This window comes from Verrucomicrobium spinosum DSM 4136 = JCM 18804 (genome assembly GCF_000172155.1).
Lineage (GTDB): Bacteria > Verrucomicrobiota > Verrucomicrobiia > Verrucomicrobiales > Verrucomicrobiaceae > Verrucomicrobium > Verrucomicrobium spinosum.
On the sequence record NZ_ABIZ01000001.1, the window covers coordinates 7,027,066 to 7,142,408 of the forward strand.

Sequence of the window (115,343 nt, forward strand, 5' to 3'; positions counted from 1 at the left end):
TTCAGGATCACGCAGCGGTCACACATGAGCTCCACCTCCGCCAGCAGGTGGGAGTTCAGCAGGATGGTCAGGCCGTGTTCTTTCCTCAATGCCAGCACGGTGGAGCGGAACTCGTGAATCCCCTCCGGGTCCAGCCCGTCAGTCGGTTCATCCAGCAGCAGGATCTTCGGCATGGGCAGCAGCGCCTGGGCCAGGGCCAGCCGCTGGCGCATGCCGTGACTGTAGGTGCGCACCTTGTGATGCACCCGCTCGTGCAGGTTCACCAGTTGCAACACCCGCACCACCTCCTTCTCCTCCCACCAGCCGCTCAGGGCACACAGGGAGCGGAGATTCTGCCAGCCGCTCATGTATTCGTAAAACGAGGGTGCCTCAAAGATGGCCCCCACATGGCGCAGTGCCCGGGAGCGCTCCTTCTGCACACTGTGCCCCGCCAGCGTCACCTCCCCGGCATCTGGCCGCACCATGCCCAGCATGATGCCCAGCACCGTGCTTTTGCCCGCCCCGTTGTGGCCCAGCAGTCCGGTTATTTCCCCATCCTTGACGGAGAAGCTGACGTCGTCCAGCGCCAGCCGGCCCGCGGTGAATCGTTTGGTGAGTCCGTTTGCCTCAATCATCTGCCTTTGCCCCCGGGTTCACTCCTGGCCGTCATTCACCACGAACTGGATCTCCTTCGCCACATGCCCGTCCGCGTACAGGATGTTCACCTGCACGTCGCGGTACTTGTGGAAGTTCTCCTTGTCACTCATCACCGGGATGCGGCTGCCGTCCCGGATGAAGCCCATGAAGTTCATGTCTCCGGCCGTCTGGTTGTTCAGCAGGTTGTTCCACAGGTAGCTCGTGCCCGTCTTCTGGAAGAGGCCCTTGTTGTCCGCCTTGCAGCAGAAGACGTCCGTGCCGTCCACGTAGTCACTCAGGGTGTTGTCCATCACCGCCTCGTCAGAGTCCTTGCTCTCCCGCGCCACCAGCATGGTGGGCATGAGGTTGTTGTGATCCGCCAGGTAGAGCTGGAGCGCGCCACCCAGCCCCTTCAGATTGCCCATGCAGTGCACCGCCCGGGAGCCCGCCACCACCCGCTGCGTGGCGGGCACGGCAAGGGTGGCCAGGATGCCGATGATCACCACCGTGACCAGCATCTCCAGCAGGGTGAAGCCGCAGGTCCCACCGGGGCGGCGCAGGGTTCGCAGAAAGGTTCTCATGGGAGGTAGCTGGCTAGCGTGCAAGTCGTCGCTTCGTATCGGTCAACCAAACCCCAGATCGCTCACCGCCCGGGCATCGAGCGCAGGCGCTGCTGCATTTCCTCCAGCAGCGGGGCCAGATCCATCTTCGTCTCGGCACTCGCCTCCTCGTAGTAGGCGCCCATGCCCTTCTCCACCATCTTCTCAAAGGCCTGCGCATCCTCCTTCTGCATGCGCTCCATGCCGCGCTGGTCGCCCTGGTTGCGCTTCATGTCCGCCCGGGCCCGCTCCACCGCCTTGCGCCGGTCCTCGGGTGACATGGCGTTGAAGGCCTTCATCACGGACTTGAAGTGCTGCTCCACCGTCTGCTGCAGGAAGTAGGATTTCTCCTCCTTGTTCAGCGACTGGAAGTAGCGGTCACTCACGTCCTGCCCGTCCTCCCGCATCTGCCGCCGCTGGTCAAAGTCCAGCAGGTTCATCTGGGCAATCGTCGCATCCATCTGCTTCCGGCGCTCCGCCTCGCTCAGGTCAGACGCCCCTTCCTGCAGCCAGGGGGCCCCGGCCATGAGGTTCAGCACCTTCTCCGGCGTGGAGGTGTGCTTGTCCGTGGCATTCATCACCGCCGCCACGGCACCCCAGATGGCGACCAGGGCTAGCAGCGTGACCAGAAGGGCTCGGGAAGACATGACTCAAGAAGGGGGAGATTATTTCCGCCCCAGCTTGCGCATGACGATGGCCTTGAAGCCATCCAATTCTTCATTCCGCAGCAGGGCATTGACCCCGAAATAGACGGCTGCAGCCCCCCCGATGGTTACAAACAAACTCACCAATCGCATGGCCGTGTGCTGATGCCGCCAGTCTGAGAGGATCGTGGCCTGCCCCAGCCAGCAGACGCCCGCCATGCAGACGACCGCGATGAGGAGCTTGCCCACATTGATCGCCAGGCTCCGCCCCTGCATGCGACCCGCCACCTTCCGCATGGCCAGAAAAAGCAGGCTGAAGTTCACCAGCGCAGACACGCTCGTGCTCAGCGCCAGCCACTCATGCCCCAGCTTGAAGACAAAGACCGTCAGCGTGTTCATCAGGGCACTCACCCCCACCGCCACAAAGCTGACCTTCAGCGGGACAAAACGCTTGTCGATCGCGTAGAACGCGGGCTGGATCACCTTGATCGCTGAGTAGAACACGAGACCCCAGGCATAGCTCTGCAGGGCGATCGCGGACATCTGGGTGTCGTAGTAGGTGGACCGGCCGCGCTGGAAAATCAGGCCCACAATCGGCTCCGCCAGGATCGCCAGCCCCACCGCCGCAGGCAGCGTCATCAGGAAGACCAGCTTGATCCCCTTCACCAGCGTGTGCTTGAACTCCGGCGTGATCCCCTCCGTCGCCAGGCGGGACATCGCGGGCACCGTCACCGTCGCCACCGCCACGCCAAAGAGGCCCAGCGGGAGCTGCACCAGCCGGAACGCCTGCCCCAGCCAGGTCACCGGGCCGTCTTTCACCAGCAGGCAGGAGGCGAAGATGCTGCTGAGGAACACGTTGAACTGCACCACGCTGCCAGAAATCACCGCTGGCCACATGAGCTGGAGCACCTTGCCCACCCCCGTATCCCCGCGCCACCGGAAGTCTGGCTTGAACTTGAACCCGATTTTCCTCAGCGAGGGCACCTGAATGAGGAGCTGCGCCAGACCGCCTGCCAGCGTGCCAATCGCGAAGCCGATCAGCGCCTTGGGGCCAAAGCTGGGATCCAAGTACCAGCCCACCGCCCCGCCCACGATCATGGAACCGAGGTTGAAGAACGTGGAAGACACCGCCGGGATGCCGAAGACCTTTTTCGCATTCAGCATCCCCATCACCAGCGCCGCCAGGGACACCAGCAGGATGAAGGGGTACATGATCTGCGCCAGCAGGACCGTGAAGTGGATCTTGCTCTCGTCATCCATCCACCCCGGTGCCATCAGCCGGATGATAACGGGAGCCAGGAGCACCCCCAAAATGGAGACAATGCTCATGAAGATCGCCGCCAAGGTCAGCATCTTCCGCGCAAGGTCCCAGGCAGACGCATCGCCCTCTGTCTGCATCTTCTTGGAGAAGGTGGTGACAAAGGCCGTGGACAGCGCCCCCTCCGCGAACAGGTCCCGCAGCATGTTCGGCGTGCGGAACGCCTGGTTGAAGCAGTCCAGCCACTTGCGGTTTTCCCCGGCGAACAGCGCCGCCAGCACCATCTCGCGCACCAGCCCCAGCAGGCGGCTGCTAAAGATCGCCAGGGTGACAATCCCGAAGGCCTTGGTGCTCACCGCCGCACTCTGCTTCGCGCTGGGTGACGGGGCGGGTTTTTCTGGTTTCTGTTCAGAAAGGGGACTGGCGTCGCTCATGTCGCAGCAGCAGAGTTGGGGACGTTGGCGCTGTCAGATTAAGATCGTTTCACCGACGCACGGCGCAGCCGATCCATCATGGCCAGGCCGAGCTCCCTCTCTGGCAGAGGTTCGGCGATGATTTCATCCACCCCCAGCTTGTCGAGCTCCCGCAGGGCAAAGAAGAACCGCACCGCCGCCTCCGGCAGCTTCCCTTTCCCGGGGCTGAGCACCATCACGTGGTCCCACTCCGCCAGGTCCGAGTAGCCATCGTCCGGGTCGCCCCGGTAGCTCAGCAGCGCGTACTTCTTGCCCGGCTCGGGGGTGAATTCCTCCGGGGACTCCAGCAGGCGCAGCGGCGTCCGCGGGGCGTAGTGGGAGGGCAGTTGGCCCGGGGCCTCCAGCTTCTCCTGCTCTTCCGGCTTCAGATTCCTGGCCAGGATCGGTTTGCCAAAGGGCTTCAGGTCATCCGGCGTGATCGGGCCAGGACGCAGGATGATGATGCGCGCCTTGGGCTTCGCCGCCTCGATCCGGATGATCGTGCTCTCCAGACCGTGCATGGTCGCACCCGCGTCCAAAATAAGAGGGATGCGGCCGTCCAGCTCCGCCTGCACGGCCGAGGCCGAGGTCGGGCTGATCGAGCCAAAACGGTTCGCGCTCGGAGCCGCCAGCGGCTTGTCCAGCGACCGGGCCACGCGATTGAAAACCAGGTGATTGCTCGCCCGCACCGCCACCGTGGGCATGCCAGCGGTCACCAGATCCGGCACCACCGCCTTCTTCGGCAGCACGATCGTGAGCGGACCGGGCCAGAATTTCTCGGTGATCTTCTTCACCACTTCCGCAATGTCCTCTGGAACCTCTGCCACCAGGTCGAGATCCTTCTTGTGCGGCAGGTGCACGATGAGAGGGTCAAACGCCGGGCGCTCCTTTGCCGCAAACACCTTCGCCACCGCATCTGCATTCAGCGCATCCGCCGCCAGACCATAAACCGTCTCCGTCGGCAGCGCCACCACCTCCCCGGCGGACAGCGCACGCACCGCCTCATCCACGGCTAAACGAAAGGCTTCGGGATGGTCGGTAGGGAGAGTGCGTGTTTCCATGAAATTGGCCGACGACAGTCCGTCAGTTCTCTGCAAAAGCAAGCGGGGGGAGGGGGTCAGGGGTGGTTGGACGGTGGGGATTAACCACAGAGGCACAGGGAACACAGAGGGATGAGACTGAGGTTTGGACAGAATTAACAGAATTCACGGAATTGGGGTTGGCTTCCTTGGGAGAGTGTTTTTGCGCGGATCCGCAGCTCAAGGCCCTCCCACCCTCAGCGCCTCCCACATCTCCCCACCACGTCCGCAAACAGGGTTGGAGTACCGCGTTTACGCGGCTCACGCCCCAAACCACCGGGGAAGTCCGCTATCCCGCCCCGCCCACTGACGTCCCTGGCAAGATGCCGGGAACAGCACGCAAGATGCGTGCGCTCCCCACTGACCTCGGCCCCTCGCTTCAGGGAAACCCGACCAGGCACTTGCGCCGTCTCAACCAGCGCACCGTCTCAACCAGCGCACCGTCTCAACCAGCGCAGCGCCTCAACCAGCGCAGCACCTCAACCAGCGCCTCCCCCGCAAAACAGAAACTGAGGGCCAACGGCCCGGCCTCATACCAGCCCTGGGCAACGCCCAGGGAATAGGGCACAAAAGAATGCTGAGGGCTGTAGGCCCGACGTCATTCAGGGAAACTCATTCCCCCCCCATCCGCCCACAACATCCCAACTGCCCCGTCCACGCAGAGCGGGACGGCTCAGGAAACAATCCTCCCACCACCCCTAAACCAGCGGAGCGTCTCAACCAGGTGCCGCCCCGGCGGCACCGTCTCAACCAGCGAAGCGTCTCCCCTTTCCCCCTCACAATGCCTGCGCCCGCCGGAGCTCGTCATGCTCAAATGCGCTGGCCATGCGATGAATCTCCGCCGATCGAGCGCCAGCCTCTTTCGCGGTTTCACGCCAGGTCGCCGTCACCGCTGCCACCTCCTTGATGATGGTCCGCGCCTGACCAAGCGAAAGGGCGAAGTAATCTGCCGCAGACTCCAGCAGATCCAGCGAACAAGAGCCTTCATCCAGGTCGATGTTAGTGGTTAGAACCCGAGCCTTCAGATCTACCGGCACTGGATTGAGATCGTACGCAGGCGAGAGCACCCACCCGGCACGTCCCTCCCAGAGAAAGCCGTGATTGCGCAAATGATCATCCACATTGGAAATCAGCACATTAAACGCCACCCTTCGATACAGAGCGTGGGCGTCAGCAGTCGCTCTCGCGCCATGACGCGTGAGCGCATCCACCATTTCCGGGTAGCTCCCACGCTCACCGTCCCGAGCCCCTAGCATGGCCATGGCAGACAGAAAGGGGATGCGCGAGGTCTTCACCCGATCAAATCGCCGGGAAAGCAACACCGCCCGTCCTGCCACCTGCACCAGCGAGTGCTGCGGTGTGACGATGCCAGCCCGATCAGCCAGCCGCAGTGCAATCTCCTCCCATGTCTCGATGCTGTATTCGTCCGTTTCTTTCGGGAACTTGGCAATCGAGAGATGCCCATGTTGATCCATCAGTGATGCCTTCGGCCTTGCCCCACCCAACGACGATCCGGGTGCAAAAACGAGCTGCAAATCATCTTCCGTCTCCTCATCACGCAGGATCCGTTCGGTGCTTTGAAGTAGTCGCCCCAAGTCAATGAGCGCGGGCACCCCTGATTTGGTGGGAGCGAGAAATAACTCTTCCTTGCCCCCGACCCGACGGAATCTCAGCGCCCCAAGCCGTGTCTCGTCCGCCACACCGAGCAAATAATCACTCTCCATCAGCGTCCGTACCGCCCGCCCCTCACGTTCAGCCAGACGGCGTTCGGCGCGCTGCATCAGCCGTCGCCCCCAAGTGTCTGGCGCAGAATCCCCCAATGCACCGTGCACGGAGAGCCCCTCCAAGGGGGCAAAGGTGCCACGAGTCAGTCCAAGCGCCGGTTCCAGGGCAAATCGATCCCCATCTTGCAGCCACGTATCCGCGTACTCAAAGAGGATCGTTTCTCGACCACGCGCTACGTTGCACCGTGCCAGGCCCACTCGCCTGGTCTCGCCTCCCAGAGACACGTGGACCTCGAAATCAGACATCGCTGCTTTTTGGATGAGGCATTTTCTTCAAGCGCACACGCTTCGGCAAGGCAACGCTGGCGAGTTCCCGTCCCACTCGATCCCGGCTCAAATCTGCCAACTGCCCCAGCCCATCGAGCAGCCCCAGAGCCTGTAGCACGGCCGCATAGATTCCTATGCTGACCGCAGTGTCCCCTTCCTCCACTCTCTGCAAAGTCGAGCGGGAGGTAAAGGCACGGTCAGCCACCACCGACATCGGCAACTGTCGCCGACGGCGAGCATCACGAAGGTCCTCTCCAAGCTTGCTCATGGCCCGTCGTACCGCCGCAGAAGGGTGATGGGGAGTAGGCATACAATGTCATCTTCGCACTACTTTAACGGATGTAAAGCCTCAGGAAGACGACACAAAACCCCCGCAGCCGTCTCCCCCTCCCCTCATCCAGGCGCTTGCGCCGTCTCAACCATCCCGCTTGCGGGAGTCTCAACCAGGTGCCGCCCCGGCGGCACCGTCTCAACCAGCGCAGCGTCTCAACGTGCCGCTTGCGGCACATCTCAACTCCCCAACCCCTCCACCGCAGGCAGCAACACCTTCGCCATCGCCTCGTTCCCCGCGCCATCGGGATGCACGCCATCCTTGGCCAGGCTCGCATCCGACACCACGCCGTAGAGATTCACAAACGCGCAGCCCTGTTCCTTGGCCAGCTTCTCAAACCCCTCGCCCAGTTCCTTCACCTTCGCCTCCCGCTCCTTCGCGATCGGCTTGGACGGCCCCAGCGCATCCTTCCGGATGTTCGTCGGCCCCACCAGCAGGATGGGCAGCTTCGCGCCGTAGGCCTTGCGGGCCAGCTCGATCATCTTCGTCACATTCGCCACCGCGTTGGGCACACACGTCTCCTTGATGTCCAGCCGCGCATCATTCGCCCCCAGCGCAATGATCAGTGCATCCGCCTTGGTCTGACGCGTCAGCATGGCTTCAAACTCCGGCAGCGACTTCGTGGGCCGGCCGCCCTTGCCTTCATTGATGAGCTTGAGCTTCCCGCCGGACTGCGCCTCCACCAGCGTCACCCAGAGCCTGTTCTTCTCCTCAGCACTCAATGCCCCGCCTTGCGTGATGGAGTCACCATACGCGATCACCGTCCTGGGTTCCGCACCCTCTGCCAAACCGGCACCGAACAACAAACCCACCGCCAGAGACAACGGAGCGAGGAAACGAGAAAAAGGAAGCTTCATACGGTGACCATACACCTCCAGCCCCGCCCGCCTCTCGCCAAAAAATCGCGTCTCCTCGCATCTTTCCCGCCAGCCACCCGGCCTCCTGCCTCCTCCTGTCTGGCCTATTTCTTCTCCTCCCCCGCATCGTGCGAGATCTGCATCTTTAAAAACCCCGACTCCTCAAACACCCCGCATCTCGGGCAATAGAGCCACATGGCCTTCTTCTGCGACATGCCAAAGTCCGTCTCCCGCCCCTTGCACTGCGGGCAGGCAAACTTGAACCCGCGGATCAAAAGACGCACCGCCAGGATGGCCCCCGTCGCCCCCAGGATGAACACGCCCAGCCCGCCCAAGGCACCCACCACGTTCCCCACCCCGTTTTTCGGCAGCAATATGCCCAGCCCCCCCAGCAGCATGAACACCGGGAACCCCATGCGAATAAGACAATGCCAGGCAATAAAACCCATGGCCACAGACAAGGCAGCGAACCCACGCCGTCAAGCGAATCACACCCGCCACCCGCCCCGACTCTGCCCCCGTCAATCCGCCGCCCGCCCAGGCACCTTGATCACCGCATCCATCAAGATCTTCAGCGCGCTCTCCGTCTCCTCCGCTGATGCCGCCACCGCCCCGCTCGCTTCCGGACGGGACACACGGATCTTGAAAATGTGATTCCGCAGACCAGTGACAAAAAGCTGGGAGAACACCTTCACCGGCTCCTCCCCCTCCTTCCGCACCAGCGAGAGCGAATACGTCACCGAGAGCCATGACAGCTTCTTCCCCGAGGGCAAATCCAGCGTCACCTCGCTCTCTTCCGCCATCTTCACATCCGCATAGTGGCCCCGGCGCTCCATCTCCTTGATGTCGCCCATCGACTGCTGGCACGCGTCCTTGATGGTTTTGTCATCGATCCCAGTGCGGATCAGCGGCGTGTCCAGGTCATAGAGATACACCGTGATCCACGTGCCACCCGGCACCCGATACACCCGCGAGGCCCCCAGCCCCGGATCATCGTACGTCTGCACCCCGCCATCCACCTCAAACACCCCTGCCTTCTCCGGCAGCCCCGCCAGCATCACCTCTGGCACATCCTTCGCCAAGGCAGGCACCGTTGCGATCAGGCAGATGAGCAGCACGCAACATCTGGAAAACCACGTCATGCGCACAAAGCCTGTCTTCATGGTGATCAAGGAAATGACAAGAACTCAACAGGGCCTCAACCCCGCTCAACGGTTGCCAACGTAACAGAAAGCCGCCCCCAGCAGCAAGAGGAATCCCGCCGTCTCTGCGATGGCCCGCACGTGGTGATACCAGAGCCAGCGATCCCGCACCTCCTCCCAGTCCGCAAGGGGGGAAGCGCAGGCCGCTGGCCTGCCCCCCAAGCTTCCCTTCCACAACGCTCCCAAGCCATAAGGGACCGCATGCTTCCAGCGGGCTGGCTTCTGCATCTTGCTGAAGCCCTCAGTCAAACGTCCCTCCGACATCACCAGCCACCCGGCCACCCCAAAACCCACCACCCCCAACACCTGGCGACGAAGTCGCTGTGGAGTGCGTGCGTGAAGCGCCGCTTTCGCCTGCCGACAACACCCCTCCCCCTGCGACACACCATCCGCCAGCCCGCATCATCTCCACCGCCCCTCCCCTGCTACCTTCTCAAGGTTCAAGGCAACAATCGCGATCCACCAAAGCGGCGCTTCACGCACGCACTCCATAGCCCCGCAAGCGGGGCCAGGTGCTGACCGCCTCCAGCAATCAGACTTTTCCCACAGCTTTCTGCATCCCTTGCACACTCGCCTCGATCATCAAACCTTCGTGCCTTCGTGTGAGAAAAAATCCCCGCACACCCATCCCCCCCAGACCTCAAGTCTTGTGTCTTGTGTCTTGAGTCTTCCAGTCTTGTGTCTCCTGCGCAGCAGGCCAGTCTTCTGTCTCCGCCGCAGGCGGCGCTACTGCGTTGCAAACTTCGTCAGCAACCCGCGCTTCCGCGTCGTGTTCAACGTGGACGAGAAGATCCACCCCGCCACCCCAAGGAACACGACGTTCAATCCGCAGGCCCAGAAGAAGTGCGGCCAGTTGAAGGTGTGATGACTCAGCATCTCCCGCATGCCTTCAAACACATGCGTGGAAGGCAGGGCCTGGGCCACATACTGCACCCACTCCGGCTTGATCATCGCCACTGGGTACACCACCGCAGTGAACGGCTGGATGAAGAACGGCACCGCCCAGGCCAGGGACTCCGCGGCCTGGCCCCAGCGCAGGATCAGCGCGGTGGAGATCATGCCCAGCGCCCAGCCTGTCACCAGCAGGTTCCCAAAGAAGGGCAGAATGGCCCAGTGCATCTCAAACACGCTGAACTGGTAAAGTGAAAAGGAAATAACCGACAGCATCGTCACCGTCACCAGGATGCGGAAGAACCCGATGATGAACGTGGCCGCCAGGTACTCCATGTTGCGCACCGGAGCCACAAACACGTTCAGGAGGTTCCGCGTCCACACGTCCTCCAGGAACGAGATGGCCACGCCCTGCTGCGCACGGAAGATCACATCCCACAGAATGATGCCGCCCAGCAGGTGCCCCACGATCGTCGGGATCGCCGCCCCCGCATGCTCCTTCAGATACATGCTCAGATAGCCCCAGATGAGCAGCTCCACGATGGGCCAGAAGATCAGCTCAATGAGCCGCATGGGCGTGCGACCATAGAGATACAGGTAGCGGAGAACAAGAGCGCTGACGATGCGTGGATTCATGCCTTGGAAATGAGTCGGGAAAGTCGGGAGTGAGAGAGAGGGGAGAGGGAAGCCGGGTCCTAGGGGGAGGCAGAAGCACCTTCCGCAGCCGTCACCGCCAGGTCGCCGCTGCGGGCGATCTTGATGAACACCTCCTCCAGCGAGGCCGCATCAGCCTTCTTCACAATCTCCTCCGGGGAACCCTCGGCCACGATCCGGCCCTTGTGCAGGAAGATCACCCGGTCGCACACCTCCTCGATGTCCTTCATGAGGTGGGAGGTGTACAGGATGCTGATGCCACGCTCCTTCTGCACCTTGCGGATGGTCTTGCGCACCTTGTCCGCAATGTCCGGGTCCAGGCTCGCGGTCGGCTCATCCAGCAGGAGGAGTTCAGGATCATTAAGCAGCGCCTTGCACAGATTCAGCCGCGTGCTTTCCCCGGCGGAGAGTTGCCCCGTCACCCGCTTGCGCAGGTCTGCGATCTCAAAGAGCTCCAGCAGCTCCGTGATCTTCTGCTTCACATTCGACACGCCGTAGATCTTGGCGAAGACCGTCAGATTCTGCCAGACCAGGAGATTGTTCGGCAGGCTGGTGTAAGCAGAGGAGAAGTTCGCCCGCTTCAGCACCTCCAGGCGATGCTTCACAAAATCCATGCCAAACGCCCGGATCGTGCCCGAGGTCGGCGTGGTCAGCCCCAGCAACATGTTCATCGCCGTGGTCTTGCCCGCGCCATTCGCCCCCAGCAGCCCCAGCACCTCGCCCTTGTGGAGTTTGAAGTTGAACCGGTCCAGGACGGTCACACCGTCGAACTCCCGGGTCAGGTCAGTGGCTTCGAGGATGACTTCACGATCAGCGGCGCTCATGGGTAGGGCGGTGAGCATAGCTTACGCGGCGGGGATGCAAGCCGGATTCCGCAACAATCCCTCCGCCAAACCACCCAAGTTCGTATCCTCATATCATCATGCGTTCATGCGAGCTTGAAACCTCGCGCCCAACCCGCTAACATGTCCCATGCCTGCCCAACCCAATGCCCGCCCTGAACTGGAAGCGCTTCTCCGCAAGCGGATCCTGGTCATTGACGGTGCCATGGGCACCACCATCCGCGGCTACGGTCTCAGTGAGGAAGACACCCGGGGCAAACGCTTTGCCGATGCGCCAAAGGACCTCAAGAACAACGGCGACATCCTCTCCCTGACCCGCCCGGACGTCATCGGCGACATCCACCGCCGCTTCCTCGTGGCCGGCGCGGACATCATCGAGACCAACACCTTCTCCGGCTCTTCCATCGCCCAGAGCGAGTTCTTCAAAGAAGACCCGCGCGAATCCGGCAAGGGCCGCAAGGACCCCGCCTTCTACCAGGAGGTCATGGACGACAAGTTCCTGCGCGACCTCGCCTGGGACATCAACTACGAATCCGCCCAGCTCTGCCGCAAGTGGGCAGACAACATCGGCAGCGACACGGGCCGCAAGCGCTACGTGGCCGGGGCTATCGGGCCGCTCACCGTCTCTCTCTCCGTCTCGCCAGACGCGGACGACGCCGGATTCCGCGTCGTCACTTTTGACCAGGTGGTGGAGGACTACCGCCGCCAGGCCCGCGCCCTCATCGCCGGCGGGTGCGACATCCTCCTCGTCGAGACCATCTTCGACTCCCTGAACGCCAAGGCGGCCATCGTGGCCCTCCAGGAGGTCTTCAAGGAGGACGGCCTGGAACTGCCCCTCATGGTTTCCGCCGCCGTCGGTCTGGGTGGGGAAACCATGATCTCCGCCCAGAAGGCCGAGGCCCTCTGGAATGCCGTGCGCAGCGCCAATCCGCTCGCCATCGGCCTGAACTGCTCCCTGGGCCCGGACAAGATGCGCCCGTTCCTCTCGGAACTCTCCGCCAAGGCGGACGCCTTTGTCTCCGCCTACCCGAACGCCGGGATGCCCAACCCCCTCACCCCCACGGGCTTCGATCTCGAACCGAAGCACATGGGCGAGTACATCACGGACTTCGCCGGTGCTGGGCTGGTGAACTTCGTCGGCGGCTGCTGCGGGAACACACCCGACCACATCGCCGCCATTGCCAAGGCCGCGGAGCAGTTCGCCCCTCGCGAGATCCCCGTGATCGAGCCCCTGCTGCGCCTCAGCGGCACCGAGCCCTTCACCCGGGAGAGGGACTCCAACTACCTCATGATCGGCGAGCGCACAAACGTCGCCGGATCGCCCAAGTTCGCCAAGCTCATCAAGGAGAACAAGCTGGAGGAGGCCGTCGGCATCGCCCGCCAGCAGGTGGAGAACGGCGCGAACGTCATCGACATCTGCATGGACGAAGGCCTCATCGACGGCGTCGTCATGATGGACAAGTTCCTGCGCCTCGTCACCGCCGAGCCGGAGATCGCCAAGGTACCCTTCATGGTGGACTCCTCCAAGTGGGAGGTCATCGAGGCCGGCCTGAAGTGTCTCCAGGGCAAGGGCATCGTGAACTCCATCTCACTCAAGGAGGGCGAGGAACTTTTCAAAGAACGCGCCCGCACCATCAAGCGCTACGGCGCTGCCACGGTGGTCATGGCCTTCGATGAGAACGGCCAGGCCGCCACCTATGAGGAGAAGATCCGCATCTGCGAGCGCGCCTACCGCATCCTCGTGGACGAGGTGGACTTCAATCCCGAGGACATCATCTTCGATCCCAACATCCTCACCGTCGCCACGGGGATGGAGGAGCACAACAACTACGCGGTGGACTTCATCGAAGCCACCCGCTGGATCAAGCAGAACCTCCCCGGGGCCAAGGTCAGCGGCGGCGTCAGCAACATCAGCTTCAGCTTCCGCGGCAACAACAAGGTGCGCGAGGCCATGCACAGCGCCTTCCTCTACCACGCCATCAAGGCGGGGATGGACATGGGCATTGTGAACGCCGGGATGCTGGAGGTGTACGAGGACATCCCGCAGGAAATGCTCGTGAAGGTGGAGGACGTGCTCCTCAACCGCCGCCCGGACGCCACCGAGATCCTGGTGGACTATGCCGAGCAGTTCAAAGGCCAGACCGGCGCGAAGAAGCAGGAGGTGGATCTCGCCTGGCGAGAGCAGTCCGTGGGCAAGCGGCTGGAGCACGCCCTGCTGCGCGGCATCACCGACTTCATCGACCAGGACACGCAGGAGGCGCTGGATGAACTGAAGGTGCCCCTCAAGGTCATCGAAGGCCCCCTCATGGACGGCATGAGCGTGGTGGGCGACCTCTTCGGCGCGGGCAAGATGTTCCTCCCCCAGGTGGTGAAGAGCGCCCGCGTCATGAAGAAGTCCGTGGCTTACCTCGAACCCTTCATGGAGGCGGAGAAAGAGGCGCGGGCGCGCCTGGTTGTGGTCGGCCAGGAAGTCGCCACGCAGACTGCCGCCATCCTGGCACCTGATTCCCAGGTCAGAGAAGTCACCCTGTCCGAAGGTTTCACTTACACCCCCTATCCCGGTCTCACGTTGGAAGAGCGCCGTCTGGAAGTGAAGTTTGCAGCCGAACTGGCAAGCAATCTTGAAGCGACCGCCGACCGCTATGAGGCCCAGTTCGGCCACGTGCTGGATCGCAACGATGCCCAGGAGCTGTGCAACGAGTACGCCGCCAGCCGGGAGTCCCGGCAACGCTGGAGCGTGGCCACGCTGAATCCCGCGGGGGCGTTCATTGACTGGCTGTTTGCAAAGAAACTACGGGAATTGCCACCCGAGAGCCTCGTTGTTTTCAATGCCGGCGGACAGGGCAGCGGCAAGACGACAGCCACGGGCAGACTGTCCATGGCCGAGGCCGAACTGATCATGGACGGCACGCTGCAAAACCCTGTGCGCAGCCGGGCCCACATCATGGCCGCCCTCCAGGCTGACATGTTTGTTGAAGTGCGCTTTGTCCACTGCCCTTGGGAGCAGGCGGTCAGAAACATGGCCCAGCGTGCCGCACAAGAAGGCGGACGTGTGGTGCCGCTCCATCGAGCTGCTGGCGGACATTTCCAAGCCGCCCGAACCTCGCTTGCGCTCTGGGCTGACCTCAAGGACACGGAAACCTTCCGATTGTTCGTGGTGGAAAACACCCACAATGACTCTCCCGTGGTTCGCAGTCCCGACTGGCTGATGGACCGTTTTCACAAATCGATTGATGATCTTCTCAAGTCCGGCGAAACTACCCTCCATGAGCACTTTACTGAAAACCGCTCAGACTCCCTCTACTCCGACAGTCTCCTCAACCTCTTCCTCCAAGGCAGAGCGGGCAGCGGAACGATTCCGCAAGATCGAGCAGGCGACATTGAAGGACCTGGAGGAGGCCCAGGCGGAGCGCCAACGGAAAAAGGCCACGAAAGCCTGACCTTTACCGATCTCCTGCCGGCAGAACTAGCCCAATCGGGGGCGGGCGTGATCGTGCTCGCCACAGTCAAAGGGGACGTGCACGACATCGGCAAGAACATCGTCGGCGTGGTCATGGCCTGCAACGGCTTCCGCGTCATCGACCTGGGCGTGATGGTCTCCTGCGACAAGATCCTGGAGGTGGCCAAGGCGGAAAAGGCCAACGTCATCGGCCTCAGCGGCCTCATCACCCCCTCACTGGATGAGATGGTGCATGTGGCCAAGGAGATGGAGCGCAACGGCTTTACCGTGCCCCTGCTCATCGGCGGGGCCACCACCAGCGCCGCCCACACCGCCATCAAGATCGCCCCGCACTACAAGGAGCCCATCGTCCACGTGCTGGACGCCTCCCGCTCCGTGCCCGTCATGACCTCCCTGCTCAGCGAGGAGCAGAAAGCCGGGTTCAAGGTGCAAAACGAAGAGCGTCACGCGAAGCTGCGCGAGCAGTACGCGCAGCGCGATGATGCCAGCAAGCTCCTGCCCCTGGCCGAGGCCCAGGCCAAGGGGTCCCAGTTCGACTGGAGCACTCAGGAGATTGCCGTGCCCGAGTTCACCGGCGTGCGCGTGTTTGATCCGCTGCCCATCAGCGAGGTCGTGCCGTTCATCGACTGGTCCCCCTTTTTCCACACCTGGGAACTCCGCGGCCGCTGGAACGAGGAAGAACAACGCTTCAAGAGCGCCCTGCCCGAGTTCCAGGACCAGGTCGAGCCCGAGGCCGCCAAACTCTACAAAGACGCCCGCGCCATCCTCGATCAGGTCATCGCGGAGAACCTCTACACCATCCGCGCCTGCTTCGGCTTCTTCCCCGCCAACCGCATTGGCGATGACATCGAGGTGTACACAGACGAAACCCGCACGGAGGTGCGCTGCGTCTTCCACACCCTGCGCCAGCAGATGCCCAAGAAGGACAAACCCAACTACGCCCTGGCCGACTTCGTCGCGCCCAAGGACAGCGGTCGCGCCGACTACATCGGCGGCTTCTGCGTGGGCATCCACGGAGCCGACGAATGGGCGGAGAAGTTCAAGATCGCCCTGGACGACTACAACGGCATCATGGCCAAGGCCATCGCCGACCGGCTCGCCGAGGCCACGGCCGAGTACATGCACAAGCAGGCCCGTCTCGCCTGGGGCTATGAGAAGCCCGAGGAACTCAGCAACGACGACCTCATCCGCGAGCGCTACCGCGGCATCCGCCCCGCCCCCGGCTACCCCGCCCAGCCGGACCATACGGAGAAGCCCATCCTCTTCGACCTGCTCAACGCCACCGAGCGCACCGGCGTCTTCCTCACGGAAAGCAACGCCATGCACCCCGGCGCCGCCGTGAGTGGTCTCTACTTCGGTCACCCAGATGCCCGGTACTTCGCCGTCGGCAAGATCAACAAAGACCAGATCGAAGACTACGCCGCCCGCAAAGGCGAGACCGTGGAGCACATGGAGAAATGGCTCGGCCCTTGGCTGGCGTATTGAGGGGGGGGAGGTTCGGGGGAGTGTTGGAGCGGGGGAGTAATGGAGTGATGTGAAACCGCATAAAGGAGGCGGGGGTTCCCAGCCCCGCACCTTGCGTGCGCGCATCGATCACCGACGCTCAAACCACAAAATAACACCCGTCGGCAGCGTTGGAGTTCCGCGTTTACGCGGTCAGTAGGCACTACCCCTGACTCCTCGAACCCGCCTCCCCCACCCCCAACCCTCCCGGGCTGTAGGGCGACCGCTCCGGTTGCCACCTCAGGAGCAACTCGCTCCCCTTCCCGCTCCGCCCACCCCACAGACCGCGGGGCCGGAGACCCCGCCTCCTTTACTCTGCAGCCACCTCACCTCGACGCTTGTTCGCCGGCACAGGAGGCGGGGGTTCCCAGCCCCGCACCTTGCGTGCGCGCATCGATCACCGACGCTCAAACCACAAAATAACACCCGTCGGCAGCGTTGGAGTTCCGCGTTTACGCGGTCAGTAGGCACTACCCCTGACTCCTCGAACCCGCCTCCCCCACCCCCAGCCCTCCCGGGCTGTAGGGCGACCGCTCCGGTTGCCACCTCAGGAGCAACTCGCTCCCCTCACCGCTCCGCCCATCCCACAGACCGCGGGGCCGGAGACCCCGCCTCCTTTACTCTGCGGCCACCTCACCTCGACACTTGCTCCAGCTTAATTTGCCAAAGGGAGATCAATGACCTCGCCAGCTTTCCCTGATGGCATTGGCATCTATGCGGTCAGGACACAACCGCCCAGCGCTCCCTGTATCACAAGCGACCTTAGTGTTGGAGCACCGACCTCAGTCAGCAGAAGTCCCGCTGTCCTCAGTCGGCCTGGAAGCGGGGAGGACAGGGAGCGATCATCGTGCCGTCCTCGTTATCGGCAATTACCTCCAACTCAGAACGCAAACCCAGCTTCACCGCTTAAGAGCGGTCAGGACACAACCACCCAGCGCGTCCGCACGTTCCCCACCAGGTTCATGAACCCACATCCGCCAGACGCATCCATCCCATCCAGCGCCAATTTCATTCTCCATTCCTCTCCTGAGTAAATGGTGGGCAGGGATGGGTTCGAACCATCGTAGGCGTAAGCCAGTGGATTTACAGTCCACCCCGTTTGACCGCTCCGGCACCTACCCGTCGTTCTGCGTGAGACACGCTAGAAGCGAGCCCTTAAATTGCTCGTGACGGCAAAACATGCAAGCGGATTTTGAATGGTTTCCGCAAGTTTTTTGAAGCCACGCCATTTGTCGCACGCGCTTTAAAGGGCTGGCGCTCATCCAGATGCCGAAATCGTCAGAACTCACTGGATGACCGGGCCAAACACCGGCGCATCTTGCCCCTGCCCAGGCGCGTTTCTTTGGGCAAACAGGGCGTGGGTTTTATGCAGTGAGCCGCCCTCGGCACACTCCCTGCTTGCTAACTTGCCTGTTCTTGACTAGTTTGGCTCCCCCCTTTTCCCGAGCGGGCAAAGGGGCGAACCTCGCATCCCCTTGTGGCCACATGACCAAGCATCCCTATTACGACGAACCAATTCCGAATGAAGGCACGCTCCATAACATGGATATGGAACGCGACGCCTGCGGTGTGGGCTTTGTAGCGCAGGTGGATGGTAAACGTAGTCGCAAAATTCTTGATTACGCCTTGGGCGGTTGTTGCGCCGTCGTGCACCGCGGGGCCATGGAGGCTGACATGAAGACTGGTGATGGCGCTGGTGTCCTCACCCAGATCCCCCACAAGCTCCTCCTCCCTGAGGTCGAAAAATTCGGTGTGAAGCTGGAGCATGAGCTCGACCTCGGCGTCGGCATGTTCTTCCTTCCCCAGGATGAGACCGCCCGCCTCCGCATTCAGCTCGTGGCTGAGAGCGTGGTGGACAAGCGCGACGTCACCGTCATCGGCTGGCGCAAGGTGCCCGTCAATGAGCGCGAGCTGGGCGAAAAAGCCCGCCGCACCATGCCCTTCATCACGCAGCTGCTGGTCCGGCGGCCGGAAGACATGGACGACGCCGCTTTCGAGCGCGTCCTCTTCCTGGCCCGGCGCGAGATCGAGCTGAAAGGCAAGCAGCAAGGCTTGGCGGACTTCTATATCCCGTCCATGTCCCACCGCACGGTCATCTACAAGGCTCTGGTCGTCGCGACCGCCCTGGAGAAGTTCTACTACGACCTGCAGGACGAGAACTACGAGACAGCCCTGGCGGTGTTCCACCAGCGCTTCTCCACCAACACGTTCCCGACTTGGGCACTGTCCCACCCCTTCCGCATGCTGGCCCACAACGGTGAGATCAACACCGTACGGGGCAACCGCAACTGGATGGCCTCCCGCGCCAGCGACTTTGAGCACCCCTGGTGGGAGGGCGATGAGCACCTCCTCAAAGGGTTGTGCGATCCCAAGCAGAGTGACTCAGCGTCCCTCGACGCCGCTCTGGAACTGCTCGTGCTCTCCGGCCGCAGCGTGACGGAGTCCATGTCCATGCTGGTGCCCCCGGCGTACGGCATCGATCCCACCACCACAGAGGAAGAGAAGTCCTACTACGAGTACCACTCCTGCTTCAGCGAGCCTTGGGACGGCCCCGCCGGCCTCATCTACACGGATGGCCGCGTCATCGCCGCCACCCTGGACCGCAACGGTCTGCGCCCCTCCCGTTACAAGCTGACGGAAGACGGCGTCTTCGCCCTTGGCTCGGAAGTCGGCATCGTGCCGCTGGATGACGCCAAGGTCATCAAGAAAGGCCGCCTCTCCCCCGGTGAGATGATCAGCGTGGACATCTCCAAAGGCGTGGTGACCTACAACGAGGAGATCAAGCAGCAGCTCGTCTCCCGCCAGCCCTATGGCGAGTGGCTCACGGAGCAGCGCGTAGAACTCACCGCGCAAGCCCCGCACGCCCCCAAGGAAGACCTCGACATCCTCGGCCTGTCTCAAAAGCAGGTCACCTTCGGCTGGAACAAGGAAGAGGTCGAAATGGCCTTCGCCCCCATGCTCGCACGTGGTGAAGAAGCCGTGTACTCCATGGGTGACGACGCGGCCCTGTCGATCCTTTCCAAGCAGCCCAAGCTGCTCTTCACCTACTTCAAGCAACTCTTCGCCCAGGTCACCAACCCGCCGATCGACCCCATCCGCGAACGCGGTGTGATGTCGCTCGACGTTGTGCTTGGCTGGCAGCGCAACTGGCTCGCCGAGACACCGGAGCACGCCCACGTGGTGCACCTGACCTCGCCGTTCCTCTTTGAGAACGAGCTTGAGACCCTGAAAGGCCTCAAGGACTTCCCCTGCCGCGTGCTCGACATCACCTTCCCGGTAAGCGAAGGCCCCGAAGGGCTGAAGAAGGCCGTGGACCGTCTCTGCAGCGAGGCCGAACAGGCCGTCAATGACGACATCCGCATCCTCATCCTGAGCGACCGCGCCGTGGACCACACCCGCGTGCCCGTGCCCTCCCTCATGGCCACCGGTGCCGTGCACCACCACCTGAACCGCAAGCAGGTGCGCATGCGCCTCAGCCTCGTGGTGGATTCCGGCGAAGCCCGCGACACCCACCAGATGGCCCTGCTGTTTGGCTTCGGTGCCTCCGCCGTCTGCCCCTACCTTGCCTTTGAGACCGTCCAGGAAGTGCTGGAGAAGGACAAGACCGCCCGCAAGCCCATCCTTGAAGGCTTCGACTTCGCCAAGGCTCTCACCTACTACCGCAAGGGGTTGGAGAAGGGCGTGTTGAAGATCATGTCCAAGATGGGCATCAGCGTGCTCAGCAGCTACACGGGAGCCCAGATCTTCGAGGCCGTCGGCCTTGGCAAGGAGCTCATGGACAAGTGCTTCACCGGCTCCCCATCCCAGATCGCCGGCATCGGCTTCAATGAGGTGGCTGAAGAAAGCCTCGCCCGGCACGCAGCTGGCTACGGCACCGCCGTGCCGGAAGCAGGCGCGATCGAACTCGCTGACCCAGGCTTCTACCGCCCGCGTCGTGAAGGGGAGATGCATGCTGTCACCGGTCCGGTGATCAGGAACTTCCACACCTTTGTGAAGTCCGGCAAGCCGGAGGACTATGAGTCCTACGTGAAGGCCCAGCTTGAGAACACCCCGGTGGCGCTCAAAGACCTGATGGAATTCGTGCCGTCCTCCGATGGCCCGATCCCGCTGGATGAAGTGGAGCCCATCGAAGACATCCGCGTCCGGTTCACCACCGCCGCCATGTCCCTGGGTGCGATTTCGCCTGAGGCTCACGAAGCCCTCGCCATTGCCATGAACAGCATCGGCGGCAAGTCAGACTCCGGTGAAGGCGGCGAAGACCCGCGCCGGTTCAAGCCGTTTGAAAACGGCGACTGGGCCATGAGCAAGATCAAGCAGGTGGCTTCCGGCCGCTTCGGCGTGACCGCAGAGTACCTGGCCAACGCCTGGGAACTGGAAATCAAGATGGCGCAGGGTGCCAAGCCTGGTGAAGGCGGCCAGCTCCCGGCCATGAAGGTGAACCGGCTCATCGCCCGCCTGCGGAACACACAGCCCGGCGTGACCCTCATCAGCCCGCCCCCGCACCACGACATCTACTCCATTGAAGACCTTGCCCAGCTCATTCACGACCTCAAGGAAGTGAACCCACGCGCCCGTGTGTGCGTGAAGCTGGTGGCAGAGTCTGGCGTGGGCACTGTGGCCGCCGGTGTGGCCAAGGCCAACGCGGACATCATTCTCATCTCCGGCCACGACGGTGGAACGGGTGCCTCCCCGCTGAGCAGCATCAAGCACGCTGGTCTCCCCTGGGAGCTGGGTCTGGCTGAAGCTCAGCAGGTGCTCATGCTCAACGGTCTGCGTGACCGTGTGACGTTGCGTACCGACGGCGGCCTCCGCAACGGTCGTGACATCGCCATGGCGGCCATCCTCGGTGCGGAAGAGTTCAACTTCGGCACCATCGCCCTCATCGCCCTCGGCTGTGTGTACGTGCGCCAGTGCCACCTGAACAACTGCCCGGTCGGCGTCGCCACCACGGATCCCAAGTTCCGCAGCCGTTTCAAAGGCAAGCCGGAGCACGTGGTGAACTTCTTCAACTCCGTGGCTCACGAAGTGCGCCAGATCATGGCCCAGCTCGGCATCGCGAAGATGAACGACCTCATCGGTCGTCCGGAATTCCTGCGCCAGCGCCATGTGCCGGATCACAAGAAGGCCAACCTGCTGGATCTTTCCCGCATCCTCCGCGACGTGGGCAAGGAGGCAGATGAAGATCTGCCGCGCATCTGCCGCGTGAACAGCAACGAGCGCATCAACAACCACCCGCTGGACGACAAAATCCTCCAGGCGGCGCAGGTGGCGATCAGCGACAAGCGCAAGATCAAGCCGCTCTCCTACAAGGTCGTTAACACGAACCGCAACATCGGCACCGGTCTCTCCGGCGAGATCGCCTTCCACCATGGCAACCACGGTCTGCCTGACGGCACGATCCAGGTGAACCTGGAAGGCAGCGCTGGCCAGAGCTTCGGCACCTTCCTGTGCGGCGGCGTGAAGCTGAACCTCACCGGGGAAGCGAACGACTACGTCGGCAAGGGCCTCTGCGGTGGCGAGATCGTCATCCGCACCCCGAACAAGACTCACCCAAGCTTCAAGTCCTGGGAAAACTCCATCCTCGGCAACACCGTCATGTACGGAGCCACCAGCGGCAGCCTCTATGCCGCCGGCCGCGCCGGGGAACGCTTCTGTGTCCGTAACTCCGGCGGTACCGCCGTGGTGGAAGGCATCGGCGACCACGGTTGCGAATACATGACCAACGGCCTCGTGGCGGTGCTGGGAAGCTTCGGCAAGAACTTCGGCGCAGGCATGAGCGGTGGCGTGGCCTACCTGCTCGATGAAGCCGGCATGTTCGACAAGCTGCACAACCCGGAGATGATCCGCGGTGTGCAGGTGTCCGAGCCCGAAGACATCAAGCAGCTTCAGCAGCTCATCTACAACCACCTGGAGAAGACGGACAGCGCCCGCGCCAAGGACATCCTTGACCGCTGGGATCACTTCCGCCCGCTCTTCGTCAAGGTGACGCCGAAAGTCGAGCCTGTGGCCCTGCCCCCGGAAGAAGAAGCTCCCGCGACGCTGGTCACTGCCTAAGCAGACGGTTCTCCTCCATCAATCGCTGAAAGGCGGGCTCCCAAAGGAGTTCGCCTTTTTTGTGTTTCCCATCAAAGGATTGACACTGCCGCAAAAAGCTGTGCGTTGTAACAACCCAACTCCGACCCCCCGGCGTGGAAAAAAACTACAAACTCAAGGATGGCTTCACCTCGGACCGACGCGTATCGGTGCCCGGTGAAGTGGTGCAGCAGGTTCGAGCCGCTTATGACAGCGGCCGCTACATGGATGCCTATGCGCTCGCCGTGGCCGGGGCAGGCCCGATGCAAGCCTGGCAGGGCCACGAGGCGCAGGTCATTGCCGCCCGGCTCAGCAACAATCTGGGGGCCGACCGCCTCAGCAGCCTTCTACTGACCCGTGCCCACCGGGAGCGCCCTCAAGATGCCGAGACGCGGCTTCACTACGGCTACCACGTATTGCACCGGCGCGGTCCCATGTCAGCATGGTCCCTTGCCGCGAAACCGGAATCTTGTGAGAATCTCACCCCGGAGCTTCATGCTGACCTGATCGCCCTGCGGGCCGCTGTGGCCGCGCTGTACCGGGACTTCAACGTCGCCGAATCCCTGCTCACCTCCGCGCTGAAGCTGGATCCGGAATCTGCCTGGCTGGCCACCGAGCAGGCCCGCTTCCTGCAGGCGCAGGAGAAGCGTGAAGAAGCACTTAGCCGGCTCGACGAAGCGCTCCAGCTCCGGCCGTGGTTCAGGCCCGCTGTTCAACATCGCGCCCGCCTGCTCCACCTGCTGAACCGGCATGGCGAGGCCGTTGCCTACCTGACGGAGGCCCTGAATCATCTGCAAAGCGGCGCGGTGGCGATGCAACTGGCCGTGCTCAAGCGCGAGATCGATGACGACGCAGGCATGCTGGACCTGCTGGATTTGTGCGAGCAATGGACCCCCATACCGTCCCTGCAGCATCAGGAGTGGCTGGCCGCCTGCCGCAGTGACGCCTACTACATGCGCGGCGATCTGGCCTCCGCCGCAGAGCAGGCGGAGAAACTGGGAGGCGAATACTACGAGGCCCTGGCAAGCCGCTACCGTGCCGCCACCGCCTCCGGCCCCCGCGTGCGCCTGCCGGTCAGCTTCGTGCTTCAGGGCCACCGCACCTGCGGCCCTGCCACCCTGGCGCTCATCGCTCAATTCTGGCACCACCCCGCGACTCAGGAACAGATTGCACAGGCCATCTGCTATGACGGCACCTACGACTACTCCGAACGCCAGTGGTGCGAGGAAAATGGGTTTGCCGCCCGCGAGTTTCACGTCACCTGGGACAGCCTGCGGCTCCTTCTGAATGCCGGGGTGCCCTTTGCGCTCGCCACGGTGGAGGTTGGCTCCGCGCACCTCCAGACGGTCATCGGGTACGATGAAATAAGAAAGACGCTGCTCATCCAGGATCCCGGTGAGCCCCACTACCGGGAGGTCGTGGCGGAGGAGTTCCTGGGCCGCTACAAGCTCACCGGGCCGCGGGGCATGGCCGTCGTTCCGGCAGACCGCAGGGCCTGGGTCAACTCCCTGCCCCTGCCGGACGCGGATTTCTACGATCTGAACTTCGCCTTCAACCGCGCCCTGGCCCGCCACTCGCGCGATGAAGCATGCAGCATCCTTGACCAGATGACAGCCCTGGGCCCGCTCCATCGGCTCACCCTGTTCGCGAGGCTCAGCCTCGCCGGGTTTGATCGCAACACCCAGGAGCACCACCAGGTGCTGCTGGACATGCTCACCCAGTATCCGGACGACATGCGCCTCTTGCAATGGCATGTGCAGTCCCTGCGGGAGCTCGGCCGCCCTGAGGAGCGGCTGCTCCTGCTGCGCCGGATCATCACCATGGAGCAAGCCCATCCCAGTTTCCTGCGGGAGCTGGCAGTGGAGCTGTCTGAAGACTACCGGCACCGCCACGAAACCCGGCGGCTCCTCTGGTGGGCGCATCGTTGCAGCCCGGTGGACTCGGCCGTGCTCTCTGCCCTGGCAGTGTGGCACTGGCGGGAACCCCGGCGCCAGGAGGCCCTCGACTTCTTCCGCTTTGCAGCCGCGCTTTCTGACAAGGTGGAAGCCTGGTCCGTCCAGTGGTTCAACGCCTGTGTGGCCCTCAACCGTTCAGAGGAGGCGCTGGCGTGGCTTCGCCAGCGTTATCAAGCCTACGGCGATCAATCTTCCGGCCCAGCCCTGACGCTGGCCGTGTGTCTGGAGCGCCTCTGCCTTACTGAGGAGAGCCTGGCGGTGGTGGAGGAGGCGGTGCGCCGCCGTCCGGATGACGGGGAACTCCTGGTGCACGCCTCACGTCTGGCCGCGCGGTTTGGCAAGATGTACGAGGCCCAGCTCCGGCTCCAGCGCGCCCGGCAGAAATGCTCACACGGCCAATGGCTGCGTGCGGATGCCGCCCTGGCCAGCCGGGAGGGCGACCATGCGCGCCAGCTTGCGATCTGGCGGGAGATCCTGCAGACCGAGCCGCTGGCCATGGATGCCCACCAGTCCATGGTGGCCCTCCTGGAGTTGGTCCAAGGAACCGCAGCCGCAGGCGCACATCTGCAGGAGGCGTGCACCCGCTTCCCGCAGCACTATGAGCTCAACCAGACTTACATCACCTGGCTCAGGGAGCACGCCCCGGAGGACGCCCGTTCCCCGGCCCTCGCCATGCTGGCCCACTTCCCGGACGATGCCTGGCTGCACCGTGAGATCGCCCACATCTGCCAGGCCACCGGCGGGTTCGAGGAAGCCATGACCCATGCGACGGCGGCAATCAACCTCGCCCCCCGTGCCCCCCAGAGCCTGGCAACCATGGCCATGGTCCTCCAGGCCATGAGCCGCACGGCCGAGGCAGAGGAACACTGCCGCAGGGCCTTGCAGGAGGACATCAATTTCGGCACCGCGCTCATCCAGCTGCTGGAGTGCACCAACGGCTCGACCCAGCGGGACGGCGCGCTCGATTTCATCCGGCATGAAATGATCGTCCAGGTGCTCAACGGTGAGACCCTTCACGTTTACCGGGTCCTTGCCTATGGCCTGATCGAGCCCCGCGAACTCATGGCCCACCTGCGGGAGGTGTGGCAGGCCCGCCCCGACCTTTGGGAGGCGTGGTCCGTGCTGATCTCCCAAACGCAGGACGCAGGCGAGCTGGAAGAAGCCGCCCGGCTCGCGGAGGAGGCCAGCCGCCGCTTCCCCCTGCTGCCCGGTGCCTGGCGTGATCTGGGGCAGATCATGCGGTTGCAGGGGCGCAATGAGGAGTCCCTGCGGGCCTTCCGCCGCACCACCGAGCTCAATCCAGACTGGGACCAGGCCTGGCAGGATCTCGCCCAGCTCCAGGAAGATCTGGGCCAGGCAGAGGACGCCCTCCACACCCTGCGCACCGCGCTGAAACGCATGCCGCGGGAGAACAACCTGCGCATGCTGCTGGCGATCTTTCTCTGGCGTGCAGGCGAGCGGCAGGAGCCCTGGGAACTCGTGGAATCCTGCCTGCGGGATGATCCCGGCCTGCAGAGAGCCTGGGGGATCCTCTCCGCCTGGGCCCCCCTCTTGCACCGCCAGCAGTCTCTGGAGGATCTGGCGCGCTCCGTCACCCGCGAGCACCCCGCCCAGGCCCGCCTCTGGATGATGCTGGCCCGCGTCCTCAGACCTGAGGCCGTGGAAGAACGGCTTCAGGCGGTGGACCATGCCCTCGCCATCCGGCCGCGCCTCGCCGAGGCCTACGACTTCAAGGCCATCCTCCTTTCGGAGCAGGGAAAGTTCGAGGAAGCACGCAAGGCTCTCTGGTCCGGCCCCTGGGGCACCGACCGCCCCGCCCAGCTGGCGGGCCGTGAAGCCTGGCTGCTCGTCCTCGAGGGCAAGCCCCAGGAGGGCATGATCGTCCTGCGCAAGGTGCTGAAAAAGCACCGCGACTTCCACTGGGGCTGGGAGCGGCTCTACGAGCTGGCCGAACACGTGGAGCAGCCCCTGGCAATGCGCGAGGCCGCACGTGAGCTGCTGCGCCTGAGCCCGCGCGATCCTGATGCGTGCAGCCGGGCCGCCCTCGTGGAGCTGGGCGCCGGCGGCAATGAGGCCCGCGCCGTCCAGCACCTGGAGCGCGCATTGCACCTCGAACCCGCCCACGACTTCTCCGCCCGGCAGCTGCTCGATCTCTACTGGCGGCGCAAAGATCTGGCCGGGCTGGAAAAAGCCTCCATGCTGATGCTGGCCACCGGTCCCACGGGCTGGGTCAGGAAGGCCTACTCGGTACTGGCCCATTGCCATCGCCGGAACTTGGAAGGCGCACGGGCGGGACTGAAGGAACTCGTGGAGTGTCAGGACGACATCTTCGATCTGCTGGGCCTTTTTGACACCACCGTGCTCAACGATACCCGGTACAAGAAGGTCCTCGTGGAGGTGATGGATGCCGCTGTCGCCGCAGACACCATTGGGCCCGCCTTCGCCCTGCTCTGGATCCGCGAGCAGGCCCGGCAGGGCAAGTGGCAGTGCTGGCGGCATTTCGACAAGTGGATCCCACGCATGCAGCAGCGCGCCGTGCCCGCCATTCATCAGCTCATTGATCTGGCGGCAGATACGTCAAAGGCGGGCGCCTTCCTGCCCGAGCTCCTACGAGAGCATCGTGATTTCATCCATCCCAATACTGAGCTGTGGGCCGCGGCCGGCCGTGCCCTGGCCACCTCCAACCTCGAGCTGGAAGCCGTGAACTGGATGAAGGGGGCCGAGACCCGCCCCGACATCCGTGGCTGGATGCTGGCCATCTACGAGATCGCCCTGAACCAGTTGAACCGCGGCCCGGAGGCCACGGAAGTCAGCCTCGCCGCCGTGAGGCTGGGAGTGCGGGACGACACCTGGCCCCTCCACGTGAGTCAGGCAGGCTTTGGCACCGCTCTGGCTGGCGATCATGAACAGGCCCAGTCCCTGCTCAAACTGGTCCCCCCCGGGGACGTGCCGCCCCAGTGGCGTCTGCTGCACACCCTGGGGGATGCCCTGACCAAGGTGCTGCCACTGCCCCGCCCCGAAGCCAAGGCGGCCTACAAGGTGCAGATCAACCGGCTCCGCGGCCTGGCCAAGTCCCTCCCTGCACCTACTCCCATCCTGTCAGGACAGTACACCCAGGCCGTTGAAGCCATGGCCGGCCACGCTGGGGTCGGGCTCTGGTCGTGGCAGAGGAAATCACCCAAGCCCAAGCGACAGACGGAAAACACGGGCAGCTCCTTGGCCAGCATCGGCCCCTTTCCCATTATCGCGATTGTGGTGCTGCTGTTCCAGGTGCTGCGGCACTGTGAACCGGTCCGCACCGGGTCAAGCTACGCCCCGATGCCCTCCCCGGAAGAACAAGATCGCAGCGCACGGAGGCTCCGTGAACTCCGTCAGGCGGTGGAGCACCAGAAACTCCAGGACAGGCTTCTCACGCCTTCGCCTCTTCCTCAGGTCCTGCCGGTGATTCCGCCAGGGCTGAATGGCAGGGACACCACCCCACCCGCCCCTCTACCGGGGAAACCGGTGCAGGTCTCTCCATCCCAGGCGGACTTCGAACGCTGGCTGGATCAAAAACCCAGTGGTCAAAGCGGAGCCCTCCCGCCTCCCCCCACCGTGACTCCGCCATCCCTGCTGGAGAATTGAAATCCAACCTTTTTGTCAGTGGCCAGTTTCCTGCTAGCAGGCAAAGTGGTGCCATTCACAGAGGATGAACTGGGTATGAGAGGACTGTTTTCCAAGCTATCAACACTGTGTCTGGGGGATGACGCTCTGGTCGCGGCGCGTCAGATGGCCGTCTCCCGCCAAACACCGGACCACCTGGGTGCCACGATCGTCGAGGGCGGTGTCCATTTCAGCATCTACTCCCGGGCGGCAGATGGGGTGGACCTCTGCTTGTTCGACCCGGCGGAGCCCTCAGAGGAGACGGGCCGGGTGCGCATGACGCGAGACGATGATGATGTCTGGCACGCCTTCGTGCCCGGGCTCACCGCTGGAGCCATCTACGGCTACCGCGCCCGCGGCCCCTGGTCGCCAACCCAGGGCAAGTGGTTCAACCCCCACAAGCTCCTGCTGGACCCCTACGCCAAGGCGCTCCTGGGAGAGCCCATCTGGCAGGAGACCTACCACAATGTCACCGAGAAATCCGTCCGCGATTTTCATGACAGCGGGCCGGGCGCGCTGAAATCCGTCGTGATCTCAGATGAATTCGACTGGGAGGGAGATGCCCTGCCCGCCGTCCCCTGGCAGGACACCGTGATCTATGAGCTGCACGTCAAAGGGATGACCATGCAGCACCCGGACGTGCCACCAGACAAGCGGGGCACCTACGCCGGGCTGGCAGATCCAGCCATCATCACCTACCTCAAGTCCATCGGCGTCACCTCCGTCCAGCTGCTGCCCGTGCACCAGCACCTTGACGATGGCTTTCTCCTTGCCAAAGACCTGACGAACTACTGGGGCTACAACACCATCGGCTTCTTTGCCCCGCACAGTGAATACGCCGCCACCCGCGATCCACAGGCCCAGGTGGCGGAGTTCAAGACGATGGTTCGGGATCTGCACAAGGCAGGGATCGAGGTCATCCTGGACGTGGTGTACAACCACACGGCTGAGGGGGACGAGAACGGACCCATGCTTTTCCTTCGCGGACTGGACAATGCCAGCTACTACCTGCTCAACAACGAAAACAAGGTGGTCAACTACACCGGCTGCGGGAACACGCTGAACGTCGCCAGCCCGGCCGCCCTGCGCCTCGTCATGGACAGCCTCCGCTACTGGGTGCAGGAAATGCACGTGGACGGCTTCCGCTTCGACCTGGGGGCCACCATGGGACGCCGTGGCGAGATCTTTGATATCGGTTGCTCCTTCTTCCAGGGCCTGGCCCAGGATCCCGTGCTGCGCCGCGTGAAGATGATCGCGGAACCCTGGGACCTCGGCCCCAACGGCTATCAGGTGGGTGGTTTCCCGAAACCCTGGCATGAGCTCAACGGCCGCTTCCGCGACAACGTCCGCTGCTTCTGGAAAGGGGACGAGGGACGCATGGCAGACTTTGCCAAACGCCTCTGCGGCAGCCAGGACATCTACGGCCCCGGTGGTCGCCCGCCCTCGGCCAGCGTGAACTTTCTCACCTCGCACGATGGCTTCACACTGCGGGACCTCTGGAGCTACAACAACAAGCACAACGAGGCCAACGGCGAGGAGAACCGGGACGGCGACAGCCACAACAATGGCTGGAACTGCGGCATCGAGGGCGACACCCGCGATGCGATCACCCTGAGTCTGCGGCGGCGGCTTGCCCGCTCCTGCCTGGCCACGCTCTTTCTCTCCCAGGGCGTTCCCTTCCTCACCATGGGGGACGAGCGCTGGCGCACCCAGCGGGGCAACAACAACGGCTACTGCCAGGACAACCCCATCAGCTGGATGGACTGGGCGACCAACCGGGAGTCCACCCGCATGCTGGAGTTTGTGAAACAGCTCGCCCGCTTCCGCCAGCTGCACCCCGTGCTTCGCCGCGCCAAATTCTTTGACGGCCGCGTCAATCCCTACACCGGCCGGCCAGACATCGCCTGGCTCTGCCGAGAGGGCCTGACCATGAGCCGCGAGGTATGGCACGCGGCAGAGACCCGCTTCATCGCCGCCGTGCTGGACAGTTCGCAAGGTACCAAGCGTGACAAAGCCGCCCCCATCTTGCTGTTGTTCAACAGCTCGCCAGAGGACATTGACTTCCCCATGCCGGAAGGTGCTTGGACCCTGGTCTTCGACACCTCCCGGGAGCCCTGTTTTCCCCGGGAATCTGACACGTCCAAGACATATGAAGAATCCTTTGCCTCAGCCAGTCGGTCCGTGGCATGTCTTGTGCTGAAATTGACCTAATGGCACCGCCCGCCCGCCGGAGTGCCAGCACCAGAAAGATTTGCAATGCGAAAAACGAAGATCCTCGTCACCCTAGGTCCGGCCACGGAAAGCGTTGAAAAGATCGAGGCCCTGATCCGCACGGGGGCCAACATTTTCCGGCTCAACATGAGCCATGCCTCCCACGAGTGGACGCGCAACGTGTACAACAGCATCCGGGACGCTGCCAAACAGCTCAACTCGGACGTGGCCGTGCTCATGGACCTCACCGGACCCTCCATCCGCACCGGCGATGTGGAGGCCCCGTGGCAGCTAAAAAAGGGCGACACGGTGGAATTCCGCACGGACGAAACCCTCGCCCCCATCGGCACCTACTCCACCACGGTCAACTACCCCGGCCTCACCCGTGACCTCAAGCCGGGAGACGCCATTGCCATTGATGGCGGCATGATCCAGATGCGCACCGTCTCCGCCATCGGCAAGCGGATCCAGGCCGAGGTCCTCACCGGCGGGGAGATGAAGTCCCGCCGCCACATTAACCTGCCTGGGGTGGATGTGAACCTCCCGCCCCTGACCAAGAAGGACTACCTGGACCTGGATCTGGGCGTCGAACTGGGTGTGGACTACTTCGCCCTCAGCTTTGCCCGTGAACCCGCGCACATCCAGCACCTGGAACTGCTGCTGGAGCAGAAGAACTCCCACGCCCGGGTCATCGCAAAAATCGAAAACCAGCAGGCCCTCAACAATCTCGACGCCCTCGTGCTCGCCTCCAAGGGCATCATGGTGGCCCGCGGCGACCTCGGCAGCGAGTGCCCCGTGGAGGACCTTCCCATCATCCAGCGTGACATCATCGAGCGCTGCTCCTACCATGGTCGCAAGGTCATCGTAGCCACCCAGATGCTGGAGAGCATGATCGAAAACCCTGTGCCTACACGCGCAGAGGTGACCGACATCTTCAACGCCGTGACCGAGCAGGTGGACTGCGTGATGCTCAGCGGTGAAACCAGCGTGGGCAAGTACCCTGATCGCTGCGTGGACGTGCTTCATCGCGTCATCAGCCGCACAGAGAAGCGCTACCCCTCCGGCCGCTTCGCCTCCGACGCCCCCATCAAGACCAACAAACATCGCGCGGTGAAATCCGCCATCGGCCTGGCCAACAGCATCCCCAACTCCAAGTTGCTGGTCTTCACCAAAGGCGGCACCACCGCCCACCTCTGCGCCCACCAGCGCCCCGAATTCGCGCCCATCTTCGCCTTCACCCCGAACCTCTGGATCAGCCGCACGCTCATGTCCGCCCGCGGCGTGTTCCCGTTCGTGATGGAGTTCAACAGCAAGAACCCCAGCACCACCATCGAGTCAGCCATCAAGATCCTCCGTGAACGCAGCCTTGTCCTCGCTGGCGATCCCATCGTCATCCTCAGCGACGTGCTGCATGATGAACTCATTGTGGATTCGATTCTGCTGAGGCAGGCGTAAGATACGTGAGCGGGATGGAAGTGCGGTTTAACCACAGAGGCACAGGCAACACAGAGGGATGAGGGGACTGAGCTGGAGGAAATCCCTCCAGTGCTCAGCACCTCCTCTTATTCTTTGTATGCCCGCAAACAGGGTTGGAGTTCCGCGTTTACGCGGCTCACGCCACAAGCCTTCGAGGGCATGCTCCTCAACTGATTCCAACAGCGGAGCGGTAGGCCCATAGCGACCATCGTCCACGCATCCTGCGCCCTTGCTCTGCACCCTCTCACCGCAGAAGAACCTTCCCGGTTCTTGTCCCCCACCACCCAGCGCCCCAAGAGCCGGGACGGCTCTTCCGCACTCTGCCGGTGCCTTGAGGACCAACGGTCCGGCTTCATACCAGCCTGGGGCAACGCCCCAGGTTGCATGCAATAACAAAATCATTGAGGGCTGAAAGCCCGGCATCATTCAGGAGCGCCACCCGCTGACAACCCGAACCCCTTGCCCCCCCAACTACAGAAGAACCTTCCCGGTTCTTGCCCCCCCCCAGCGCCCCAAGAGCCGGGACGGCTCTTCCACCTTGCCGGCACCCCACCCGGCCTCCATAGCGCCCGCCCCATTTCCGACCAACATCACTCCTCGAACCCGGAGGGTTCACCATGCGTAGCCATGGGTCGGCCGAGCGTAGCGAGGACTACCCATGGATATCCGCAACAACGCATTCTACCGCGGAGCGGTAGGCCCATGGCGGCCATCGTCCACGCATCCTGCGCCCTTGCTCTGCACCCTCTCACCGCAGAAGAACCTTCCCGGTTCTTGTCCCCCACCACCCAGCGCCCCAAGAGCCGGGACGGCTCTTCCGCACTCTGCCGGTGCCTTGAGGACCAACGGTCCGGCTTCATACCAGCCTGGGGCAACGCCCCAGGTTGCATGCAATAACAAAATCATTGAGGGCTGAAAGCCCGGCATCATTCAGGAGCGCCACCCGCTGACAACCCGAACCCCTTGCCCCCCCAACTACAGAAGAACCGTCTCGGTTCTTGTCCCCCACCACCCAGCGCCCCAAGAGCCGGGACGGCTCTTCCACCTTGCCGGCGCACTCCCCGCTCTCCCCCTCAGGTCTTCTGTCTTTCGTCTTCCAGTCTTCCATCTCCCCCCTCCTTCCCCCTTGCACACCACCCCGTTCTGGTTTGGGTTACACCCATGCGCACCCGGCTCCTCCTACCTCTGCTGCTCGGCATCGTCACCCTCGCCACCACTCCCCCGCGAGCCAACGCCGCCGAATCCCCCTGGGACCTCTCCCAACTCTCCAAGGCCCCCGCTCACGAGTGGCTCGTCAAAGACGGCCCCATGCGCGCCCTCACCTACACGGGGCTCCCCTTCCAGGGCAAACCGTCCCAGGTCTTCGCCTACTACGCCTCTCCCGCCACCCTTTCCCCCGCCACTGACGCCACCAAAAAATATCCCGGCGTCGTCCTCATCCACGGCGGCGGCGGCACCGCCTTCAAGGTCTGGGCGGAACTCTGGGCCAAGCGTGGCTACGCGGCCATCGCCATGGACCTCAGCGGCATGCGCCCGGAGGAGGCCGATCCCAATAAACGCACCCGCATTCCCGATGGCGGACCCGACCAGGGCCATCCCGCCAAGTTCGACACCATCCGCACCGAGGACATCACCGATGACTGGCCACTCCATGCCGTGGCCAACGGCATCCTGGCCCACTCCCTCCTCCTGAGCTTCCCGGAGGTGGACAAGGACCGCACCGCCGTCACCGGCATCAGCTGGGGCGGTTACACCACCTGCATCGTCGCCTCCGTGGACTCCCGTTTCAAAGCGGCCGTCCCGGTCTATGGATGTGGTTTCCTAGAACAAAACAGCTGCTGGCTCGGTGAGTTCACCAAACTCGGTCCGGACCTCACCAAGAAATGGGTGGAGCGCTATGACCCCTCCAGCCACCTCCCCCGCTGCACCGTGCCCATCTTCTTCATGAACGGTACCAACGACTTCGCCTACCCGCTCGACAGCTACATGAAGAGCTACGATGCCGTGTCCAAGACCGCCAAGAACATCCGCATCCAGATCAAGATGCCGCACGGCCACGGCGTGGGCTGGGAACCCAAGGAGATCGGCCTCTGGGTGGACCAGCAGCTCGGTCTGGGGGACGGCAAGGCACTCGCCACCTGCACCGCGCCCGTCCTCGCCGATGGCAAGGTGACGGCAAAAATCACCCACTCGCTCCCGGTGAAATCCGCGGCCTTCAACTACGCCCTGCCTGGCGAAGCCGTGAACAAACGCGAATGGAAATCCATCCCCGCCACCGTCGAAAACAACGTCGTGACCGCCCCTGCCGCTGAGCCCGGATCAGACATGTGGTTCTTCACCGTCACCGATGAACGCGACGCCATGGTGTCTTCTCCGGTGGCGTTTAAGTAGCCCCCAACAGCCAAACCTGCGCGCGGCAGGCAATTTTGGCTCGCCCCGCGCCTGGCTGAGCCTTACTATTTGCGCCGACACCCCTTCGCGGTGCGGCTTGGTCTGTGTCTGCGGCGCTGAAGTTGGCTTCGAACTCTCAGATTGCGCAGCCCCTCGAATGGCTCATTTCGCGACCACTGACGTGATGCTAAGTCGCAGCGACCTGCGAGATGCGAGCTGAATCATCCCGTCGCGCGAGCCATGCTCCGCTTTTCATCATGGTCTGATTTGCCCTGAACTGTCTGTTCTGCCCCCCCAAAAAAAAACCAAAATGCCCCTCCCAGAAGACTCAAACACCCCGACGTACTACCACGGCACTCGCGCCGACTTGCGACCTGGCGACCTCATCGCGCCCGGCTTCAACTCCAACTACGGCAGCAGGAGAAAGGCGAGCTTCGTCTATTTCACCGCCACCCTGGACGCCGCCACCTGGGGAGCTGAACTGGCCGTGGGCGAAGGACCCGGCAGGATCTACATCGTGGAACCCACCGGCCCTTTTGAAGATGACCCAAACCTGACCGACAAAAAATTTCCCGGCAATCCCACCAAGTCCTATCGCACTCGTGAACCTCTACGCGTCACCGGCGAAATCACAGACTGGCAGGGCCATCCTCCCGAAGTCTTGCAGAAGATGAAGGACCATCTTGAGAAGCTCAAGCTGGCCGGGATTGAAGCGATTGAGGAGTAACTGGCAATCCAAGTCACCCCATGGCCAGATGATTCATGTTAGCACCTGAACCCATCGCCAGCCTCAGTCCGAAGTTGATCCCTCATCGGGAAGCAGATGTCTCGAGTGCTTGATTCTCCCGCGCCTCGCGGCCCTGAAGTACCCCTTGGGCACTTGGCAGCACTCCCCCGGGAGACATCGCATACAGGGAAGTTAGTGCCTCCTCACGTCGACAACTACGACCGACTTTGGCGGTCGCACGGCAGAAGGAGTCCTCAAACACCTTCTGTATCCGCACACCCCGATGGCTCTCGCCACAACTCCCACCCACTGGCATTTGATCACCAACCACCCAGCGCCCCTGTAGTTGTCGCCGTGAGGAGAACAGACCAAATGGCGCGCATTTGGGGTGGATGCCAAGGAACCACCTTGAGGCGGCCGCCCCAGATCAAAGCTGATCCCCAGCGGGGATCTCTAACACAGCCCAGTGGTTGGACGAGCCTCAAGCGAGTCAACCCTGGGTACCTCCGCAGAGGATGATCAGGTGGGAAGGCCGACCGCATCTGCTTTCTCCCCACCGCCATCAACACCCCCACGTCAGTCGGACCTGATGTCATGCGCTGACTGACATTCGCGGCAAGATGCCGCAAACAGCACGCAGGATGCGTGCGCTCCCCGAGCTTCCCAGGCACGGGCCATCTGAAGCCTGTCAGTCTATGCTTCACCACCCCAGGTTCCTTGGCAGGCACTACCTGAAGCGTCTGCAAGCTTTGCTCTCTCGCCTACGTCACCAAGTTTCGACAGACCCTGGGCGTCACGAGCAGGAGGCGGAAAGGACACTACTTCCCAAGATCACTGCTCCGATTTCAATCGGCCATCGACGCTGAAAGGGATCTTGTAGCACTGCGCCGTTGAACTCCTCTCCCGGAGGTGTCAGTCGCTTCGCTCCTTCATCCACCGGCCGATGGCCGGGATGCCTCTGGGATGCCTCTGGGATGCCTCCGGGCTCCGAATGCACCTGAACCCAATATCGTTCCCTCCCCACCACCACACCCCCAACATCTTGACGCACTGACGCACTGACGCACTGCCTACTGGCTTGCCGGCTACCGCCCTTCCAGCACCCTCGCCAGTTTCCTCGCACCCTCCCGGATCAAATCCGGCCGGTAGCCACCGAAGCCCAGCAGCAGCCCGTTCACATTCTTGCGCCGGATCTGGAACATGGAGAGCGTCATGCACCGCACCCCCTGCCGTGCCGCCGCCTCTGCGACCGCATGGTCATTCATCTCGGGCGGCAAATGCCCCGCCGTCTGCATGCCGGCATGAATCGGGGCGATCTCGATCAGACCCGCCAGAGGCCCTGTCGCCGCCATTTCCATCAGCGTGCCCAACCTTTCCGCATACGCCTCCCGCATCCGGCGGATGTGCTGGCCGAAGTGGCCCTCCGTGATGAAATCACACAACACGGCCTGATCCAGCAATGGCGGGAAACGATCACTCAGCGAGCGAGCCACGGCAAACGGCTCCACCAGCCGCGGCGGCAGCACCACATAGCCCAGTCGCAGGTTAGGAAACAACATCTTGTTGAAACTCCCCGCGAAGATCACGCACCCGCTGCCGTCCAGCCCCTGCATGGAGGGCAGCGGCCGCCCCTGATAGCGGTACTCGCTATCATAGTCGTCCTCAAAGATCCATGCCCCCGCCTCCTGCGCCCACTGCAGCAGGGCCAGGCGACGTTCCAGGCTCAGACTCGTGCCCAGAGGAAACTCATGCGCCGGCGTCACATAGGCCAGCTTGGCATCGGCGGCCAGCTTCCGCCCTTGGGCCACGTCCAGTCCATCCTCATCGACGGGGATGGCCACCAGCCGCGCCCCCACGGACCGAAAGGCACCCACCGCCCCGATGTACCCCGGGTCCTCCATCCATACCTTGTCGCCAGGGTCCAGCACCAGCCGCGCCGTAAGATCGAGCGTCTGCTGGGTTCCGGAAACAATCACCACCTGATCCGCCGTGCAGTGCACCGCCCGGGCAGATCCCAAATAGGCTGCCACCGCCTCCCGGAGCGGCCGGTACCCGTGGGCCTCCGCCACGCCCAGTTGCAGGCCGGAGGCCCGTCGCAGCCGACGCCCTGCCAGCCGGCTCCACAAGGTGGTGGGAAAGAGATCCAGCGCCGGCTGGTTGGGCTCAAACGCCACCCCCGTAGGAGCCACCCCGCGAAGAGGAAACAGGGGGCGCAGTGTCTGGGACCATGCAGAAAGTCTGGCCCGTGAAGGCGTCACACTCGCCGGTGTCGCCTGCAACGAGGGAGCCGGGGCAAAGAAACGCTCTGGCAGATTGCCCGCCACCCGTGTGCCCGATCCCACCTCACTCTCCACATAGCCCTCGGCCTTGAGCTGCTCAAAGGTGACCAGCACCGTGCCACGCGCCACGCCGTACTGCGTCGCCAGATCCCGGGTGGAAGGCAGCCGCATGCCCGGCTTGAGCCGGCCCTCAGCGATCGCGAGACGAAGCTCCTCGTAGATCCATCGGAATAGGGGCGTCCCCTCCGGGGCCGGGCGCAATGCCAGTTCCTGCAGGGATGCTTTTCTGGCCATGGCGTGGGTGTCTCCGGGAAAAAGTGGTCCAGTTGAAATCGGGTAAATGGACCTTCCGACAAGTCCATTCGCAAGCGAATCTTTCTCCCGTTCGAAACACCAAAATCAAACCAACATCCTTATGAGTGAGATCTCCGACACCCCGGAAGGCAAGCCCCGCATGGCATATCACCTGGCCAGCCCCGACGCTGTGAAGGCCATGTTCGCCCTGTCTGTCGCCGTCCAGAAACTCGGCATCGAGCCCAAACTCCTGGATCTGATCCACCTGCGCGTCTCCCTGATCAATGGTTGCGCCTACTGCATCGACCTCCACAATCGCGAGGCGCTCGCCCGCGGAGAAACCGCCCGCCGCCTGAATCTCCTGCCCGTGTGGCATGAGGTGCCCCACCTCTACACCAGCCGAGAACGCGCCGCCCTGGCCTGGACCGAGGCCGTGACCCTCATTTCCCAAACGCATGTGCCCGATGACGTGTATGCCCACGCCCGCACCGAGTTCTCGGAAACCGAGCTGACCAACCTCAACCTCGCCGTCGTCGCCATCAACGGCTGGAACCGATTCGCCATCAGCTTCCGAAAAATGCCCGAAGAACTTAAATAATACCCTCGAACCCAACATTCCACATTCCACATTCCACATTCCACATTCCACATTCCACATTCCACATTCCACATTCCACATTCCACATTCCACATTCCACATTCCACATTCCACATTCCACATTCCACATTCCACATTCCACATTCCACATTCATAATTCATAATTCATAATTCATAATTCATAATTCATAATTTCTAATTGCATGCCCCTTTCCCGCCGCCAACTCATGACCCTGCTCACCGCTGCTTCCGGCGTGCCCGCCTTCGCAGCAACAGCCTCTGCCGCCACGCACCAGGATGCCGCCCAGACCGGCTCCAAGGTGACTTCCCTCCTCACCCGCGCCCTCGCCGGACATCCTGAAAGCGATGTCAACATGGTGCTGGTGGAGTACGCCGGAGGAGCCAGCTCCCCGGCCCACCGCCACTCCGGCCCCGTCTTCGTGTATGTGCTGGAGGGTGCCGTGGAGATGCAGATCACCGACGGACCGCTCACCAAGCTCACCAAAGGTGAGACCTACTACGAGCCCCCGGGTGGCGTGCATCTGGTCTCCCGCAACGCCAGCACCACCGAGCCCGCCAAGCTGCTCGCCTTCGTGATCGGCCCCAAGGGTGAAGCCCCGACCGGGCCGGTGGACAAACACTGACCCCGCCCGTTCAAGCCTCACCCCGGCATGTGTTATGACATATTCAACCCCGGTGAACAAAAGTCGGAATAAAAGCGGCGGCCGACCCGTCACAAAGGCAGATCACCGGACATGCAGTCATTGAAAGGCTGGAGTGAACCCCCTTGCTTCTGCCAATCAGAAAACCCTCAATCCCTCCCTCTCCATGAACCCCGATTCCACCGCTCGCATCGTCAGGATCCTCCTGTCCGCCAGTGTGGCCTTGGGCCTCCTCGTGGCGGCAGTTCGTCCGAACCTGGTTTATGGCGGGAACACCCCCTTGAGCACCCCGCTGGCGGCAGGCAAGACGCCGGCGGAGGCCAGTGGGTGGATTCGGTAACCCACAGAAGCGGCGCTGTGAATCCAACCACAGAGGCACAGAGAACACAGAGGGCTGAGATAAGGATAGAGGTAAACGGTGGATTGGTGGCCTCAGAGACGCTTCCTCGAACCTTTCAGTCAAACGTCCCTCCGGCACCTCAAGCCCCCGGGATCCACTCAAATCCACCACGCCCAACACCTGGCGGCGCAGCCGCTTTGGGACTGCGGTGAGCATCACCGCTTTCGGGACGGCTTGTGAGGTTCGATCCCCCTACCAGCAGCAGCGGAGCCCATTCCTCCGCTCCCGCCACATCTTAGTCAGCCCGACACAGGACTCCCCAAAGCGGCAATGCTTGCCGCACTCCCAAAATCCCGCAAGCGGGATCAGGTGGAGGATGCCGACAGGGCTTACACCTACAAGCGGCCTGCGAAATCCGTGGGCTGTGGGACTGCCGTTCCCGGAAACTTCGCGTCGGAACAGCACGCATGCTGCGCCCCCCACACGTCCTCCTCTCTCCAGCGAAGCGCCTCAACCAGGCGCAGCCGTCTCAACCAGCAACGCGTCTCAACGTGCCGCTTGCGGCACATCTCAACTTCCCGCTCTCCCTACGCCCCCTCCGTGCTGCCGTGCCACACCCGCTGCAGGCGCTCGATCCTCAGCGCCTTGCCCGTCGTCGCATCCACATCCACCACCGCGCCACACAGTTTCACCTGACCGCGAGCCACATGACCCTTGCTGGGCAGCAGCTTCGTGAACCGCTCAATCGCGGTCTGCACTTCCATGCCGATGCACGAGTCCACAGGGCCACACATGCCCGCATCGCAGAGAAATGCAGTGCCATTGGGCAGCACCCGCTCATCCGCCGTCTGCACATGCGTATGGGTGCCCACCACCGCGGAGACCCTGCCATCCAGATACCAGCCCAGCGCCACTTTCTCGCTCGTGGTCTCGGAGTGCATGTCCACAAAGATGACCGGCGTCTCCTTGCGCATCTCTGCCACCACCTCGTCCATGACGGTGAAGGGGTTCTCCAGCAGCATTTTCATAAACGTGCGCCCCTGCACGTTGATCACGCCCACCTTGCCCTTCTTCGTCTCCAGCACCAGCGATCCCTCCCCAGGCGTGCCCGCGGGGTAGTTCACCGGCCGGAGGAGGCGCGGCTCTTCTGAAAAATAAGGCACGATCTCCTTCTGGTCCCACACATGGTCGCCGGTGGTGATGACGGCCGCCCCGGCACGCATGAGCCCGATGGCGATCTTCGGAGTGATGCCACGACCGCCAGCGCTGTTCTCGCCGTTCACAATCGCAAAATCGATCTGCAACTCCTCCTTCAGCCGCGGCAGCATTTCACCCACGGCCTTCCGCCCTGGATCACCCATCACGTCACCTAAAAAAAGGATGCGAATCGTCTGGTCAGAAGGGGCGTCTGTCATGCAGTACGTATTTGAGGATGAATTGTCCATGAATCAAGTCTAGGCTGCCAGCATGTTGGACGGACCCTGCAGACCATGGATGACCGGAGTTGCCCTCCTGATGGGCCTCAACTGTGGCGTGATGGGGCAGGATTCCCCAGCCCCCACTGCGGCTCCCACGCCCGCAGAGGCCCCGGCAGCGGGCCCCTTGGCGGCAGACTCCCCTTCCGCCCCGCTCACCCCGGCCCCGCCAATCCTGGCCAAACCGAAGCTCAGCCCGCTGGCAACTCCGCCGAAATGGGACGAGCTAAAGGCCTACGATGGCGTGCTTACCCGCGCCCAATTCGAGAAAGCCATCTCCCATGTCTATGGCAATGGCTCCAACTTCCCGCCTCCGTGGAAGCTGGACGACCAAGGCGTCATCGTGGACACCACGCCCGGCAAGCTGCCGGTGCGCATTGCTTTTCGTCCCGCCACGGTCGAGGCCAAGCAGGTCACCCACTACTGGCGCGCCGCCAAGGACCTGCGTCCACTTGAGCCCGGTCAGCCCCCGTTGAAGGGAGTGCACATCGCTCTGGACCCCGGCCACATCGGTGGCGGCTATGCCCGCCTGGAGGAGCGCTGGCTGAGCATGAATCCGGGTGAGGAAATCATGGAGGGCCGCATCGTCCTCCAGGTGGCCCAGCTCCTTAAGCCGCGTCTGGAGGCCCTCGGTGCCCGCGTCAGCATGGTACGCGAGTCGGAGACCCCCCTCACCAAGGACACCCCGGACAGCCTCCGGGATGAGGCTCTCAAAGTCCTGCATGAGGCTGGCATCGCCAGCCCCAAGGACACCTACACCGCCCCCCGCGACGAGGCCCGCATCCTCAGTGTGCAGTGGCAGGCGGAAAAGCTCTTCTACCGCGTGAGTGAGATCCACGCCCGCGCCCGCCGGGTGAACGAGGAACTGCGGCCCGACCTGGTGCTCTGCCTGCACCTGAATGCCGAGCCCTGGGGCGATCCCAAGCAACCCTCTTTCGTGAATGCCAACCACTTCCACCTGCTCATCAACGGCTGCTACAGCCCGGATGAATTGCAGTACGAGGACGTGCGCTTTGAGATGCTGCGCCGGCTTTTCTCCCGCACGGAGGAGCAGGAAATGGCCATGGCAGCGCCAGTCGCCGCCGCCATGGCCGCTGCCACCGGACTGCCACCCTACCTCTACACCACCGCAAATGCCCGCCGGGTGTCAGGAAGCCCCTTCGTGTATGCACGGAACCTGCTGGCAAACAGGATGTATGAATGCCCGGTCCTCTACTTTGAGCCCTACGTCATGAATCACGGGGAAACCTACCGCCGTCTCCTGCTGGGACACTATCTGGGGCGCACGCTCCTGGATGGCAAGCTGGTCACCAGCCCGATGGAGGACTATGTCCGCGGGGTGGAGCGGGGCCTGGTGGAATACTTCACCCAAGCACGGAAAGGAGGCGCCTGATCATGCGCTGCCTCGTCGTAGGATGTGGTTACTCGGGTGAGAAGCTGGCAGACCTCCTGCATGAAGCAGGACACGAGGTCACCGGGCTCACCCACTCGCCCGAATCGGCGGAGAGGCTCACTGCCTCCAAGCCGTACCCGGTGCTCGCTGCGGACGTCAGCGAGGAAGCCAGCCTCGCCAGCGTGGCGGCCACCCTGTCCGGCCCGCCGGATGCGGTCATCCATTGCGCTTCCTCGAACCGGGGTGGTGCCGAGATGTACCGCAAGGTGTACCTGGAGGGCTGCACCCATCTCACCGCCCTCTTCCCCCAGGCCCATCTCCTTTTCACCAGCAGCACCAGCGTTTACCCCCAGGTGGACGGCTCTCTGGTGGACGAGACCAGCCCTGCCGAGCCAGAGCGCGAGACCGGCCGCATCCTCCGCCAGACCGAGGAACTCGTCCTCTCCCACGGCGGCACCGTCACCCGTCTGGCAGGCATCTACGGGCCCAACCGCTCGTTTGTGCTCAAGAATTTCCTCGAAGGCAAAGCCTCCATTGAAGGTGCCGAAGGCCAGGGGCGCGTGCTCAACCAGATCCATCGCGATGATGTGGCCCGGGCCATCATGCACCTGGTGCTGGGCGGACACCGCGGCGTGTTCAACGTGGTGGACGATGCCCCCATGACCCAGCGAGAGTGTTTCAAGCACCTGGCCGCCCGTTTCGCCCGCTCTCTCCCACCCGTGGCCCCGCCCAACAACGAGCGGAAACGCGCCTGGACCAACAAGCGTGTCGCCAACGCCGCCCTTCACGCCACCGGATTCACGCTCACCTATCCCAGTTATTTCGACGCACTGGACCACGACGCCGCCCTGGTGCCATCCATCCTCACCGAGCTGGGCCTGCCCGTCACCAGTACCCGCCGCGGGCGCAACATCATCATCGTGGGCCTCATGGGTTCAGGGAAATCAACCGTGGGCCGCATGGCCGCCCACAGTCTCGGGTTTGGGTTTGTGGACACGGACCAGATCATCATCGAAAAGGCCCGCAAGACCATCCCGGACATCTTCGCGGCGGAAGGCGAGGCCGGGTTCCGTTACCGCGAGACGGAGGCACTCAAGTCCCTCCTGGGCAAAGAAGGTCTCGTCATCGCCACCGGCGGCGGCATCGTCACCCAGCCGGCCAATCTGCCCATCCTCAAGCAACTGGGCTACGTCGTCTGGCTGAATGCGGATCCCAACACGCTGTACCAGCGCACCGTCCACAGCAACGACCGCCCCCTGCTGCGCAATCACGACCCTGCCGCCACCCTGCGCCATCTGTATGAGACCCGCCGTCCCATGTACCAGAAGGCCTGCGATCTTCAGATCGGCACCGACGACCTGACTGCCCAAGACGTGGCCTATGGCCTGGCCGAAAGTGTGCGCGTGTATTTTAGATAGTAGGGGTTAGGAGTTAAGGGTTAGACGTTATGAGGGATCTGGCCGAACCTCCCTTCAGCCTCAGAATGCCCCGCCTCATAACTTCTAACTTCTAACTTCTAACCCTTAACTCTCCCCCCCATGCCCCCTGCCGTTCTCAAGTCAGAACTTCAGGAGCTGTCTCGCGAGCTCGGGTTCTCGGACTGCCGGGTCGCCCTCGCCCTGCCGGCAGCGCATCGGGAGCTGTATGAGCAGTGGGTGGCCGATGGCAAATATGGCGACATGGCCTGGATGGCCCGCAATGTGGAGCGGCGCATGGACCCCCGCCTGGTACTACCGGGGGCAAAGTCCATCGTCGTCTTTGCGCTGAACTACTTCCAAGGCCCCGGCCCCCAGCCCGGCCAGTTGGAAGGCCGCATTGCGCGCTACGCGTGGAACAACGACTATCACGACCTCATCGACAAGATGCTCAAGGCCGTGAACAGCTTCCTGGAAAGCCGCGGCGGCACCCAGCGCTTCTACGTGGACACTGGGCCGGTATTGGAACGCGACTTTGCCAGTGAGTCAGGACTCGGCTGGGGCGGGAAGAGCACCATGCAGATCCACCGCTCCCTCGGCACCTGGTTCTTCCTGGCGGAGATCCTCACCACCCTGGAGCTGGAGCCAGATTCTCCCGCTCACGATCTCTGTGGCAAGTGCACCCGCTGCATCACCGCCTGCCCCACCCAGGCCATCACCGCCCCGCGCCGCATGGACGCCCGTCGGTGCATCTCCTACCTCACGATCGAGAGCAAGAGCCCCATCCCGCTCGAGTTCCGCCGCGCCATCGGTGACCGCCTCTACGGTTGCGATGAGTGCCTCACCGCCTGCCCGTGGAACCGCTTTGCCCAGACCTCCCACGAAGCCTGGTTCCAGGCCCGCGAGTCCGTGTTCGGCATGCACCTCCGCGACATGCTGACCCTTGATGACGACGCCTTCCGCGCCCTCTTCGCCAAGTCTCCCATCAAGCGCATCAAGCGCCCCGCCTTCCTCCGCAACGTCTGCGTGGTTTTAGGAAACATCGGCACCGCCGAAGACCTCCCCTCGCTGGAGTGCGCCGCCCATGACGAGCACCCGCTGATTTCCGAGCACGCGCAGTGGGCGCTGGAGGAGATCCGGTTGAGAATGAAGGATGGCATGAGCCCTCCAACAGCAATGGCGAGTCTCTGAGCCATTAGTTGCCTCCTGCAAGCATCGGACCGCCAGACGGTTGTCGAGACCAGTGCTTGGACCTGAAATCGCCTTTGCTACCGATCAACCCACCTTTGCGACCGTGCGGCCCCCAGATTTTGCCTTTTGCACGCAATGCATTGCACTCTTGGGCACCGTCAATGAGATGGCTGCGGATGCCTGAATACTCGAAATGAGTAATTTACATCTGACACATCTTGTAATTCTCCCGCAAAAGTAGTAGCATCAATGCCTTTTTATGGCTCCATCAATCCCGTTGTTCAGTGTCTTCATGTCTCCAGAGGCAATTGCGCGCAGCGTCGAAGTGCTCGGCTGCGGCTTCATTGGCCAGGGGCCCCAAGTGGAAGCGTTTGAATCGAAATTGAAAGATTGGGTGACGTCGCCACACGTTCTCACGCTCAATTCGGGCACTTCCGCCCTCCACCTCGCGCTCCGCCTGGCGGGGGTTGAGCACGGTGATGAAGTGATCTCGACCGCCATGACCTGCATGGCAACGAACGTTCCCATCCTTGCCAATGGTGCGCGGATCGTGTGGGCGGACATCAATCCCAAGACTGGCAACCTCTGCCCGAAGAGTGTGGCGGAAAAGATCACGCCGAAAACCAAGGCGATCGTTTGCGTGGACTGGGGCGGCTATCCCTGCGACTTTACCGAACTGCGCGCCATCGCGGATCAGCACAAGATCGCCCTCATCGAAGACGCTGCCCACGCCTTTGGCGCCACTTACAAGAACCAGAAGATGGCGGCACTCCCTGACTTTACCACTTTCTCCTTCCAGGCGATCAAACACGTCACGACCGTGGATGGTGGAGCCCTCATCTGCCGGTCGGAAGAGGACTACAAACGGGGCAAGCTTTTGAGGTGGTACGGAATCGACCGCGACGTCCCCCGGAAGGACTTCCGCTGCGAAGAGGATGTCCTTGAATTCGGCTACAAATTCCACATGAACGACGTGGCCGCGAGCATCGGTGTTGCCCAGCTCGACCACGCAGCCCGCATCGTGGGTGCCCACCAGAAGAACGGCGAAACGTACCGGGCGGCTTTCGCCGGGCGCGAAGAGAGAGGACTGGAGTTGCTGGACTACAAGGACGACCGCAAATCTGCCTTCTGGCTCTTCACCATGCTGGTGGACAATCGCGAGGAGTTCATGAAGTTCATGGCGGAGCGCGGCATCACCGTCTCCCAGGTTCATGCCAGGAACGACCGCCACACTGTATTCCGCGATTTCCAGACGGAGCTCCCCGGCGTCGATGCCTTCTCCACCCGCCAGGTCAACCTCCCCGTGGGGTGGTGGCTCAAGGAGGATCAGGTCCAGCACATCATCAGCACGGTGGACGAGTTCTTTCCTAAATCCCGATGAACGACGTCCGTATTGAGGAAATGGCGTCCCTGGCTGACGCCCTGGCGGTAGCGCGGATCCGCAATGACTGCCGGGAGTGGTTGACCAACTTCACCGGCCACATCAGCCCCCTCACTCAGGCGCGCTGGTGGAAGAGGAAATACTCCCGGCAGGCCCCAAAGCACTACTTCGTCTGGCTGGCCAGAACTCCGGAGGGCCTCCCCTGTGCCTACACCGCCCTGGCTTACGAGCCGGAGGGGGGCCTTCTCACCGTGTGCGTGTCCCCCGAGTTTCGCCGTCAGGGGCTCGGCGTGGATTTGCTCAACTTCCTCAGGCGTCAGGACTGGCCGCCGCAGGTGCCGCGCAAGCTGGTGGCCGTGGTCCGCAACGACAACGAGAGATCCTTGAATCTGCACAAGAAGTTGGGATTTCAGTTTACCGGGAACGACTCTCCCACACTTATGCGTTTTGAACTGGGTCTCGACGCCGCCTGACCTGCCGCTGCCAGATGAACATCCATCAGTACTTCGATGCCGTGGGCGAGGATGATCTCACGATCATTTCGGTCTCCTTTCGTTCCGCTTCCCTTCTGCGACAAAATCTGGCGTTGACCCGGAAGCTCAATCCGGACACGCGGGTTCACTGGATGGTGGTGCAAAACACGCCCGCCCCGGACAACGCATCAGACCTTCAGGAAGACGACCCGGACTTCTATGTCATTCCCGGCCCTCGCATCACGAAACGCGAGAAGTCGAACGTCGGCTACGGATCCTTTCACCACGGCAAGGCGCTCAACATGGCCCTGTCCTACGCCATCACCAGCCACATCCTCCTGCTCGATCCCGATTGCTTCATCGTAAAGGACCAATGGATCCGTGAGGTTCCCGCGCTGATGAGGCGCAAGCAATTCTGCTTCTGGGGCACCCCCTATCACCCCGAGCGGTTGAATGCGTACAATGTCTTTGGTCGGACCTACATGTATTTCCCCACGGCGATTTGCATGTTCATCGACCGCGCAAGGCTTCAGAAGAACCTGCACTTCGGCCTGGATTTCACTCCACCTGTGCGGGGCAAGATCAATTCCTTCACGTACCGGGACCGCATCCTGAACGCCGCCAAGAGCCACCGCTCATCCGTTGGCAAAGCCATTGCCATCGCGCGAGAAGCAGGCATCCGGGGGCTTGTTGACGTGTTCCGGCTTACCAATCTCAAATGGGCTTGGGACAAGCGCCCAGACATTGGCCACCTCGTGTACGAGCAGTATCACAAGAAGGTCAAAGTCGGGTACACTGCCATGCACTACTCGCGCCCGTTCCCCGCCTGGTTCAAGCTGCTCAAGGCTCTGGTTCCCCAGCACTGCACCGCCTACCCCAAGCGCAACCACTACTGGACCAAGCAAACGTTCGCCATGCTCCCTCCTGAAGTTCACGAGCGTTGGGAACAGTTCTTCATCCGGGATGAACCCTTTGCCTTCCACCTCGGCAAGGTCACTTACAATCCGCACAAATCGGATGCAGCTCTCCTCGCCGAGGTCTTGAGCAAACAATTCGGTCTCGAATTTGAAGTCGCGAGCGAGCCACAGGCCAAAAAGCTTGAGTTGTCTAAGGTCGGGTGAGCAAGTCCGCTGTAGCGCGGGAAGCTCCCGCCGATGTCGGATGGCGTGACGGAGAGACGTAACGCCATCTCCGTCGCTCTTGCCTCCACCGTACTCTGCGAGCGCACTTCAGGCATAGTCCGGTTGCCTCAACCGGCCCAGTCACCGCAGGGACGTACGTCCCAAGCGCCGATCCTCATCTTCCGCAGTCGGCACACCTCGGCCCTGCACCTTACAGCACGGGGGACATGAGATTCACGGTCAGCCAATCTGCGGCCCGAAGTTGATCCCAGAATGGGATCTGTAACACAGCCGAATGTTGCCCAGCCTCAAGCGAGTCTACCTTGGGGTCTTGCCGCGACCAAAGGTCAGGTGTGGAGGCCGACAGCGTTTGCTCAAAGGTGCGCCCCAAAAAGAATCCATCTCGGACGCAACAGGCGCACTCTCCAACGGTCTGCCTCCATCGCCATCCACTTCCTGCATTCACGGACTACGACACATTCACCTTCTCCCTGCTTCTGCAGTTTCATCTTCACAGTCCCTTTGATTCATCATAGAGTTCTTGCACCATGAGAATGGCCCTGGCAATCATGTTCCTCTTCCCCTTCGCATTCATCCCTTGCGAAGCCCAGCAAAAGCCGGAGGCGAAGTATACTCTGGAGAAGATGCTGGATGCCCCTCGGATTCGCCGCATTCAGATCGAAGAGAGTTCCTTCACTGAGACATGGTACCTGCTTTCCTTCATTATGAGCGAAGATATCGCATCCAAGGATCATGTCGCTGGTGCATTGCAGATTGCATCCGAACTTCGATTCCTGAGCTCGACCAACCGGGATGGAAAAAAGAAGATGCCGGAGAAGGATGGTTCAGCCCGCTCCATCTTCCAAACCTTCGCCAACCAGTGGGAAGTCCTTATCCTGATTGATGGCAACACGGTCTACATCGTCGATGAAGGGGACGAAAAGAGATTCAAACACAGCGTGCTATTCGAAGGGAAATCGAGCGGAAGTAGCTGTCGCATATCCAGACTGGCGGGAGATTGAGGTCTGAAACTGACCCGTATTGATGAGCACCGGGCAGACATCGTCTGCGGGGCTAACACATTCCTTATCGGAGCAGTGTGTTTGGGAAGTGGAATACGCCAGCGTCCTGCACGTGGAGGACCCGAGTCTGTCGAAGCTTGGCGATACGGTGAGAAGACGAAGCTTGCAGACGCTTCAGCGAGTGCCTGCCAAGGAATCTATGTCGTGAAGCACAGACTGACAGGCCTCAAATGGCCCGAGCTTCCCAGGCACAGGCCATTTTGAGAAACGGGCACGACAAAGCATTGGCACTTCTTGTTCGACCAGTAGATTCAGCCTCCCTGCCCTTCCCATGATCGCCACCTACGTCCTGGTTGACTATGAAAACGCCCAGCCAGCCCGAATCCCCGAGCTGGCGAAGGCCCGGCACAAGGTCCTTGTCTTCCTGAAAGGGAATCAAGACACCGTATCGCTGGAACTGGCAACCGCCCTCCAAAGGCTTGGGGCGAATGGCGAGTACGTACGCGCCCCAGGGGAAGGGCAACTGGCACTCGATCTTCACATCGCCTACTACTTGGGCAAGCTCACGTGCGACAACCCTCATGCCCGTATCCATGTCGTCTCCAACGATTCGCGGTTCGATCCTCTGATCGAGCACCTCAGGAACAACCATCAAGCTGCCGTATCTCGCAGTGACAGTCTCGATGCCGTAGTCGCGGCACAGACTCTCATCCCTCCCCCGCTTGAACGGCTCCTCGAATCAGCCGAACTTTGGTTGAGCAATCAACCGCATCACGGACCTCGCACCCATGCCAAGCTGCACAACAGCCTGAAATCCTTTCTGCCCAAGTCCGTCACCAAAGCAGAGCGCCAGCTCATGATCACTGCACTGCGAGAACGAGGGTATTTTTCCACCGAGGGGAACAAACTCGTCTGGCCGGGAGATATTCCCCTTCCAACCCAGCGCCCCAACGCTCCAACCACATGGCAACCGGACGACGAATCTGCTGAACCGCATGACCCGGATGCGGCATCGGATTGGGATGATGACGATATTCCGTTTTGACCGCCGCAAGAGGAAGAAGATTGCTTGAATGAAGAAGATGATCGTGACCGCATTCATGATTGCCACGGCTTCCTGTGTTGCCACCACCCAACACAGCGGTGGAGAACAGGTTCAACTTGACCCTCCAATCAGGGTTCCAGGGGCAGCTGGTCCACATCAGTTGTAACGGCAAGACCCTCTTCAACGAAGAAACTACGACGGACCCGTCCACTGGCCTTTCCAAGTCGCTCTCCATTCATCTTCCTCAGAGAGGATCGATCATCATCAATCTACAGTCACAACAGATTTCAACAAAGTTAAGCTATACAACCAGCAAAGGTCGCCACTTCGGCGTGCGTTTGGAAGAACGCCGCAAGCTTGTAGCGCGTCAGCAGCAGCAGCCTTTTGTGTATGACTAGCAGTGGCAACGAGCAAACAAAAGATGAAAACACAACAAACCGTTGTCAGCATCGCCATCCTTGACTGGTATGATGGCGTTGTCTCCGGCGTGATTCAGACGCAAGAAACATGGGCTCTCGCCGCACTGCTCGCCTTCGAGCCTGACGAGCGACGCAGACTCTACGCTATCATCGAAATTCCAGAAGCGACCGCGCAGGATTGGGTTGCCAACCCACCTGGGACGTTGTCGCTGGCGCAGATCAAACTGGACCCCAAATCCACCTACATCTCCCTCAACGAGCCTGACTTGAATGAAGTCCTTGTTCTCCGATCAGCGACCCAAGACGAGACGGACATGATGTTGGCTGCCAATTTTGTCGACATCGATCACGCAGTCCAACCCGAGGCCATTGCCTATTGGTTGCAAACCTGACCCGCCGTGACCGCGACAGTGACGGGAAACACGAACTGCCTGAAAAGCCCTCCCCGCCAGCACGTATGGTTGCCTCATGCGCGCCACACTTCCTCTTCTCTCCTTCAGCGCACTCTGCGGTCTGATGACGGTTCTGGGTGCCCCCGATGAGAAGCCACCGCTCCCCGACGCCAAGCCCATCCCGCTGGTACAGGTGACGCCGCTGCCAGACTACCAGGCATCGTTCACCTTTCGTGGTCATGAACTGACCCGGTTCCGGTTTGATCCGGCTGCGAAACGTCCTTTCTGGTATCCCGCGCAGACTTCCCTGGCTCCCTCTGTGATTCGCATGGGGCATCCGCATGACCCCATCAGCCACCGTCACCACTACGGCATCTGGATGACGCACAATATCGTCAGCGGCATCAACTTCTGGGATGACGAGCACGGCAAAGGCAAGGGCAGCATTCAGCACCAAAAGGTCCTGGGTTACTGGGATGGCGATGAATCCGCCATGATGATGACCCTGAACCACTGGGTGAGCGAGGAGGACGGAGAGGTTCTGCTCATTGAAAAACGCCACATGGAAGTCCGCCCGGTGCCCGACGCCAGTTCCTGGCTGCTCATTGTGGACAGTGAATTCCTCGCTCCCAATGGGCAAACCACCACCTTTGAAGGCAGCGGCTTCGGCCTCATGAGTGCCCGCATGGCCAGGTCCATCGGTGTGCATGACGGCGGCGGGCGCATCCTCAACTCCGAAGGCCAGGTAAATGAGGAGCAGGTTTTCCGCAAACCCGCCCGCTGGTGCGACTACAGCGGCCGCCTCACGGTGGACGGCTTCGCCGGCATCACCCTGATGAACCATCCGGGCAATCCAAATCATCCAACCGCCTACCATGTGAGGAACGATGGTTGGATGTGCAACGCCCTGTCTCTTGAAAAGCCAGTCGCAGTAGGAGATGCCTCTCCGCTGCACGTGCGCCATGGACTTTGGGTCCATGAGGGCGTCCCAGATCAGCGTCGCTGTGAGTCCGTGTGGGCCGACTTTGTCAAAATGTCGCTCCCGGATATGAACAAGAAGCCCTAAACCTTTGAGATTGCTTGATTCGCGCTTGGCAAGAGGGAGGTGCCACAGGTAGAGTTTTTCTTGATTTGATCCAATAGAATGGCTGGACGGTATAAATTCCTCGAAGAGCTCGGCAAAGGCGGGGCGGGTGCGGTGTTCAAAGCGTATGACACCCAGCTCGATCGCTATGTCGCGATTAAACGTCTCTTCACGAAGGCGGAGATGGAGCAATCCGACGCCGATTCAGGCGGTCTGCGCAAGGAGGCGGGATCGCTCGCCACGCTGCAACACCCAAACATCGTCTCCATCTTCGACCTCAGCAGTGATGACGAGGGCTTTTTCATGGTCATGGAGCTCGTCGAAGGCGAGACCCTGGCCGACTGGATTGCCAACGGGCCGATGAACTTGGGCGATTTCCAGGAACTGGCCTCCCAGACCATGGAGGCCGTGCTGGCCGCCCACAGCCTCAGCCTGCTCCACCGTGACCTTAAACCGGAGAACATCAAGGTACAGCGCCTGCCGGGCGGTCGCATCCAGATCAAGGTGCTGGACTTCGGCCTGGCCCGTCTTTCTTACGGGGCCAAGAAGATGACGGAGGACCAACTGGGCAACATCATGGGGTCCATCTACTACATGGCTCCCGAGCAGTTCCTGCGCAAGCCGCTGGATGGTCGCGCCGATCTGTACGCCCTGGGTTGCGTGTATTATCAGGCACTCTGTGGCCACCGCCCCTACACCGACGCCACCGTTCAGGGGATCATGAACATGCACCTGGAACACCGGGTGCATCCTCTAAAAACGCTGGCTCCACGCCTGCCGGACCCGATCTGTGACTGGGTGATGTGGCTGATCAACCTCGAACCCAATGACCGGCCGGCCAATGCGTCGGAGGCCCTCAGAACCTTGCGGGATCTTGCTTCTGTTGGTTGGTTCAGTGAAACTCCCGTCGCGGTGGCCGAGGCCATTCCCATGGCCGTCCCCATAGGCGGAGGTGCCGTAACCGGGCCACTGCGTGGCTCCACCACGCAGAGCATGGCCCGTCCGCCCACGGGGAGCGTTTCCCAGAGGCTCACTGCGAATGTGCCCAAGCGCACCACCGGCCTGCAACCCCGGCGTCCGGGGGTGAACCCTCCCGGACCAGGTGCCCCAGGTTCGTTCTCCAACGCTCCCACCGTCGTTGCCGCCCGCAAGCCCAAGACGGATGTCGAAGATGCAGGTGGCGGCGTGCCCAAGTGGGTGTATCCGCTGGCCGGTCTCGCTGTCATCGGCCTCATCTGGGGCGTCTGGCCAAAAGGCAAGCCTGAGAATCCGGCCAAGTCCCCGACCAAGGTGCAGTCTGGCTCCACCACCAGCACCCCCTCTGCGCCCGCGCCAGCAGCCACCCTGCCTTCGCGACCCGCAGATTTCATCGCTCCTGGCAGCATTCTCCATTATCGGGCTGGTGAGAAGATGGAGGCCTTCGGTGCGCCTGGAAAGCCCGCTGTCCCGAATTCCCAAATCAAATCCTGGGGAGACCTGCAGTCTCAGAGTGGAGAGGGCCCCATGGAGACTTTTGACGGACAAGCCGCCTACGCCCCCACCCTGGTCTTTGACAAGCCCGCCGGACTGAAGGCTGGCTTGAACGTGCTTCGCTTCGCCACTGGCCAGGGCATGATGCATAGCATGCCCCCAGGGACGCCCCACAGTCGCAACTATCCTTTTGCTGAAGGTGGAGCCAATAAAGGCGTCACCCTCATCATGCTGGTGCGCCCCGCCATCTCCGGCAAAGAAGCCCGGTGCTTCCGCCTCCGTACCGAGGACAACAAGAACTACATCAACGTCCGCGCCTACCACAACAATGAATGGCGCCTGGGGGTTCGTGCGGGCAACACCAGCCGCGAAGCCAAGGTGACCAACCGTAGCACGAAGCAATACAGCCTCGTGGGGGTTACTTGGGACACCGCTGTCAACAAGGCCGTCATCAATGTGAGATCCGAAGACGGCACCAAGGGACGTGCCGAAGTGGATACTCCAAAGGACACGGTAGGGGTGCTCAATGATCTGCGGATTGGAGACTTCACCAATGACACCGCAAACCCGGTGGCTGCGGAGGACAATTTTTCAGGAGATGTCGTGGAGCTGGTCGTGTGGCCTTTCGCCATGGGTTGGGAAGACCGCACCGCCCAGGAGATGAAGTTCATGCAGTATTACTTCGTGAACCCCGGTCCCCGGTATTGAGGGAGCCAGGGGCCCTGTCGCAGTGGCAAGGGGAGCATCTTTCCATCTTGAGTCTTCCCATAGGCTGGCCAGTGTGTCCCCAGCCCCATGTCCAGCCCCGCTCCCGCCCTCGTCAAAGCCGCCCAGGAACTCAGCCGCAAACTGGCCCCGCTCCAGTTTGGCGAGCCCGTCACGCACGTTTACAATCCCCTGGAGTACGCCTCCGTTCCACACGAGCAGTATTTGAACCGCTACGGCCGCGCCGGACAGCAGATCATGTTTCTGGGCATGAACCCCGGCCCTTACGGGATGACCCAGACGGGCGTTCCTTTTGGCGAGATCCCTGCGGTGCGCGACTGGCTCGGCATCTCCAGCCCAGTTGGCAAGCCCATGCCGGAGCATCCCAAACGCCCCGTGGTGGGTTTCGACTGCCCGCAGAGTGAGGTCAGCGGCCGCCGCCTCTGGGGGCTCTTTGCAGCCAAGTTCAGCACCGCCGACGCCTTCTTTGACCGGCACTTCGTTGCCAACTACTGCCCGCTGGTATTCATGGAAGAGGGGGGCAAAAATCGTACACCCGACAAACTACCCGCTCCCGAGATGGCCGCGCTCTACGCCGCCTGCGATGAACACCTCCGGAAGGTGGTGGCCGCCCTCAAGCCAGAGTGGGTCATAGGCGTGGGCGGCTTTGCCGAAGGACGCGCTCAGTTGCTGAAGGCAGACTTCCCAAACCTCAAGATCGGGCGCATCCTTCACCCCAGTCCCGCCAGCCCCGCCGCTAACAAGGACTGGGCGGGAAATGTGACCCGCACCATGGAGGCACTGGGTCTTTGGTGAGGGAGGCATGCTCGCCCAAAGGTACGCATCCCCTGAATTTCCACAGTTGCCAAACAAGGGTTTTCCGCCAATCGTGCGGTGACCAACCACTGGTCAGGCACTGCCATGTTTCTCACCAACCTCGACATCCTCATCAACCGGATCAAGGATGCTGAGTACGCCCACCTTTTGCTCGAACCCGTTCCCCTGTTCGGGCTGCTTTTCGGTCTGATCTTTTTCGCCGTCGGCCTCTGGGGGAGAGAGGACAAGACCCGGGTCATCGCCCTGCTGGTGATCGCGGGTGCCTGCGCCAGTGTCATCCCCTACACCACCTACCGTGAGCGGGCCCAGCCCCGGGTGCTGGAGATGATGCCGCTGAAGAAGTCCATCAAAGACCAGACCGCTTTACGGCAAAACACCCAGTGGGTGTACCTCACCGTGGCTGGCATCGCGATCCTTGCTCTCATCAGCAGCGGGAAAATTGGGCAGCTCGCGGGATACGGCGTGCTGGTCACTGGCTTGGGTGCCCTCGTCTTCAGCATCTGGCTTCACATGAAGGAAGCGGAGATCTTCCACCCCAACATCCGTGGCGCGCCCACAAAGGTCATCCCGGCAGCCCCAGTGAAACCCGCAAAACCAGTGCAGGCCCCGGTTCCCGCAGCATCGGCCACCCCAGCTCCAGCCACTCCGGCGACACCGGCTAAACCTCAATAGGGGTTGAGGTTGGAGGAAACACCCCGCCCACGCACAACCCGAAGCTTGTAGCCGCACCTCGTAAGAGTGTGGTTGGGTGGCGTGGCACTCATCAAGAGGTACCCGACATTGGTGAGCTTCGAGCGAGTCAACCCTGGGGACCTCCGCGGAGGATGATCAGGTGGGAAGGCCGACCGCTTCCGCTTTCTCTCCACCGCCATCAACACCTCCAAGTCACCCCAAGGCTCCTTGGCAGGCACTAGCTGAAGCGTCTGCAAGCTTCGCCTCCGCGCCGACGTTGCCAAGCCACGACGGATCCCCTGCCCAATCCCTTCGTGCCTTCGTGTGAGAATATAAACCCTCCCGCCCCTCATTCGCTCCATTCAAGCCCGCCTGGCAGATCCACGCCGCAGAACTCAAGATGCAGAATGCGGCGGTGCCGGTCCGAAGTGGACTTCCCCGAAGCATGCAGCAGCAGCGGACGCATCAACAAAACGTCCCCGACGTCCATCTCGCACAGCGTTTCCTTCACGCGGTTCCGGCAATCCTGAATCTGCTCTGCCCCAAGCCTTCCCACCCCATGGGTGCCTGGCAGGACCTTGAGAGCCCCGTTCTCCGCGTCACAGGCGTCCAGATGAATCCTCATGGTGACGACCGCCTCCAGCAACGCCACTGGCGGTTGCACATGCGGCACCCCGTCCTTCATGCTCCAGGGGCCGAACCCCGGCACGTCCTTCCTCTCCCGCACCGCAAACGTCAGATCTTGGTGCCAGGGCACGAGCCAGTTGGCTGCGGGAGATTTGTCGAAGTAAATGGCTCGAACCAACCGGGGGGCTCCCGCCAGATGTGGCAGCAGGCAATCCCTCACCTGCTCTGAGCCCACGAGTTCCCGCACGGCGGGCACTTCCATGAGACCCCGACGACCGGCACCGGCCACCGTGCCCAGCACCTGCTTCATACGGTCGCACTCCGCGGCGGAAAAAACGGCAGGAAGCCGGGTGAATCCCGCGCATTTAAAACTGGGGTTCGATGCCATAAGGCTCAGGTTCGTGGAGACTAAAACGAGCCGCCCAGGGCCAGATGGAGATCGACCCGGTTCCTTAATCGCAAGGCCTGGACGGCAAGCAGGGCACTGCGGGCATCAAAGGCCCGCTGACGGGAGTCCAGCACCGTGAGGGCATCGCTCAGCCCCCGGCTGTAGCGGCTGATCGCCAGCTCCACCGCACGCTCCGCCTCAGCCGCCGCAGTGGTCAGTGCCGACTCCTGCTCCTTGAGGTAAATCTCGGCCGCCAGGGCTCCTTCCACCTCCTTGAAGGCCTGGAGGGCCCGGCCCGAGTAGGTGGAAAGTATTTCATCGTACCTGGCGCGTGCCTCCTCGGCATTGGCCCGCAGCCTTCCGCCCTGAAAGACCTGCTGGGCAACACTTCCCGCCAGGCTCCAGACCACGGCCTCACGCTGGAGCAGCAGGGACAGCTCATCACTGCTCAGGCCTCCAGAGCCGGTGAGACTGAAGCTGGGCAGAAAAGCCTTCTTTGCCCCACTCTCCGAACGCAGGGCTGATTCCAGGCGGCGCTCCATCGCCCGCAGATCTGGGCGGCGCAGCAGCATCTCCGAAGGCAGGCCCGCCGGCACGTTCTTGCGCATACCAGGCAGATCCGCCACCCCATGTTCCTTGCCCGCCGGGTAAGCCCCCAGCAGCAGTTCCAGCCCCCGCCGCGCTTCATCCGCCTCCCGCTTGCGGGAGGCCAGCGTAGCTTCCGCACGGGCCAGGTCTGCCCGCGCCAGACTCACATCCAGCGCCACCTGTTCGGTATCGATCCCCCGGTCCAGTTGCTTTTCCAGAACCCCGAGGTTGATGCGGCGGGTGGCAATGTTCTCTTCCGAGAGCTGAATCTGGGCCCGGGTCTCCGCCAGGGTGAGGGCGGATTTCACCGTCGTCCCCGCCAGGGACAACTGGGCGGCATACAGATCCTCCTGCGCTGCCTCGGCCCCTGCCGCCGAGGCGCCGCGCTGGTCTCGCAGGCGTCCCCAGAGGTCCAGCTCCCAACTGATGTCTGCGCCCATTTCAAAGCGGTTGCTCCGCACGCCAGAGCCGACGAATCGCTGTCCGGAGGCACTCTGGTTGCGCCGCCCGCCAAAGTCCACACCCACCTGAGGCCAGAGTTCCGCCCCTGCGGCCTTGGCTTGAGCCCTCGCCTGAGTGACTCTGTTGGCCGCCGCCTTCAAGTCATGATTGCGTTCCAGCGCCAGCCGCACCAGACGCTGGAGGTCGGGATCATCGAAATCTCCCAACCATCCGGTGGCACTTGATGATGAGACGCTCGCTCCGACAGACCATTGACGCGGCGCTCCAGACTTCACGACCTCTAAATCTCCCGCCTTGCGTTCAGCCCCCAGGGGATCAGACGAGACGCACCCTGCCGCAGAAAGCAGCAGCGTAAACCCAAGAGGCAGAAGAAAGCAGCGGGGGGCCATGCAAGCTGGGCAGAAACCGCAGTTCCGGGCTGGATGGGATGGCTGCTCTAGGGCTTCGCCTCGGGGGCCGGGATCGGCGCGGGAGCAGGGGCCGGATCAGCACCCGCAGGGCCCGGCACGGGTTCATCCGGCTTCACATAGTTGCCCTCAATCCGCTTCACCAGCGTCGCTTCGTAGCCCTCCCCTTTCTTTTCCAGTCGGTATTGGCTGCGCTCGAAGAGCTTCTTGTAGGCCCATCCCGCCACCACGTCCCAGCGGCCAGTTCCAGAAGCCTTCAGAGAACTCAATTGCAGCGTCACGGGGGAGAGGCCGCTGCGGGGGTCCACGATGCTCTTGTCAGGATCACGCATGGTGAGCACTTCGCCACTGACAAAGTTCAGGCGCAGGTCATCCATGCGTCCCACAAATTTCATGCTTGTGCTGTAAAGCCGGTCCCCCTTCACCACCGAGTACACCTTGGGCACCTGGGGGTCCACAGGAGGCAGCGTCTTCAGCAGGTGCCTCACCATCGCCTCTCCTTCCGGTCCTTCCATATCATCCAGGGACATGGCACCAGGTTCGCCAGACTCGCACCCGAGCAGGGCAAACAGGCTGAACAAGAGGAGAAAACGGGAGATCATCTGGTGCACTATGTGCAATGTTCCCGGGCGGTGGTCAACCTCCGGCAGAGCTGGACACCCCTTCTTCCTCCAGTGCCTGTTGACGTTTTTGCAAATTCCCGCAACTTTCCAGTTCTTCAGAGGTTGATACTGGTAGCCATGGAGCCACTCTCGCCCAACGATCCGGTTTTCAAACTGCTTGGTAAAACCAAGCAGGTGGAACCGCGGCCCAATTTCACGCAGAATGTCCTGCGCGCCGTGCGGCAGACGCCTCAGCGCGAGACGTGGTGGGAGCGTTGCCAAAGCTGGCTGGCCCACGGGTTCGGTGCCCGCAGCACTTGGGCGGGCTCCGGTCTGGCGGTGACTACCGCGCTGGCCATCTGGCTGGGCGTGCGCGCCCCCGAGGTAGAAACACCTCCCACCAGCGCTGCGGCGGTGGCCACGGCCACTCCTTTCACCAAGGAAACGACTTCTACTGGGGCGCTGGCCGCCGCGTCGCTCGAAGAGGAAACCTTCACCGCTGTCGAAGAATCCACCTCCGTAGCATCCCAACTGGCCAGCATGGACCAGATGAGCCTTCTCCTGGCCCAGCAGGACACCAGCGCCCTCACCGACAACGAGATTGCGCTCCTGCTTTATTAGCCGCGACCAATTAAGAGGATTGCCGGACTAGCCTGCCCAAATCGGTTGACTTTCCACGGCGGCGAACGATGTGTCACCGCCGTTTTCATTTTTTTTGGGCACGGCATGGCAGTGCATTCTGGTTTTCGCCATGAATCGAATCACTTTGTGCAAAAAACATGGCGGCCCTAGTCAAAGACAAACCAGATGAACCTCTACGTCAGTAATCTTTCATATAACATGACCGATAATGAGCTGCGCGAATCTTTTGAGCGCTACGGTCTTGTCTCCCACGCCCGGATTATCCTCGATCGTGAGACGGGGCGCTCGCGTGGATTTGCGTTCGTGGAAATGCCCAATGATGAAGAAGCTCGTGCTGCCATCAATGGACTGAACAACGTTGAGCTGGCTGGGCGCCCTCTGAAAGTGGTGGAAGCTCGTCCGCGTGAAGAGCGCCCATTCTCCCCGCGTCCCGCTGGTGGCGGCGCTGGCGGTGGCGGCGGCTACAAGGGCGGTGGCGGTGGTGGCGGCTACAGCGGCGGCGGTGGCGGTGGTGGCGGCGGCTACAAAGGTGGCGGCGGTGGCGGCGGCTACAAGGGCGGTGGTGGTGGTGGCGGCGGCTACAAAGGTGGCGGCGGCGGCGGCTTCCGCGACAAAGACAAGGGCAACTGGGACCGTGGCAAGCGCGACGGCTTCGGTGGCGGAGACTGGGAATAAGTTTCACGCCGTTTTACCGGCCTTTTCCAACTTTTGATTGACCCTTTCGAGGCCGCAGACGCTCCCGTCTGCGGCCTTTCTGTTTTGGGGAAAGGCGCTCTTGCGAGCGCGCCCCTCTATATTGCCCCCCCCACCGCTCCCAAACATCGCGAAGCGTCTTGGAGTGCGGTGGCTAGACACCGTTTTCTGACCGCGACAACGCGTGAACAGCAGCCGCACACCAGCGTAGCCCACAACTCCCGCGAACGCCCGTGCATCGGCCGGATCAAGAATCAAGCCCCCTCACCTTCCATCGCCCGGCGAAAGCGGCGTCCAGCCGCCAGCACTCCAAGACGCTGCCGCGATTCTTGAGACTGCCCGGTGAATGCAGTCTCTGGATACAGGAGAATAGCCCCCCTCCCGGCAACCGAAGCGGTCGCCCTACAATCCAAGGTATTTGGCAACGAGTAGAACGATGCAATCTCATGGGACACTCGCGCCCGGCCCGGCCAGCTGGGCGACAGCTCATGTCTTGCGTCTTCTGTCTCCCCTACACCAGACCATCCAGCGCCTGCACCAGATCCAGGCTCCTGGCATTGGGCAGCACGCCCAGTTCCATCTGATTCATCACATAAGCAAAGGACAATCGCCGCCCTGGATCCCCAAAAGCCAGACTGCCGCCCGCTCCGGGATGCCCAAAGGCCCGAGGTCCCCGTCCAAACAACTGGCGTAACTTCGTCACTCCATCTTCCGCCACTGGATCCCTCATCACCCCTGGGCCGAACGCCATCAGCGTGCACAGGACAGCATCATCCTGTTGGGAAATCGTTTGAGACAGCGAGTGCACCAGGGATTCGCTCACCAAGCGACGCCCTTTCCACACCCCTCCCTCGGCCAGCATGGCATAAAACGCCGCCAGCGCCCGGGCAGAGCCCACTCCTCCCATGCTCGGATAGCTCCGCTGAAGGGTCTCCGGCTTGTTCATGTCCTGCACGGCGTTCAATCCGCTCGGGGAGACAAACGTCCGCTGCGTCAGGGTCCCCTTGGTGGAGAACGCCTTCAAAAACGGAGTAGGGGCTTCCCCCGCTTTGACCCGGCCCGGATAGAGCGTGGCCACCCGCGAGAGCCTGGCCCCAGGCAGGCCAATCCAGAAATCGAGTTCCATCGGATCCCCAATCTTTTCCCGGAAGTAATGGCCCAGCGTGATGCCCCGCGTGGCGTGCTTGACGATCTCATCCAGCAGAAACCCGAATGTGCGGGCATGATAGCCCTGCGCCGTGCCCGGTGGGGAACTTGGCACCTGCGCCTCCAACGCAGCCACCACGGCAGAGGCATCCTCAATAGGCACCACACCATCCAGCGCCGAAAGCCCTGCGGTATGGCTGAGGAGCTGCCGGAAAGTGACCTCCCCCTTTCCACCCCCTGCAAAGGCGGGCCAGAGCTCCACCACGCGCTCATCCAGAGCCAGCCCCGCCTCCTCTAAAGCCAGCAGACAGGTCACCGCAGCCACCCCTTTGGTGGCACTCCACACGGGGACCAGAGTGTCCGCATCCCAGAGACGGGCACCGCTTCGATCCAAGGCTCCACCGCTCAGGTTCAACACCTCTTCCCCCTTGTGAAACACGGAGACAGAGGCACCAAGCTCACCCCGTTCGGCAAAGTTCCGCTCGAACAGCGGGCGAAGCGCCTGGTCCAGACGAACAGAGAGCTGATGATCCCCCATGGCCTATAACTCGTCCTTGAGGGTGACCAGATCAGGATCCCGCTTGGCCGTCTTCTTGAGGCTGGAATCCATTTCAAACGACTTTTCCAGCATGTTCAAAGCCTCGTCACGATTCCCCAGCCGGGCGTGATAGCACCCGATATTGTAGAAATACACCGCCTTGGTCCGCAGAGAAGGCGGCCCCTTGAGCAACACATTGAGCGCCCCCAGCGTGTTTCCCAGTTCATGGAGGCAGTATGCCTCATGGATGAAGCCGCCGGGCTCCTCCGGTGCTTCCTGACAGAGGCGCTGGGCCACGCGCAGGGCATCCTCCCAGCGGAGCTGCCCCATCAGGCTCAAGGTCAGGATCTCCAACGCATCCGGCCGCGCCAGATACTCCCCCGGAAGGTCTTGCAACTCGTGCCAAACAGCTTGGAACATGCCCAACTCCAGGTACCCCTGCGCCGCTAGAATGCTCCGTTCGTACCCGTTCATGCCTCAATATAGATGCGAATTCTCTCCGCCACGTTCCATCTGTTTGCAAGCCCCCGCTTGAGATCGTAGTACGAATGCATGACTCAGGCCTTTGTCTTGGGTGCCGGGCTCGGCACGCGGTTGCGACCGTTGACCGACCAGCTCCCCAAGCCGCTCATCCCCGTTTGCCATCAACCACTCATCTCGCATGCCTTTGAACACCTGAGGCGGGCGGGAGCGCGGGAGTTCATCGTGAATACGCACCACCTGGCCGGGGCCTACACGAAGGCGTTCCCAGAATCGCAGCATAAGGGGCTGCCCATCACCTTCCGCCATGAACCTGTCCTGCTCGATACTGCGGGCGGCATTGCCAACATCGCCGACCTGATCCGCGGGGAGTCCTTCGTCGTGTACAACGGCGACATCCTGACGGATCTGCCCCTGGCCCCCCTCTGGGAGCACCACCAAGCGTCTGGCAATCTCGTTACCCTCGCGCTTCGCAGTGAGGGTCCCGGCCAGCACATTGCACGGGACTCCGGGACGGGCCGTCTCACAGACATCCGCAACCTGCTCGGCACCGGGCAGCACGGCACTCACCAGTTCACCGGCATCTATGCCGTGCACCCGGCATTCTTGAAGCACCTTACGCCCGGCAAGATCGAATCAGTCATCCCCATCTTCCTCTCGCTCATCCAGTCGGGCACCCCCATCGGTAGCGTGGTCGTTGACGAGGGTTCGTGGTGGGACCTGGGTGATCGCACTCAGTATCTGGAGGCCCATCGCGCCATCTTTTCAGAGGGAGACACCTTTCCCGCTTATGCCCCGGAAGCCCGCACCTCTTGGAATCCGGTCCATCCGGACGCGCACGTCCACCCGTCCGCCACCCTCCGGGGATTCAATCTGATCTCCCAGCAGGCCCAGGTCGGACAAAACGCCGCGCTGGAAGACTGCCTGCTCTGGCCCGGAGCCCGAGTCGCCCCCGGCGCGGTGCTGCGACGTTGCATCGTACGCAGCGGCATGGAGGCCAATGGTGAATTGGCCAACACCGATGTCTAACCTCTGAAGGCCCGCCCCGGGTGCAGACCGTGCTTGCAATCCGCTCCAGACTGCCGAAAACTCCGCGCCCCTGATGCTCACGGACCCTCAACTTCTCGAACTGACCGCCACCCAACTTCCGGGATGGCCCAAGGCCGTTCGCCTGGATGCCATCCTCAAGGGCGGGTCCGACCGGCTGTACTACCGTGTACAATTCGAGAACCCGGCGGAGTCGGGCGTGATCCTCATGGTCTACACCTTGGCACGGCCGGACAATCCCCGCTTTGTCCCGGCCACGCGCCGCCTGGAAAAACTGGGCATTCACGTCCCACACATCTTTGCGCATGACACCGAGAACCTGTGCGTTTGGCTGGAGGATCTTGGGCATGTGGATCTGCATTCCTTCCGGGAGCAGTGTTGGGAAACCCGCCGCCCCCTCTACGAATCCACCCTGAAAGAGGCGGCCAAGCTCCACAATGTGGATGCCGGTGCCCTGAGCGCCGAGGATATCGCGGAAATGGAGCTGTGCTTCGATGACCGGCTCTATGAGTGGGAGCAGAACTATTTCCTCAACCACTACGTGCAGGGCCTGCTGGGCAAAGACCCCGCCAGTGCCGGTCTGGAAGGGACTCACGAAGCGCTGAAAACACTCCGCGACCACCTGGCGAGTCTCCCCCGCGGCCTCGTCCATCGCGATTTCCAGAGTCAAAACGTGCTCATACGGGAGGGCTCTGCCTGGTTGATCGACTATCAAGGGGTGCGCCCTGGCCTGGCCGAATACGACCTCGCCTCCCTCCTGCTGGATCCCTATGTGGAGCTCTCAGAAAATGAGCGCGAAGCCCTGCTCACCTGGTACGCCCAGCACACCGGGCGAGATTTAGGAGAGCTCCGCCAGACCTACCAGCTCTGCGCTGCTCAAAGGCTTATGCAGGCCATCGGGGCCTACGCCAATCTCAGTCGCAATCTGGGCAAACCCCATTTTGAGCAGCACATTCCCGTCGCGCTGGACCGTCTGCGTGACATTTGCGACAGCCACCCGCTCCTCGCCCCCGTGGCTGCCCTGACACGGCTCAATGGTGCCCACTGACGCGCATCCGATGATGCCCAAAAGGCGCACGAAGAGAGACCACAAAGCCTTTGCTTTGCCACGTCTCATGTGTCCTTGTGAGGGGTCAGCCTCTGACCACTTCTCATGGAACCGAAGCATGCCCACGCTCCAACCGTCACGATTGAGAATTTCCACCCGTCATTGGGTGCCTCCAACTATCTGATCAAACGGGTGATCAACGAGCCATTGGACGTCTATGCCGATGCGTTTACCGACGGCCACGTCATCATGTGCACTCTGTTGAAGTGGCACAAAATCGGTGACGCGCACTGGTCGGAGGCTCCCATGCGTCCTCAGGAGAACGACCGCTGGCAGGGCCGCTGCAGTTTCCCCTCTGCCGGACGCTGGGAATACGCTGTGGAGTCTTGGGCCGACTCCTGGCTGACCTGGCGGAAACACTTCAAAGCCAAGTTTGACGCCAGCGATCCGGAGCTTCGTATTGAGGCACGGGAAGGGGCCAAACTGCTGGAACAGACCGCCCGCCGGGCCCGCACAGCCGGAGCCAGCTCCTCCTCCATGGAGTTGTTGGAACTCGCTGACATGCTGCGCCGCCTGCCCCCTGGGGAGTTGATTGATGTGATCATGGGCGATGACCTTCAGCTCATCATGGAACGCTTCCCCGACCGCTCACTGAGCACCACATCCCAGGTTTTTCAGGTGGTGGTGGAGCGCGAGCGCGCCCGTTTTTCTGCATGGTATGAGTTTTTCCCGCGCAGCGCAGAGGGCCGGGCGGACCGCCACAGCACCTTCCGCGACTGTCTGGCGCGACTCGACGATGCCAAGTCGATGGGCTTCGATGTGATTTACTTCCCGCCGATTCATCCCATCGGCGTCACCCATCGCAAAGGAAAGAACAACACCCTCGTCGCCCACCCGGGTGACGTGGGCTCGCCCTGGGCCATTGGCTCCTCGCATGGTGGCCATCGGGCGGTGGAACCCGCCTTGGGCACCGTGGAGGACTTTGAATGGCTGGTCGGAGAGGCCCGCCAGCGCGGGCTGGAGATCGCCCTGGACTTTGCCATCAACTGTTCGCCGGACCACCCGTATGTGAAAGAGCATCCGGGCTGGTTCCACCAGCGTGAAGACGGCTCAATCCGCTATGCGGAGAACCCTCCAAAGAAGTACCAGGACATCTACCCCATCAACTTCCACTGCGAAGACTGGAAATCGCTGTGGCGGGAGCTCATTGATGTCGTGCTCTTCTGGGTGGAGCGGGGAGTGAAGATTTTCCGCGTGGACAACCCGCACACCAAGCCCGTCTCCTTCTGGGAGGTGCTGATTGCAGAAGTGCAGGCCAAGGATCCGGATGTGATTTTCCTGGCTGAGGCATTCACCAAACCCCGCATGATGCAGGGCTTGGGCAAGATCGGCTTCAGCCAGAGCTACACCTACTTCACCTGGCGTGAGAGCAAGCATGAGCTCACCGAGTACGCCAATGAGCTGACCCTGGGTGACATGCGCTGGTACTACCGGGGCAATTTCTGGCCCAACACCCCGGACATCCTGCCGCATCACCTGCAGAATGCGGGTGCCCCCAGCTTCAAACTCCGCGCCGCCCTGGCCGCCCTGCTGGTACCCAGCTGGGGCATCTACAGCGGCTATGAGCTCTGCGAAAACCAGCCGCTGGCAGGTCGCGAAGAATATCTGGACTCTGAAAAGTATGAGGTCAAGGGACGGGACTGGAACGCCCCCGGGAACATCAAAGGGTTTATCCGCGAACTCAACCGCGCACGCCAGGAAAACCGGGCTCTGCAGCTCTATGACAACCTGAAGTTCCACCACTGCGGGCACGATCAGATCATCGTGTTCAGCAAGGTGACTTCAGACTTCAACAACCGAGTGCTCGCCATCATCAACCTCAGTCCGCACGACACAGCCTCAGCCATGGTGGATCTGGACATGGGAGCCCTCGGCCTGCCACATGATGCAAGCTACCGGGTGCGAGATCTCATCCATGGCGGCGGCTACCAGTGGCACGGCTCCTCGAACTTCGTCAGCCTCGATCCCCGGGGCACGTTCATGCATCTGTTCCTCATCGAACCCTGATCCCGGCCTCCACAAGCCCCGATTTCATGAACCCTGTCCGCCTGATCCTGCTCCTCGCCGCCATCGGCAGCAGCCTTGCCTGGCTCTACGTCGGTGGCGGGCGGGGCCAGTTTCCGGAGGTGGACCCCTGGTACCTGGACTTCCTGGTGGCCAACACGCGCAACAAGGACTCCGAAGCATCCCAGTCCCTCTCCAGCGATGTGGTGCTCGTCCAGTTCCGCGAAGATGAAAAGGCCGAGTACAGCGCCTGGCCGCCTGCCCCGCTGGACTACATCATGGCGATGAAGCGAATCGCACACCACGAGCCCGAAGTGGTGGCCTTTGCCGACAGCCTCCACTGGGACAACGAAACACCCGAGTTCGTCCTGCCCTTGCGTCAGACATTGGTGGCGCAGCCTTCGGTGGTCTTTGGGTTTGAAGTATCGAGCTCAGATGCCGAAACCGCGGTCCTCACTCCAGAGACCAAGACCTTCCTAGAGGCTGAAATGCCTTCCATGGGCGAAGCAGAGGATTCCATCGCAACCATGCCAACCTTCAACCAGGTGGTGGCCATCCCCTCCAAGACGCTCCGCGTGGTAGGACAGATGGGAATCGCTTCCATTGCCGGTACCAGCAACACGCCAGAAGGCAGTGTGCCCCTCCTGGCCCGGTACGGGTCGAAGATCGTCCCCACCGTCGCAGCCCAGGCCGTCACCCTGTACCGCCGCATCCCCTACTCCGTCATGCGGCTGCGCCTCGGTGCAGGTGCCCGGCTCAGCTTGGGCGACCGTTATGTGATCCCCCTCGATCGCACCGCCTCCGTGCGGGTACCTAAGGAGGTCTCCGTGCCGATCGTGAACGCTCTTGACCTGCTCACTCCAGAACTCGGGGTGCCGTCTGAGGCAGTGAACAAGGAGGCCCTGGGAAAGAAAAAGATCATCGTCATCTCCCACACCCAGGCTGGCGCAGAAGAGGCCCGCACCATTGCGGCGGCCCTCTCCGCCCCCGCTTACCACCAGGCTTCCCAGCGGTGGGAGTGGGTGGTCGCAGGCTTCACCACTCTGCTCGCCATCTGGCAGGCACGCCAGGGCCGCCTGGGTTCACTGGTTTTCGGTTTCGCCATCGTGGTGCTTTGCGTGGGCACAGGCATTCTGGTTTTTCAGACAAGCCTCCTCTGGTGCTCCCCCCTCCCGGTGCTTGCGGCCATTGCCCCCAGCACACTGTGCTGTTTCCTGTGGCCACACCGGAAAGCACCACGCCAGGAAGAAATTCAGCCAGTCGAACCGCAGCCCGCCTGATCGCCAGACAGGAATGCTCCTTGCCAAGCCCTTCTTTTTCCGGTAGCGAGAACTGCACGGATCGATTTTCCCGCAGTACCTCAGTTTTTTGCTTTATCACATGACCTTTCGCAGTCTGTTGCGCCGCAGGGAGATTGGCGCCAATTCGTATCTCATCGAGAACGGCCGCCAGCGCATTATTCTCGACGCTGGGGCCCACCCCAAGGAAAAAGGTCACGATTCGCTGCCCAATTTCAATTCGGTGCCTCATGACACCGTGAACTCCATACTGGTCACACACGCGCACCACGACCACATCGGTGCCCTGCCCGTGCTTCAACGCCGCCAGCCGCGTACACCCGTTTATATGACAGAGCCCACGGGAGAAGTGGGCGCAGCCATGCTGCACAACTCTGTGAACGTGATGACCCGCCAGCGGGAGGAGCAGGGCATTCATGAGTACCCGCTCTTCACCCACAAGGAGATCGACGGCATCAAAGGCCGCTGGAATTACCGCGATCTGCGCCGCCCATTCCTTCTGCCGGATTCTGAGGTGGAATGCACCTTCTTTGACGCGGGCCACATCATCGGCTCCGCCGGCATCATGATCAGGCACGAGGGGAAGACCGCGTTTTACACAGGGGACGTGAACTTTGAATCCCAGACGATTGCCCGGGAGGCAGATTTCCCCACGACTGGCATTGACACCCTGATCATTGAAACGACCCGGGGCGACTTCCAGCGACCAGCCGACTTTTCCCGCAAGGCGGAAAAGGAACGTCTCGCCCAGGTGATCCGTGAGACTTTTGACAAGGGTGGCGCAGTGATGATCCCCGTCTTCGCCCTCGGCAAATCCCAGGAACTCCTGGTGATGCTGCATGAGCTGCACCAGATGGATTTGATCCCGAACGCCCCGGTTTTCATCGGCGGACTTAGCACGAAGATGACCGTTCTGTACGACAGCTACGCCAGCAAAACCCGGCGCAGTTATGAGGGGTTCCGCATTCTGGAAGACATGGACACACTCGTGGCCCCGCGTAAGCGCCGCAAGGAACTGCTCTACAACCCCCGGACCATCTACGCCCTCTCCAGCGGCATGATGAGCGAAGGCACGACCTCCAACCAGTTCGCAATGCGGTTCATGGATAATCCCAAGAACACGATAGCGTTCGTGGGCTACACAGACCCCGCCACCCCGGGCTATCGCATCCGGAACGCGAAACAGGGTGAAAAGATCAAACTCGATTCCCAGCTTCCCGAGGTGCCCCTTCTCTGCCGGGTGGCCAGCTTTGACTTCAGCGCCCACGCGGTGCGGGAGGACATCGTCTCCTACGTGACCAAGGTCAGCCCGCGCAAAGTGCTCCTCGTCCATGGTGATGCACCCGCTCAAGCCTGGTTCCACCAGACGCTCTCAGCCGCGCTTCCTCAGAGCGAAATCATCTCCCCTGAACCGGGCGAGACCATCAGCCTTTGGTAGGGCCATGGGGTCATCCTGTGGATGGGCGCAGTGATGTGACAGCGAATGCCCACAATGAAGGCCAACCGGTGCGTCCCCTCTCGCACTTTCCTTTCTCGAAATATCGCTTCAGCTCAACATGAGAGGACGGTTTGCGCCCTGATCAACCGCCACAGGCCGCCGGATGGAGGAATGTTATTTCATCGATAACAGCTCCCGCCCATTACCCCTTGCGGCCTGCCGCTGGCATTTGGCGGCTGCCCGCTCCCCTCCCCACGCCGGTTGTGCTTGAGGGACAATCCGCCCTCCTTGGACTCTCGCATTTTTTGAGGCGTTGCGAAACTACCAAAGAAAAAGGGCGGCTCACGGACCGCCCTTTTTAGTAATCTTGTTCTGTCCCGCCAGGATCACCGAACAGCGGTGGCCGCTGAGGAGGCTCCCACACTGTTGCCACCAGGGTCGATAACCCGCACGGTGACGAAGAAGAGCACGTTCTTGCGCTCCACATTCGAAACCTTGCTCTGGAAGGCGCGGCCTACGAGGGGGAGATCCCCCACCACGGGCACCTTGTCGTCGATCTTGTGCCGCTTCTCAAACGTCACCCCGCCCAACACCACGGTGTTGCCATCCCAGACGGACACGGAAGTGGTGATCTTGTTTGTACGGAAGATCGGCTGCAGGATGTCATTGGGCACGTTGAAGAACACATCCGCACCGCCGATACCGACAGGGGCTGAGTTCTGGATGTCTGTCCCGTAGTCGATAAAGCCCTCGAACTCCACTGAGGAGGGGACCAGATTCAGATCCACAGTGCGGTTACCGGAGCCAACCACGGGCTCAACTTCCAGCGTGATGCCCACATCACGCTTTTCAAAGGCGGTCGGCGTGGAGGGTGTGATGGGAGCAAAGTTCGCCACGTACTGAACGCCGTTGACGTTGGCGCTCAAGTTCTGGGGAATCTGCGGAGGATCAAACTCTGTCGGATATCGGAACTCCTTGGCAACCGTCACGTTGGCGCGCTGGCCGCTTTTCGTGATGACTGTCGGTGCAGCAAGAATATCGACCCCCTTGCTCTGCTTCAGACCGCGTAGCACCACCTGGAACTGCGGATCAGTGAACACTCCAGACACTGCGAAGAAACCAGGAGACTTGGAATTGGCCGATGGCACGGTGGCGCGACCGATCAGGCCATCAATGCTGGGCACTCCCAGGATAGCACCGGAACTGCGCAATCCGCTGGTGACGGATTGACCAGGAAACGGAGCGGGATCATTGGGATCCGCCGTACCTGCACCACCGGCAAAAACGCGATCCGAACCGGGAACGTTGAACTGACCCAAAAGCCAGTCAAAACCCAGCTCCTTCAGCCGGGTCTCGTTGATCTCGATCATCCGGACCTGAATCTCCACCTGCTTGGGCGTGGCATTCACGGCCTGGTCCACATACTCATCCACCAAGGTGAGGTTTTCCGCAGTGTTGTTGACGGAAAGAATGTTGGTGCCGGGGTTATAGGACGCACTGGCCCCGGGTGGGAAGAGAACACCGCGCTGCTCCAAAAATTCCTTCGCTCCCAAGCGTCGCATCTGCAGACCGCCGCCACCCGCAGGGGGAGCTGCGCCAAAAGGATCAACCGGGACTGCCGGAGCTGCACCACCCGCTGGAGCGGTTTGCAGGAAATCAGGGGGCACGCGATATTGCCTGGAAATCAGCGTCTCAGACTTCTCCGCCCGGGACGTGATCGTCACCGCATATTCGTCCACCCGGTACACCGAGCCAGTCATTTCCGTGGCATAACGAAGAATCTCCTCAAGCGGAACGGATGTCATGCTCATGGAGACAGGCTTGGCCCGGGTCTCTTCAGAGGCTTTAATGACAAAGGCCACCCCCTTCTTCTTGGGGTCCAGCTCACGACTGCGAATGCGGAGGAACTCGATGACTTCTTCCAGGCTGGCGGACTGAAGGTCCACCATTGGCACGATGATGGACCGAAGCTTGATTTGGATGTTCTCTTTCGTGTTTTCCAGCGACCCCAAGGCCACGCCACCGGAGCCGAAAAGCTGCGACACATCGATCACGGGAACATTGTCCTCCCAGAGGGAGTCCACACCGGTCAACATCTTGGCCCTCGTGTGGTCGCGAGCGACATCATAATACTGGGCCTTGTGCTGCTCAGCCCGTTCCATGCCACGCCGGGCCGCACCATTGTACGGATCGAGTCGCAGCACATCACGGAAACGCTCATTGGCCGCATCAAAGTCCCCCAAAGACATCAACCCCTGGCCGAGGCGGAGCTTTTCCTCCACCTCTGTCACCTTGGCGATGTGTTCCGGCGTCAGCGCGGGCTCATACCGGGCTGGATCATCAAGACGCTTCTGCAAGGTGAGAGCATCCGTATAGCCAGGATTGAAGTCGTCCGCGAGGACAGAACTCAAAAGCGTGCGGGCCTCCGCATACTTGGCCTGTTCAGCCAGCTTCGCCGCTTGGGCCACAGCGACACGGGAGTATCCATCCCGGGCCTGATTCCTCACGGCTGCAGAAAGCGGGGCATCTGGAAGGAGATCCCACGCCTGGCGATACAGGCGCAGTGCGCTTTCGTAGTCACCTTTGTCATTGTGGGAATTCGCCTCGACCAGCAGGGCTTGAGCCTCCGCCACACGCGCATTGCGGCGCACCAGTTCCTGGTCGGCCAGGTTTCTGGCGTGGGGATTGCCCACCGGGCCCGCCAAAGCGGCCCCAGCGACGCACAGTCCCACACACAACCCGAGGGCCCCGTACTTGACAAGGGTCGGCGTTCCCTTGCGCGAGGGTGTGTTGATGTTTGGTTTGCCTGGCTGCATTTTCCCGATAAAGCACGTCATTAGAGCGCACCGGGCCAAAAAATACAATCTTCACGAACACGTTTTTGAACATTCTACGAGCCTGATGCATCCTGCACCGAAGTTTCAGATAACAAGCACGTTGAGAAAGTAGAGATTCTCACCTTAGTGCGCGCGACTCCCCTATGTTCCCACGCTGTTCCCGACCGGCCTCCCGCCTGCTGACAACCCTTTTGCTGCCAGTCGCCACCCTGCTTGCGATGCAGGAGATGCCGGCGGAGGAGGCCGGAGCCGTTCCAGAGGTCATTGGCAAGGTGTACGACTGCAAGCCCGGCCCATGGGGAGAGCTCAAGTATTACTATATCTATCTGGAGGCCCCTGCCCATTTCACGGCCAAGTTCCCGATGCCCAACTCGGTCACCAAATGGTGTTTTGAAGGTCTGACTGAACCCGACCTGCGGGCGCTTTTCACCAGAGCCGGCCTGCCTCATGCCCTTCAGCAGTACCTGCTGGACCCCAAGCGCACTGTGGTGGAAAACGGCGTCCTCACTGTGTTCCCCCCCCTGCCTGACCTGGAGGCGATGAGCCTTAGCCAACGACAGGTGATTTATGAGGAATTGGCCAAGTCTGACCTGAATGAGTATCACAAAAACCCGGTGCTGATCACGGGGAACAGTGTGAGCGAGTGGCTGCAAGGCACCAAGTTGAGCCCAGAACTGTTGGAGGTCATTCCCAAATTCGCGTACCGTCGTGGCAACATCCTGGCCTTCAGCGACTTGTCGGCCGTCCTCAACTACGCAAAAAGCGACAAGGAGGCTCAGGACTTTTTCAAAACCGTCACCCGGACCCGCACGATGATCCTGCGCCTCTCAGTGGACGCGAACACAGACATCCAGCAACTGGCCGCCTACTGGACGGGGCGCAATCGCTTTAAGGACATCGAGCCCATCCTCCAGTCCGCCAAGGAGACGGAGAGCGTAGCCCTCATCGACATCATCCACCTGCTACCCTCCATGGCGAGGCGTTATCTATATACCTACCCACCGATGGAGCTGGCCATCATGGGCAGGATGCCGGACTGCCACTGGACCTCCCTGAACTTCTTCAATCACTATGCCCGCCAGTACTTCCTCGACACCCGGCTGGCGGCTGACCATGTGCTGAACAGCTATGACCGTGTCGCCCCCCCTTATGAGTTCGGGGACGTGCTCATGTTTCTGGATGCCCACGGTCAGGCCATTCACTCGTGCGTGTACCTTGCGGATGACATCGTCTACACGAAGAACGGTGAAAATCTGGTCTCCCCCTGGCTTCTCATGAAGCTGGACGATGTCAAAAGCATCTACTTCCCCGTGAACGAAGGCTCCGTGCAAGGATTCCGCATAAAGGCCCCGGCCGGAGAGAGCCCCAAGTAGCCTCCTTCTATGGTGCCAGAGGGACAACATTGTCCTTGAGCGTGGTATGCTCACCTGCCATGGGACGCACTCGGCGCGTATTGGCATCATAGGCATAGGCTTTGATTTGCTGCCCCTCTTTTTGCGAGCCCTGCGGGAGTTCAAAGACAGCCTCCCAAGCAAGATAGTGGGCAGGAAACGTCCGGCGCAAGAGCATGCGCTGATGAAAATCCTCCGGAAGCACCGGAGCTGACAACGCGATGAAACGCTCTTCCCCACCCGGGGCCGTGGCGCTGATCAGGATCAGGTCGGCCAGATTCACCCGGTCCTTCGTCAGGCCGCAAGTGCCGCGCGCCAGCCAATGCCCACCGCCAAGCGAACTCAGGGAGCTAAAGCTGGCGAATTTGTCTGGGATGGGACTGCCCTGCCGCCACTGGCTGACTCCCACCTCCTCCACGAACTTCACCCCCTTGAGCCGCTCGTGTGATCGAAGAAACTCCACCCAGCCAGCCAGTTGATGTTTCTTTGAGTCCCACTGTACGAAGGGGTTGATGGGGAGCACCCGGACAAAATCCGTAGCGGCAGCTTCCGACACCATCCGCTGGTGGAAAAGCAAGAAGGAGTGACAACCCGCGGACCAGCCGGAGAAATGCCCCGCCATCAATCCAGCGACGGCAAACCCCAACACGCCATCCGGCACCCTGATCAAGCCACGCAGATCAGGATGGAAACAAAACGCTGCCACCAGAAACACCACGCCAAGCACCATGAAGAGCATGAAGGTGGCGTACCGGGGAGCCAGTGCCGTCTCGAGCAGCGACCCCATCCGCAGATAGCAGATCAGGGCCGCATTCCCACCCGCCCACGCCACACAGATCAGCCAGGGCAGCGCCGCCCGCCAGACACCGCGGTGGCGAGCCTTGCCCACCAGCAGGAATGCGAGCGCCAAAACGATCGCCAGCAGCAGAGCTCCAGCAAACATGCTGACCCGAAACGCCTCCACCACCGAACCCTGCCCCACGGTGTGCCCCAACAAAACCAGGACATATTGAATGGCCATGCCTGGCCGCGTCATGGCTTCATTCACACTGGCGTTCTTTGCCACTTCATCATTGGCACCAGGCAAAGCAAAATGAGCCAGCCAAGTGGCCATCATGATCGTGACCATCCAGATGGCCACTACAACCGCCTTCCGGCGGGGGGGCATTTCTGCTGGCATGGCCACCCCCACCATGGGCAGCAACAGAAGGCCCACCAGAAAACCCGACCCAAACGAGTTGGTCGCCACCACACTCAATCCCAAGGCAGCCACCCACCTCCAGGTCCGCCAGTTCTCTGCCGGGCGCAGCAACACCAGACCCGCCATGAGACAGGCCCCGGGGATGAAGTTCTGAAAGACAAAATCCCAGATCCACGTGTGCCCATGGGCACCTGTAAAGATGCTCAGATTCGCCAGCAACATCAGCACGGGCCCGCGTGCCCCCGCCCCTTTCCACAGCGGCCGGGCCAGCAGCAGCACGGAGAGGGAAATGAGGAGCGAGAACCCCCAGCTCAATAACGGCAGCACGGACACATCGCCTCTCAGCCCATGCAGCGCTGCGAAATAGAACAGCTTGCCCACGGTGGAGGGGTGCCCGTTGTGAGGGCGGAAGATCTCCTCCCACGCCGCACGGCCCTCCACCCAGTTCTGGTATTGCTCGACGAATGCCCAGGAATCGTGATACGGCAGGCGTGAGGCGAACGAGCCACACCAGTACAATACCACAAGTGCTGGAGACCAGGCCAGCAGCCAGAGAAGAAGATGCCAAAGCCTGGCAAGAGGAGGGGAGGGGAGATTCGATGCCGGCGTCACAATTTCCAGAATCGCATATGAAGCGCTTGTTCAACCATGAAAAAACCATTCCGCTCAGGTTGACGGCCAGAGAGGACAAGCGGAGAGGCTCAGTCTCCTTCCCTTTTTACTCTTCTACCTAACGTCATGCGTATTCTCGTCACTGGAGCCTGTGGGTTTGTTGGCAGCCGGATCCTGCGCCAGTTGCGCGCCCTGTCTGAGAACTGGACCCTGGTCGGGCTGGACAATCTCTGCCGGGCGGGGAGCGAACAAAACCGCGGGGCAATGAAGGACCTTGGAGTGAAGTTTTTTCACGGAGACGTTCGGTCAGCAAGCGACTTTGAATCCCTGCCCGCTGTGGACTGGGTCATTGACGCCGCTGCGAACCCCAGCGTGCTGGCTGGCGTGGACGGAAAGTCCAGCAGCCGCCAGGTGATTGAACACAACCTCATGGGCACCGTGAACATGCTGGAGTACTGCCGCCGTCACAACGCTGGATTCATCCTCCTCAGTACGAGCCGTGTTTATGGGGTCGAACCCCTCTGCCGGATCCCTTTGAAACAACAGGGCGATCGTTTTGTGGTGGATGAGGCTCAAACACTTGCACAGGGACTGTCCCCCCGCGGGGTGGATGAGACGTTCTGCACGGCCCCTCCTGTGTCGCTCTATGGCGTGAGCAAGAAGATGTCTGAAGACCTGGCACTGGAGTATGGCTGCACCTTCAAGCTGCCGGTGTACATCAACCGCTGCGGCGTCATGGCCGGGGCAGGTCAATTCGGTCGGGCGGACCAGGGGATCGTCGCCTTCTGGATCCACTCGTGGAGGGAGGAGCGCTCCCTGCGTTATCTCGGGTTTGGCGGCCACGGCTGGCAGGTGCGGGATGCCCTGCACCCGGATGATCTGGCCCGGCTCCTCTTCAAGCAGGTGCAGGCGGGCGACGCCAAGGACAAACCGCGCCTCGTCAATGTCGCGGGTGGGGTGGAGAGCTCCTTTTCCCTGGCGGAGCTCAGCGCCTGGTGCACCACCCGCTACAGCAGGGAGGTGCCTGTGGCAAAGGACGGCAGCGAACGGCCGTTCGACATCGCGTGGCTTTTGCTCGACGATGCGAAGGTCCGCCAGGCCTGGGACTGGCAGCCAGAGATCACGAGAGACCAATTGTTTGAAGAGGTCGCCGCCTTCGCCGATGCCCAGCCATCCTGGATGGCAGTATCAGCGTCTTGAGGTGAGCGGGACGTCGAACCCAGGGACGAGAGAACCCCTGGGCCGATTGAGGCGTGACCGCGTAAACGCGGAACTCCAACCCTGTTGAAGGACCCTTTCCATTTGAGGAAGAGCGGAGAGCTCAGAAGGGCCAACGGCCCCTCACCTTCCGCCGTGCCAATTCACCCCCGATCTACTGCCTGCCTCCCAACTCAGGTCTTTCGTCTTCTGTCTTCAAGTCTTCCGTCTCCCACGCAGCGGGCTCACAGCGACGCCACACAGGCAGCGTGGATCTCCTCCAGCGTGCGCCGCAAGTCGTACTTGTAGTGCCAATCTGGATAGTGCTGCTGGAATTTGCTGACATCACTGACGTACCAGATGTGGTCGCCGATGCGGTTGTCCTCTTTGTAGCTCCAGTCCAGCTTCTTGCCGCTGATCTCCTCGCAAAGGTGGATGGCCTCCAACATGGAGCAGTTGGAGTGGCGGGAGCCGCCAATGTTGTACACCTCACCACTGCGTGGCGCTTTGATGAAGTGGCAAAAGGCGTCCACGAGATCATGACTGTGGATGTTATCCCGCACCTGCTTGCCCTTGTAGCCAAAGATTGAATAAGGCTTGCCTGTCACCGTGCACTTCATGAGATAGGCCAGGAAGCCGTGCAATTCCGCCCCGGCATGGGCTGGACCCGTCAGGCACCCGCCGCGAAAAACGCCAGTCTTCATGCCGAAATAACGGCCGTACTCCTGCACCATCACGTCAGCAGCCACCTTGCTGGCCCCAAAGATGGAGTGCTTGCTGTCATCGATGCTCATGCTCTCATCGATGCCCTTGGCGTGAAAGGGATGATCCTCCGCAATCTCCCAGCGTGTCTCGGTTTCCACGAGCGGCAGGCGGTTCGGGGTGTCGCCGTACACTTTGTTGGTGCTGGTGAAGATGAAGACCGCATCCGGGCAGTGCAGGCGCGTGGCCTCCAGAAGATGCATGGTGCCCACAGCATTCACCCCAAAATCGGTGAGCGGTTCACGCGCTGCCCAATCATGCGAAGGCTGGGCTGCTGTGTGGATCACCGCTCCTGTGGCGAAACCGTATTTTTTGAACACTCGTGTCACCTCCCCCCAGTCGCGAATGTCCACAGACTCATGCCGGTAGAGGGGGAGGGCCTCCAACGTGTCACGCGACTTGGAGGTAGAGGCCTCTGCACCAAAGAAATAGCTGCGCATGTCATTGTCGATTCCGATGACAGCCGTCCCTTCGGCGTGGAGACGCTTGCACGTCTCCGAGCCGATCAACCCACACGATCCAGTGACAATAGCCAATTTCATGAGTCCGCCATGCTACGGTTTTCCGTTGATGCCGCAAAGATTTTCTCTAATCTCGGCGCGCGCCGGGAGAGTCTCACTCTGAGCTCGTTGTCGCCTGAGTAATTCCGCCATGAATGCGTTAAATCCGATCAAGTTGCTGAGCATCGTCATCCCCGCACGGGATGAGGTGGGAAGCGTTCCCTACACGGTGCGGCACCTGTATGAAAAACTGACGGCTAACGGCATCGGACACGAGATCCTGGTAGTGAACGATGGGAGCACGGATGGGACTTGGGACCTGCTTCAGGAATTGAAATCAGAGATCCCCACCCTGGCACCCGTGAACAACGAAGGTCCCAATGGTTTTGGCCGGGCCATTATTTGCGGACTAAACGCCATGCGTGGCGACGCCGTGGTGATCATGATGGCGGATGAGTCCGACAGCCCCGACCACGTGGTAGGCTACTACAATCTGCTCAACCAAGGCTACGAGTGCGTGTTTGGCAGCCGGTTTGTACGCGGTGGTGAAGTTCAGGACTACCCACCGCACAAACTCGTGCTCAACCGCCTGGTCAACTGGTGGATCAAGCTGGTCTTCAACATCGGCCTTAACGACACGACCAACGCCTTCAAGGCCTACCGTCGGGAGGTCATCGAAGGCTGCCGCCCGTTCATCGCGCCGCATTTCAACCTGACGGTGGAAATTCCCCTCAAGGCCATCGTGCGGGGATACACATGGGCGACCATGCCAATCTCGTGGCAAAACCGCCGGGCAGGCGTGGCCAAGCTGAAGCTGAAGGAGATGGGCAGCCGCTACCTTTTCATCATTTTGTACGTCTGGCTGGAGAAGTACTTCAGCCGCGGAGACTACCGCCGCCAGATTCAATCGATAGAGAAAGAAATGATCGCAGGGTGAGAGGCGTTTGGTCTAGTCTCTTTGCCCAAACCATGAAACGTCTCCTCGCCGGAATCATTGCTCTCTTCTCCGGGCTGGCCTCAATGCAGGCCGCCCCCACTTTTGAGTTCCAAGACCACGACCGCGTCATTCTCCTCGGAGGCACCCTCGTCGAACGGGAGCAGAAGTACGGCTTCCTGGAGTCTGCCCTGACCCTTGCCGCTGGCGAGGACAAGCACGTGAGCTTCCGCAACCTGGGCTGGAGCGGGGACACCGTCTTTGGCCATGCCCGGTCCTACTTTGGCCCGCCCAAGGAGGGGCTGGAACGGCTGAGCCGCCACGTGGAGCAGATCAAGCCTACGGTCCTGATCGCATGCTACGGGGCAGACCTCCCGTTTGAAGGCCTTATCAAGATGCCAGAGTTCATTTCCGGCTACCGGGAAATGCTGGACCTGGTACGGGCCAAGAGCCCGAAGGTCCGCGTCATCATCATCGCCCCGCCCCCGCTGGAGAACCTGGGTGCCCCGCTCCCGGATCTCACGGCCGCCAACAAGAAGATGGAAGCGGTGCGCAATGCGCTGAAGGAGTTCGCTGGCAAACAAGCCGCGACCTTCGTGGACAGCTTTGAGTTGATGGGAGGGGCCAGCAAACAACGCCCTGAACGCCCCCTGACTGACAACGGCATCCACTACGGTGAGGCTGGCTACCGTGCCTGGGCCGCAAAAATTGTCGAAGGCCTCGGCCTGACTGCTCCCAAGCTGCCCCCTGCGGCAGTGGATCCACTGCGCCAGACCATCATCAAGAAGGACCAGCTTTTCTTCAACCGCTGGCGCCCGGCCAACGAGACCTACCTCTACGGATTCCGGAAACACGAACAAGGGCAGAACGCCGCTGAAATCGAGCGCTTTGACCCCCTTGTGACGGCGGAGGACGACAAGATCCACGAGCAAAAGGTGGCGGCACTGGAAGCCGCAAAACGACTTCCCTAACCCTCTGCTCCAGCAGCGCTCCCTGGGGCCTGCTGGCTGACTTCCGCGTCTGCGCCCTCATTTGGGCCCTTACCCTGTACTGACCGTTTTTTGATCCGACTATGAAGTATTCCGCATCGCTCCTGCTGGCCGCCTCCCTGGCCCAGTTGACTTATGCCTCGCAGCCCAAATCCATGGCTGACCTTCCTGACCCCTCGGTGGAGGCAGAGAAAGCCGCCTTTGTGGTGCCAGAGGGCTACGAAATCTCTCTCTGGGCAGGTGAACCCCTGGTCCGCAAGCCCGTGCAGATGAACTGGGATGCCCAAGGCCGTCTCTGGGTGGTGAGCAGCGTCACCTACCCGCAGATCAAGCCCGGCGATGACCCCATCGACCAGATCGTGGTGCTGGAAGACACGGACAAGGACGGCAAGGCTGACAAAAGCACCGTCTTCGCGAGCGATCTGCAGATCCCCACCGCCGTGATCCCGGCAGATGGTGGATGCTACGTCGCCAACTCCACAGAAATCCTCTTTCTCAAGGACACCAACGGGGATCTGAAGGCCGACGAACGCCAGGTGGTGCTCAGCGGCTTCGGCACTGAGGACACCCACCACCTCGTCCACACCTTCCGTCATGGTCCAGACGGTCAGATGCACTTCAACCAGAGCATCTACATCCACAGCCACATTGAGACCCCATGGGGCCTGCGCCGGCTCATGGGCGGCGGCGTCTGGGAGTTCCGCCCGGAGACCCGGAAGCTGGAAATCATCGCCAAGGGGCTGATCAACCCCTGGGGCTATGAGTTCGACCGCTGGGGCCAGAGCTTTGCCACGGACGGTGCTGGCAGCGAGGGCATCAACTACATCTTCCCCGGCGCAGTGTTCGCCACCAGCCCGGGTGCCAAACGCATCGTCAAGGGCCTGAACCCCGGCCAGCCCAAACAGTGCGGCCTGGAGATCATCGAGGACGCACACTTCCCGGATGACTGGCAGGGCACCCTGGTGACCTGCGATTTCCGCGGCAACCGCGTCAACCGCTTCCACCTCACGGAGAGCGGCAGCAGCTACATCAGCAAGCAACTGCCTGATGTGCTGGCCAGCACCCATCGCGGCTTCCGGCCCATCGACGTGCGCACCGGTCCAGACGGCGCTCTTTACATCGCCGACTGGTTCAACCCCATCATCCAGCACGGTGAGGTGGATTTTCGCGACCCCCGTCGTGACCGTGTGAACGGCCGAATCTGGAAACTCACCGCCAAAGATCGCAAACTGAGCAGCAGCCCGGACTTCTCCAAGGCTGAGATCCCCGCCCTCCTGGAGGAACTGAAGAGCCCCCGCCGCTGGAACCGTCTTTTCGCCAAGCGTGAACTCCGCACCCGAGAGCCTCAACTGGCCCTCGCCTCCATCGATGAATGGGCGCTGGCTCTCAAGAAGGAAGATCCCAACTACTGGAACAACCTCCTGGAAGCTGCCTGGGCCCGGGAAACGCTCAACGCCTGCTCCCCTGCCCTCGTTCGGCAGCTCCTCGGCTCCCCGGACCATCGCATCCGCGCGGGTGCCCTTGGCATCCTGCGCCATCGCCTCACGGAGTTCCCGGATGCGGACGCCCTCCTGGCCACCGCCATCGCCGATGACAACGCCCAGGTCCGTCTCTGGGCCGTGGCCATCGCCCGGGACATGTTCAAGCCCCAGGCCATGGAAGTGGCGCTCCGGGCGCTGGACAAGCCGGTGGATGAAAGCATCGATTTCCTCCTCGAACTCACAGCACGTGAACAGGCAGACATCTGGCTGCCCGTGTTCGTCAATGGCGGCATCAAGCTCGACGCCAATCCCAAGCACCTGGTGTACGCCTTGAAGGCGACCGGCCGCCCGGAAGCGCTGCCGCCGCTCATCAAGGCCCTCGGCAGCGGCAAGCTCGCCGAAGAAGACGCCGCAGCGGTGCTCGCCATGGTGGGTGACGTGGCCAGCCCTGCTGAGCTCAGCCAGCTCTTCCCCATCTTCAAAAGCGAGTCCACAAAGACACGCCGCGTGGGCATTCTGGACGCCTTCATCAAGGCCGGACAGCGCAAAGCCACGCCGGATGCTGCTGCCGCCCTGAAGGATCTCCTCACCGCTCTCATCAGCGGCACCCCTGACGACGCGGACCTCGCAGCCCGTGGTGCCTTGCTGGCGGGCCTCTGGAAGCAGGAGACCCTGCGTAGCCGGCTCGAGGAAATTGCCAGCGGCGACAATACGCCCGCCAGCCTTCGCGACAGTGCCATCAAAGGCCTGGTGTCCCTCGGCGGTGAACCCACGAAGAACTACCTTCAGGCGCTGGCTTCCGGCGAAAAAGCAGTGAGCACCCGTGCCTCCGCGCTCTCCGGCCTCTCTGAGCTTTCCCCGCCCCTCGCGGCGAAACTCGCCGTGCAGTTCCTCGGCAACGCCAAGACCGTGGATGAAGCCCGCCCCGTGCTGGAGGCGTTCTTGAAGAACAAGCAACTCCCGGTGCTGCTCGCCAGTGAGCTGAAGGACAAGCAGGTGCCCGACTTCGTCGCGGTGGAGGGCATCCGCATGGCCAGCTCGCGTGGTTTGCAGTCCCTCATCGAGGAATCCCTCCGCAAGGCGGGTGGGGTGAAACAGATGGATCGCCCCCTCACCCCGGAGGAGATGCACGCCCTGGTCACCAAGGTGCAGGCCCAGGGCAACGCCGCCCGCGGGGAGGACGTGTACCGCCGCCAGCAACTGCTCTGCATGAGCTGCCACGCCATCGGCGAGAGCGGCGGACTCATTGGCCCCAACATGGTGAGCCTGGGCTCCAGCGCCCCGGTGGACTACATCATCGAGTCTCTCCTCGAACCCTCCAAAAAGGTCAAGGAAGGCTACCACATGACCATGATCACCACCAAGGCCGGCCAGGTAGTCGCGGGTGGAATTGTGCAGGACGGGGATGAAGTGGTGGTGCGAGATGCAGCCAACCAGTTCCACAAGGTGGCCAAGGCCGACATCGCCCAGAAGATCATCAGCCCTGTCTCCATGATGCCGCCTGGCCTCACCGCCAGCCTTCGTGAAGACGAGTTTGTGGACCTGGTGAAGTTCCTCTCCGAACTGGGTCGTGAAGGGGACTACAAGACGCAGCCCAACCGCTACGTCCGCACCTGGCGCACCATGGGCAAGATCGAGCAGGCCGATAACGACCATGTGCGCCACGTGGGCCTCCAGGCCCTGAGCGACCGCAAGTACGCCTACCCCTGGCAGATGACCCTGAGCAAGGTCAATGGCGACCTGCCACTCGGTGAGCTGCCCATTGCTGCGAAGATGTACCCCATCTTCCCGCGCATTGCCCAGTTTGACCTCCAGCTGGACGCGGACGGCCCCGTGACACTCGGCCTGCCCTCCACGCCTGGCCTGGTGCTGGTGGTGGATGAACAGAAGTTCGAGGAAGTCACTCCGCAGATGAAGCTCAACTTGAAGGCGGGCAAACATGTCGTGACTGTCCTGGTTCCCAAGTCCGCTGGCGACGTCAGCGCCCTGCGGGTGGAGTTGCTGGAAGGAGCCGCCAAGGTGGTCACCACCCTCCAGTAAACTGCGCCGTCCCACCTCATGAATCTGTCCCACCTGCCGACCAGCCTTGTCGTCCGCGAATACACTCCGGATGACAAGGACGCCTGTCTGGACATCTACCGCTCCAACGAGGACCTGCTGCCCGCCGACTTGATCGAAGCGTATGCAGACTGGCTGGAAATGGGCACATCCTACATGCTGGTGATCGAGCAGGCGGGCCGGATCCTGGCCTGCGGCGGTCTGGAGATTGATGGCAGCAAGAACTCCAACCAGATCAACTGCGGTCTGGTGCGGCGCGACCACCACCGCAAGGGGCTCGGCACCCTGCTCAACCTCACCCGCCTGGCCCTGGTGCCCCAGGACCATGACCCGGCCTTCGTCGGCATGGAGACCAGCGTGCTCAACGAACCCTTCTTCAACAAGTTCGGCTTCGAGCGCCTCAACAAACCCGTGAGCCGCTATGCTGGTGCCTCGTATTTCCTCGACATGGGAATGTGGCTCCCCGCCAGTCAGAAACCGGAGCTGCTGACCCTGTTGAAGTCGTTGCCGGTGGAGTTCCGGGTGGATTTTGAAGAGTCCATGGCCGGCGCAGCGGAGGGAGGAGAGGAATAGGGCGCGACGGCTATTGCTGGGTTGAATTCATCCGAAGGAGTTGTGGCGGTCTGAAAGGCTCGCACGCGGTGAATGTAGAAGAAGCGTCCCGGTCATTCTTACCTTGATCGCGTCAGCCAGAAGACGACGAATCTTCGTCACATCTCCACCTCGCCCATGTCATGCTTGGGCTTGATGATGAAATAAAGCGCCAGGGCCACCACCAACACGGCGGCCGCAATCAATGGAGCCGTGCGATTGGCGGGATCGGCGCTCTGGATGGCACTCATCACCCGCACGACAACGAGCGACGCGCAGACCAGGGCCCCCAGAATCGGCACGATCACCGGGACCTCGAACCCTCCTTTGGGCTCGTCTTTCCGCCGTTTCAGGATCACAAGCCCAATATTCACGACCGTGAAGACTGTGAGCAGCAAGAGCACGGTGGACTCAGCGAGCGCTTTCACGCCCCCGCTCAGAATCAAACCGGTCACGATCACAAACAACACCGCGATCGCAACGTGTGGCGAATGACGGCGGGGATGCACCCTGCCGAGCACCTGGGGCAGCAATCCCTGGCGGCTCATCCCATAGAGCAAACGTGAGCCCATGATGTAGTTGAGCAGCGCGGTGTTGCCGATCGCAAAGATGGAGATGCCCACATAAATCTTGTCGATGCCCCTGAACCAGGGTGCCGCCCGGTGGGCCACTTCCATCAGCGGGGTCTTGCTGGCGGCCAGCTCCTTCCACGGCACCACGGATACTGCCGTGATGGCCACGGCCATGTAGATCAAGGTGGCCAGGATCATCGCGCCAATGAGACCAAAGGGAATGTCACGCCGGGGATTCTTCACCTCCTCCGACACATTGAGGATGTCCTCAAAGCCAATGAAGGAGAAAAACATCAGCACCGCCCCTTGCAACACGAGAGCAAGCGTGATGCCCGACCCCAAACCGCCCTCGATGGTATCACCCGGTGTCTCCAGATAATTCACCCCACCCCAGAAGCGCATGCCCACCACAATGATGAACAACAACCCAGCCGTCTCAACCACCGTGCACACGATGTTGGCCCACATGCTCTCACGAATGCCGCGATAAATGATCCCGCCCACCAACGCCACCAGTCCTATGGCAACGAACTTGATCGGCAGCGCCATGCCCAGCGCTTTCTCCAGATTCTCTGCGATAGCTTGTGAGCCGGTGGCCATGCTGGTGAGCCCGCTCATCATCACCGCAATGCCCACCACGTAGCTCAGCCAGGAGTACTTGAAAGAACGATGGGTGACATACGCCGCCCCACCGGCCTTGGGATAGCGGCTGCCGGCACAGGCATAAGAGAGCCCGGTCAACAGCGCAGCTACCATCGCCGCCAGAAAGGCAAGCCAGATAGCATTGCCAAGACTGTCGGCCGCCCGCCCCACCAGCGCGTAGATGCCCGCTCCGAGCATTGACCCCAGACCATAAAACAAAATCTGCCACGGACCCAGCGTCTTCTGAAGCGCTGGCTGTTGGGGAGGAGTGTGGGAGTCAGGCTGGTTCATGGGGGCCGTTCATTCTGAGCAAACGAACGGCCAACGTCCACGATCAAATGCCACCATTTTCGGCATACGCCCCCCGAAGAACCAGCGCGATGGTCAGGGTTTGGCCGCGACTTCCGCTTTGGTTTTGTCCAGCACTTCCTTCAAGGTGACCTCTGCACCGCCGCGGCGCTTGCTCTCGTCCGCAGCCTCCATGAAGGCATAGATCTCGACCGTCTCTTCCATGCTCACCGGAGGCTTCCCGGTACGGAACATTTCAATAGCAGCCACCAGGAGCGGGTCGTAGCCATCGTAGGTTCCCACTACAGCTTCGCCCTTCTCACCTTTGGCAGTGCCGCCATAGGCCTTGGATTTGTCCGTGCTTTGGCGGAATGCGCCCTTGCGCCCACCTTCCCAGGTGCCGGTGACTTCAATCCGACCATCCGTCGTAGTGCCGCGCTTCACTGAGACACACCCTGTGCCCATGACGGTGAAGAGGGATTCCACACCGTGGATACCATACCAGAAGAGGTCGGGATGGGTGGGCTCCAGGCTCACTGGGCTGTGGGTCTCTGCTTCCAGCACCTTGCCGATGGACCCACCACGCACAGCGAGCGTCCCTTTGCCAAATCGCAGGGAAGAAGAGGAGAAAATGGGCACACCGGCCTTCTTTGCTTCATCAAAAATACGCAACACATCCGCCAGCGAGGCAGCCATGGGCTTGTCCACAAACACCGGCTGTTTGGCTTTCAGCACCGGGCGGATCTGTTCCAAATGAGGACGACCATCATTGGTTTCGAGCAGAATTGCATCAGTTTTGCCCAGCAACTCCTCAATGGAACCCACGATCTCGCCACCCAGACTTTTCACTTTCTCCGTGTACTCAGGCACGCGTTTGGTGCTGCTCTCGATGTCCGGGCTGCCCTTGGGGTAGGCCGCCACCATTTTGGCACCCGCCAGTTTTGCGGCATCTTCAGGGTTCTTGGCCCCCTTGTTCAAGGCCTGGGTGAAGGACGTGGCGTGGGAAGTGTCCAGACCAATGATGCCCACCCGCAGTGACTTGGGCTCATCTGCCCGTCCGATGGCGGGCAGACAGACGGCAGATGTGGCGGCGGCGAACAGGAAAAACAGACGTCTTTGCATACCCAGAAACCAACGCAGCAGCCGTGGCCGCGTCTTGCAAAACCACCCCCTCGAACTCTGAGTGTCCAATGCCCAGTTTTGGTAGGATTGTGACAATCACCTCACCGTGCGCCTCAGCGCTTTCTCTGTGCAGGGATGGAAGTTGGTGGTAAAGAGCGCCCATGACCCTCTCAAACCAGAGCTGGTGGACCCCCGGCAAGATTCTGGCTCTGCTCATCGTCATCAATCTCTTCAGCTACATCGACCGCTACGTCCTGGTGGCAGTGGAGCCGGAGTTGCGCGCAGAATTTCTGGCGGGTGACGCCATGGCCAAGACCAAGTCGGGGCTCTGGCAGACGGCATTCATGATCTCCTACATGCTGATGGCCCCGCTCTTCGGATGGCTGGCCGATCGCACCTCCCGCTGGCTGTTGATCGGGCTGGGCCTCTTGCTGTGGAGCGCCGCGAGTATCGGGTCCGGGATCGCGACAGGATTCACCATGCTCCTGCTCACGCGGGCCATGATCGGGGTGGGTGAGGCAGCCTATGGGCCTGCGGCCCCTGCCCTGATCGCAGAAATGTATCCCGTCCATCGGCGCGGCATCGTCATGTCCTGGTTCTTCATGGCCATCCCCGTGGGGAGCGCTCTAGGTTATGCTCTGGGCGGGCTGGCCAACAGTTACCTGGACTGGCGCTGGGGTTTCTGGCTGGCAGGGGTACCGGGCATCCTCCTCGCCATGGTCTGCTTCTTCTTGAAGGATACACGGCGCAGCCAGGCCGCCGCCGCAGGACAGGCTCACCACGCCCCGGGGTTTGCCGACTACAAGCACCTGCTTCGCATCCCCTCCTATGTCATCAACGTGGCCGCGCAGACGGCCATGACCTTTGCCATCGGGGGCCTTTCTTTCTGGCTGCCTGCCTACATCACCGAGTACCGGCAATATGGCACGCTGGGGCAGGTCTCTACCCTGGTGGGTGCCATCACCGCCGTGTCCGGCCTGGGGGCCACGCTCTTCGGGGGCTGGCTGGCGGACCGCTTGCGCAGCCGCTTTGCCGCCTCTTATTTCCTCGTCTCCGGGGCAGGCATGGCCCTGGCCTTTCCCTGCACGCTGGCCATGCTGTTTGCCCCCTTCCCTCTGGCTTGGGTGTTTGCATTCGGCGCGGTGTTTTTCCTGTTCTTCAACATCGGTCCGGCCAACACCGCCCTGGCCAACGTGGTGCCAGCCTCGGTGCGTTCCAGTGCCTTTGCCCTGAACATCCTCACGATTCACGCGCTGGGAGACGCCATATCGCCGACGCTGATCGGAGCGGTGGCCGATCGCTCCAACATGAACCTGGGCTTCATGCTCGTGTCCGGCACCATGCTGGTGGCGGCCGTGCTCTGGTTCATCGGCATGCGGTGGCTGCCGCAGGATGTGGAGCGCGCCGCAGCGCGGGATGCGGAGAAGCAGCCGGTGTGAGATCGAATCCGGGCCTAAAAGCAGCGCGCAGGCAGTTCGGCGAAGAATCAGAAGCAACCGGCAACGTTACCACCCGCGATCAACGCATGTTCCTCATCGAACCCGAAGGGTTCACCATGAATAGCCATGGGTGAAACGAGCGTAGCGAGTGCAACCCATGGAAGTCGCCCCCTCCCTCTACTGCGGAGCGGTAGGCCCATCGTCCTGCGCCACCCGACGCGTCATCCCGCGATCTCACCCATGCAGACTGTTGTCCGCCATGGCCTACCGCTCCGCGGTAGAATTCGCCTTACAACACACCATGGGTAGTCCTCGCTACGCTCGGCCGACCCATGGCTACGCATGGCGAACCCTCAGGGTTCCTGAGATAACTCCCGCAACACTGACACACTGACACACTGACACACTGACACACTGACTCCTACTCCACCTTCAACACCCCGTTCATCACCAACCAATGCCCCGGGAAGGTGCACAAGTACGGGTACTCCCCCTTCTCCTGCGGGGCATTAAAATGGATGGTGAACTTGTGGCTGGGCTGCACCATGTCTGTGTACACCAGGACCTCCGGCGACTCCGGCACATAGTGCCGGGCCAGCCCGGCGGGATCGGTGATCATCTTGTTCGCCAGATCACCCACGCGCTGCAAGGCCCCGGGTTTGATGAACAACACATTGTGCGGAACGGCGTCCGGATTGCTGAACTCCAGCGAGAGCCGCTCGCCGCTTTTGGCCACCAGTTGCTTTTGCGCGAACTGCAGCCCCAGAGCGGCCTCCAGTTTGACGGAACGACCGCCTTCGCCTTTCGCCCAGGGATTCACTCGGGTGGGTTCCGTCGTCACGGCGAGATTTCCTGCGGGCACGCTTAGCGCCTTCGCCACCAGGGGTTTGGCCCCGGGGAAATCTGTGAACGGCTGACCAAGCTGATGCACTGTGCCGTAGAGGTCGGCAAATTTGTCCGGACCCGTCATGACATGCAGATGGATCTGACTTGCCGGCATCAGTTCCGGCACCTCCAGGAAGAGCCTGCGTCCGCCCTCCAGCACCTGCACCGAGGTCACCTCCAGCGCATCGTGCCCGGCGGTTTTTGGGTGTTTCACCGACCACTCCTGTGAACCATAGGCGCTCGAGGTGAGGTAGTTCCAGACCTGGACAAAGTGTTGGCGGGCATCCCGCGTAACCGCGGCATCCACCGGATGGTTAAAGGTAATCATCACCCCGTTCCGCCGCACCTCCCAGCCCACCGGCAGAGGCTGCGTCCCGCCCGTGAAACGCACCCGCTGCAGGCAGCCGTCCTTGGGCCCATAGCAGCCCCAACCATACATGCCACTCACATAGAGCTGCCCGTCCTGCCCGTGAAAACGGCCGCGTTGCGCGCCGGAGAGGAAATCCGCCGGCAACTCCCAGGCCGCCCCCTGAGCCTGCCCCGATGCCACATCTCTCAACACCACCAGCCCCGTGCAGGCCCCGCAGGAGAAAGTGAGCAAGGTGCCGCGCGGCACGCCCCATGCATCACTTTCCACGTAGCACTGGCCGCCGGATGAATTGTCCACCCCGCGCGGGAGGTAGAGCAGCGGGGGTTCAACGGTCTTGCCCGGACGCGGCCCGCCCAGACCATAAAACCCGCCTTCCTTCACCTCGCACACCATCGAAGCTGGCGTCCAGTCGCCCTCCTGGCAGGAGGTGGTGGTGCGTCCTTCTGCTGAAAGACCCAGGCCATTGGGATTGCGAAAGCCCGTGGCCAATACTTCCACCTCCCCTCCCGGCTTGACGCGACACACCCCTTGATTGCCAGAGGAAAAGTAGAACCGCCCCTCTCCATCCCATTGCAGGCCACAGAGGTAGTCGTGCCCGGAGGGGGAGGTGATCATCGCATTCGTCACGCACTCGTAGAAGTCCGCCTCGTCATCGCCGTTCACGTCATGGAGCCGGGTGATCTGATCTCGCCCCAGCACGCAGATCTTCCCGTCTGCCACCACCAGCCCCTGGGGCTGATGCAGACCGGTGGCGAACCGCTTCCAGGTGAGCCTGGCCAGGGATGCATTCACTCCTCGAACCAACCAGACCTCCCCTGTCATGGTACAAAGGGCCAGCGTGTCATCAGACAGAAAGTCGTGATCGCTCACAAAGAAGAGAGCGCCATACGGGTTGTCATAGGGCAGGGTCAGCGTGTCGAGCGCATAGGGTCTGCCTTCTCCCAGCGTCCCCTTTGTCTCCAGCACCTGCGTCCACCGGGCCGGGCCGCCGTTGCGCAGGTCTTTCCAGGGATGCGCCTCCGCCCTGGCCCGCAGGCGCACAGGGGTGCCATTGTCGATCCCCATCGCGTCCAGCATCTCCACGCCGTCGAGTTGATAAGCGAACAATACGCGGTTCCCGTGCCGGTAGAAGCCGTGGTACTTGAGCGAGGCAGGTAGGGGTGGCAGGGCCGACTTTTGCAACGTCGCTCCGCCGGGTTTGGCCGCCTCCATGAAGCCATGCCGCACTTCCGAGAGTTTGATGAAACCACCCTTCCACACCAGGGGAAACGAGACCGTCACCGGGTCGAAGCAGGCTGCAAGTTCGCCCTCGCCCCCCAAGCGCACACTGACCCCTTTGGGCACCACGAGGCCGTCCCCCTTCAATACGCCGCTGAAGAGGTTTCCCATATCGGATCCCCTCCAGCGGCCGTCCCGCCAGGTGTCATCGCTCTGGTTTCCCCAATGCCCCTGCGTGCCACCATCCAGCCCCGGATAAGGAGGAAGCAACAGCCCCTCCGCCTGGCGTCCTTTGAACGCCACCGCCTGCTTGGGGTAGTAGTCGTAAATCCGGTCCCGGTTGACGGGCTCCTGCCGGTTGGGCCATTGGCCAGGATTCAGCGGATCCCGGACGTAAGAAAACGGCTCAGGTTCGAGGGATGAACTCGATGCCTCCTTCTTCAGGACCTCGATGTTATCAAAATTCCAGAGCCCGATGGTCGCATCCGTGGGCAGCAACGGCTCACCGCGGCCCACGGGATTGGAGTTGCCGCGGGCAATGCGCACCTCATCAATGATCCCGTCACAGGAGAGCCCCCTCTCCACCAGACGGCCAAAGGCAATGCCCTGGGTAGGATGCGACTTGGGCGCGGTCGGCGTCACCGGGACGTCCAGCACCTGCTTGTTGTCCACCTTCAGCCGTACCCGGTCAGATTCGATGACCGCGCTCAAGCGGTGCCACTGGCCATCGCAGATGTTGGTCTGTGATTTGTACTCGCCACCCCTGCCGGGCATGTAGAGGCTGAACACGCCGCTGCCCGCGTAGGAGTACAGCTCCCAATGCAGCGGAGAAGTTTTTGGCTCGCACGCCACGAGGATGTTGAACCCCCTGGCACTGTCCAGCCGGGCGAGACACTCCACCGTGATGGGGAGTTCATGGAAATCATCTTTCCCCGCCAGCACCAGTCCGCCCTTGAGCGCCTTCCCTAGAACCTCGCTACGGGAGGGAACCAGCTGTGGCCCCTGGCTTTGCACCGCCGCAGAGGGGGCGTCCCCCTTCCCACCAGCCGGTGCAGGAGCCTTCCATGAGCGGGGCACCGGGCGTGGCCCTGCTTCGCCCCCGTCGAGTTGTTTCACCAGCCAGCGCAAGCCGTCGAGATTGTCCTGCAGGCGGGCTTCAGCATCCTCGTTGGTGTGGTTGAGGATGCCGATGGGCCCCTGATAGCCGCTGTCACGGATCACGCGCAAAAGTTGCAGATCCAGCTCCCCCTGCGCAATGGGGACGATCTTCTGCCCCTTGGCCTCGCCATCGGGCACCATACCGTTGAGATTCAGGCAGAGCAGATGCGGAATCATCCGGCGAAGCACTTGCGCCAGCCGGTCCACCTGGCTGTGGCCGTGATGCAGGTTGTACACCATGCCCACATTGGACACGCTCTGCTGCTGGAGCTTCTCGATGATCTTGAGCTGCGTCTCGGGTTCGCCGAACCAACCTCCGTGATTGTACAGGCCCACCTTCACGCCCGCATCGGCGGCGGCAGCAGCCAGCGGCTTGATGCGCTCCACCTCCTGCGTCAGTCGCGTCTCCTCCTCTGCCGGCGTGGCAGGGGCCGGGCCACCCCCGGTGATCCAGAGATCGCACTCCTTCAAACCATGACGCTTGATCAGATCGAGGATGTGCTTCGCCTCTGGCGTAAGCGAGGTGGGGAACCACCAGCCCGTGAGCCGGACGTGATGCCGGGCCAGCGCTTCGATCTCCGCCTCAAAGGTGGGCACGTGCTCCGCCCGGTAGTCATAGACGAGGCGCGTGATGCCCAGCTTCTCCAGCATGGCGGCACGTTCCTCAGGGCCGCGCTTTTTGGCGTCGAACGGCACGATGCACCACGCCGCCAAGTTGGACGACGCAAAGACTGCGTTGCGATCTCGTGCCGGCTTCACAGTGGAGGCCGGAGCCGCAGGCGGGGCAGCGTACACTGGCGAGGCGGCAAGGCAGAGCAGGGCGGGGAGGACAAACCATCTCATGGCAGGAGGGGAAGCGAAAGACGTGGGACAGAACGTTCCCAAGATGGGCTGCTCTTTGCCCAAATGATAGAAGGGCAGCGTCCTCTCTTGGTACAAAAGCGGCGTCACACTCTTGCCGCCGTGGCGTAGCGCTGCTGGTACTCTCGCGGCGTCATGCCCGTTTCCTTGCGAAATTCCCGGGTGAAATGGCTCTGGTCGCAGAACCCGTGGTCGTCTGCCACCTCTGCCAGGGTGCGATGCCCAAAGACGAGGGCATGGCAGGCCAGCCGGACCCGCAGTCTGCGGACATACTGCTGCGGTGCCACATGAAAAAGCTGGCGAAAGCGGCGCTCGAAGGCCCGGACGGAGAGCCCCGCCATGCGCGCCAGGGCGGCCGTCTCCAGCGGTTGCGCAACATGCGCCCGGATGACCGACACCACGGCAGACAAGCGGGCGTCTTCTACAGCCAGGACGGCTTCAGCCTCCCCCACGGCTCGAGTTGTCCCCGCCGTGCCGAACAGCCGCCCCCGCGAATCCCGCACCAGCACTTTGTTGGTGATGGACCAGGTGGCGGTGTGATCAAAACGCCCCACCAGTTCCACCCGGTTGACGATCCGTCCCCCGGCCAGCACCCATTCATCATCGGTGCGAAACTGGTCGGCAAGATGCGCCGGGGAGAGGTCGGCATCGGTCTTCCCCACCACCTCATCCAACTGCTCCAGGGAGTAGTTCAGCAGGAAGGCACGATTCACCCACTGGTACCGCCCCTGCCGGTCCTTGATCCAGGCCTGGCGTGGTGGGCCCAAGCATCTCCAGCAGACCCAGCACCCCGGTGGCCGGGAGATGGGAGAGGGGGTTGTTGGGAGGTGATGGCATGGCGGGACCTATTAGCCGTGCGTGGAAAGCAAGAGCGGGATTTCTTCAAGAAATGCTCCTTACCCGCCTAAAGGCGGAACTCCAACCCCGGTGCACACCTTCTCGGAAAAACTTGAGAAGGCTTCATCCCTGTTGAAGTGAATCATGAGCAGCGGGTTGCATGCTCAACGTTGAAAGGACCTCCGCGCCGTGGTTGGAGTTCCGCCTTTAGGCGGGTCAATAACCAATGTGCCCATGACACCCTTTTTCGCTCGACAATACGCCGACTCAAGTCGGTACGCCAACCCCGCTACGGACCATCTGAGGAAACTCGGGAATGTATTACCGCGCCATGGGCCTGAAAGGCCCCGAGGCACCTCCCAGCATCATGCCCCGGCATTCTTTTGCGGCTTCTTCCTCGCCGCAGGCACTGCCTTCGTCCCTTTCAAAACATCCGGCTCCACGGTGTTGGGCTGCGCTGCACCCGCCGTACTACGCCCGTCTGCCACATATTTCTCCAGCAATTTCGTGAGCCGCTCCACCACCTCGGGCTGTTCCGCCTGGACATTCTTTGTCTCAGCAGGATCGACCGACAGGTCATACAACTGCACCCGGGCCGCCCCCGCATCCTCTTGGGCCGGGCGCGGGTCGCTCCACCCACCGGAGCCGGGGCAGAGCTCCAGTTTCCACGAACCCTGCCGGATGGAGAACGCACCCGTGATGGAGTGGTGCACCACCGCCTCGCGCACCGGGGAATCCTGCCCCATCATCGCAGGCAGCAGGCTCACGCTGTCCTCCGCGGCATCCGCTGGCAACTTGACCCCCAGGGCATCCGCACAGGTGGCGGTGAGATCCACCAGACATACTGGATGGGCGTAGCTCGTGCCGGGCCTCACCACCGCCGGCCACTGCACGAGGAAGGGCACACGATGACCGCCTTCATAGATGTCCGCCTTCGTGCCACGCCATGCTGCACTGGGGTTGTGCCCCTTCGCGGTGAGGGTGGGGTAGTCCGCGCTGGGGGAGCAGCCATTGTCACTGGTGACGATGAGCAGGGTGTTTTCCTCGATCCCCTTCTCTTTCAGCGCCGCCGCCACCTGGCCGATGGCATCATCCGTCTCCATGACGAAGTCCGCATAGGGATTAAGCCCGCTGCGGCCCTGCCATTCCTTGGAAGGCATGATCGGGGTGTGAGGTGAAGCCAGCGGGAGGTAGAGGAAAAACGGCTGCTTTGCCTCCGCCTGCGTGTGCACATACTGCACGGCCCTGCTGGTCAGTTCAGGCAGCACTCCGGCACCATCAAAGCCCGGCGAGCCCGGGCCCTCGCGCGTCCAGCTTTCCTTGCCGCCCTTGTTCATGGGCAGCTTGATCATGGCGGAAGGCGACTGGGTGACGCGGTCGTTCTCGATGAAACAATACGGCACCATGTCGAGCGAGGCACTGATGCCGTAGTAGTAGTCAAAGCCCACACTGTTGGGTCCATTGGTGATAGGCTGGTCATAGTCCACATTCCGCACCTGATCCGGCTTTTCGATGCCCAGCTCAGTCACTTCCTTGCCCGGGAGCTTCACCCAGTCCATCCCGAGGTGCCATTTGCCTATGCATGCCGTGGCATAGCCCTCGGACTTGAGGAACGACGCGACCGTCAGGCGCCCGGGCTCGATCAACCGGGGGCTCAGCCCACCCAGCACTCCGTTTTGCAATCGTGACCGCCAGTTGTAGCGTCCCGTCATCACCCCATAGCGAGTCGGCGTGCAGACGGATGAACTGGTGTGAGCATCGGTGAACTTCATGCCTCGCGCAGCGATGGCGTCCATCTGCAGTGTCGCGATCTTGCCCTCGGGGTTGAAGCACTTCACATCGCCATAGCCGAGATCATCACAGAGAATGAAGACCACATTGGGCCGGGTGGCAGCATGGGTGCCCATACAGTCAAAGGCAGCCAGCAGGGGGAGCAGGAAGAGGGCACGCAGTCTCATGAAAAAGGGAGTGAAGAGCCGGGTGGGAGAACGACCAGAGATCTGGCTTCTTTCTGGCCTTGATCCATTCGCCGGGGATTGACGGCTTATCCGCCTGTGGGTTACTGGAATCGCGTGATCACCAGCACCCGCAGCTTCCGCCTCGAAATGCTCCAAGTGGCCCGCCTTGCGCCCAAGGTACTGGGGGACTCGGCAGAGCTTGTGGCAGGGTTTCTGCAACGGCACCTCACTCCCGAAGGAGGCTTTGCCGACCGGGCAGGACGCCCGGATTTGTATTACACCGTGTTTGGCCTGGAGTCGCTCCTGGCACTGCGCAAGGAAGCCTCTCTGGAGGCGACGCGCGCCTATGTGCAGTCGTTCGGCGATGGTGCGGGCCTCGACTTTGTGCACCTGTGCTCCCTGGCCCGCTGCGCAGCCAATCTGGGACGTGACGTGCTCACAGAAGAAGTGAAGACAGGCCTGGCCGCCCGCATTGAAGCCTACCGCACTCCTGACGGCGGGTACCATGGCTCACCCGGCAAGAGTGATGGCTCCGCCTATGGCGATCTCCTGGCATGGGGTGCGTACTCGGATCTCGCCCTGCCCATGCCGGAGGAACATGGCCTGCTGCAATCCCTGCTGACGCTGCAGCTTCCCGATGGCTCCTTTGCCAACGAACGGGACATGCCCCAAGGCACCACGCCTACAACCGCAGCCGGCGTCATCCTGTGCAGCCATCTGGGCCACAAGCCAAGCCCTCTCACCGGGGAGTGGCTCATGAAGCAGGCCCACGCCGGGGGCGGCTTTCTGGCGGTGCCTGGAGCCCCCCTGCCGGATCTGCTGAGCACGGCCACAGCGCTCCACGCATTGGAGAGCCTGCAAACCAACTGGCAAGTCCTTCGTGAACCCAGCCTGGATTTTGTGGACAGTCTGTGGAATGCGGAAGGTGGATTTCACGGTCACTGGGCAGACGATGATCTGGATGTGGAATACACTTCCTATGGCCTCCTTGCGTTGGGTCATCTGAGCAGCTAGACGATCGGACTTTTATCTTGCCTTCCTTTCGCGCGAAATTTAAGGTACATTAGAAGTCGCACTTGGCTTCATAGTCGTTCACCTCAACCTCGCTCCCAGTCAGTTCGCGTTCTTTCACCCGCACACGCTGTGTGCGGTCACTCCCAGCGTCATGGCGTTCTCCTTCCGCAGCTTCTTCGGCAAAGACAAACCGGACAACGGTTCGGCAGGAAGCTCCGCGATGACATCCTCCCCACAGTCGCATCAGGGAGGCTACCCCTTTCAGAAGGGGAACCAGACTGGCACCTACTCCACCAAGGACGTCTTTCTGGGCGCGTCCACGCCAGCGAACGGCAACGGGGCCAGTTACCACGGATCCAGCCCCTTTTCGCCCGCCATCTCCGTGCCGAGTACTGGCCTGACGGTGGAAGACATCCTGCCTTCCCTGCCGCCGGATGTGGCGAAGCCCGGTGGCGTGCCTCCGGGACAGCCCCTGCAGATTCCCAATGAGCTGCTGGAGCGGGCTCTGCGCAGCGGCCAGGCGGCGCTGCCGTTGTTCGAGATTTATCGGGTGTGTCCGGCACTGTTCCGCACGCCGATTGCCCCGCAAGATGCCAGGTTCGTGGCCCTGCCTCCTCATAAACTGGGCGGTCTGGCGGCGCTGATGCACAAGCAACTGCCCCCGCAGGCCCCTGCCCCGGCACCCCATGCCGGTCAGCCCCTCTTCATGGGGGGCAACCCCTTTCAGGAAGCGGCCGAACCTCCTGCTGGTGGCACCTCCGGAGGAACCACCTTGTTTCATCCGTCTCCGTTCCATGCCGAAGGCGTGAACGTCCCCGCGCAGCCGATGCCGCCGTCCACGGTGCAGACGCCTGTCAGTGCCTTTAGTCAGTTTGGTGCCCCGGCACCTGCCGAAGCCCCCGCGTCGGCCGCAGACGAGCGGAGCGGCACGCCTCTGCCGAACGCCCTGACCGGGAACCCGTTCGCTCCCTCTCCGGCAGTCACCAGTTCCAGCTCCACCGCTCCCTTCCCTCCGATGCCGGGAGGGGCCGGCCAGCCCTTTGCACCCTTCGGACAGCCGGCACCCGCCGCTTCTCCTTTTGGCACCTCGAACCCGGAGCCCATGCCTCCCGTGCCGGCGTTTTTCGGCACCCCGGCGGATCAATCAGAACACGCTACGCCGACAGCTGCCCCCCCGGCCATCTCGCCACCCGTTTCCCCGCTGTTCACCTTCAGCCATTCCGCTCCGACTTCACCAGCCTTTGCTGGTCAGCCGACTCCGGCGCCTGCGAGCCCATTTGGCAATTTCCTCCCGGAGAATCCGCCAGCTTCTCAAGACGCCTTCCTTCCGCCACCGACCAGCGCCCCCCAACCGCTGTCCCAGCCCCAGTTTCCCACTGCTGCACCCAATCCCTTCTTCCAACCACCCTCAACCACGAGCGGCAGCGCCGGGGTTCCTCCGACTCTGACACCCGCTCCAGGTCAGGCCGTGAATCCTTTTGCCTCTTTCGGTCTGCCTTCGGCACCTCCGGAACCAGTGCCTGCGCCATCGGTCCAGCCGAAGGCAGCGGAATCAGCTCCGCCCCACGGGGCAGCCTCCTGGCAGGCATTTGCTCCCGCCCCGGCACCACCTTCCGTGCCAGAGGTGCCGTCTGGCCCCTTCGGCAACGCCTTCAGCCCTGGCCCGAGTGCGTTCCCTGAAGCCCCCCCAGCACCAGCCAGCGCCAACCCCTTTGATCGCATCAAGGCTCTGGGCTCGCTGCCGGACCCCTCTGCGAATGCAATGCCGGCAGCACCCCATGGATTGTTTGGCCCCGCTCCCGCTCCAGTCTCCGCAACTCCCCAGCCCACCGTACCGGCTCCTCCGACACCCCCTCCCGTTTTCTCAGGGGTTCCTGGCCCCCTAGCTGAGGGGACTCCTGCCTCGGCTCCTCCGCCTGCTCCCGCCAAGGAGAAGGCCGTCTTCAGTCTGGCGACAGTGTTGTCCCGATGCTCGGAGCAGGAAATCGGCGTGAAGCCCGAGCAAATTCCCTCCTGGATCACCGTGGGCTTCCCAGTCACAACGTTGGTGGACCAGCTTGCCAGTGGAAGAGTTATCGTGAAGCTGGCGGAGATCATGCGTGGTCTCGAACCCGAGTTCCGCAGCATCATCTCCCCCTCCCGGCCAGACATTGTGGTGGAACTGCCCATCAACGACGTCTTCCACGCCCTGCCCTCGACCGCCACGCCCGCAGGCCTGCCGCTTGCCCAGCTGACGCCGCAACCGGTTCCGGCCGGGGCTCCCGCACCGCCCGTCACCAAGTCCGCAGACATGCTGGGCAGCGAGGCACTGGCAGCGATGGCCGCCTTTAAGCCCGCTTCGGCTGCCAATTCACCTGAAAGTCAGGCTGCCCTGCCCTCCCTCTTCAATCCGCTCAGGCCCGAGGACAAGGAAACCACTTCCAAACTCCCCTCTGGCGTGCCCTGGCCGTTTGAAGCCGCCCCCGCCCTGCCGGGGCCTGAGACTCCCGCTGCCGCGTCTCAGGCAATGTTTTTTGGGAATCCCATTGCGACGGAGGATCCGCCCGCCATCCCGCCACCCTACCATCAGCAGCCCAAGGCGGAGCCCGTTTTCACTCCTGAACCTGCGTCCCCTCTCTTCCAGTCCACGAGTACCCTGCTGGGGCTGCCCGTGGATCCCCCGGCCAGCAGCCGTTCCATCCGCTCCGAGGCCATCTCCTTCGGACCCGGAGTCAAGGCAGAGTTTACCGCGACTCCGCCCGCCCAACTCCGCGCCAGCCGGGACCGCAACAAACAGCTCCTGCTGCGCGTGCTGCTGAGCACCGAGGATGATCTGGAACTGGAGGACGTCATCCGTCTTACCGGCGCGCTCCCCGGTGTGTCAGCCGCCGTCTGCCTGCAGGAAGGCACGATCATGGGGTATGCCAGCAACGGCACTAGCGAGGCGGAAAACTTCATCCGCCAGGCCACCCAGATCTACGGACACCTGCAGCCCTTGATCCAACTGACCGGCATCATGGATACAGAGACCCTGAGCATGAAAAGCGACCAGCTCATGGCCTCCTTCTCCCTGCAGGGTGAACTCGTGCTGGGCGTGCTGCACGACCCGGGCAAGAACGAGCCGACCCTGCGCGAGCGCATCACCCTCATCGCCCGCGAGCTCAAGTCTGTCGTGGGTGCCGCCTCCTGAATTTCCTTCAACCCGTCTTCATCCATCCCTTCCCATGGCTGTGATTCACGCCGACCGCAGGACGGTCAACTTCAAGATCGTCTATTGCGGCACCCCCATCGGCGGCAAGACCACCAACTTGCAACACATCCACGCGTGCCTGGACCCGAAATCACGCGGGGAGCTCGTGAGTCTTTCCACCACGGCGGACCGCACCCTGTTCTTTGACTTCCTCGCTGTGGAGGCCCCCATTCTGAATGGCTACACCGCCAAGTTCCAGCTCTACACGGTGCCGGGACAAGCCGTGTACAATGCCACCTACCAGCTGGTGCTCCAGCAGGCGGACGGGCTGGTGTTTGTGGCAGACTCCCAGATGGACCGCATGCGGGAGAACGTCCAGGCCTGGGACAACTTCCGGAACAACCTGCGGCTCAACGGGCAGTCCCTCGACGAACTGCCCCTGGTCATCCAGTACAACAAGCGCGACCTTCCCAACGCAGCGCCGGTGGAATACCTGGAGTACCTCATCAACCAGAGCACGCTCCGTTGCCAGAGCTTCGAGGCCAGCGCGGCACGAGGACATAACGTCCTGACCACGCTCAACGCCATCTCCCACGAAGTGCTTGGCCGCTTCATGGCCAAGATGCAGCAGGGCCAGGTGCCCCAGTCCATGGCCGGCCGATCCTCCAGCGCCGCTGCGATGGCAGGCGTCTGACACCACGAGGGCAGGCAGTCATCGGGCAAATAACGCCCATCCCTCCCGTGAGTTTGATCAGATTTCACCCGCTGCAGTGAGACATCTGGGAGACTGAGTGTGCATGATGAAATCTAATCCATGCTGCCAACCCTTCCGCAATGCCTTTAGAATGGGCAAAGCGCCAGGTTCTATGAAATAGATGCCGGGTCCCCGGCTGCACGAACCCGCGGTCACCAGGGGATTGGCACGCATGGTGCAAGGTCGCTGAGGCTTCGCTTCAACCTTCCTCTCCCATCCATGCATCCCACCTCGCTCAAGAGACCCTCCCTCGCGGGAAAATCCTGCCATGCGGCCATTGCAGCCTGCCTTCTTTGCGCCACGCTTGCCCCGGCCCAGAACCCTTCACCAGCGACCGGCAGCCTCGCAGAGGAGGTCGAACTTCCCACGGTAACCGTCACGGCGGAGACCGCCCTGCGAACCACTGAAGACCTCCGGAACATCCCTCAGTCTGTCACCGTGGTGGACAAGGAGACGCTGGAACGTCGGCAAGCGCGCACTCCGGTGGAAATGCTTCAGGAGGAGCCCGGGGTGTGGGCAGTCAGTGTGGCTGCCCAGGGCTCTCCCATCCTGCGTGGCCAGATCGGCAACCGCGTGCTCTACCTCTGGGACGGCATTCGCATCAACAACGGAGCCCTCTTTGGTGGCCCCAACGGTTTTTTCAACCAGTTCCCGGTCGGTGCGGTGGATCACATGGAGGTCATCAGGGGTGCCGGGGCCGTACAATATGGCAGTGACGCCATCGGAGGCGTGATCAACATCTTCTCAAAGCGGGCAGACTTTACGGACACGGTGCAAACCGGCGGCGAGCTCTACGGTCGCTACGGCACTAATGATCGCGAAAACACAGAGACCTTCGATTTCCACGTCACCGGTCCCACCATGGCCTTCTCCGCAGGCCTTACTCACCAGGATGTGGACGACTACCGCGGCCCTGGTGAGGGTCGGTTGAGCCCCACCGGGTTTGAAGCTCTGGGTGGCTATGCCAATCTTGCCTTCCGGCCGGCCGAGGGGCACACTTTCCGCCTCTCCTGGATTCACAACGAACGGGAAGATGTGGACAGCTACGTACAGTCCAAGCTGAATGCGAACGGTGTCCCCCGGCTCTTCAGCCCCACCGAGCGCCGTGGCATCGTGAAGTTTGACTACACAGCCGAGGACCTGGGTTCGTGGAGTCAAGAACTCAAGGTGTACGGGTACTACCAGTACTATGATGGCGTTCGTGATCGCCGGGTGCAGAGCGGCTCCACCATGACCACCACCCGCACGGACACTGAGCAGGATGTCCTCGGGGCGGGCATTCAAAACGCCGCGCAGTGGGGCAGGACACGGCTGATCTACGGCATGGACTACCGCCGGGAAGACCTCGGCTCCACGCTCACCCAGACGACGCGCCGCCCGGGTTCCACAACGGTTGCAGAGCCTTTTGGCAATACTCCTGACGGCAACTACGATGTGTTCGATGCATTCACCACACTGGAGTTCCGCCCCACAGACGCCCTCCTGCTCTCGGTCGGTGCCCGCTTTGAAAACTCCCATCTCGACTCCGGCCCCGTAGCGAGGGATGTCATTCCGGACGCCGGCTATGATGTGGACGACCTGCGCGTGGACAAGTCCTGGCAGTCGGTGACATGGAACATCGGTGCCATCTACAGCCTCAACAAAGAGTGGGACCTCGTGGCCAACATCGGCTCCGGCTTTCGCGCTCCGACTTACTCTGATCTCCTGAGTGCCGGACCCCCAGTGTTCTCCAGCAGAGTCGCCTCACTGCCCAGCCCCGACCTGGATCCTGAGAAGTCCATCTCCTACGAGGTTGGGCCCCGGTTCCACTCGCAACGCACCTCCGCCTCCCTTGTGGGGTATTGGACCCAGCTCTACGATCTCGTGGCTACGGAAACCTCAGGCACGGTGGTGATCCCTGGCCAGGGCACGTTTGAGGCGCAACGGAAGTCCAATAATGGGGAAGGCTATGTGGCAGGTGTTGAGTTTGCCCTCACCTACGATCTTGATGACAACTGGACGCTCTTTGGCAATGCCACCTACACCTATGGTGAGGATACCAATGCCAATGCCCCACTGCGCTTCATGCCACCCTTGTATGGCGTGGTGGGGCTCCGGTACACCGCTCCCTCCCGCCGTTGGTGGGTGGAGGTGGTGGAGGTCCTCGCCGACCGCCTCCGCCGGCACGCCCCCACCGATGAGCAGGATGCCGGCTTCTCCACCGATCCGGCCTATGGCTCCCCCAACAGCTCCAACAACCCGCCTCTGCGGGATGACTACGAGATCCCCGGCTGGGCAGTGACGAATGTCCGCACCGGCTTCAACATCTGGCAGCGCGACAACCGGTCCTTTGACGTCACGGTGGACTTCAACAATGTTTTTGATACCCGCTACCGGGAGGCTTACTCCCAGCAGCAGAAGGTGGCTCCGGGCTTTGGGGTTGTTGTGGGCGCACGGTTGACCTTTTAAGCCATGCCTCCATCACGCCTCCTCTGGGGTGGGTTGTTCGCGGCGCTGCTGTTGGGCAGCGCCGCTCTTCCCCTTCAGTCAGCCACCGCCCCGCCTCCTCCCACAAAGATCGCCTTTGTAGGGGTATGGGACCGGTCCATGGCCTTGGTGGATGCCGCCTGCCGCGAGCAGGGCCTGGCAGCCGTCTTTGCCAGGGCGGGTGAGTTTGGCAGGAGCACGGAGGCGGAGAATCCGGAGACGTTTCCTCTGGTCATGGTCTTGAACTTGGAGGCCGCCGAATCTCCCGGCCTGACAGACAGACTGAAAGCCACCAGGGAGAAAAACCCCCAACAGCGGGTGCTGGCCCTGGACACGCGGAGCAGTCATGTGGAGCTGGACAAGGCGGGCCTCCTGGAACAGGACCCAAAACTGATGGCCTACTGGCGGGCCAATGGTCCCGTCAACCTGAAACGCCTGATGCAATACTGCCGCGTGACCTACCTGGGCGCAGAAGGCGTGATCGAGCCGCCGGTGATCATTCCGGAGTTTGGCTATTATGATCCTGATCACGAGGCGTCGTTCGAGGAGTTCACCGCCTACCGCGAATTCAAACGATCCAGGCACCGGTGGAAGGAAGATGCGCCCACCGCGGTGATCATCATCCAGCAGTCTTTCTGGATCACACGGGACCTGAAGGTGGTGAACGCCCAGATCACCGCTCTTGAAAAACAGGGGTTGAATGTCGTGGTGGTGTTTGGAGATCGCGAAGGACGCATGACAGAGCTGGTGAAAGCCGCCCACCCCACGTTGCTTGTTGAGGACCGGCATGGCTCCATGTGGCAGAGCAATGCCGTGATCAAGGAACTGGATGTGCCTTACCTGCGGCCCATTTCCATGCTGGGGTACACCGTGGATGAATGGCGGAAGGATCCCCGCGGGCTGTCTGTGAGGGATGTGGGCATGTTTATGTCCCTCCAGGAATCCTGGGGCACCATCGAGCCCGTGGTGGTGGGCGGCTTGCATGCGAACATCCAGGGCTTTCGGCTCCATGAGCCCATACCTGATCGCATTGAAGCCTTTGCGGCCCGTGCCGCCCGCTGGGCAAGGCTCAAGACGAAGCCTGCCGCCGGGAAGAAGCTGGCCCTCATCTACTACAACAAGGGGCTCGGACAGGATGATCTGGTTCGCGGCAGCCCCACAGGCGCCTTTCTGGACGGGCCGGAGAGCCTGGTGCGCTTTCTGCCGAGGCTGCAGCAGGCTGGATACCAGGTCAAAGACCTGCCCGCCTCCGCAGCAGAACTCATCTCAACGATGAAAAAGCGCGGCCGCAATCTCGGCCCATGGGTGCAGGGCGACCTTGAGAAACTTGCCGATGAAGGCAATCCCGTGCTGATCCCCCTTTCGACGTATCAGCGCTGGTTTCAGGAAAAACTAAACGAGGCCGGCCGGAAGGCGGTGGTGGAGAAATTCGGCCCGCCCCCGGGACGTCTCATGGTGGTGAAGCGCAATGGCGAGCCCCATCTGGTGATCCCGCGCATCGACCTGGGGAACGTGATCCTCACGCCGCAGCCTGAGCGGGGTGAGAAACAGGATGACAAGCTTTTGCACTCCCGGGATGTGCCCCCACCTCACAACTACCTCGCCTTCTACTGGTGGCTGGAGGAAGGATTCCACGCCGACGCCATCGTGCACTGGGGCACGCACGGCACTCTGGAACTGCTGCCCGGCAAAGAAGCGGGGCTCTCAGAAGATTGCTGGAGTGACATCTGCGTGGACCGGTTGGCGGTCGTGGACCTCTGGATCACTGACAATCTGGGTGAGTCCACGCTCGCCCGTCGCCGCTCCTATGCCGCGCTCGTGGATCACATGGTACCGCCTGCCGTGGGTGCCGGATTGAAGGATGAGTTCAAAACCCTGCACGACGACATTCACAAGTTCAACACTCTGGAAAACGGACTGCTGCGGGAGGAGTTCAGGAAACGCATCAGCCAGCAGGCACGTGCGGAATCCCTCCATGACATCGCCAAAGCATCTGCGGGAGAGGACCCGTATGCCGACGAGGCGATTGCCCGGGTGGACCAACACCTGCACGAGCTCTATGATTCCCAGACCCCGCTACGACTTCATGTCCTGGGCCAGCCGCCCGTAGCTGAGGATCTGGCACCGTACCTCGTTTCCATCCTTGGAGAGGGCTTTCTGCAGCATCTGGGTGATGCCAGTCCCTTGATCAAGAATCTGGCCCCGGAGAAACAACAGCAGCGCGACGCGGCAGCTCATCTCCTGGGCGGGGTGCTTGATGGCAAAGCAAACCCACCCTTCACCCCGACTCCTGACCTTGAAAGGGATCTGGCCTTCGCCCGGGAGATGAAAGACCGGCTCATGCAGGCAGATCGCGAGATCACGGGCATGCTCCATGCACTGGCGGGCGGATACATTGAAGCAGGCCCGGGTCCTGAGCCCATTCGCAACCCCTCCACCGTGCCCACGGGGCGGAATCTTTATTCCCTCAATCCCGAAGAGATTCCCAACAAGGCAGCATGGGAGGTGGCCCGGAAACTCGTGGACGATCTCCTGGCCACCCGGCACCCCAAGAAGATCGCCATGGATCTCAATGGCATGGAAACCATGCGCGACTATGGTGTGATGGAAGGCCAGATCCTCTATCTCCTGGGTGTGCGCCCGGTGTGGAACCGGAGCAATCTGGTGATCGATGTTGAACTCATTCCCGCAGAGGAACTCAAACGCCCGCGTGTGGATGTGTTTGTGGCCATGGGAGGACAGTACAAAGAAAACTTCCCCTCCCGCGTGACCTTGCTGGACAAAGCCGTGAAGCTGGCCGCCTCCGCACCGGAAGCAGGCAACCCCGTGAAGGCAAGCGTGCAGGCCATGGAGGCACGGTTGCAGCAGCGCGGCTTTTCCAGCGCCCGGGCCAGCCAGTTCGCCGGAGCCCGCATTTTTGGCACCAAACCCGGCAACATGACCGGTACCAACATCCTGCATCTCGTGCCCCGCTCAGGGGTGTGGGACAAACCCGACGAGATCACCGGGGTGTACATGGACAACATGAGCTTCGTGTACTCTGGTGACGTCTGGGGGGAGAAGATTGAAGGGCTCTACGAAGAAGCGCTCCAGGGCACGGACACGATTCTCCGGGTCTGGGCCTCGAACATGACAAGCCAGCTCTCCAATCACCATGCTTATGAGTACCTGGGTGGACTCAATATGGCAGTGAAGAAAGTGACTGGCAAAACACCGCAGGCTCTCATCGCGGATGTGCGCAGTCCCTCAGGAGCCCGGGTGAGGGACTTCGAGGAAGTGCTGGCCACCAACCTAAGATCGGAACTCCTCAACAGAAAATGGCTGGAGGGCATGAAGGGCCACGACTATGCCGGGGCAGGACACATCACCGAGCTGGTAAAGAACTCCTTCGGTTGGTCCGTCACCCGCCCGGAGAGCATCTCACAAGACACGTGGAAGGACATCTACGAAGTGCTCGTCAAAGACCGGTACGAACTCGGCCTGGAGGCCTGGTTTGAAAAGGTCTCTCCACACGCCCGGCAGGAAATCACCGCCACCCTGCTGGAGGCAGCCCGCAAGGGCTTGTGGCAGGCCACCCCTCAGCAGATCGAAGACCTCTCCCGGATTTACGCGGAGTCCATTCAGCGTCACGGTGAATCAGGCGGACTGGTCGGCGGCGGGAACACCCGCCTCGTGGACTACTCCACTAAAGCTCTTCAGATGACCGGGGCCGACGACGATGCCCGGCGCGTGGCCGCGATGCAGGAATCCCTGGCTCAATCTGCCGGAGGCGAATCCAAGGAGAAAGTTGCGGGAACGAAGCTGGACCAGAAGCCCGTGCAAGAGACACGGCAGGAACTGGAGCCCCCCGCCACCAAGCCCCAGCTCTGGAAGTACGCCGCAGCGACGCTGCTGGCACTTCTGCTCGCGGCAGGCTTCTTCAAGAAATCAGGTGCCCTATGATGGAACTCATTCAAAACTCCCTCCACCTGCTGTCCAACACGCTTCTGCTGCCCACTCTGCTGACCATGTTGGGACTGACGGCCTGGACCGCACTCCTGACGGGTGGACTGCTTCGTGAGGCCTGCATGCGACCACGGGTTCGCGGACTCCTCCGCCGTGCCTCAAGTCTGGCCAGGGTTCAGCCAACAACCTCAGCCCAGGCCTCACCTACCATACAAACCATGGAAGCCCTGCGCAGTTGCCCGGTGGGAATTCCCGCACGATTCATTGAGCGTCTGGGCGACGCCCATGATGACCGGCTGGAATGCCACAAGGCACTGGAGGATGTGGAGTCTGATGTCGCCGCAGCCCTGGCCAGGCTCACCTGGCTCACTCGAGTGGCCCCCATGCTGGGACTCATGGGCACCCTCATTCCGCTGGGTCCGGCTCTGACCGGCCTGGCAGCTGGAGACATGGCGATGCTCTCTGGAAACCTCGTGGTGGCGTTCACCGCCACGGTCATCGGCGTACTCATCGGTTGCGTTTCCTTCTCGCTCGGCCTCGTGCGGCGCAACTGGTACCAGCGCGACATGAGTGACCTCGAATACATCATTGCCCGTCTGCATCCGCCACCTCCCACCTCCAAAAGTATATGATCCGCAAAAAAAGAAAGTGGGATGACGCCAGCGACGAAGATCCGGGTGCCGGATTGCTGAACCTCTTTGACGTCTGGATCGCCTTTGCCGTAGCCCTGCTGCTCGCGCTCGTCAGCTATGACACCCTGGCCCAAAAAGCCAGCACCTCCCGCACCGTCACCGTGATCAAAAACGAAGGCACTCCCGAGATGGAGATCATCACCAAAGAGGGACAGAAGATGGAGCGCTATCGCGCCAGCACGGAAACGCTCGGCGGAGATGGCGAACGGCTCGGTACGGCGTACCGCTTGAAGTCAGGGGAAGTCATCTATGTGCCGGAATCGGCCATGCCCAAATCAGCCCCCGGTCCGTAGTCACGGCATGGAGGGATCACGGAAATGAGCCGATGGTGACATTGGGACCTGGCGGGCCGAGGAATTCTCCGCGCCCGCACCGCCTACCGCGCCAGAGCCAACGCATTGGCCTGACGCACTGCCCACTGACACACTGGTTCATCTCACTTCGCTTCCAGTTTCAAATAATCCAATCCCACCATGAAGGCCTGGGCCGCGGCAGGATTCGCACCGCTGATCTTCACCACCAGCTTGTGATCCCCCGGTTGCAACACATGGGTGCCCCAGTCCAGTTCTCCGGTGGAGATTACCGAGACGCTGTAAAGGTCCAGACTGGCCGCGGGAATGACCTCCCCGTCCAGGATCACCTCAATCGAGGCGTAGTCACGCGCTTTTGTGAGCGCAGCTTTGAGCGTGTACTTGCCGGCCTTGGTCACGGGAAGCGTGATCGCCATCGTCTCGCCGGGCGTGCCACCGGTCCACCAGAGCTGGCGCGCCTGGCTCCATTGGCCGCCAAAGCCACCCATGTTCTGGGCCCTCGCCTGCCCCTTGCTCACCGTGACTCCCTGCATGGTTTCCCCTTCGATCGCCCCTTCCACTTTGGCCGCCGCAGCGGCTCCCCCTCCGGCCGTCTGCTGCTGAAGGTACGCCACCAGATTCACCACCTGCTCCGGAGGCAGCGCGTCGAACTGGCCTTCGGGCATGGTGGAGAACTTCGAAATTTCGCGGCTTTTCACCTCTGCCTTCGTCAGGCTGAATTCCACCCCGCCCGGCATCACCACCTTGTACCCGCTGTCTGTCTCCTCCTGCACGATGCCGCTGAGCACGCGCCCGTCATTCATGGAGAAGAGGTTGAGCTGATACGCCTTGCCGATGACGGCATTGGGATCCAGCACGTTCTCCAGAAGATAGTCCAGATTGCCCCGGTTCGAGCCTGTCAGATCCGGTCCCACGTTCGCCCCTTCACCCAGCATGCGATGGCAGGCTCCGCAGGTGCCTCCGTACATCAGCTTGCCCTGGACCAGATCCGCCTTCTTGAGGCGTTCAGGAGTCAACAAGGCCTTGTACTTCGCCTTCCGTTGGGGCAGGTCCGCCTTGCTGGCGTTCACGGTGCCCCATACCTTTTCAATCAGGCCATCCACCTCCGGATTCTTGAGCGCCTGCAACTGCCGCACGAGGAAGGGCGACAAAGCATCCCGGGCAATGGACTTGTCTTCCACCCCTCTGAGAAGCGCCTGGGCCCCCGCAGCCGAAGATGCCAGCGTGGCCACGGCATCCGCCTTCTCGGCCGGAGCAAGCGAGGCATACACCTTCGTCAGAACGACCGGCGTCTCCGGATGTGAAAGGGACGCCAGCGCCTGCACCGCACTGCGGGTGAGCGCAGCATCTCCATTCACCACCAGCTGCTGCATGAGCACCGCACTTTGATCATCCCGCACCTGCAAAAGCACTTGCAGAGCACGGTCCCGACGTGAACCCGCAGCGGCCTTGTCCATCAACAACTCCCGGTGCTTCTGCACTGCGGCCGGGTCACCAAAGTACGCAGACAGTTCATCCACCAGCGCCTTCACCGGCTCGGAGGCTCCGGCGCGGAGTTTCCCTGAGATGCCTGCCCACTCTTTGGGCGCCGCGAGTTTCCCAGAACCCCTGGCGGAGGCCACCAGCAGGTTGAGCAGCCTCTCCCTTTCGCCAGCATCATCATTCACCGCTATGGCCGCCAGAATGGCCTGCCGCCCCTCATCGCTGCCCGCCATGCGGCGGTAGATGTATCCAGTCACCTGTTCAAGCTTGCTGGAGGCCGCAAGCTTCAGCCCTGCTTCGCCATCCGCCCCGACAAGAGGCTCAATGCCATACCAGAGCAGGAGCGGGATGTTCGGATCCTGCTTGTCTTCCTCGCGCCCGATCAAACCCAAAGCGATCTTGGATCGCTCTGGCAACGGAAGACGCTGCAGCAACGAAGCGAGCTCGCGACGCACCAGGGGCGACTTCTCCTGCTGGGCAAGTCGCTCCAAAGCATCGTGAAGGGCAGGCCGGTAAGCGATGCCCAACTGGCCCATCAGGCGCACCGACCAGGCACGCAACTCAGGCTCGGGCCGGTCCAGCAGGCTGGTCAGGAGAGTTTGCTCAACGGAGCCGATGACCGAAAGCCCCCACAAAGCCTTCAACCGGCGCTCCACCGGACCAGATCCATTCAGGGCTGCCCGCAGAGCGTCTTTGGCCGGGTCATCCACCCGCCCGTCTTCCGCCTTCTCCATCAACAGGCGCTGCGCCATCCTAGCCTGCCAGGAGTTCGAGGAGTCCAGGAGCATTCCGACCAGCGCCGTATCGCTTTTGCCCGCAGGCAGGTCCTTCGCCCATGCAGTGTTGAGCTGGTCATACACCACCCGGAAAATTCTGCCGTTTGTGCGGTTCCAGATCTGAACGTCCTTGTGGTGGCAGGTCTGCTCGTCATACCAGTCCGAGACATACAGCGCCCCGTCCGGCCCCACCCGCTGGGTCACGGGAATGAACCAGTGATCGTTCGACCTCATGAAATCCGGCCGGCGCTGCCCGGTGTACCCACTCAGGGCGGGCTCCACCGCATTGTGCACCAGGCGATGCCCGTGGAGGTTGCCAAAGAGCAGCGCGCCGCGGTAGAGTTCAGGGAAATTATCTCCCTGGTAGATGGCAAGCCCGCAGTGGGCATGGCCGCCGCCGGCCTGGTCGGTGCTGGCGGGCACAGCCAGGTTTTTCAGCTCCTTGCGATCGCCCCAGGCGGCATGGTCCTTGACCTCGCCGGCGTAGTGACGGTGCTCGGCGATGGTCTTGATGTCGTCATACGTGTAGGGGTTGAAATGCTGCCCTGCCTGCCGTTGATACCTTCCACCCGGCAGGATGTGGTAGAGGTGCGGGATGACACACGCGGTGACAAAGAACTCGCCGTGGTCATTGAAGTCCAGCCCCCAGGGATTGCTGGTGCCGTGGGCAAACACCTCAAACTTGTGCTGCGTGGGATGATACCGCCACACGCCGGCGTTCAGGGGCTGGCGCTCCTTGTCCGGAGTACCTGGCCTGCCCACCAAGGAGTGCGTGAAGACCCCATGACAGCCATAGAGCCAGCCATCCGGCCCCCAGATGAAGGAGTTCAACGTCTCGTGCGTGTCCTGGTTGCCCCAGCCGTCCAGCAGGGCCACGGGCTCCCCGTCCGGCTTGTCATCGTGATCCTTGTCAGGAATGAAGAGAAAGTTGGGAGCGGCCCCGATCCAGACACCACCGAAGCCCACCTCAATGCCACTCACGAGGTTGAGCTTTTCCATAAACACCTTCCGGGTCTCAAAGCTGCCATTGCCGTCCATGTCTTCAAAGATGAGGATGCGGTCCCTGCCCTCACCCGGCTTCGCTGGCTGGGGGTAGGTGTTCCCCTCCACCACCCAGATGCGCCCGCGCTCGTCCCAGCACATCGCAATGGGCTGCACCAGATCCGGCTCGGCGGCAATGAGGTCCACTTTGAACCCCTCCGGCACGACCATGTTCTTCACGGCATCCGCCGCTGACTGCCCCACGACATACGCCTCCGACCTGAGGGAATCCGGTCCATAGATCTTCCGCGGCTGGAACTGGGCGTACCGCGCTGCCTCCACCTGCTCGCGTTTCTGGACGAGGACATAACATCCCGCCTTGTTCCCGATGACCACGTCCACCAGCCCGTCACCATTCACATCACCCGTGGTGAGCTGCGTGCCCACCCCGCTGGCGCTGTCCATGAGATGGGGCACAAAGCTGACTCCGCCCTTCTTGTCCCGCTGCGTCTTGAACCAGTAGATGACCCGCGGGTCCCGCTCGTTGGGATCATGCCCGTTGTGCGCCCAGTAGCGCTTCCCGGTGATGATGTCCTTCAGACCGTCCCCGTCCACATCCACCAGCGCAAGGGCATGCGGCTGGCTGAAGCGCACGCCGTATTCATTCTCCCAGGGCTCCTGACCCACGATCGTGTGCTTGACCCAGCTCGGCCCATCGCCTCCCTTGCCGGCCTGGTTTTCAAACCACGCCACGCCGAACTGGTGCGCATTCAACGAGGAAACAACATCATTGTCTCCGTCTCCATCGAAGTCATAAGCGAACATCTGCGCCCCACCCCCGCCTGTGAGTTGAAAGGTCCTGGAGGGCCACACCGCCTCACCGGGCGTATTCTTCCACCAGCGTCGCGACTCCAGCAGATCCAGCCTGCCGTCACCGTCCACATCCCCCACTCCCATGCCGTGCGTGAAGCGCTGCACCTTCACGTCATCGGTTAGAGGAACAAACTCCCATTTCGCGTTTGAGTCCGCCGCCGGGGATGCGTAGCCAAAGCGGCCGTTCTGTGAGCACACAATTTCCGGTTTCCCGTCCCCGGTGATGTCCGTGAACTCCGGTGATTCATTGTCCACCACGTCCAGCACCACATGCATTTTCCAGGTGGCGGTGTTTGCGCCCGGGTTCTCATACCAGCGCGCCTCCTTGCCCGGGAAGCCCAGCACCAGCACATCCTGCCACCCGTCGCCGTTCAGGTCCGGCGTGTACACGAAGAAATTGTCTGAGTACCCGTTATTGGAGAACTCCTTGCCCGGATAGAAGGTGTGACGCTTCGTCAAGTCCGGTCCCTCCCACCAATACGGTCCGTACACGATGTCGCTTTTGCCGTCGCGGTTCAGATCACCGACGGCCGATCCTTCACCAAAGAAGCGGGTCTCCAGTTGTTGTTTTTCAAACCGGATCAGGGTCTCTGCCGATGCCGCACCAGCAAGAGCCAGCGTGGTCGTCAGAATGAGTGAAAGTCGGACATTGGCCATGGTAAGTGCGGGAGGAAGACGCTGAGCCAGTTACGGGAGGGTGCCCGGCATCTAGCGGACATGTTTTATGCGAAATCGGTCACGTGGGACCAAACATCACGCAAATTAACCAACCCTGGCTTCGGCAATCCATTGAGTGAAATCTCAATGCTCTCTGTCACATCCAGTCTTGGCCTGACAAGCTTTTGCATAGAAGAGTCAAGCCCCATTTCCCCCGCATAACCCCAGGCCTTGTCCCCTGAAGTCATGACCGTCACATCCCCACCTCCCCCTCGCCAGCGATTGCTGGCCCTCCCCGCCCTGGCGGCGTTGCTCGTCGCCGCGTATCCCCACCCCATGCCCGCTGCCGATGAAGTCATCGGTGTGGGGGGCTTCGGCGGGAAACAGGCCACCATCATCAATGAGCCCTCCAAAGGTGGCACCACAGCCCCGCTTCCCGGTGCTGGCGTCCCTCTGCAACCGGCAGCGGTCCCCTCAACACCGCCCCCGGCCGGAGCCCAGACCCGGCCCGCCGCGCCAGTGCCCCCAGCCGCACGCCCTGGTGCGACGCTGACGCCGGGGGTGATCAACGAGCCCAACATCACCAGCTTTCCAGCCAAGTCGCCACCCCCTTTCGGCGGCATGGCCCCTGCTCCCTCCCGTTTGGGTGAGGGATCGGCGCCCTTCCAGAATCCAGGGTTCCCGCCGGTGACGGATCCTGCCCCGAACCAATCAGGCAACGCGGCCGCACGGTCCATGCCCGCCCCTGCTGGCTCCCAGGCCCCAGCCTCCTCCACCCCGACGCCTGCCGTCCCACCGACTTCGTCAACGTCCACTTCAGCCCCGCGCTCCACCCCCGAGCCCTCGGTGGCACCGACCTCGACCACCCGTCCGACACCCACCCCCGCACCACCAGCGACTCCTGCACCCGCACCTGCGACTCCTGCACCCGCACCTGCACCTGCTCCGGCCACCCCTCCCACGGTCCCCGCGGAACCGGCGGGCGCTCCACCCACAGGAGGCGCCCCTGCCAAGGTGATTGACTTCGGCGATCGTCCGGCCAATCCGCCCAGTGCCTCCGCCACGACTCCTGCTTCGGCCCCCGTGGCCACCGCGGAGTCGGGGCGGCCCCTGGGGGCTGCTCCCTCAACCACCGCCTTCCCTGCCAAGTCGCCCCCCCGCTCCATGGGTGCACTCAATCCGGCTGCCCCTGCGGCGGCAGCCCCGGCCCCGGTGGTGACGCTGACCCCGCCACAACCCGCCCCGACTCCGGCTCCGGCAGTTGCCACAGCACACGCCACTCCCACCGCCCCAATGTCAAAGGAGGAGGAAACTCTGCGGGAAGCGGTGAAAAAATCAGAAAAGGCCAAGAAACCCGACGACTGGTTCTCCGCCAGTCACGACCTTTGCGTGTATCTCTACCGGGATGGCCGTTACCAGGAGGCCCGTGACGCAGCCGCAGAACTGGTGGCCAGGGCCGTGAAGACCCTGGGCAAGGACCACAAGGACACCCTCCAATACTGCAACGACCTAGGGGCCTTCCATTTCTTCCTCAACGAGTATGCAGAAGCGGAAAAGTTCTACCGCATGGCGCTGGAGGGGCGCGAAAAGACTCTGGGCAAAGACCACCGCGAGACGCTACAGAGCTCAAACAACCTCGCCGTGCTCCTGAAAGCCAAGGGCGACCTCCGCGGTGCGGAAGCCCTCTACCGTGCGAACCTGGCCATCAATGAACGCACCGATGGCAAAGACCACCCCTCCACCGCCGCCACCCTGAACAACCTGGGCCTGGTGCTCCTGGATCTGGGTGAACCCGTTGAAGCCGAGCAATGCATCCGCCGCGGACTCACCATCCGCGAGAAAGAACTGGGCCCACAATCCACCGACACCCTCGACAGCCAGAACAACCTGGCCCTCATCCTTGCCAGCAAGCGGGAGTTTGAAGAGTCCGCCAAACTCTACCGGAAGGTGCTCATCGCCCGCGAAGGCCTGCAGGGGAAGGAACACCCTTCCACCCTGAAAGTGGCCGAGCGCCTTGCTGGCGTACTGGGCAATCTCACCAAGCATGAAGACTCCATCATGCTCTACAAGCGCGTACTTGATGCCCAGGAACGCAAACTGGGGCCGGACAGTGAGGACACCCTGCTGACAGTGACCAACCTGGCCTACGCCTACTACCTCGACGGCGAATTCGAAGCCGCTGAACCCCTCTTCGAACGGGCCATGACCGGACTCGAAAAACTGCTGGGGCCTGACCACCCCTATGTCGCCCAGTCCGCGCACAACTTCTCCCTCATGCGTGAAAAACAGGGGAGAATGGACCAGGCCACCGTCCTGGCCGCCAAGGCAGTCGCCGCTGCGCAGAAGTCCCTGCCCGACAGTCACGTACAGCGGGCCGCGTATGAGACGCACCTCGCCAGCCTGCGCGCGTCCGGATCAAGGTAACACCCTGAACCGCCGGCCCTGGGTGAATCTTCAATCCACCTTGATGCGCGGCTTCATCTTCTCAAAAGTTTTGTCGCCGATCCCTTTGACGTTTTTCACGTCCTCCACCCTCTGATAGGGACGGCCTTTGATAATCGAGTGCGCCGTCTCCGGCCCGACTCCCGGCAATGTTTCCAACTGGACCGCCGTGGCCGTATTGAGATTGAGCACTGCTGTGGCGGGGTCATGAAATTTCCGCCAGGCCGCGATGCCCGCTGCCGCCAGGATCAAGACGGCCACCAGCGCGAGAAACAAGTAGTTTCCACGACGCGACGCTGCCTTACGTTCTTCCCGCCGGCGGACCGCCGCAGATTCATCGTAGAGTTCGCCCATTTGCCTGGAAGCATACTGGGAATTCCCGCGGAGGGCAACTCACCTGTCTGAGCAGCACCCCACTCAGGTGGTGGTCCAGTTCACCACGACGGTCTGCTCCCGCTGATTACGGTCGAGGTACTTCACGTGACCGTGCTCGGCCCCGTACTCGTGGATGCACTTGGTAACCTTCACGTCATAGCAGCAGTACTCGGCAATCTCCGCGAGTTTGCCCTGCTGCCACCAGCGGATGGCCTCCAGACCGTCTGCTGTCTTGCCCGCGCCGAGGGTGGCACTGGCCAGGGACTCTAGCTTCAAACGGTGTCCGACCTTGGTCTCAATGTCCGCCATCAGGTCCAGGCTCTGGAGTTCCTCCTTCAGGTCAAAGGCGTAGTAGCCCATGAGCACTCCATAGTCGAAGCTGATGTGGTTGAACCCAATCACGAGATCTGCCCGGCGCAACTGGGTGATGAGATCCTGCACCGTGTTCTCCGTGTAGATGTGGTACTGGCCCGTCTTGCTGCTGTAGGTGCAGCCGATGGACATGCCCATCTGGTGCTTGTTCTGCCAGCCTCCGACATCGTTGGCGGTGCGCTGGGTCTCGAGGTCAAAGTAAACAATATCGCGGGCCATGGGTTCCTGTGTCCATGGCATGCAGTGGTCACTTTGGCAAGTTGCGCATGGCCTCCAGCACTTCCTTGCTCATCAGAAGGGTGAGCACACCCAGCACCAGAAGGATGGCGACCAGACCCGCCAGCACCACCATGCGCCAGGGCTCCGGCTGACCATGCTCCACCCGAGTGTGACAACTTTCATCCCAGGACGTGAACCCTTTCTGGAGTAAACGGATGCGCCACCAGGCCATGGCGATGAGGGCGACGACGGGCACCAGGCAGA

General features: G+C 61.9%; 77 protein-coding genes, 1 tRNA gene and 1 pseudogene (2 of these 79 only partly in view). 46 read left to right on the forward strand and 33 right to left on the reverse strand.

What is annotated here, in order from left to right; genetic code table 11:
* From VSP_RS43705 to VSP_RS28555, 13 genes are all read right to left on the reverse strand, one after another.
* Positions 1 to 614: the 5' portion of an ABC transporter ATP-binding protein gene (locus VSP_RS43705; protein WP_009965021.1), read on the reverse strand. 286 nt of this gene lie to the left of the window's left edge; the window shows 614 of its 900 coding nt (coding positions 1–614); the start codon lies at positions 612 to 614; its stop codon lies beyond the left edge, outside the window.
* A gap of 18 nt (positions 615 to 632) precedes the next feature.
* Complete coding sequence (locus VSP_RS28500; RefSeq protein ID WP_009965023.1) at positions 633 to 1,196, reverse strand: type II secretion system protein; 564 nt, start codon at positions 1,194 to 1,196, stop codon at positions 633 to 635.
* Between the two features lie 62 nt (positions 1,197 to 1,258).
* Entirely contained in the window at positions 1,259 to 1,861 is a 603-nt protein-coding gene (locus tag VSP_RS28505) for a type 2 periplasmic-binding domain-containing protein (RefSeq protein ID WP_009965024.1), read from the reverse strand.
* An 18-nt stretch (positions 1,862 to 1,879) separates the two neighbouring features.
* The gene (gene murJ, locus VSP_RS28510; protein WP_009965025.1) at positions 1,880 to 3,550 is read right to left on the reverse strand and encodes a murein biosynthesis integral membrane protein MurJ; all 1,671 of its coding nucleotides are present in this window, start codon (positions 3,548 to 3,550) and stop codon (positions 1,880 to 1,882) included.
* 38 nt (positions 3,551 to 3,588) lie between these two features.
* Positions 3,589 to 4,629 (reverse strand): L-threonylcarbamoyladenylate synthase, encoded by a 1,041-nt coding sequence (locus VSP_RS28515; protein ID WP_044133696.1) that lies wholly within the window; start codon positions 4,627 to 4,629, stop codon positions 3,589 to 3,591.
* A gap of 794 nt (positions 4,630 to 5,423) precedes the next feature.
* Entirely contained in the window at positions 5,424 to 6,677 is a 1,254-nt protein-coding gene (locus VSP_RS28520) for a type II toxin-antitoxin system HipA family toxin (protein ID WP_009965027.1), read from the reverse strand.
* Positions 6,670 to 7,008: a helix-turn-helix domain-containing protein gene (locus VSP_RS28525; RefSeq protein WP_029190835.1), complete on the reverse strand. Its 339-nt coding sequence runs from the start codon at positions 7,006 to 7,008 to the stop codon at positions 6,670 to 6,672. The genes VSP_RS28520 and VSP_RS28525 overlap by 8 nt, the downstream gene beginning before the upstream one ends.
* 200 nt (positions 7,009 to 7,208) lie before the next feature.
* Complete coding sequence (locus VSP_RS28530) at positions 7,209 to 7,886, reverse strand: SGNH/GDSL hydrolase family protein (protein ID WP_044133697.1); 678 nt, start codon at positions 7,884 to 7,886, stop codon at positions 7,209 to 7,211.
* Between the two features lie 104 nt (positions 7,887 to 7,990).
* Positions 7,991 to 8,335, reverse strand: a complete 345-nt coding sequence (locus tag VSP_RS28535) for a hypothetical protein (protein WP_198141252.1) — start codon at positions 8,333 to 8,335, stop codon at positions 7,991 to 7,993.
* Between the two features lie 72 nt (positions 8,336 to 8,407).
* Positions 8,408 to 9,049, reverse strand: coding sequence for a hypothetical protein (locus VSP_RS28540; protein ID WP_009965033.1), 642 nt, complete (start codon positions 9,047 to 9,049; stop codon positions 8,408 to 8,410).
* Between the two features lie 45 nt (positions 9,050 to 9,094).
* On the reverse strand, positions 9,095 to 9,316 hold the full coding sequence (locus VSP_RS28545) for an anthrone oxygenase family protein (RefSeq protein ID WP_075089706.1): 222 nt from the start codon (positions 9,314 to 9,316) through the stop codon (positions 9,095 to 9,097).
* 498 nt (positions 9,317 to 9,814) lie between these two features.
* Positions 9,815 to 10,615, reverse strand: a complete 801-nt coding sequence (locus VSP_RS28550; RefSeq protein WP_009965035.1) for an ABC transporter permease — start codon at positions 10,613 to 10,615, stop codon at positions 9,815 to 9,817.
* A 59-nt stretch (positions 10,616 to 10,674) separates the two neighbouring features.
* Positions 10,675 to 11,457 carry an ABC transporter ATP-binding protein gene (locus tag VSP_RS28555; protein ID WP_156346213.1) on the reverse strand — a complete coding sequence of 261 codons (783 nt, stop codon included), beginning with the start codon at positions 11,455 to 11,457 and terminating at the stop codon, positions 10,675 to 10,677.
* A gap of 148 nt (positions 11,458 to 11,605) precedes the next feature.
* Here VSP_RS28555 and VSP_RS43870 point away from each other — a divergent pair.
* Positions 11,606 to 13,972 (forward strand): annotated as a pseudogene (locus VSP_RS43870) (homocysteine S-methyltransferase family protein); the annotation flags it as partial.
* Positions 13,970 to 16,420 (forward strand): vitamin B12 dependent-methionine synthase activation domain-containing protein, encoded by a 2,451-nt coding sequence (locus VSP_RS43875; RefSeq protein ID WP_425509800.1) that lies wholly within the window; start codon positions 13,970 to 13,972, stop codon positions 16,418 to 16,420. The pseudogene VSP_RS43870 and the gene VSP_RS43875, both read left to right, overlap by 3 nt.
* A gap of 1,053 nt (positions 16,421 to 17,473) precedes the next feature.
* Here VSP_RS43875 and VSP_RS28570 read toward each other — a convergent pair.
* Positions 17,474 to 17,559, reverse strand: a tRNA-Tyr gene (locus VSP_RS28570).
* A gap of 364 nt (positions 17,560 to 17,923) precedes the next feature.
* Between VSP_RS28570 and gltB the strand changes: the two genes are divergently transcribed.
* The 6 genes from gltB to arr all read left to right on the forward strand — a co-directional run bounded on the left by gltB (position 17,924) and on the right by arr (position 34,912).
* Positions 17,924 to 22,492 carry a glutamate synthase large subunit gene (gltB, locus tag VSP_RS28575; protein WP_009965039.1) on the forward strand — a complete coding sequence of 1,523 codons (4,569 nt, stop codon included), beginning with the start codon at positions 17,924 to 17,926 and terminating at the stop codon, positions 22,490 to 22,492.
* 134 nt (positions 22,493 to 22,626) lie between these two features.
* On the forward strand, positions 22,627 to 28,089 hold the full coding sequence (locus VSP_RS28580; protein ID WP_009965041.1) for a tetratricopeptide repeat protein: 5,463 nt from the start codon (positions 22,627 to 22,629) through the stop codon (positions 28,087 to 28,089).
* Between the two features lie 18 nt (positions 28,090 to 28,107).
* A complete protein-coding gene (gene glgX / locus VSP_RS28585) occupies positions 28,108 to 30,318 on the forward strand; it encodes a glycogen debranching protein GlgX (protein ID WP_009965042.1) in 2,211 nt (736 codons plus the stop codon).
* 45 nt (positions 30,319 to 30,363) lie between these two features.
* Positions 30,364 to 31,773: a pyruvate kinase gene (pyk, locus tag VSP_RS28590; RefSeq protein WP_009965043.1), complete on the forward strand. Its 1,410-nt coding sequence runs from the start codon at positions 30,364 to 30,366 to the stop codon at positions 31,771 to 31,773.
* Positions 31,774 to 32,955: 1,182 nt separating this feature from the next.
* On the forward strand, positions 32,956 to 34,185 hold the full coding sequence (locus VSP_RS28595; RefSeq protein ID WP_009965044.1) for an alpha/beta hydrolase family protein: 1,230 nt from the start codon (positions 32,956 to 32,958) through the stop codon (positions 34,183 to 34,185).
* Between the two features lie 310 nt (positions 34,186 to 34,495).
* Positions 34,496 to 34,912 (forward strand): NAD(+)--rifampin ADP-ribosyltransferase, encoded by a 417-nt coding sequence (arr, locus tag VSP_RS28600; protein ID WP_009965045.1) that lies wholly within the window; start codon positions 34,496 to 34,498, stop codon positions 34,910 to 34,912.
* Between the two features lie 1,085 nt (positions 34,913 to 35,997).
* Here arr and pdxR read toward each other — a convergent pair.
* Complete coding sequence (gene pdxR, locus VSP_RS28605) at positions 35,998 to 37,485, reverse strand: MocR-like pyridoxine biosynthesis transcription factor PdxR (protein WP_009965046.1); 1,488 nt, start codon at positions 37,483 to 37,485, stop codon at positions 35,998 to 36,000.
* 121 nt (positions 37,486 to 37,606) lie between these two features.
* Between pdxR and VSP_RS28610 the strand changes: the two genes are divergently transcribed.
* The 3 genes from VSP_RS28610 to VSP_RS28620 all read left to right on the forward strand — a co-directional run bounded on the left by VSP_RS28610 (position 37,607) and on the right by VSP_RS28620 (position 39,085).
* A complete protein-coding gene (locus VSP_RS28610; protein ID WP_009965047.1) occupies positions 37,607 to 38,083 on the forward strand; it encodes a carboxymuconolactone decarboxylase family protein in 477 nt (158 codons plus the stop codon).
* Positions 38,084 to 38,286: 203 nt separating this feature from the next.
* Positions 38,287 to 38,727: a cupin domain-containing protein gene (locus VSP_RS28615; RefSeq protein ID WP_009965048.1), complete on the forward strand. Its 441-nt coding sequence runs from the start codon at positions 38,287 to 38,289 to the stop codon at positions 38,725 to 38,727.
* Positions 38,728 to 38,911: 184 nt separating this feature from the next.
* A complete protein-coding gene (locus tag VSP_RS28620) occupies positions 38,912 to 39,085 on the forward strand; it encodes a hypothetical protein (RefSeq protein WP_157211115.1) in 174 nt (57 codons plus the stop codon).
* A gap of 587 nt (positions 39,086 to 39,672) precedes the next feature.
* Here VSP_RS28620 and VSP_RS28625 read toward each other — a convergent pair.
* Positions 39,673 to 40,500 (reverse strand): TIGR00282 family metallophosphoesterase, encoded by an 828-nt coding sequence (locus tag VSP_RS28625; RefSeq protein ID WP_009965050.1) that lies wholly within the window; start codon positions 40,498 to 40,500, stop codon positions 39,673 to 39,675.
* A 100-nt stretch (positions 40,501 to 40,600) separates the two neighbouring features.
* On the opposite strand from VSP_RS28625, the gene VSP_RS28630 reads away from it, so the two are divergent.
* From VSP_RS28630 to VSP_RS28700, 13 genes are all read left to right on the forward strand, one after another.
* Entirely contained in the window at positions 40,601 to 41,953 is a 1,353-nt protein-coding gene (locus VSP_RS28630; RefSeq protein ID WP_198141253.1) for an N-acetylmuramoyl-L-alanine amidase, read from the forward strand.
* A gap of 2 nt (positions 41,954 to 41,955) precedes the next feature.
* Positions 41,956 to 43,371: a shikimate kinase gene (locus VSP_RS41570; RefSeq protein WP_009965053.1), complete on the forward strand. Its 1,416-nt coding sequence runs from the start codon at positions 41,956 to 41,958 to the stop codon at positions 43,369 to 43,371.
* Between the two features lie 120 nt (positions 43,372 to 43,491).
* A complete protein-coding gene (gene queG / locus VSP_RS28640; RefSeq protein ID WP_009965054.1) occupies positions 43,492 to 44,559 on the forward strand; it encodes a tRNA epoxyqueuosine(34) reductase QueG in 1,068 nt (355 codons plus the stop codon).
* Between the two features lie 259 nt (positions 44,560 to 44,818).
* The gene (locus VSP_RS28650) at positions 44,819 to 45,940 is read left to right on the forward strand and encodes a DegT/DnrJ/EryC1/StrS family aminotransferase (RefSeq protein ID WP_081452780.1); all 1,122 of its coding nucleotides are present in this window, start codon (positions 44,819 to 44,821) and stop codon (positions 45,938 to 45,940) included.
* Entirely contained in the window at positions 45,937 to 46,413 is a 477-nt protein-coding gene (locus VSP_RS28655) for a GNAT family N-acetyltransferase (protein ID WP_009965057.1), read from the forward strand. Before VSP_RS28650 ends, VSP_RS28655 begins: the two co-directional genes overlap by 4 nt.
* 14 nt (positions 46,414 to 46,427) lie before the next feature.
* Positions 46,428 to 47,534: a glycosyltransferase family 2 protein gene (locus VSP_RS28660; protein WP_009965059.1), complete on the forward strand. Its 1,107-nt coding sequence runs from the start codon at positions 46,428 to 46,430 to the stop codon at positions 47,532 to 47,534.
* 548 nt (positions 47,535 to 48,082) lie between these two features.
* Positions 48,083 to 48,556, forward strand: a complete 474-nt coding sequence (locus VSP_RS28665) for a hypothetical protein (protein WP_157211116.1) — start codon at positions 48,083 to 48,085, stop codon at positions 48,554 to 48,556.
* Positions 48,557 to 48,887: 331 nt separating this feature from the next.
* Positions 48,888 to 49,601 (forward strand): PIN domain-containing protein, encoded by a 714-nt coding sequence (locus VSP_RS40165; RefSeq protein WP_009965061.1) that lies wholly within the window; start codon positions 48,888 to 48,890, stop codon positions 49,599 to 49,601.
* A 421-nt stretch (positions 49,602 to 50,022) separates the two neighbouring features.
* Positions 50,023 to 50,412, forward strand: a complete 390-nt coding sequence (locus VSP_RS28680; RefSeq protein WP_029190839.1) for a hypothetical protein — start codon at positions 50,023 to 50,025, stop codon at positions 50,410 to 50,412.
* A gap of 76 nt (positions 50,413 to 50,488) precedes the next feature.
* Positions 50,489 to 51,478, forward strand: a complete 990-nt coding sequence (locus tag VSP_RS37830; RefSeq protein WP_009965064.1) for a DUF6807 domain-containing protein — start codon at positions 50,489 to 50,491, stop codon at positions 51,476 to 51,478.
* Between the two features lie 78 nt (positions 51,479 to 51,556).
* Complete coding sequence (locus VSP_RS28690; RefSeq protein WP_009965065.1) at positions 51,557 to 53,674, forward strand: serine/threonine protein kinase; 2,118 nt, start codon at positions 51,557 to 51,559, stop codon at positions 53,672 to 53,674.
* A gap of 87 nt (positions 53,675 to 53,761) precedes the next feature.
* Positions 53,762 to 54,487 (forward strand): uracil-DNA glycosylase family protein, encoded by a 726-nt coding sequence (locus tag VSP_RS28695; protein ID WP_009965066.1) that lies wholly within the window; start codon positions 53,762 to 53,764, stop codon positions 54,485 to 54,487.
* Positions 54,488 to 54,592: 105 nt separating this feature from the next.
* Entirely contained in the window at positions 54,593 to 55,180 is a 588-nt protein-coding gene (locus VSP_RS28700) for a hypothetical protein (protein ID WP_157211117.1), read from the forward strand.
* Positions 55,181 to 55,529: 349 nt separating this feature from the next.
* Here VSP_RS28700 and VSP_RS28705 read toward each other — a convergent pair whose 3' ends face one another.
* The 3 genes from VSP_RS28705 to VSP_RS28715 are packed head-to-tail and all read right to left on the reverse strand — an operon-like array spanning position 55,530 to position 58,254.
* Positions 55,530 to 56,195, reverse strand: a complete 666-nt coding sequence (locus tag VSP_RS28705; RefSeq protein WP_029190840.1) for a phytanoyl-CoA dioxygenase family protein — start codon at positions 56,193 to 56,195, stop codon at positions 55,530 to 55,532.
* Between the two features lie 20 nt (positions 56,196 to 56,215).
* On the reverse strand, positions 56,216 to 57,634 hold the full coding sequence (locus VSP_RS37835; protein WP_053332401.1) for an efflux transporter outer membrane subunit: 1,419 nt from the start codon (positions 57,632 to 57,634) through the stop codon (positions 56,216 to 56,218).
* A gap of 47 nt (positions 57,635 to 57,681) precedes the next feature.
* A complete protein-coding gene (locus tag VSP_RS28715; RefSeq protein WP_009965073.1) occupies positions 57,682 to 58,254 on the reverse strand; it encodes a hypothetical protein in 573 nt (190 codons plus the stop codon).
* A gap of 138 nt (positions 58,255 to 58,392) precedes the next feature.
* Between VSP_RS28715 and VSP_RS28720 the strand changes: the two genes are divergently transcribed.
* Positions 58,393 to 58,875 (forward strand): hypothetical protein, encoded by a 483-nt coding sequence (locus VSP_RS28720; RefSeq protein ID WP_009965074.1) that lies wholly within the window; start codon positions 58,393 to 58,395, stop codon positions 58,873 to 58,875.
* A gap of 186 nt (positions 58,876 to 59,061) precedes the next feature.
* Positions 59,062 to 59,571, forward strand: a complete 510-nt coding sequence (locus VSP_RS37840) for an RNA recognition motif domain-containing protein (protein ID WP_044133699.1) — start codon at positions 59,062 to 59,064, stop codon at positions 59,569 to 59,571.
* 529 nt (positions 59,572 to 60,100) lie between these two features.
* On the opposite strand, the gene VSP_RS37845 is transcribed toward VSP_RS37840, so the two are convergent.
* Positions 60,101 to 61,273 (reverse strand): EstA family serine hydrolase, encoded by a 1,173-nt coding sequence (locus tag VSP_RS37845; protein WP_009965079.1) that lies wholly within the window; start codon positions 61,271 to 61,273, stop codon positions 60,101 to 60,103.
* Positions 61,274 to 61,276: 3 nt separating this feature from the next.
* The gene (locus VSP_RS28745) at positions 61,277 to 61,747 is read right to left on the reverse strand and encodes a TPR end-of-group domain-containing protein (protein WP_009965080.1); all 471 of its coding nucleotides are present in this window, start codon (positions 61,745 to 61,747) and stop codon (positions 61,277 to 61,279) included.
* 78 nt (positions 61,748 to 61,825) lie between these two features.
* Here VSP_RS28745 and VSP_RS40170 point away from each other — a divergent pair, with 78 nt between their 5' ends.
* The 5 genes from VSP_RS40170 (at position 61,826) to VSP_RS28770 (ending at position 68,648) form a co-directional block, all read left to right on the forward strand.
* On the forward strand, positions 61,826 to 62,782 hold the full coding sequence (locus VSP_RS40170; RefSeq protein WP_009965081.1) for a nucleotidyltransferase family protein: 957 nt from the start codon (positions 61,826 to 61,828) through the stop codon (positions 62,780 to 62,782).
* A 73-nt stretch (positions 62,783 to 62,855) separates the two neighbouring features.
* Positions 62,856 to 63,848, forward strand: a complete 993-nt coding sequence (locus tag VSP_RS37855) for an aminoglycoside phosphotransferase family protein (RefSeq protein WP_009965082.1) — start codon at positions 62,856 to 62,858, stop codon at positions 63,846 to 63,848.
* A 105-nt stretch (positions 63,849 to 63,953) separates the two neighbouring features.
* Entirely contained in the window at positions 63,954 to 65,915 is a 1,962-nt protein-coding gene (locus VSP_RS28760; protein WP_009965083.1) for a maltotransferase domain-containing protein, read from the forward strand.
* Between the two features lie 26 nt (positions 65,916 to 65,941).
* Entirely contained in the window at positions 65,942 to 67,192 is a 1,251-nt protein-coding gene (locus VSP_RS28765) for a CHASE2 domain-containing protein (protein ID WP_009965084.1), read from the forward strand.
* A gap of 100 nt (positions 67,193 to 67,292) precedes the next feature.
* Positions 67,293 to 68,648: an MBL fold metallo-hydrolase gene (locus tag VSP_RS28770; protein ID WP_009965085.1), complete on the forward strand. Its 1,356-nt coding sequence runs from the start codon at positions 67,293 to 67,295 to the stop codon at positions 68,646 to 68,648.
* Between the two features lie 386 nt (positions 68,649 to 69,034).
* On the opposite strand, the gene VSP_RS28775 is transcribed toward VSP_RS28770, so the two are convergent.
* Complete coding sequence (locus VSP_RS28775) at positions 69,035 to 71,464, reverse strand: Amuc_1098 family type IV pilus outer membrane protein (protein WP_009965086.1); 2,430 nt, start codon at positions 71,462 to 71,464, stop codon at positions 69,035 to 69,037.
* A 164-nt stretch (positions 71,465 to 71,628) separates the two neighbouring features.
* On the opposite strand from VSP_RS28775, the gene VSP_RS28780 reads away from it, so the two are divergent.
* The gene (locus VSP_RS28780; protein WP_009965087.1) at positions 71,629 to 72,858 is read left to right on the forward strand and encodes a hypothetical protein; all 1,230 of its coding nucleotides are present in this window, start codon (positions 71,629 to 71,631) and stop codon (positions 72,856 to 72,858) included.
* Positions 72,859 to 72,865: 7 nt separating this feature from the next.
* On the opposite strand, the gene VSP_RS28785 is transcribed toward VSP_RS28780, so the two are convergent.
* Positions 72,866 to 74,602 (reverse strand): hypothetical protein, encoded by a 1,737-nt coding sequence (locus VSP_RS28785; RefSeq protein ID WP_157211118.1) that lies wholly within the window; start codon positions 74,600 to 74,602, stop codon positions 72,866 to 72,868.
* 213 nt (positions 74,603 to 74,815) lie between these two features.
* On the opposite strand from VSP_RS28785, the gene VSP_RS28790 reads away from it, so the two are divergent.
* Positions 74,816 to 75,889: an NAD-dependent epimerase/dehydratase family protein gene (locus tag VSP_RS28790; protein WP_009965089.1), complete on the forward strand. Its 1,074-nt coding sequence runs from the start codon at positions 74,816 to 74,818 to the stop codon at positions 75,887 to 75,889.
* A 242-nt stretch (positions 75,890 to 76,131) separates the two neighbouring features.
* Here VSP_RS28790 and VSP_RS28795 read toward each other — a convergent pair whose 3' ends face one another.
* The gene (locus VSP_RS28795; protein ID WP_029190843.1) at positions 76,132 to 77,190 is read right to left on the reverse strand and encodes an NAD-dependent epimerase/dehydratase family protein; all 1,059 of its coding nucleotides are present in this window, start codon (positions 77,188 to 77,190) and stop codon (positions 76,132 to 76,134) included.
* A gap of 109 nt (positions 77,191 to 77,299) precedes the next feature.
* On the opposite strand from VSP_RS28795, the gene VSP_RS28800 reads away from it, so the two are divergent.
* The 4 genes from VSP_RS28800 to VSP_RS28815 all read left to right on the forward strand — a co-directional run bounded on the left by VSP_RS28800 (position 77,300) and on the right by VSP_RS28815 (position 83,183).
* On the forward strand, positions 77,300 to 78,085 hold the full coding sequence (locus tag VSP_RS28800) for a glycosyltransferase family 2 protein (protein WP_009965093.1): 786 nt from the start codon (positions 77,300 to 77,302) through the stop codon (positions 78,083 to 78,085).
* A 32-nt stretch (positions 78,086 to 78,117) separates the two neighbouring features.
* Positions 78,118 to 79,053: an SGNH/GDSL hydrolase family protein gene (locus tag VSP_RS28805; protein ID WP_029190844.1), complete on the forward strand. Its 936-nt coding sequence runs from the start codon at positions 78,118 to 78,120 to the stop codon at positions 79,051 to 79,053.
* 101 nt (positions 79,054 to 79,154) lie between these two features.
* Positions 79,155 to 82,592 carry a PVC-type heme-binding CxxCH protein gene (locus VSP_RS28810; RefSeq protein WP_044133701.1) on the forward strand — a complete coding sequence of 1,146 codons (3,438 nt, stop codon included), beginning with the start codon at positions 79,155 to 79,157 and terminating at the stop codon, positions 82,590 to 82,592.
* An 18-nt stretch (positions 82,593 to 82,610) separates the two neighbouring features.
* Complete coding sequence (locus tag VSP_RS28815; protein WP_009965094.1) at positions 82,611 to 83,183, forward strand: GNAT family N-acetyltransferase; 573 nt, start codon at positions 82,611 to 82,613, stop codon at positions 83,181 to 83,183.
* 137 nt (positions 83,184 to 83,320) lie between these two features.
* On the opposite strand, the gene VSP_RS28820 is transcribed toward VSP_RS28815, so the two are convergent.
* Both VSP_RS28820 and VSP_RS28825 read right to left on the reverse strand, forming a co-directional pair.
* Positions 83,321 to 84,706 carry an APC family permease gene (locus VSP_RS28820; protein WP_009965095.1) on the reverse strand — a complete coding sequence of 462 codons (1,386 nt, stop codon included), beginning with the start codon at positions 84,704 to 84,706 and terminating at the stop codon, positions 83,321 to 83,323.
* Between the two features lie 93 nt (positions 84,707 to 84,799).
* The gene (locus VSP_RS28825) at positions 84,800 to 85,825 is read right to left on the reverse strand and encodes a Gfo/Idh/MocA family protein (protein ID WP_009965096.1); all 1,026 of its coding nucleotides are present in this window, start codon (positions 85,823 to 85,825) and stop codon (positions 84,800 to 84,802) included.
* Positions 85,826 to 85,986: 161 nt separating this feature from the next.
* Between VSP_RS28825 and VSP_RS37860 the strand changes: the two genes are divergently transcribed.
* Complete coding sequence (locus VSP_RS37860; protein WP_009965097.1) at positions 85,987 to 87,264, forward strand: spinster family MFS transporter; 1,278 nt, start codon at positions 85,987 to 85,989, stop codon at positions 87,262 to 87,264.
* A gap of 421 nt (positions 87,265 to 87,685) precedes the next feature.
* Here the strand turns inward: VSP_RS37860 and VSP_RS40175 are convergent, their stop codons facing one another.
* From VSP_RS40175 to VSP_RS28845, 3 genes are all read right to left on the reverse strand, one after another.
* Positions 87,686 to 91,738: a DUF6797 domain-containing protein gene (locus VSP_RS40175; protein ID WP_009965098.1), complete on the reverse strand. Its 4,053-nt coding sequence runs from the start codon at positions 91,736 to 91,738 to the stop codon at positions 87,686 to 87,688.
* Between the two features lie 104 nt (positions 91,739 to 91,842).
* Positions 91,843 to 92,523 carry a helix-turn-helix domain-containing protein gene (locus VSP_RS28840; RefSeq protein WP_009965099.1) on the reverse strand — a complete coding sequence of 227 codons (681 nt, stop codon included), beginning with the start codon at positions 92,521 to 92,523 and terminating at the stop codon, positions 91,843 to 91,845.
* 435 nt (positions 92,524 to 92,958) lie between these two features.
* On the reverse strand, positions 92,959 to 94,551 hold the full coding sequence (locus VSP_RS28845) for a sulfatase family protein (protein ID WP_009965101.1): 1,593 nt from the start codon (positions 94,549 to 94,551) through the stop codon (positions 92,959 to 92,961).
* A 114-nt stretch (positions 94,552 to 94,665) separates the two neighbouring features.
* Here VSP_RS28845 and VSP_RS28850 point away from each other — a divergent pair, with 114 nt between their 5' ends.
* From VSP_RS28850 to VSP_RS28880, 7 genes are all read left to right on the forward strand, one after another.
* The gene (locus VSP_RS28850) at positions 94,666 to 95,565 is read left to right on the forward strand and encodes a prenyltransferase/squalene oxidase repeat-containing protein (protein WP_157211119.1); all 900 of its coding nucleotides are present in this window, start codon (positions 94,666 to 94,668) and stop codon (positions 95,563 to 95,565) included.
* Positions 95,566 to 95,716: 151 nt separating this feature from the next.
* Positions 95,717 to 98,734 (forward strand): hypothetical protein, encoded by a 3,018-nt coding sequence (locus VSP_RS28855; protein ID WP_029190847.1) that lies wholly within the window; start codon positions 95,717 to 95,719, stop codon positions 98,732 to 98,734.
* Positions 98,735 to 98,768: 34 nt separating this feature from the next.
* Complete coding sequence (locus tag VSP_RS28860) at positions 98,769 to 99,428, forward strand: GTP-binding protein (RefSeq protein WP_009965103.1); 660 nt, start codon at positions 98,769 to 98,771, stop codon at positions 99,426 to 99,428.
* A gap of 279 nt (positions 99,429 to 99,707) precedes the next feature.
* Entirely contained in the window at positions 99,708 to 101,936 is a 2,229-nt protein-coding gene (locus VSP_RS28865; protein WP_009965104.1) for a TonB-dependent receptor plug domain-containing protein, read from the forward strand.
* Positions 101,937 to 101,939: 3 nt separating this feature from the next.
* Positions 101,940 to 105,896, forward strand: coding sequence for a cobaltochelatase subunit CobN (locus VSP_RS28870; RefSeq protein WP_009965105.1), 3,957 nt, complete (start codon positions 101,940 to 101,942; stop codon positions 105,894 to 105,896).
* A complete protein-coding gene (locus VSP_RS28875; protein ID WP_009965107.1) occupies positions 105,893 to 106,531 on the forward strand; it encodes a MotA/TolQ/ExbB proton channel family protein in 639 nt (212 codons plus the stop codon). Before VSP_RS28870 ends, VSP_RS28875 begins: the two co-directional genes overlap by 4 nt.
* Complete coding sequence (locus VSP_RS28880; RefSeq protein WP_009965109.1) at positions 106,528 to 106,884, forward strand: DUF2149 domain-containing protein; 357 nt, start codon at positions 106,528 to 106,530, stop codon at positions 106,882 to 106,884. The genes VSP_RS28875 and VSP_RS28880 overlap by 4 nt, the downstream gene beginning before the upstream one ends.
* Before the next feature lie 143 nt (positions 106,885 to 107,027).
* On the opposite strand, the gene VSP_RS37875 is transcribed toward VSP_RS28880, so the two are convergent.
* Entirely contained in the window at positions 107,028 to 111,671 is a 4,644-nt protein-coding gene (locus VSP_RS37875) for a PVC-type heme-binding CxxCH protein (protein ID WP_009965110.1), read from the reverse strand.
* 246 nt (positions 111,672 to 111,917) lie between these two features.
* Here VSP_RS37875 and VSP_RS42740 point away from each other — a divergent pair, with 246 nt between their 5' ends.
* Complete coding sequence (locus tag VSP_RS42740) at positions 111,918 to 114,095, forward strand: tetratricopeptide repeat protein (protein WP_157211120.1); 2,178 nt, start codon at positions 111,918 to 111,920, stop codon at positions 114,093 to 114,095.
* 30 nt (positions 114,096 to 114,125) lie between these two features.
* On the opposite strand, the gene VSP_RS28900 is transcribed toward VSP_RS42740, so the two are convergent.
* The 3 genes from VSP_RS28900 to VSP_RS40190 form a co-directional block, all read right to left on the reverse strand.
* The gene (locus VSP_RS28900) at positions 114,126 to 114,467 is read right to left on the reverse strand and encodes a ComEA family DNA-binding protein (protein ID WP_009965113.1); all 342 of its coding nucleotides are present in this window, start codon (positions 114,465 to 114,467) and stop codon (positions 114,126 to 114,128) included.
* A gap of 63 nt (positions 114,468 to 114,530) precedes the next feature.
* Positions 114,531 to 115,079: a ribonuclease H-like domain-containing protein gene (locus VSP_RS28905; protein ID WP_044135093.1), complete on the reverse strand. Its 549-nt coding sequence runs from the start codon at positions 115,077 to 115,079 to the stop codon at positions 114,531 to 114,533.
* Between the two features lie 28 nt (positions 115,080 to 115,107).
* On the reverse strand, positions 115,108 to 115,343 hold the end of the coding sequence (locus VSP_RS40190) for an RDD family protein (protein WP_009965115.1). It continues 553 nt past the right edge of the window; the window shows 236 of its 789 coding nt (coding positions 554–789); the start codon falls outside the window, past its right edge; its stop codon occupies positions 115,108 to 115,110.

Bases quoted from the DNA above. Each gene is read 5' to 3' on its own strand.
- VSP_RS28500 (WP_009965023.1), bottom strand. From the start codon at position 1,196: ATGAGAACCTTTCTGCGAACCCTGCGCCGCCCCGGTGGGACCTGCGGC.
- VSP_RS28505 (WP_009965024.1), bottom strand. From the start codon at position 1,861: ATGTCTTCCCGAGCCCTTCTGGTCACGCTGCTAGCCCTGGTCGCCATC.
- murJ (WP_009965025.1), bottom strand. From the start codon at position 3,550: ATGAGCGACGCCAGTCCCCTTTCTGAACAGAAACCAGAAAAACCCGCC.
- VSP_RS28515 (WP_044133696.1), bottom strand. From the start codon at position 4,629: ATGGAAACACGCACTCTCCCTACCGACCATCCCGAAGCCTTTCGTTTA.
- VSP_RS28520 (WP_009965027.1), bottom strand. From the start codon at position 6,677: ATGTCTGATTTCGAGGTCCACGTGTCTCTGGGAGGCGAGACCAGGCGA.
- VSP_RS28525 (WP_029190835.1), bottom strand. From the start codon at position 7,008: ATGCCTACTCCCCATCACCCTTCTGCGGCGGTACGACGGGCCATGAGC.
- VSP_RS28530 (WP_044133697.1), bottom strand. From the start codon at position 7,886: ATGAAGCTTCCTTTTTCTCGTTTCCTCGCTCCGTTGTCTCTGGCGGTG.
- VSP_RS28535 (WP_198141252.1), bottom strand. From the start codon at position 8,335: ATGGGTTTTATTGCCTGGCATTGTCTTATTCGCATGGGGTTCCCGGTG.
- VSP_RS28540 (WP_009965033.1), bottom strand. From the start codon at position 9,049: ATGAAGACAGGCTTTGTGCGCATGACGTGGTTTTCCAGATGTTGCGTG.
- VSP_RS28545 (WP_075089706.1), bottom strand. From the start codon at position 9,316: ATGCAGAAGCCAGCCCGCTGGAAGCATGCGGTCCCTTATGGCTTGGGA.
- VSP_RS28550 (WP_009965035.1), bottom strand. From the start codon at position 10,615: ATGAATCCACGCATCGTCAGCGCTCTTGTTCTCCGCTACCTGTATCTC.
- VSP_RS28555 (WP_156346213.1), bottom strand. From the start codon at position 11,457: ATGAGCGCCGCTGATCGTGAAGTCATCCTCGAAGCCACTGACCTGACC.
- gltB (WP_009965039.1), top strand. From the start codon at position 17,924: ATGACCAAGCATCCCTATTACGACGAACCAATTCCGAATGAAGGCACG.
- pyk (WP_009965043.1), top strand. From the start codon at position 30,364: ATGCGAAAAACGAAGATCCTCGTCACCCTAGGTCCGGCCACGGAAAGC.
- VSP_RS28595 (WP_009965044.1), top strand. From the start codon at position 32,956: ATGCGCACCCGGCTCCTCCTACCTCTGCTGCTCGGCATCGTCACCCTC.
- arr (WP_009965045.1), top strand. From the start codon at position 34,496: ATGCCCCTCCCAGAAGACTCAAACACCCCGACGTACTACCACGGCACT.
- pdxR (WP_009965046.1), bottom strand. From the start codon at position 37,485: ATGGCCAGAAAAGCATCCCTGCAGGAACTGGCATTGCGCCCGGCCCCG.
- VSP_RS28610 (WP_009965047.1), top strand. From the start codon at position 37,607: ATGAGTGAGATCTCCGACACCCCGGAAGGCAAGCCCCGCATGGCATAT.
- VSP_RS28615 (WP_009965048.1), top strand. From the start codon at position 38,287: ATGCCCCTTTCCCGCCGCCAACTCATGACCCTGCTCACCGCTGCTTCC.
- VSP_RS28620 (WP_157211115.1), top strand. From the start codon at position 38,912: ATGAACCCCGATTCCACCGCTCGCATCGTCAGGATCCTCCTGTCCGCC.
- VSP_RS28625 (WP_009965050.1), bottom strand. From the start codon at position 40,500: ATGACAGACGCCCCTTCTGACCAGACGATTCGCATCCTTTTTTTAGGT.
- VSP_RS28630 (WP_198141253.1), top strand. From the start codon at position 40,601: ATGGGCCTCAACTGTGGCGTGATGGGGCAGGATTCCCCAGCCCCCACT.
- VSP_RS41570 (WP_009965053.1), top strand. From the start codon at position 41,956: ATGCGCTGCCTCGTCGTAGGATGTGGTTACTCGGGTGAGAAGCTGGCA.
- queG (WP_009965054.1), top strand. From the start codon at position 43,492: ATGCCCCCTGCCGTTCTCAAGTCAGAACTTCAGGAGCTGTCTCGCGAG.
- VSP_RS28650 (WP_081452780.1), top strand. From the start codon at position 44,819: ATGGCTCCATCAATCCCGTTGTTCAGTGTCTTCATGTCTCCAGAGGCA.
- VSP_RS28655 (WP_009965057.1), top strand. From the start codon at position 45,937: ATGAACGACGTCCGTATTGAGGAAATGGCGTCCCTGGCTGACGCCCTG.
- VSP_RS28660 (WP_009965059.1), top strand. From the start codon at position 46,428: ATGAACATCCATCAGTACTTCGATGCCGTGGGCGAGGATGATCTCACG.
- VSP_RS28665 (WP_157211116.1), top strand. From the start codon at position 48,083: ATGAGAATGGCCCTGGCAATCATGTTCCTCTTCCCCTTCGCATTCATC.
- VSP_RS40165 (WP_009965061.1), top strand. From the start codon at position 48,888: ATGATCGCCACCTACGTCCTGGTTGACTATGAAAACGCCCAGCCAGCC.
- VSP_RS28680 (WP_029190839.1), top strand. From the start codon at position 50,023: ATGAAAACACAACAAACCGTTGTCAGCATCGCCATCCTTGACTGGTAT.
- VSP_RS37830 (WP_009965064.1), top strand. From the start codon at position 50,489: ATGCGCGCCACACTTCCTCTTCTCTCCTTCAGCGCACTCTGCGGTCTG.
- VSP_RS28690 (WP_009965065.1), top strand. From the start codon at position 51,557: ATGGCTGGACGGTATAAATTCCTCGAAGAGCTCGGCAAAGGCGGGGCG.
- VSP_RS28695 (WP_009965066.1), top strand. From the start codon at position 53,762: ATGTCCAGCCCCGCTCCCGCCCTCGTCAAAGCCGCCCAGGAACTCAGC.
- VSP_RS28700 (WP_157211117.1), top strand. From the start codon at position 54,593: ATGTTTCTCACCAACCTCGACATCCTCATCAACCGGATCAAGGATGCT.
- VSP_RS28705 (WP_029190840.1), bottom strand. From the start codon at position 56,195: ATGGCATCGAACCCCAGTTTTAAATGCGCGGGATTCACCCGGCTTCCT.
- VSP_RS37835 (WP_053332401.1), bottom strand. From the start codon at position 57,634: ATGGCCCCCCGCTGCTTTCTTCTGCCTCTTGGGTTTACGCTGCTGCTT.
- VSP_RS28715 (WP_009965073.1), bottom strand. From the start codon at position 58,254: ATGATCTCCCGTTTTCTCCTCTTGTTCAGCCTGTTTGCCCTGCTCGGG.
- VSP_RS28720 (WP_009965074.1), top strand. From the start codon at position 58,393: ATGGAGCCACTCTCGCCCAACGATCCGGTTTTCAAACTGCTTGGTAAA.
- VSP_RS37840 (WP_044133699.1), top strand. From the start codon at position 59,062: ATGAACCTCTACGTCAGTAATCTTTCATATAACATGACCGATAATGAG.
- VSP_RS37845 (WP_009965079.1), bottom strand. From the start codon at position 61,273: ATGGGGGATCATCAGCTCTCTGTTCGTCTGGACCAGGCGCTTCGCCCG.
- VSP_RS28745 (WP_009965080.1), bottom strand. From the start codon at position 61,747: ATGAACGGGTACGAACGGAGCATTCTAGCGGCGCAGGGGTACCTGGAG.
- VSP_RS40170 (WP_009965081.1), top strand. From the start codon at position 61,826: ATGACTCAGGCCTTTGTCTTGGGTGCCGGGCTCGGCACGCGGTTGCGA.
- VSP_RS37855 (WP_009965082.1), top strand. From the start codon at position 62,856: ATGCTCACGGACCCTCAACTTCTCGAACTGACCGCCACCCAACTTCCG.
- VSP_RS28760 (WP_009965083.1), top strand. From the start codon at position 63,954: ATGGAACCGAAGCATGCCCACGCTCCAACCGTCACGATTGAGAATTTC.
- VSP_RS28765 (WP_009965084.1), top strand. From the start codon at position 65,942: ATGAACCCTGTCCGCCTGATCCTGCTCCTCGCCGCCATCGGCAGCAGC.
- VSP_RS28770 (WP_009965085.1), top strand. From the start codon at position 67,293: ATGACCTTTCGCAGTCTGTTGCGCCGCAGGGAGATTGGCGCCAATTCG.
- VSP_RS28775 (WP_009965086.1), bottom strand. From the start codon at position 71,464: ATGCAGCCAGGCAAACCAAACATCAACACACCCTCGCGCAAGGGAACG.
- VSP_RS28780 (WP_009965087.1), top strand. From the start codon at position 71,629: ATGTTCCCACGCTGTTCCCGACCGGCCTCCCGCCTGCTGACAACCCTT.
- VSP_RS28790 (WP_009965089.1), top strand. From the start codon at position 74,816: ATGCGTATTCTCGTCACTGGAGCCTGTGGGTTTGTTGGCAGCCGGATC.
- VSP_RS28795 (WP_029190843.1), bottom strand. From the start codon at position 77,190: ATGAAATTGGCTATTGTCACTGGATCGTGTGGGTTGATCGGCTCGGAG.
- VSP_RS28800 (WP_009965093.1), top strand. From the start codon at position 77,300: ATGAATGCGTTAAATCCGATCAAGTTGCTGAGCATCGTCATCCCCGCA.
- VSP_RS28805 (WP_029190844.1), top strand. From the start codon at position 78,118: ATGAAACGTCTCCTCGCCGGAATCATTGCTCTCTTCTCCGGGCTGGCC.
- VSP_RS28810 (WP_044133701.1), top strand. From the start codon at position 79,155: ATGAAGTATTCCGCATCGCTCCTGCTGGCCGCCTCCCTGGCCCAGTTG.
- VSP_RS28815 (WP_009965094.1), top strand. From the start codon at position 82,611: ATGAATCTGTCCCACCTGCCGACCAGCCTTGTCGTCCGCGAATACACT.
- VSP_RS28820 (WP_009965095.1), bottom strand. From the start codon at position 84,706: ATGAACCAGCCTGACTCCCACACTCCTCCCCAACAGCCAGCGCTTCAG.
- VSP_RS28825 (WP_009965096.1), bottom strand. From the start codon at position 85,825: ATGCAAAGACGTCTGTTTTTCCTGTTCGCCGCCGCCACATCTGCCGTC.
- VSP_RS37860 (WP_009965097.1), top strand. From the start codon at position 85,987: ATGACCCTCTCAAACCAGAGCTGGTGGACCCCCGGCAAGATTCTGGCT.
- VSP_RS40175 (WP_009965098.1), bottom strand. From the start codon at position 91,738: ATGAGATGGTTTGTCCTCCCCGCCCTGCTCTGCCTTGCCGCCTCGCCA.
- VSP_RS28845 (WP_009965101.1), bottom strand. From the start codon at position 94,551: ATGAGACTGCGTGCCCTCTTCCTGCTCCCCCTGCTGGCTGCCTTTGAC.
- VSP_RS28855 (WP_029190847.1), top strand. From the start codon at position 95,717: ATGGCGTTCTCCTTCCGCAGCTTCTTCGGCAAAGACAAACCGGACAAC.
- VSP_RS28860 (WP_009965103.1), top strand. From the start codon at position 98,769: ATGGCTGTGATTCACGCCGACCGCAGGACGGTCAACTTCAAGATCGTC.
- VSP_RS28865 (WP_009965104.1), top strand. From the start codon at position 99,708: ATGCATCCCACCTCGCTCAAGAGACCCTCCCTCGCGGGAAAATCCTGC.
- VSP_RS28870 (WP_009965105.1), top strand. From the start codon at position 101,940: ATGCCTCCATCACGCCTCCTCTGGGGTGGGTTGTTCGCGGCGCTGCTG.
- VSP_RS28875 (WP_009965107.1), top strand. From the start codon at position 105,893: ATGATGGAACTCATTCAAAACTCCCTCCACCTGCTGTCCAACACGCTT.
- VSP_RS28880 (WP_009965109.1), top strand. From the start codon at position 106,528: ATGATCCGCAAAAAAAGAAAGTGGGATGACGCCAGCGACGAAGATCCG.
- VSP_RS37875 (WP_009965110.1), bottom strand. From the start codon at position 111,671: ATGGCCAATGTCCGACTTTCACTCATTCTGACGACCACGCTGGCTCTT.
- VSP_RS42740 (WP_157211120.1), top strand. From the start codon at position 111,918: ATGACCGTCACATCCCCACCTCCCCCTCGCCAGCGATTGCTGGCCCTC.
- VSP_RS28900 (WP_009965113.1), bottom strand. From the start codon at position 114,467: ATGGGCGAACTCTACGATGAATCTGCGGCGGTCCGCCGGCGGGAAGAA.
- VSP_RS28905 (WP_044135093.1), bottom strand. From the start codon at position 115,079: ATGGCCCGCGATATTGTTTACTTTGACCTCGAGACCCAGCGCACCGCC.